General features: G+C 67.4%; 114 protein-coding genes and 2 pseudogenes (1 of these 116 running past the window's edge). 66 read left to right on the forward strand and 50 right to left on the reverse strand.

Annotated elements, in window-relative coordinates; all coding sequences use genetic code 11:
* Positions 1-31: 31 nt before the first annotated feature.
* Positions 32-451: an Rv3143 family two-component system response regulator gene (locus ACL03I_RS07820; protein WP_355073991.1), complete on the reverse strand. Its 420-nt coding sequence runs from the start codon at positions 449-451 to the stop codon at positions 32-34.
* Positions 452-592: 141 nt separating this feature from the next.
* On the opposite strand from ACL03I_RS07820, the gene ACL03I_RS07825 reads away from it, so the two are divergent.
* Genes ACL03I_RS07825 through ACL03I_RS07835 form a run of 3 tightly spaced genes read left to right on the forward strand, consistent with a single transcriptional unit; the run spans position 593 to position 4,122 of the window.
* The gene (locus ACL03I_RS07825; protein WP_364426404.1) at positions 593-2,134 is read left to right on the forward strand and encodes a hypothetical protein; all 1,542 of its coding nucleotides are present in this window, start codon (positions 593-595) and stop codon (positions 2,132-2,134) included.
* Between the two features lie 3 nt (positions 2,135-2,137).
* Positions 2,138-2,581: a hypothetical protein gene (locus tag ACL03I_RS07830; RefSeq protein WP_355073988.1), complete on the forward strand. Its 444-nt coding sequence runs from the start codon at positions 2,138-2,140 to the stop codon at positions 2,579-2,581.
* Entirely contained in the window at positions 2,578-4,122 is a 1,545-nt protein-coding gene (locus ACL03I_RS07835; protein WP_355073986.1) for an FHA domain-containing protein, read from the forward strand. The genes ACL03I_RS07830 and ACL03I_RS07835 overlap by 4 nt, the downstream gene beginning before the upstream one ends.
* 16 nt (positions 4,123-4,138) lie before the next feature.
* Here ACL03I_RS07835 and ACL03I_RS07840 read toward each other — a convergent pair whose 3' ends face one another.
* Positions 4,139-4,993, reverse strand: coding sequence for a class I SAM-dependent methyltransferase (locus ACL03I_RS07840; protein WP_355073984.1), 855 nt, complete (start codon positions 4,991-4,993; stop codon positions 4,139-4,141).
* A gap of 74 nt (positions 4,994-5,067) precedes the next feature.
* Positions 5,068-5,931, reverse strand: a complete 864-nt coding sequence (locus tag ACL03I_RS07845; protein WP_355074429.1) for a LysR family transcriptional regulator — start codon at positions 5,929-5,931, stop codon at positions 5,068-5,070.
* A 156-nt stretch (positions 5,932-6,087) separates the two neighbouring features.
* On the opposite strand from ACL03I_RS07845, the gene ACL03I_RS07850 reads away from it, so the two are divergent.
* From ACL03I_RS07850 to ACL03I_RS07870, 5 genes are read left to right on the forward strand one after another with little or no spacing between them, the layout of a single operon-like run.
* On the forward strand, positions 6,088-7,530 hold the full coding sequence (locus ACL03I_RS07850) for a form I ribulose bisphosphate carboxylase large subunit (protein WP_355073982.1): 1,443 nt from the start codon (positions 6,088-6,090) through the stop codon (positions 7,528-7,530).
* Positions 7,531-7,551: 21 nt separating this feature from the next.
* On the forward strand, positions 7,552-7,974 hold the full coding sequence (locus ACL03I_RS07855; RefSeq protein ID WP_355073980.1) for a ribulose bisphosphate carboxylase small subunit: 423 nt from the start codon (positions 7,552-7,554) through the stop codon (positions 7,972-7,974).
* On the forward strand, positions 7,964-8,968 hold the full coding sequence (locus ACL03I_RS07860) for an AAA family ATPase (protein ID WP_412805519.1): 1,005 nt from the start codon (positions 7,964-7,966) through the stop codon (positions 8,966-8,968). The genes ACL03I_RS07855 and ACL03I_RS07860 overlap by 11 nt, the downstream gene beginning before the upstream one ends.
* A gap of 24 nt (positions 8,969-8,992) precedes the next feature.
* A complete protein-coding gene (locus ACL03I_RS07865) occupies positions 8,993-10,069 on the forward strand; it encodes a class 1 fructose-bisphosphatase (RefSeq protein WP_355073977.1) in 1,077 nt (358 codons plus the stop codon).
* A gap of 11 nt (positions 10,070-10,080) precedes the next feature.
* On the forward strand, positions 10,081-10,959 hold the full coding sequence (locus tag ACL03I_RS07870; protein WP_355073975.1) for a phosphoribulokinase: 879 nt from the start codon (positions 10,081-10,083) through the stop codon (positions 10,957-10,959).
* Positions 10,960-10,966: 7 nt separating this feature from the next.
* Here the strand turns inward: ACL03I_RS07870 and dinB are convergent, their stop codons facing one another.
* Entirely contained in the window at positions 10,967-12,208 is a 1,242-nt protein-coding gene (gene dinB, locus ACL03I_RS07875; protein WP_412805520.1) for a DNA polymerase IV, read from the reverse strand.
* Between the two features lie 129 nt (positions 12,209-12,337).
* Between dinB and ACL03I_RS07880 the strand changes: the two genes are divergently transcribed.
* Genes ACL03I_RS07880 through ACL03I_RS07890 form a run of 3 tightly spaced genes read left to right on the forward strand, consistent with a single transcriptional unit; the run spans position 12,338 to position 14,793 of the window.
* Positions 12,338-12,718 (forward strand): BlaI/MecI/CopY family transcriptional regulator, encoded by a 381-nt coding sequence (locus tag ACL03I_RS07880; protein WP_043691105.1) that lies wholly within the window; start codon positions 12,338-12,340, stop codon positions 12,716-12,718.
* A complete protein-coding gene (locus tag ACL03I_RS07885) occupies positions 12,715-13,665 on the forward strand; it encodes a M56 family metallopeptidase (protein WP_412805521.1) in 951 nt (316 codons plus the stop codon). The genes ACL03I_RS07880 and ACL03I_RS07885 overlap by 4 nt, the downstream gene beginning before the upstream one ends.
* Positions 13,666-13,683: 18 nt before the next feature.
* Positions 13,684-14,793: a DNA glycosylase AlkZ-like family protein gene (locus ACL03I_RS07890; RefSeq protein ID WP_412805522.1), complete on the forward strand. Its 1,110-nt coding sequence runs from the start codon at positions 13,684-13,686 to the stop codon at positions 14,791-14,793.
* A 315-nt stretch (positions 14,794-15,108) separates the two neighbouring features.
* Here the strand turns inward: ACL03I_RS07890 and ACL03I_RS07895 are convergent, their stop codons facing one another.
* Together ACL03I_RS07895 and ACL03I_RS07900 are read right to left on the reverse strand one after the other, a co-directional pair.
* Complete coding sequence (locus ACL03I_RS07895; protein ID WP_412805523.1) at positions 15,109-16,536, reverse strand: DHA2 family efflux MFS transporter permease subunit; 1,428 nt, start codon at positions 16,534-16,536, stop codon at positions 15,109-15,111.
* A 12-nt stretch (positions 16,537-16,548) separates the two neighbouring features.
* A complete protein-coding gene (locus ACL03I_RS07900; RefSeq protein ID WP_412805524.1) occupies positions 16,549-17,349 on the reverse strand; it encodes an acyl-CoA thioesterase in 801 nt (266 codons plus the stop codon).
* 54 nt (positions 17,350-17,403) lie between these two features.
* Here ACL03I_RS07900 and ACL03I_RS07905 point away from each other — a divergent pair, with 54 nt between their 5' ends.
* From ACL03I_RS07905 to ACL03I_RS07915, 3 genes are read left to right on the forward strand one after another with little or no spacing between them, the layout of a single operon-like run.
* On the forward strand, positions 17,404-17,877 hold the full coding sequence (locus ACL03I_RS07905; RefSeq protein ID WP_355073965.1) for a winged helix-turn-helix transcriptional regulator: 474 nt from the start codon (positions 17,404-17,406) through the stop codon (positions 17,875-17,877).
* 52 nt (positions 17,878-17,929) lie between these two features.
* A complete protein-coding gene (locus ACL03I_RS07910; RefSeq protein ID WP_412805525.1) occupies positions 17,930-18,343 on the forward strand; it encodes an NUDIX hydrolase in 414 nt (137 codons plus the stop codon).
* A gap of 32 nt (positions 18,344-18,375) precedes the next feature.
* A complete protein-coding gene (locus ACL03I_RS07915; RefSeq protein WP_356964327.1) occupies positions 18,376-18,873 on the forward strand; it encodes a hypothetical protein in 498 nt (165 codons plus the stop codon).
* Between the two features lie 63 nt (positions 18,874-18,936).
* On the opposite strand, the gene ACL03I_RS07920 is transcribed toward ACL03I_RS07915, so the two are convergent.
* Genes ACL03I_RS07920 through ACL03I_RS07935 form a run of 4 tightly spaced genes read right to left on the reverse strand, consistent with a single transcriptional unit; the run spans position 18,937 to position 22,658 of the window.
* Positions 18,937-19,536 carry a GTP-binding protein gene (locus tag ACL03I_RS07920; RefSeq protein ID WP_355074427.1) on the reverse strand — a complete coding sequence of 200 codons (600 nt, stop codon included), beginning with the start codon at positions 19,534-19,536 and terminating at the stop codon, positions 18,937-18,939.
* Complete coding sequence (locus ACL03I_RS07925) at positions 19,517-19,891, reverse strand: DUF742 domain-containing protein (RefSeq protein ID WP_356964326.1); 375 nt, start codon at positions 19,889-19,891, stop codon at positions 19,517-19,519. The genes ACL03I_RS07920 and ACL03I_RS07925 overlap by 20 nt, the downstream gene beginning before the upstream one ends.
* An 8-nt stretch (positions 19,892-19,899) precedes the next feature.
* Positions 19,900-20,313: a roadblock/LC7 domain-containing protein gene (locus tag ACL03I_RS07930; protein WP_355073958.1), complete on the reverse strand. Its 414-nt coding sequence runs from the start codon at positions 20,311-20,313 to the stop codon at positions 19,900-19,902.
* Between the two features lie 2 nt (positions 20,314-20,315).
* Positions 20,316-22,658 (reverse strand): sensor histidine kinase, encoded by a 2,343-nt coding sequence (locus tag ACL03I_RS07935; RefSeq protein ID WP_412805526.1) that lies wholly within the window; start codon positions 22,656-22,658, stop codon positions 20,316-20,318.
* Positions 22,659-22,934: 276 nt separating this feature from the next.
* Between ACL03I_RS07935 and ACL03I_RS07940 the strand changes: the two genes are divergently transcribed.
* Positions 22,935-24,488: a succinic semialdehyde dehydrogenase gene (locus ACL03I_RS07940; protein ID WP_364426356.1), complete on the forward strand. Its 1,554-nt coding sequence runs from the start codon at positions 22,935-22,937 to the stop codon at positions 24,486-24,488.
* A gap of 68 nt (positions 24,489-24,556) precedes the next feature.
* On the opposite strand, the gene ACL03I_RS07945 is transcribed toward ACL03I_RS07940, so the two are convergent.
* A complete protein-coding gene (locus ACL03I_RS07945; protein WP_412805527.1) occupies positions 24,557-25,036 on the reverse strand; it encodes a DUF779 domain-containing protein in 480 nt (159 codons plus the stop codon).
* 71 nt (positions 25,037-25,107) lie between these two features.
* Complete coding sequence (locus ACL03I_RS07950) at positions 25,108-26,322, reverse strand: transcriptional regulator (RefSeq protein ID WP_355073954.1); 1,215 nt, start codon at positions 26,320-26,322, stop codon at positions 25,108-25,110.
* A gap of 113 nt (positions 26,323-26,435) precedes the next feature.
* On the opposite strand from ACL03I_RS07950, the gene ACL03I_RS07955 reads away from it, so the two are divergent.
* Positions 26,436-26,858, forward strand: coding sequence for an MmcQ/YjbR family DNA-binding protein (locus ACL03I_RS07955; protein ID WP_412805528.1), 423 nt, complete (start codon positions 26,436-26,438; stop codon positions 26,856-26,858).
* 4 nt (positions 26,859-26,862) lie between these two features.
* Here ACL03I_RS07955 and ACL03I_RS07960 read toward each other — a convergent pair whose 3' ends face one another.
* The 4 genes from ACL03I_RS07960 to ACL03I_RS07975 form a co-directional block, all read right to left on the reverse strand.
* Entirely contained in the window at positions 26,863-27,186 is a 324-nt protein-coding gene (locus tag ACL03I_RS07960) for a hypothetical protein (protein ID WP_355073951.1), read from the reverse strand.
* An 89-nt stretch (positions 27,187-27,275) separates the two neighbouring features.
* Positions 27,276-28,415: an alkaline phosphatase family protein gene (locus tag ACL03I_RS07965; protein ID WP_412805529.1), complete on the reverse strand. Its 1,140-nt coding sequence runs from the start codon at positions 28,413-28,415 to the stop codon at positions 27,276-27,278.
* Positions 28,416-28,458: 43 nt separating this feature from the next.
* A complete protein-coding gene (locus ACL03I_RS07970; protein WP_412805530.1) occupies positions 28,459-28,770 on the reverse strand; it encodes a nuclear transport factor 2 family protein in 312 nt (103 codons plus the stop codon).
* Positions 28,771-28,831: 61 nt separating this feature from the next.
* Complete coding sequence (locus ACL03I_RS07975) at positions 28,832-29,458, reverse strand: TetR/AcrR family transcriptional regulator (protein ID WP_355073945.1); 627 nt, start codon at positions 29,456-29,458, stop codon at positions 28,832-28,834.
* Between the two features lie 110 nt (positions 29,459-29,568).
* Between ACL03I_RS07975 and ACL03I_RS07980 the strand changes: the two genes are divergently transcribed.
* The 3 genes from ACL03I_RS07980 to ACL03I_RS07990 are packed head-to-tail and all read left to right on the forward strand — an operon-like array spanning position 29,569 to position 31,789.
* Entirely contained in the window at positions 29,569-30,645 is a 1,077-nt protein-coding gene (locus tag ACL03I_RS07980; protein WP_412805531.1) for an SDR family oxidoreductase, read from the forward strand.
* A gap of 10 nt (positions 30,646-30,655) precedes the next feature.
* Positions 30,656-30,856, forward strand: coding sequence for a hypothetical protein (locus ACL03I_RS07985; RefSeq protein WP_355073941.1), 201 nt, complete (start codon positions 30,656-30,658; stop codon positions 30,854-30,856).
* 48 nt (positions 30,857-30,904) lie between these two features.
* A complete protein-coding gene (locus ACL03I_RS07990; RefSeq protein WP_364426315.1) occupies positions 30,905-31,789 on the forward strand; it encodes an LLM class F420-dependent oxidoreductase in 885 nt (294 codons plus the stop codon).
* A gap of 15 nt (positions 31,790-31,804) precedes the next feature.
* Here the strand turns inward: ACL03I_RS07990 and ACL03I_RS07995 are convergent, their stop codons facing one another.
* From ACL03I_RS07995 to ACL03I_RS08010, 4 genes are all read right to left on the reverse strand, one after another.
* Positions 31,805-32,209: a hypothetical protein gene (locus ACL03I_RS07995; RefSeq protein ID WP_356964318.1), complete on the reverse strand. Its 405-nt coding sequence runs from the start codon at positions 32,207-32,209 to the stop codon at positions 31,805-31,807.
* On the reverse strand, positions 32,206-32,328 hold the full coding sequence (locus tag ACL03I_RS08000) for a hypothetical protein (RefSeq protein WP_355073936.1): 123 nt from the start codon (positions 32,326-32,328) through the stop codon (positions 32,206-32,208). The genes ACL03I_RS07995 and ACL03I_RS08000 overlap by 4 nt, the downstream gene beginning before the upstream one ends.
* A gap of 39 nt (positions 32,329-32,367) precedes the next feature.
* On the reverse strand, positions 32,368-32,943 hold the full coding sequence (locus ACL03I_RS08005; RefSeq protein WP_412805532.1) for a class I SAM-dependent methyltransferase: 576 nt from the start codon (positions 32,941-32,943) through the stop codon (positions 32,368-32,370).
* Positions 32,944-33,196: 253 nt separating this feature from the next.
* On the reverse strand, positions 33,197-33,394 hold the full coding sequence (locus ACL03I_RS08010) for an MmyB family transcriptional regulator (RefSeq protein ID WP_412805533.1): 198 nt from the start codon (positions 33,392-33,394) through the stop codon (positions 33,197-33,199).
* A 313-nt stretch (positions 33,395-33,707) separates the two neighbouring features.
* On the opposite strand from ACL03I_RS08010, the gene ACL03I_RS08015 reads away from it, so the two are divergent.
* The gene (locus tag ACL03I_RS08015; RefSeq protein WP_355073932.1) at positions 33,708-34,118 is read left to right on the forward strand and encodes an ester cyclase; all 411 of its coding nucleotides are present in this window, start codon (positions 33,708-33,710) and stop codon (positions 34,116-34,118) included.
* A 283-nt stretch (positions 34,119-34,401) separates the two neighbouring features.
* Here the strand turns inward: ACL03I_RS08015 and fabG are convergent, their stop codons facing one another.
* The 5 genes from fabG to ACL03I_RS08040 all read right to left on the reverse strand — a co-directional run bounded on the left by fabG (position 34,402) and on the right by ACL03I_RS08040 (position 40,000).
* The gene (gene fabG / locus ACL03I_RS08020; RefSeq protein ID WP_355073931.1) at positions 34,402-35,154 is read right to left on the reverse strand and encodes a 3-oxoacyl-ACP reductase FabG; all 753 of its coding nucleotides are present in this window, start codon (positions 35,152-35,154) and stop codon (positions 34,402-34,404) included.
* Positions 35,155-35,168: 14 nt separating this feature from the next.
* Entirely contained in the window at positions 35,169-36,317 is a 1,149-nt protein-coding gene (locus ACL03I_RS08025) for an acyl-CoA dehydrogenase family protein (RefSeq protein WP_356964311.1), read from the reverse strand.
* Between the two features lie 180 nt (positions 36,318-36,497).
* The gene (locus tag ACL03I_RS08030; protein ID WP_355073927.1) at positions 36,498-37,115 is read right to left on the reverse strand and encodes an HAD family hydrolase; all 618 of its coding nucleotides are present in this window, start codon (positions 37,113-37,115) and stop codon (positions 36,498-36,500) included.
* A 218-nt stretch (positions 37,116-37,333) separates the two neighbouring features.
* Positions 37,334-38,755, reverse strand: a complete 1,422-nt coding sequence (locus ACL03I_RS08035; protein ID WP_355073926.1) for an amino acid permease — start codon at positions 38,753-38,755, stop codon at positions 37,334-37,336.
* Positions 38,756-38,854: 99 nt separating this feature from the next.
* Positions 38,855-40,000, reverse strand: a complete 1,146-nt coding sequence (locus ACL03I_RS08040; protein ID WP_412805534.1) for an LLM class flavin-dependent oxidoreductase — start codon at positions 39,998-40,000, stop codon at positions 38,855-38,857.
* 327 nt (positions 40,001-40,327) lie between these two features.
* On the opposite strand from ACL03I_RS08040, the gene ACL03I_RS08045 reads away from it, so the two are divergent.
* Complete coding sequence (locus ACL03I_RS08045) at positions 40,328-41,833, forward strand: flavin-containing monooxygenase (protein WP_412805535.1); 1,506 nt, start codon at positions 40,328-40,330, stop codon at positions 41,831-41,833.
* A 161-nt stretch (positions 41,834-41,994) separates the two neighbouring features.
* Entirely contained in the window at positions 41,995-43,017 is a 1,023-nt protein-coding gene (locus ACL03I_RS08050; RefSeq protein WP_412805599.1) for an ABC transporter substrate-binding protein, read from the forward strand.
* Positions 43,018-43,091: 74 nt separating this feature from the next.
* On the opposite strand, the gene ACL03I_RS08055 is transcribed toward ACL03I_RS08050, so the two are convergent.
* On the reverse strand, positions 43,092-44,324 hold the full coding sequence (locus tag ACL03I_RS08055) for an MFS transporter (protein WP_412805536.1): 1,233 nt from the start codon (positions 44,322-44,324) through the stop codon (positions 43,092-43,094).
* Positions 44,325-44,482: 158 nt separating this feature from the next.
* Positions 44,483-45,139, reverse strand: a complete 657-nt coding sequence (locus tag ACL03I_RS08060; RefSeq protein ID WP_355073917.1) for a hypothetical protein — start codon at positions 45,137-45,139, stop codon at positions 44,483-44,485.
* Between the two features lie 18 nt (positions 45,140-45,157).
* Between ACL03I_RS08060 and ACL03I_RS08065 the strand changes: the two genes are divergently transcribed.
* Complete coding sequence (locus tag ACL03I_RS08065) at positions 45,158-45,412, forward strand: hypothetical protein (RefSeq protein ID WP_412805537.1); 255 nt, start codon at positions 45,158-45,160, stop codon at positions 45,410-45,412.
* Positions 45,413-45,437: 25 nt separating this feature from the next.
* Here ACL03I_RS08065 and ACL03I_RS08070 read toward each other — a convergent pair whose 3' ends face one another.
* Entirely contained in the window at positions 45,438-48,233 is a 2,796-nt protein-coding gene (locus tag ACL03I_RS08070; protein WP_412805538.1) for an ATP-binding protein, read from the reverse strand.
* Positions 48,234-48,449: 216 nt separating this feature from the next.
* Here ACL03I_RS08070 and ACL03I_RS08075 point away from each other — a divergent pair, with 216 nt between their 5' ends.
* Positions 48,450-48,806, forward strand: a complete 357-nt coding sequence (locus ACL03I_RS08075; protein ID WP_355073912.1) for a VOC family protein — start codon at positions 48,450-48,452, stop codon at positions 48,804-48,806.
* 53 nt (positions 48,807-48,859) lie between these two features.
* Positions 48,860-49,333, forward strand: coding sequence for an iron chaperone (locus tag ACL03I_RS08080; protein WP_364426274.1), 474 nt, complete (start codon positions 48,860-48,862; stop codon positions 49,331-49,333).
* A gap of 11 nt (positions 49,334-49,344) precedes the next feature.
* On the opposite strand, the gene ACL03I_RS08085 is transcribed toward ACL03I_RS08080, so the two are convergent.
* From ACL03I_RS08085 to ACL03I_RS08105, 5 genes are all read right to left on the reverse strand, one after another.
* On the reverse strand, positions 49,345-50,610 hold the full coding sequence (locus ACL03I_RS08085) for a dihydrolipoamide acetyltransferase family protein (protein ID WP_412805539.1): 1,266 nt from the start codon (positions 50,608-50,610) through the stop codon (positions 49,345-49,347).
* A 17-nt stretch (positions 50,611-50,627) separates the two neighbouring features.
* Entirely contained in the window at positions 50,628-51,611 is a 984-nt protein-coding gene (locus ACL03I_RS08090; RefSeq protein WP_412805540.1) for an alpha-ketoacid dehydrogenase subunit beta, read from the reverse strand.
* A 19-nt stretch (positions 51,612-51,630) separates the two neighbouring features.
* A complete protein-coding gene (gene pdhA / locus ACL03I_RS08095; protein ID WP_412805541.1) occupies positions 51,631-52,797 on the reverse strand; it encodes a pyruvate dehydrogenase (acetyl-transferring) E1 component subunit alpha in 1,167 nt (388 codons plus the stop codon).
* 10 nt (positions 52,798-52,807) lie between these two features.
* Positions 52,808-54,259, reverse strand: coding sequence for a dihydrolipoyl dehydrogenase (lpdA, locus tag ACL03I_RS08100; protein WP_412805542.1), 1,452 nt, complete (start codon positions 54,257-54,259; stop codon positions 52,808-52,810).
* Positions 54,260-54,417: 158 nt separating this feature from the next.
* Positions 54,418-55,614 carry a PucR family transcriptional regulator gene (locus tag ACL03I_RS08105; RefSeq protein WP_355073901.1) on the reverse strand — a complete coding sequence of 399 codons (1,197 nt, stop codon included), beginning with the start codon at positions 55,612-55,614 and terminating at the stop codon, positions 54,418-54,420.
* Between the two features lie 271 nt (positions 55,615-55,885).
* Between ACL03I_RS08105 and ACL03I_RS08110 the strand changes: the two genes are divergently transcribed.
* The 6 genes from ACL03I_RS08110 to ACL03I_RS08135 all read left to right on the forward strand — a co-directional run bounded on the left by ACL03I_RS08110 (position 55,886) and on the right by ACL03I_RS08135 (position 62,476).
* The gene (locus ACL03I_RS08110) at positions 55,886-56,284 is read left to right on the forward strand and encodes a TOBE domain-containing protein (protein WP_355073899.1); all 399 of its coding nucleotides are present in this window, start codon (positions 55,886-55,888) and stop codon (positions 56,282-56,284) included.
* An 11-nt stretch (positions 56,285-56,295) separates the two neighbouring features.
* A complete protein-coding gene (modA, locus tag ACL03I_RS08115) occupies positions 56,296-57,075 on the forward strand; it encodes a molybdate ABC transporter substrate-binding protein (protein ID WP_412805543.1) in 780 nt (259 codons plus the stop codon).
* 50 nt (positions 57,076-57,125) lie between these two features.
* On the forward strand, positions 57,126-57,884 hold the full coding sequence (gene modB / locus ACL03I_RS08120) for a molybdate ABC transporter permease subunit (protein ID WP_355074425.1): 759 nt from the start codon (positions 57,126-57,128) through the stop codon (positions 57,882-57,884).
* Positions 57,881-58,930, forward strand: coding sequence for an ABC transporter ATP-binding protein (locus ACL03I_RS08125; protein WP_355073895.1), 1,050 nt, complete (start codon positions 57,881-57,883; stop codon positions 58,928-58,930). Before modB ends, ACL03I_RS08125 begins: the two co-directional genes overlap by 4 nt.
* A 229-nt stretch (positions 58,931-59,159) precedes the next feature.
* Complete coding sequence (locus tag ACL03I_RS08130; protein WP_355073894.1) at positions 59,160-61,067, forward strand: glycoside hydrolase family 15 protein; 1,908 nt, start codon at positions 59,160-59,162, stop codon at positions 61,065-61,067.
* 14 nt (positions 61,068-61,081) lie between these two features.
* Positions 61,082-62,476, forward strand: a complete 1,395-nt coding sequence (locus ACL03I_RS08135) for an MFS transporter (protein ID WP_412805544.1) — start codon at positions 61,082-61,084, stop codon at positions 62,474-62,476.
* Positions 62,477-62,504: 28 nt separating this feature from the next.
* On the opposite strand, the gene ACL03I_RS08140 is transcribed toward ACL03I_RS08135, so the two are convergent.
* A complete protein-coding gene (locus ACL03I_RS08140; protein WP_412805545.1) occupies positions 62,505-62,909 on the reverse strand; it encodes a DUF7144 family membrane protein in 405 nt (134 codons plus the stop codon).
* A 240-nt stretch (positions 62,910-63,149) separates the two neighbouring features.
* Between ACL03I_RS08140 and ACL03I_RS08145 the strand changes: the two genes are divergently transcribed.
* From ACL03I_RS08145 to rox, 7 genes are all read left to right on the forward strand, one after another.
* A complete protein-coding gene (locus ACL03I_RS08145; RefSeq protein WP_412805546.1) occupies positions 63,150-63,686 on the forward strand; it encodes a hypothetical protein in 537 nt (178 codons plus the stop codon).
* 61 nt (positions 63,687-63,747) lie between these two features.
* Positions 63,748-64,566: a class II glutamine amidotransferase gene (locus ACL03I_RS08150; RefSeq protein WP_355073888.1), complete on the forward strand. Its 819-nt coding sequence runs from the start codon at positions 63,748-63,750 to the stop codon at positions 64,564-64,566.
* Complete coding sequence (locus ACL03I_RS08155) at positions 64,563-65,972, forward strand: DUF2252 domain-containing protein (protein WP_412805547.1); 1,410 nt, start codon at positions 64,563-64,565, stop codon at positions 65,970-65,972. Before ACL03I_RS08150 ends, ACL03I_RS08155 begins: the two co-directional genes overlap by 4 nt.
* A gap of 128 nt (positions 65,973-66,100) precedes the next feature.
* Positions 66,101-67,273, forward strand: a complete 1,173-nt coding sequence (locus tag ACL03I_RS08160) for a glycosyltransferase 87 family protein (RefSeq protein ID WP_412805548.1) — start codon at positions 66,101-66,103, stop codon at positions 67,271-67,273.
* Positions 67,274-67,424: 151 nt separating this feature from the next.
* On the forward strand, positions 67,425-68,261 hold the full coding sequence (locus tag ACL03I_RS08165) for a glutamate ABC transporter substrate-binding protein (protein ID WP_355073883.1): 837 nt from the start codon (positions 67,425-67,427) through the stop codon (positions 68,259-68,261).
* 201 nt (positions 68,262-68,462) lie between these two features.
* Positions 68,463-68,672 (forward strand): TOBE domain-containing protein, encoded by a 210-nt coding sequence (locus ACL03I_RS08170; RefSeq protein WP_355073881.1) that lies wholly within the window; start codon positions 68,463-68,465, stop codon positions 68,670-68,672.
* A 447-nt stretch (positions 68,673-69,119) separates the two neighbouring features.
* Positions 69,120-70,550 carry a rifampin monooxygenase gene (gene rox / locus ACL03I_RS08175; protein ID WP_412805549.1) on the forward strand — a complete coding sequence of 477 codons (1,431 nt, stop codon included), beginning with the start codon at positions 69,120-69,122 and terminating at the stop codon, positions 70,548-70,550.
* 56 nt (positions 70,551-70,606) lie between these two features.
* Here the strand turns inward: rox and ACL03I_RS08180 are convergent, their stop codons facing one another.
* On the reverse strand, positions 70,607-71,584 hold the full coding sequence (locus ACL03I_RS08180) for an AraC family transcriptional regulator (RefSeq protein ID WP_412805550.1): 978 nt from the start codon (positions 71,582-71,584) through the stop codon (positions 70,607-70,609).
* 83 nt (positions 71,585-71,667) lie between these two features.
* Between ACL03I_RS08180 and ACL03I_RS08185 the strand changes: the two genes are divergently transcribed.
* The 3 genes from ACL03I_RS08185 (at position 71,668) to ACL03I_RS08195 (ending at position 73,273) form a co-directional block, all read left to right on the forward strand.
* Positions 71,668-72,516 (forward strand): NmrA family NAD(P)-binding protein, encoded by an 849-nt coding sequence (locus ACL03I_RS08185; protein WP_412805551.1) that lies wholly within the window; start codon positions 71,668-71,670, stop codon positions 72,514-72,516.
* A 186-nt stretch (positions 72,517-72,702) separates the two neighbouring features.
* Entirely contained in the window at positions 72,703-72,921 is a 219-nt protein-coding gene (locus tag ACL03I_RS08190) for a hypervirulence associated TUDOR domain-containing protein (RefSeq protein ID WP_355073875.1), read from the forward strand.
* 22 nt (positions 72,922-72,943) lie between these two features.
* Positions 72,944-73,273, forward strand: coding sequence for a DUF3140 domain-containing protein (locus ACL03I_RS08195; protein ID WP_355073873.1), 330 nt, complete (start codon positions 72,944-72,946; stop codon positions 73,271-73,273).
* An 80-nt stretch (positions 73,274-73,353) separates the two neighbouring features.
* On the opposite strand, the gene ACL03I_RS08200 is transcribed toward ACL03I_RS08195, so the two are convergent.
* Positions 73,354-74,133: an enoyl-CoA hydratase-related protein gene (locus ACL03I_RS08200; protein WP_412805552.1), complete on the reverse strand. Its 780-nt coding sequence runs from the start codon at positions 74,131-74,133 to the stop codon at positions 73,354-73,356.
* Between the two features lie 381 nt (positions 74,134-74,514).
* Here ACL03I_RS08200 and ACL03I_RS08205 point away from each other — a divergent pair, with 381 nt between their 5' ends.
* Positions 74,515-76,077 (forward strand): esterase-like activity of phytase family protein, encoded by a 1,563-nt coding sequence (locus tag ACL03I_RS08205; protein ID WP_412805600.1) that lies wholly within the window; start codon positions 74,515-74,517, stop codon positions 76,075-76,077.
* A 111-nt stretch (positions 76,078-76,188) separates the two neighbouring features.
* On the opposite strand, the gene ACL03I_RS08210 is transcribed toward ACL03I_RS08205, so the two are convergent.
* A complete protein-coding gene (locus ACL03I_RS08210; protein WP_412805553.1) occupies positions 76,189-77,142 on the reverse strand; it encodes a GlxA family transcriptional regulator in 954 nt (317 codons plus the stop codon).
* A gap of 274 nt (positions 77,143-77,416) precedes the next feature.
* Here ACL03I_RS08210 and ACL03I_RS08215 point away from each other — a divergent pair, with 274 nt between their 5' ends.
* The 3 genes from ACL03I_RS08215 to ACL03I_RS08225 all read left to right on the forward strand — a co-directional run bounded on the left by ACL03I_RS08215 (position 77,417) and on the right by ACL03I_RS08225 (position 80,720).
* Entirely contained in the window at positions 77,417-79,024 is a 1,608-nt protein-coding gene (locus ACL03I_RS08215) for an amidohydrolase family protein (RefSeq protein ID WP_412805554.1), read from the forward strand.
* An 83-nt stretch (positions 79,025-79,107) separates the two neighbouring features.
* The gene (locus tag ACL03I_RS08220; protein WP_397075930.1) at positions 79,108-79,764 is read left to right on the forward strand and encodes a TetR/AcrR family transcriptional regulator; all 657 of its coding nucleotides are present in this window, start codon (positions 79,108-79,110) and stop codon (positions 79,762-79,764) included.
* A 68-nt stretch (positions 79,765-79,832) separates the two neighbouring features.
* Entirely contained in the window at positions 79,833-80,720 is an 888-nt protein-coding gene (locus ACL03I_RS08225) for a haloalkane dehalogenase (protein ID WP_412805555.1), read from the forward strand.
* 170 nt (positions 80,721-80,890) lie between these two features.
* Here ACL03I_RS08225 and ACL03I_RS08230 read toward each other — a convergent pair whose 3' ends face one another.
* Complete coding sequence (locus ACL03I_RS08230) at positions 80,891-81,259, reverse strand: VOC family protein (RefSeq protein WP_355073863.1); 369 nt, start codon at positions 81,257-81,259, stop codon at positions 80,891-80,893.
* Positions 81,260-81,321: 62 nt separating this feature from the next.
* On the opposite strand from ACL03I_RS08230, the gene ACL03I_RS08235 reads away from it, so the two are divergent.
* Positions 81,322-81,780, forward strand: coding sequence for a MarR family winged helix-turn-helix transcriptional regulator (locus ACL03I_RS08235; RefSeq protein ID WP_355073861.1), 459 nt, complete (start codon positions 81,322-81,324; stop codon positions 81,778-81,780).
* Between the two features lie 28 nt (positions 81,781-81,808).
* On the opposite strand, the gene ACL03I_RS08240 is transcribed toward ACL03I_RS08235, so the two are convergent.
* Entirely contained in the window at positions 81,809-82,765 is a 957-nt protein-coding gene (locus ACL03I_RS08240; protein ID WP_356964269.1) for a GlxA family transcriptional regulator, read from the reverse strand.
* A 60-nt stretch (positions 82,766-82,825) separates the two neighbouring features.
* Here ACL03I_RS08240 and ACL03I_RS08245 point away from each other — a divergent pair, with 60 nt between their 5' ends.
* Both ACL03I_RS08245 and ACL03I_RS08250 read left to right on the forward strand, forming a co-directional pair.
* Positions 82,826-83,113, forward strand: a complete 288-nt coding sequence (locus ACL03I_RS08245) for a hypothetical protein (protein WP_412805556.1) — start codon at positions 82,826-82,828, stop codon at positions 83,111-83,113.
* Positions 83,110-83,907 (forward strand): crotonase/enoyl-CoA hydratase family protein, encoded by a 798-nt coding sequence (locus ACL03I_RS08250; RefSeq protein WP_412805557.1) that lies wholly within the window; start codon positions 83,110-83,112, stop codon positions 83,905-83,907. Before ACL03I_RS08245 ends, ACL03I_RS08250 begins: the two co-directional genes overlap by 4 nt.
* Before the next feature lie 196 nt (positions 83,908-84,103).
* Here the strand turns inward: ACL03I_RS08250 and ACL03I_RS08255 are convergent, their stop codons facing one another.
* Genes ACL03I_RS08255 through ACL03I_RS08265 form a run of 3 tightly spaced genes read right to left on the reverse strand, consistent with a single transcriptional unit; the run spans position 84,104 to position 86,325 of the window.
* Positions 84,104-84,559 carry a PaaI family thioesterase gene (locus ACL03I_RS08255; RefSeq protein ID WP_412805558.1) on the reverse strand — a complete coding sequence of 152 codons (456 nt, stop codon included), beginning with the start codon at positions 84,557-84,559 and terminating at the stop codon, positions 84,104-84,106.
* Between the two features lie 34 nt (positions 84,560-84,593).
* On the reverse strand, positions 84,594-85,229 hold the full coding sequence (locus tag ACL03I_RS08260; RefSeq protein WP_412805559.1) for an alcohol dehydrogenase catalytic domain-containing protein: 636 nt from the start codon (positions 85,227-85,229) through the stop codon (positions 84,594-84,596).
* Between the two features lie 4 nt (positions 85,230-85,233).
* Positions 85,234-86,325 (reverse strand): hydroxyneurosporene dehydrogenase, encoded by a 1,092-nt coding sequence (locus ACL03I_RS08265; protein WP_412805560.1) that lies wholly within the window; start codon positions 86,323-86,325, stop codon positions 85,234-85,236.
* 473 nt (positions 86,326-86,798) lie between these two features.
* On the opposite strand from ACL03I_RS08265, the gene ACL03I_RS08270 reads away from it, so the two are divergent.
* Positions 86,799-87,104, forward strand: a complete 306-nt coding sequence (locus ACL03I_RS08270; protein ID WP_355073852.1) for a putative quinol monooxygenase — start codon at positions 86,799-86,801, stop codon at positions 87,102-87,104.
* A 152-nt stretch (positions 87,105-87,256) separates the two neighbouring features.
* Here the strand turns inward: ACL03I_RS08270 and ACL03I_RS08275 are convergent, their stop codons facing one another.
* A complete protein-coding gene (locus tag ACL03I_RS08275) occupies positions 87,257-88,255 on the reverse strand; it encodes an NAD(P)H-dependent flavin oxidoreductase (protein WP_397075938.1) in 999 nt (332 codons plus the stop codon).
* 262 nt (positions 88,256-88,517) lie between these two features.
* Between ACL03I_RS08275 and ACL03I_RS08280 the strand changes: the two genes are divergently transcribed.
* From ACL03I_RS08280 to ACL03I_RS08315, 8 genes and pseudogenes are all read left to right on the forward strand, one after another.
* Entirely contained in the window at positions 88,518-89,081 is a 564-nt protein-coding gene (locus ACL03I_RS08280) for a PadR family transcriptional regulator (RefSeq protein WP_355073850.1), read from the forward strand.
* Positions 89,082-89,221: 140 nt separating this feature from the next.
* Positions 89,222-89,731 (forward strand): winged helix-turn-helix transcriptional regulator, encoded by a 510-nt coding sequence (locus ACL03I_RS08285; protein ID WP_355073848.1) that lies wholly within the window; start codon positions 89,222-89,224, stop codon positions 89,729-89,731.
* A gap of 301 nt (positions 89,732-90,032) precedes the next feature.
* Positions 90,033-91,250, forward strand: coding sequence for an acetyl-CoA C-acetyltransferase (locus ACL03I_RS08290; RefSeq protein WP_412805561.1), 1,218 nt, complete (start codon positions 90,033-90,035; stop codon positions 91,248-91,250).
* A gap of 75 nt (positions 91,251-91,325) precedes the next feature.
* Positions 91,326-91,460: pseudogene (locus tag ACL03I_RS08295) on the forward strand (SDR family oxidoreductase); the annotation flags it as partial.
* Positions 91,461-91,587: 127 nt separating this feature from the next.
* Entirely contained in the window at positions 91,588-92,589 is a 1,002-nt protein-coding gene (locus ACL03I_RS08300; RefSeq protein ID WP_412805562.1) for an NADP-dependent oxidoreductase, read from the forward strand.
* 136 nt (positions 92,590-92,725) lie between these two features.
* The gene (locus ACL03I_RS08305; protein ID WP_364426186.1) at positions 92,726-93,313 is read left to right on the forward strand and encodes a TetR/AcrR family transcriptional regulator; all 588 of its coding nucleotides are present in this window, start codon (positions 92,726-92,728) and stop codon (positions 93,311-93,313) included.
* A 316-nt stretch (positions 93,314-93,629) separates the two neighbouring features.
* On the forward strand, positions 93,630-94,142 hold the full coding sequence (locus tag ACL03I_RS08310) for an SRPBCC family protein (RefSeq protein ID WP_364426183.1): 513 nt from the start codon (positions 93,630-93,632) through the stop codon (positions 94,140-94,142).
* Positions 94,142-95,215, forward strand: coding sequence for an LLM class flavin-dependent oxidoreductase (locus tag ACL03I_RS08315; RefSeq protein ID WP_412805563.1), 1,074 nt, complete (start codon positions 94,142-94,144; stop codon positions 95,213-95,215). The genes ACL03I_RS08310 and ACL03I_RS08315 overlap by 1 nt, the downstream gene beginning before the upstream one ends.
* 56 nt (positions 95,216-95,271) lie before the next feature.
* On the opposite strand, the gene ACL03I_RS08320 is transcribed toward ACL03I_RS08315, so the two are convergent.
* Positions 95,272-96,516, reverse strand: a complete 1,245-nt coding sequence (locus ACL03I_RS08320) for a PucR family transcriptional regulator (protein ID WP_412805564.1) — start codon at positions 96,514-96,516, stop codon at positions 95,272-95,274.
* A gap of 177 nt (positions 96,517-96,693) precedes the next feature.
* Between ACL03I_RS08320 and ACL03I_RS08325 the strand changes: the two genes are divergently transcribed.
* The 3 genes and pseudogenes from ACL03I_RS08325 to ACL03I_RS08335 all read left to right on the forward strand — a co-directional run bounded on the left by ACL03I_RS08325 (position 96,694) and on the right by ACL03I_RS08335 (position 101,755).
* Positions 96,694-98,262, forward strand: a complete 1,569-nt coding sequence (locus ACL03I_RS08325) for a GMC family oxidoreductase (protein ID WP_412805565.1) — start codon at positions 96,694-96,696, stop codon at positions 98,260-98,262.
* Complete coding sequence (locus tag ACL03I_RS08330; protein WP_412805566.1) at positions 98,259-99,959, forward strand: aldehyde dehydrogenase family protein; 1,701 nt, start codon at positions 98,259-98,261, stop codon at positions 99,957-99,959. The genes ACL03I_RS08325 and ACL03I_RS08330 overlap by 4 nt, the downstream gene beginning before the upstream one ends.
* A 120-nt stretch (positions 99,960-100,079) precedes the next feature.
* Positions 100,080-101,755, forward strand: a pseudogene (locus ACL03I_RS08335) (long-chain fatty acid--CoA ligase).
* 72 nt (positions 101,756-101,827) lie between these two features.
* Here the strand turns inward: ACL03I_RS08335 and ACL03I_RS08340 are convergent.
* The 3 genes from ACL03I_RS08340 to ACL03I_RS08350 form a co-directional block, all read right to left on the reverse strand.
* Complete coding sequence (locus ACL03I_RS08340) at positions 101,828-102,331, reverse strand: hypothetical protein (protein ID WP_412805567.1); 504 nt, start codon at positions 102,329-102,331, stop codon at positions 101,828-101,830.
* A gap of 11 nt (positions 102,332-102,342) precedes the next feature.
* The gene (locus ACL03I_RS08345; protein ID WP_412805568.1) at positions 102,343-103,551 is read right to left on the reverse strand and encodes an alcohol dehydrogenase catalytic domain-containing protein; all 1,209 of its coding nucleotides are present in this window, start codon (positions 103,549-103,551) and stop codon (positions 102,343-102,345) included.
* A 66-nt stretch (positions 103,552-103,617) separates the two neighbouring features.
* Positions 103,618-103,959 (reverse strand): DUF3140 domain-containing protein, encoded by a 342-nt coding sequence (locus ACL03I_RS08350; protein WP_412805569.1) that lies wholly within the window; start codon positions 103,957-103,959, stop codon positions 103,618-103,620.
* Positions 103,960-104,107: 148 nt separating this feature from the next.
* Between ACL03I_RS08350 and ACL03I_RS08355 the strand changes: the two genes are divergently transcribed.
* From ACL03I_RS08355 to ACL03I_RS08370, 4 genes are all read left to right on the forward strand, one after another.
* Positions 104,108-105,193: an Rv2629 family ribosome hibernation factor gene (locus ACL03I_RS08355; protein ID WP_412805570.1), complete on the forward strand. Its 1,086-nt coding sequence runs from the start codon at positions 104,108-104,110 to the stop codon at positions 105,191-105,193.
* Positions 105,194-105,231: 38 nt separating this feature from the next.
* On the forward strand, positions 105,232-105,408 hold the full coding sequence (locus ACL03I_RS08360; protein ID WP_355073830.1) for a hypothetical protein: 177 nt from the start codon (positions 105,232-105,234) through the stop codon (positions 105,406-105,408).
* Positions 105,409-105,533: 125 nt separating this feature from the next.
* A complete protein-coding gene (locus ACL03I_RS08365) occupies positions 105,534-105,881 on the forward strand; it encodes a hypothetical protein (protein ID WP_412805571.1) in 348 nt (115 codons plus the stop codon).
* Entirely contained in the window at positions 105,878-106,315 is a 438-nt protein-coding gene (locus ACL03I_RS08370) for a MerR family transcriptional regulator (protein WP_412805572.1), read from the forward strand. The genes ACL03I_RS08365 and ACL03I_RS08370 overlap by 4 nt, the downstream gene beginning before the upstream one ends.
* Positions 106,316-106,580: 265 nt before the next feature.
* Here the strand turns inward: ACL03I_RS08370 and ACL03I_RS08375 are convergent, their stop codons facing one another.
* Positions 106,581-107,603 (reverse strand): Lrp/AsnC family transcriptional regulator, encoded by a 1,023-nt coding sequence (locus tag ACL03I_RS08375; RefSeq protein ID WP_412805573.1) that lies wholly within the window; start codon positions 107,601-107,603, stop codon positions 106,581-106,583.
* Between the two features lie 136 nt (positions 107,604-107,739).
* On the opposite strand from ACL03I_RS08375, the gene ACL03I_RS08380 reads away from it, so the two are divergent.
* Together ACL03I_RS08380 and ACL03I_RS08385 are read left to right on the forward strand one after the other, a co-directional pair.
* Complete coding sequence (locus ACL03I_RS08380) at positions 107,740-108,594, forward strand: NAD(P)H-binding protein (RefSeq protein WP_412805574.1); 855 nt, start codon at positions 107,740-107,742, stop codon at positions 108,592-108,594.
* A gap of 133 nt (positions 108,595-108,727) precedes the next feature.
* Entirely contained in the window at positions 108,728-109,960 is a 1,233-nt protein-coding gene (locus ACL03I_RS08385) for a lipase family protein (RefSeq protein ID WP_355073821.1), read from the forward strand.
* 107 nt (positions 109,961-110,067) lie between these two features.
* On the opposite strand, the gene ACL03I_RS08390 is transcribed toward ACL03I_RS08385, so the two are convergent.
* Together ACL03I_RS08390 and ACL03I_RS08395 are read right to left on the reverse strand one after the other, a co-directional pair.
* Entirely contained in the window at positions 110,068-111,084 is a 1,017-nt protein-coding gene (locus ACL03I_RS08390) for a hypothetical protein (protein ID WP_412805575.1), read from the reverse strand.
* Positions 111,081-111,657, reverse strand: the 3' portion of a protein-coding gene (locus tag ACL03I_RS08395) for a Dyp-type peroxidase (protein ID WP_412805576.1). The gene runs 758 nt beyond the window's last position; 577 of the gene's 1,335 nt are visible here — the last part of the coding sequence; the start codon falls outside the window, past its right edge; its stop codon occupies positions 111,081-111,083. The genes ACL03I_RS08390 and ACL03I_RS08395 overlap by 4 nt, the downstream gene beginning before the upstream one ends.

The following is a 111,657-nucleotide window of genomic DNA, read 5'->3' on the forward strand; positions in this document are numbered from 1 at the left end:
AATTCATGATCGCTATGAATCGCTGGCGGGTTCAGGCCGCGGAGCGGCTGCGCAGCAGAGCCACGACGGCCTCGGTGAGCCGGAGCGGATCGATGGGATGCGCCACCGCTGCCTCCGCGCGCGACCAGCTGGCAAGCCATGCGTCGTCGGCCCTGCCGGTGAGCACCAGCAGCGGCGGGCACGGATCGACTTCGTCCTTCAACTGCTTCGCGATGCCGAGCCCGCCGACGGGGGCGGCCTCGCCGTCGAGCACGGCCAAGTCGATGCCACCGGCGTCCAGCTGCGCGATCACCACGGGAGCGGTGGCGACCTCCAGGTACTCGAACTCCGGTAGCTCTGCGCTCGGACGCTTGCCCAAGGCCTGGATCACCTGGCGCCTGGTGTCGGCGTCGTTGCTGTACACGAGGACCCGCAGTGGGGTGGAACGAGTGGAATCGGCCACGAACGGCATGGTACGTCCGCGAGGGCATACCGCGTGGCAGGTTCGGCGCAGATGGTTCACACGCGTCGTGCGCGGCGCGTCACCAGTGCGGTCGTCCGGCGAAAGCCGATGGCAAGCAGTTGATAAGGATCTGCCGGTAAAGTCCGGCCAATGCGGGGAGATATCACGCAGGCCCTCGTCGACACCGACGTATGGACCGATGAAATGCTCGGCAGCGCCGGGATTCCGGTGTTCGACGTACCGTTCGTGACCATCGGCAGCGGGATCGGATCGTTCGTCACCTACGACACGCTCCGGATCTTCGGCGTGCCCGCCGAAGCGATGGCGGTGCTCGGTCCGCAGGAGCACCCGTGGACCTCCTACGAGTACCTCACCAGGGTGTCGCAGATCCCCCGTGGCGAACGCCTGCGCAGCGACTCGGCCTCCACGCCGGACAACATCTGGGGCTTTCCGTCCTACGCGGTGCGGGAGGCGATCGCGGACAAGTCGATCAAGCCGCTGTGGAACGTCTTCGTCGAGCCGATCTTCGCCAACTACTACACCCCGCGTGCGGGCCAGGCGTTCGCCTCCATGGAGCGGGAATTCCACCGCATCGGCTATGCCCGCTCGCTGCACCGCGGGCACGTGCGCATGGTCCGCAAGCGCAACGGCGGCGGATACTTCACCATCCTCACCCCGCCCGCGGGTTCGGCACCGACCAAGCGGGTCGCTTTCCGCAGCACGTATGTCCATGTCGCCGTCGGCTATCCGGGGCTGAAGCTGCTGCCGGATCTGCAGGAGTATCGCGAGACCCATCGTGATCCGACCCGTGTGGTCAATGCCTACGAGCCGCACGAGCACGTCTACCAGGCGCTCCAGCGGCGGCCCGGCACGGTGCTGATCCGTGGCAGCGGGATCGTGGCCAGCCGCGTCCTGCAACGGCTCATCGACGATCGGGACAAGTACCGGCTCGACACCCGGATCCTGCACCTGTTCCGCACGTATATCGCAGGCTCGCACGGCAAGAACATCTTCAGCAGGCGCAAGGGCGGCGACGGATGGGCCTACCAGGGTTTCAACTATCCGAAGTCGGTGTGGGGCGGTCAGCTCAAGCAGAAGGTGCGACGACTGCAAGGCGAGGAACGGGCGCGCGCGTACAAGGAGATCTCCGGCACCAACACCCCCATCCGCGACAACTGGCAGGAACAGTTGCGCCGTGGCCGCCGGGAGGGGTGGTACCAGGTGATGGCCGGCACGATGCGCGCTCCGCGTCCTGCCGCTGGACGGCAAGGCGTGGTCGCCACGATTCTTCCGGATTCCAGCGCGCCCTTGCCTTTTCCGCCGCCGACGCAACCGTTCGACACGACCGTCGACTACATCATCGACTGCACGGGGTTGGAAGCCGACGTCCGGGAGCACCGGCTGTTGGCAGACCTGCTCGACCACACCGGCGCGGGCCGTAATCCGCTCGGTCGGCTGGACGTGGACACGACTTTCGAGCTGATCGGCACCCGCAGCGGCACAGGACGGATATACGCCTCCGGCAGCGCGACGCTCGGCGGGCCGTTCGCCGGGGTGGACACCTTCCTCGGCTTGCAGATCGCCGCGCAGGAGATCGCCGACGACCTGGCCGCGGTCGGGTTCTGCCGCAGGATGGGGCCGCTGCGCTCGACGCGGCAATGGTGGCTGTGGGTTACGAACGAGAAGATCTGAGCGATGCTTCCTACCTTGAACGGGCGAATCCAGACCCGTCTGCTCGCGCTGAGCGTGATCGGCTTCGTCGTCGCGCTGCTCATCACCCCGTTCCTGCCGACCGGGTCCTCGAGCATCGGTCAGGCGTACCGGGTGACGTTGTCGGTGCTGCTGGCGACCGTTCTGGTCGGTGTGCTCTGGGAACTGCTCTACCACCTGCTCCAACAGTTCCGCTGGGAGAAGGACTGGCCGACCTTGTTCGGTCTGATCACCATCCTCAACGAGGGAGCGCTGATCTGGGTGCTCGTGCGCTACACCACGGTGGTGCTGCCCGAGCATCTGCGTCCGCCGCTCGCTGCCTTCCTCATCCAGTTCGTCGTCACATGGATCGCCTTCTGGCTCATCGTGAACGGGCCGATGCGGGTGGTCTTCCATCGGTGGCGCTTCCAAGGCGGCCGGTTCCTGTGAGCGCGCAGATCGAGGTGTTGCCCGGCGCCCACCTGGTGGCGAGCGCGAATGGCGCAGTCGTGGTCGTCGCGCACCGGGGCGACGGGCTCCTCACGGCGGACACGGTCGCTGCCCGCACGATGACGGCGCTGCTGGACATCGTGCGCGAAGCCGTCGCGCGCGACCGGCGCCGCAGCGGGCGCGCGGTGGCGCGACTGGCCACGACCTGGCTGATGGGCCTGTCCAACGGCGAGGAGGACGAAGTCGAATTCGGGGTGATCACGCCGGTGGACCAAGGTCTCGCGGTGTTCCTGCACGGTGGGGTCACCGCGGTGCTCGCCGGTCCGGGCCACACGGAGGTGCTGCGCGGCCGGGACGCCGGATTCACCGTCGACCGCATGGTGACGCCCGCACCCGGCAGCGGCGCCGGGTTGTTCGTGGACGAGGCGGGCTGGACCGCGGAATCGCTACCGGGGCGGGGGATTCTGTCGCTGGATGCGGGCGCCGCGCCAGGGTCCGGCGCGGTGCTGTGGTCGGGCGCGATCGGTGATGTGCCGGACGGCCACGGTGACGCCGAGTCCGCGCGGCGACCGCACGCCGGATCCGCGCCGCCATCTCCCGTCGAGCCCCGGCCGGAGCCGCCGCACGTCGCGCCACGACCGGCGGCCGAACCGCATCGCGTCGAGGATCGGCCGCCGATGCCGGATCAGATGCCGCAGCCGATTCGCACCGCCGGACCGCAAGCGATGCCGCAACCACACCGGCCGGGCGGGCAGGCTGGTTCCGAGGCGTCCGAAGCGCAACCACGGCGGGCGCCGAGCCTGCGGAAGGGCGAGGAGTCCGGCGATGCCGCGACGGAAGTCGATCTCCAAGCGCCGGCGCGGCGGGCCACGCCACCCGACGGCGTGACGCCTTCGGCGGCGCAGCCCGTACCACCGGCGCCGGACCAGAGCCCGGCGCGGCCCGCGCACCGCACCGATCGGGATCACGCGATCGCCAACGACGCGAATCTCGCCGAGACGATGGTTCCCTCGACCGGCGTCGTCGCCGACGCGCTCGGGTCGACCGGCTCGAACGCACTGGGACATCGCGTGATCGTGCCGGGTTTCCAATGCGCCCGGCATCATCACAACGATCCTCGGGTGTCGTTCTGCGCGGTCTGCGGGATCCGGATGGATCAGCTCACCTGCGTGCTCAGCGAAGGGGTGCGCCCACCGCTCGGTGTGTTGCTACTGGACGACGGCACGTCGTTCGTCCTGGACAGCGACTGCGTTCTCGGCCGCGAACCGGAGCATTCGGACGCGGTCGCGCGTGGTGCGCGCCCGGTGCGGCTGGAGGACAGCTCGGGCGGAATGTCGCGGGCGCATGCGGAGATCCGCCTCGTCGACTGGGATGTCACGGTCGTGGACGGCGGTTCCACCAACGGCACCCACATTCGTCATCCCGGACGCCAGGACTGGGTCCGAGCGGTCCCCGGCCAGCCGATCGCCCTCGCACCCGGAGCCCAGATCCAACTGGGCGGCCGCGTGCTCACCTTCGACTCCCAGCACGGCCAGCTGTAGCCGCGGGTGGCGTCGCTCAGGTGTGGCGGAAACGGATGATGCCCGACCAGGGGGTGCGCATGGGTTTGCGGGGGTCGGGCTGGGGGAGATAGGTGAAGGGACGTAGGTACCAAGGTGCGCGGTGGAACTTGCGGGCGTGCAGCAGCAGGCTTTCCAGTTCGATCGGCTGCCAGCCGAGGTCTTCGAAGAAGCGGACGCCGTTGGCGGGTTCGAACTGCATCGGCGCGTTGGCGAAGGTGTCGCCGGAGCGCATCTTGCGCATGCCCAGACTCAGGTCAAGCAGCCACCAGGCGATCTCGGGGCGGGCCAGTGCGGTCGCGAGATCGGTGACCGTCGGCGGGTCGAGGTACATCAGCAGCCCCTCGGTGAGCACCAGGGCCTTGGACGCGCCGGTGGCGCTCGGGCCGATCGCGCCGAGCGCCTCGTCGAGGAACTTCATCCGCGCGTCCGGGTCGGCGAGATCGACCGCGCGGCGGATGAGCACGCAGTGCGGCGTCTCGCCGGCGAGGGCGCTGTCCTTCTCGGCGACGATCTCGGGGAGGTCCGCCTCGATCCAGAGCAACTCGTCGGGCAGATCGAGCCGGTAGGGGCGAGCGTCCAGACCGGCGGCGAGGTTGAGGACGCGGTCGCAGCCCTCGCCGATCGCGGTGGCTATGAGGTCATCGATCAGTTTGGTCCGCGTGACGATCGGCCACCCGTCGCGCATCACCGTAGGCGCGTTGTCGGCGATGGCGTGGCCGCGTTCGCCGGCCAGCCGGTCGGCGAGCGGATCGCGGAACAGCGCGTCCGGGCGGATCGTCTCGCGTGCCCGGTAGGCCGCGACCCAGCGCGCGGTGTCCGAGACGTTGGACGGAACATCCCCTCGGGTCATGCGAGTCAGTCTGTCATATTCGTCCAGTCGGTTTCCGTGGCGGCTGTGGTGCCGGTTCGCGCAGGTCGCGGGCCTCAATGCGGGTGGAAGGCGTCGGAACCGACCTCCGCGGGGTCGAGCAGATGGGCGAGGAACAGGCGGGTGGTCGGCGTCGGTGTGCGGGTGGTGATGGCATGCCAGGGACGATCCAGCGGGGTGCCCTCGACCGGGAGCACGCGCAGCGCGCCGTTCTCCAGGTCCTGGGAGATGGCGTCGCTGTGGATCAACGTCACGCCGAGTCCTTCTCGCGCGGCGGCGAGGACGGCGCCGTGGGAGCCGAGAGTGAGCACGGGCGGTTCGATCCGGAGTTGGTCGAGTAAGGCGAGGGTGGCCTCGCGGGTGCCGGAGCCGCGCCCGCGCAGCAGCCAGGTGGTGTGCAGCGGGTCGAGTTCCGGTAGGCCGACCACGACCAGACGGCTGGGCCGCCGGGCGCGCACCACCAGCCCGGTGTCGCGTGGTGGGCGGCCTGCGATGACGAGATCCGTTTCATGGTGCTGCAATTCGAGGAACAGCGCGTCGCGCGGATGCACCGACAGGCTCAGTTCGATGTCGGGGAACCGGCGGCGGAACGAGGCGAGCGGCCGCAGCAGGACGTACTCGCCCGCGGTGGCGACCACGCCGATCCGCAGCCGCCCGGTCTCGGCGCGGCGCACGGCCGCCTGCGCCTCCTTCATCAACCCGAGGATGCCGCGGCAGTACTCGGCGTAGACGCGCCCGGCCTCCGTGAGCGCGATGCCGCGCCCGGACTTCGCGATGAGCTTTGCCCCCAGCAGTTTCTCGATGTGCGCGACGGCCGCGGAGACGGCGGCCTCGGTGATGTGCAACTGCGCCGCGGCGCGGCGGATGCTGCCGTGGCGGGCGACGGCCAGGAAGGTTTCCATCCGAGCCGCGCTCACCATACCCACCCGAGAACGGTAACAAACTCAACGAATATGTTGAGTGTCGCGAGAAACAATCAAATTGTTTGTCGGTATCCGGCCCGTCATCCTGGAAATCCCAAGGCACGCCCGTTCGCCCGGGTGCGGGTGTCCCGCAGTGGCACAGCAGGAGGAACGATGGCCGAAGAAACCGAACGCGACCGCTGGGATCCGGGTGTCCAATCCTATGCGTCGATGGGGTATTACGCGCCCGACTACCAGCCGTCGGATACCGACGTGCTCGCCGTGTTCCGGGTGACTCCGCAGCGCGGTGTCGATCCGATCGAGGCGGCGGCCGCGGTGGCGGGTGAATCCTCCACGGCGACCTGGACGGTGGTGTGGACCGACCGGCTCACCGCCCACTCGCGCTACCAGGCGAAGTGTTACCGCATCGACGAGGTCCCGGGGCGGCCGGGGGAGTACTTCGCCTATATCGCTTACGATCTCGACTTGTTCGAGGAGGGATCGATCACCAACCTGACCTCCTCGATCATCGGCAACGTGTTCGGGTTCAAGCCGCTGCTGGCGCTGCGGCTGGAGGACATGCGCATTCCGGTGGCGTACGTCAAGACGTTCCAAGGGCCGCCGCACGGCACGGTGATGGAACGCGAATATCTCAACAAATACGGCAGGCCTCTGCTCGGCGCGACGGTGAAACCGAAACTCGGGCTATCCGCCCGCAATTATGGACGCGTCATCTACGAGGCATGCAAAGGCGGCCTGGATTTCACCAAGGACGACGAGAACATCAACTCGCAGCCGTTCATGCGCTGGCGCGACCGGTACCTGTTCGCGATGGAGGGCGTCAACCGTGCGATGGCGGAGACCGGCGAAATCAAAGGCCATTACCTGAATGTGACCGCGGCGTCGATGGAGCAGATGTACGAGCGCGCGGAGTTCGCCAAGGAACTCGGCAGCGTCGTCATCATGATGGACCTCACCGTCGGCTTCACCGCGATGCAGTCGATGTCGCATTGGGCGCGCCGCAACGGGGTGCTGCTGCATCTGCATCGCGCGGGGCATTCCACCTACACCCGGCAGAAGACGCACGGCGTCAGCTTCCGGGTGCTGGCCAAGTGGTGCAGGCTGATCGGCGTCGACCATCTGCACGCGGGCACCGTGGTCGGGAAACTGGAGGGCGACCCGGCGACGACCAAGGGGTTCTACGACACGCTGCGGGAGAACCACATCCGGACCGAGCCGGCCAACGGGATCTTCTTCGACCAGTACTGGGCGAGCCTGCCCGGTGTGATGCCGGTGGCTTCCGGCGGCATCCATGCCGGGCAGATGCATCAGTTGCTCGACCTGTTCGGTGACGACGTGGTGCTGCAGTTCGGCGGCGGCACGATCGGGCATCCGCTCGGCATCGCCGCGGGCGCGGAGGCGAACCGGGTCGCGCTGGAGGCGGTCGTGCAGGCCCGCAACGAAGGCCGCGACCTGTTGAAGGAAGGCCCCGATGTGCTCAGGAAGGCGGCCGAGATCTGCCGTCCGCTCGATGTCGCGCTTGCCACCTGGGGCGATGTCACCTTCGACTACACCTCCACCGACGCGCCGGACGCCGTGCCGACGGCCAGCCGCTGACCATCCAGGAAGGACGAGCCGATGTATCTGAGGCACGGAACATTCTGCTACCTGCCGCCGCTGACCGACGAGCAGATCGCCGCCCAAGTGCGCTACGCATTGCTCAACAGCTGGCCGGTGTCCATCGAGTACACCGACGATCCGCACCCGCGTAATGCCTATTGGGAGATGTGGGGGCTGCCGCTGTTCGACTTGGACGAGCCCGACGGTGTGCTGGCCGAGATCAACGCGTGCCGGGCGACTTTCCCCCGGCACTACGTGCGGGTGCTCGCCTACGACGCCCGCTACACCAGGCAGACGACGGCGCTGAGTTTCCTGGTGCAACGACCGCCCGACGAGCCGGGTTTCGTGCTCACCCGCACCGAGGGTCCCGACCGGATGCAGACATACGGCCTGCATTCGTATGCCACGACCGTCCGGCCGGGAGAGCGGTATGGCGGCTGAGCGCAACGGCTCCGGATTCCGTCTGCACCGGCCGGGGGCTGATGTCCCCGGCGCGGTGCGGACGGCGTCGCCCGATCCGGAAGAGCCGGAAATCCTGGCCGAGGACGCGGTGCTGGACTTGTCGAGCGACATCGCGGGTCACGACGTCGAGGAAACGTTGCGCAGGCTGGACGCGGAGTTGATCGGGCTGGCTCCGGTGAAGCGGCGGGTCCGCGAGATCGCGGCGCTGCTGTTGATCGACCGTGCCCGGCAACGTTTCGGACTGACCTCCTCGCGGCCGACCATGCACATGAGCTTCACCGGCGGTCCCGGCACGGGCAAGACCACGGTGGCATTGCGGATGGCGCAGATGCTGCACGCCCTGGGCTACATCCGCAAACCGAAAGTGCACACGGTCACCCGCGACGATCTCGTGGGTCAGTTCATCGGGCACACCGCACCGAAAACCAAAGAGGCGCTGGCCAAGGCGGCGGGCGGGGTGCTGTTCATCGACGAGGCCTACTACCTGTTCCGGCCGGAGAACGAACGCGACTACGGGCAGGAGGTGATCGAGATCCTGTTGCAGGAGATGGAGAACGAACGCGCCAGCCTGGTGGTGATCTTCGCGGGCTACCCCGACCGGATGGACCGCTTCTTCTCCGCCAATCCGGGCCTGTCCTCGCGGGTGGCCCACCACCTGGAGTTCGCCGACTACACGCACGCGGAGCTGCTGGGAATCGCCGAGCTCATGGTGGCGGCGGAGAACTTCCACTTCGACGACGCGGCGTGGACCGCTTTCGGGGAGTACCTGGAACACCGGATGGCCCGCCCGCGCTTCTCCAACGCGCGCAGCGTCCGCAACGCGCTCGACCGTTGCCGGTTGCGGCAGGCCAAGCGTCTCGTGGAACTGCGCAGACCGCTGACCAAGACCGATTTGATCACGCTGACCGACCGGGATGTCTACGGCAGCAGCGTGTTCACCGACCCCGAGCCCGCCGGCGAGCCGACCGTGTGACCCCGGTGACGAGATCGAGGCGTTATGCCAGAAGGACTGAAGACCCTCACCCGCTTCACCATCGAACAGGAGCATCGGCATCCCGGATCGTCCGGTGAGTTCTCCGCCCTGGTGAACGTGATCGCGACCGCGACGAAGATCGTCGCCAATCAGGTCACCAGGGGCGCGATCGTCGGCTCGATCGGTGCGTCCGAGCCGGACAATCTGCCGCCGACGGTGCATCGCAAGCTGGACGCGATCACCAACGACATCATCGTCGCCGAAACTCAATGGACCGGGCACCTTTCGGCGTTGCTGTCCGAACAGATCAGCGAGATCCATCCGGTGCCCGCCACCCATCGGCGCGGGAAGTACCTGCTGGCCTTCGATCCGCTGGACGGTTCGTCGAACATCGACGTAAATCTGCCGGTGGGCACCATCTTCAGCGTGCTGCGCGCGCCCGCGCAGGGCCCGGGCCCCGCGGCGGCCGACTTCCTGCAGCCCGGCGTCGAGCAGGTGTGCGCGGGGTTCACCCTGTACGGGCCCGCGACCATGCTGGTGCTGACGACCGGCAGCGGGGTCGACGGGTTCACCCTGGACCGGGAGATCGGCGCGTTCGTGCTGACCCACCCGCGGATGCGCATCCCCGAGGACACCTCTGGATTCGCGATCAACGCGGCGAATGAGCGGTTCTGGGAACGACCGGTGCGCCGTTACGTGCACGAGTGCCTCGACGGCGTCGACGGCCCCCGCGAGCGGGATTTCAATATGCGCTGGGTGGCCTCGCTGGTCGCCGACACCTTTCACATCCTGACCCGAGGCGGGGTGTACCTGTACCCCCGCGACACCCGCCCGCCCACGCGTCCGGGAAGGGTGGCATTGCTCTACGGCGCCAATCCGATCGCGTTCATCGTCGAACAGGCCGGGGGCTCCGCGACCACCGGCAGCGAGCGAGTGCTGGAAGTGACGCCCGGCGACGTCCATCAGCGGGTGCCGCTGATCTTCGGCTCCCGCAACGAAGTCGAGCGCATCGAGCGGTATCACCGCGAACCGGACGAGGGCCCCAGCTTCGACAGCTCGCTGTTCGGCAGGCGGTCGCTGTTTCGTCCGGCCCAGCGCTGAAGAGGAGAACCATGTCGGTCAAGCACCCGGTCGTCGCCATCACCGGGTCCTCCGGGGCGGGGACCTCCAGCGTGACGCGGACCTTCCAGGAGATCTTCCGCCGCGAAGAGATCAACGCGGCCATCGTCGAGGGCGACGCGTTCCACCGTTACGACCGCAACGAGATGAAACTGGCCATGGCCGAGGCGGAGCAGAGCCGCAATCTGCGGTTCTCGCATTTCGGGGAGGAGGCCAACCTGCTGAAGGAACTGGAGACGCTGTTTCGCGACTACGGCGAGACCGGGGTCGGAACGGTGCGCCGGTACCTGCACGACGAGGCCGAGGCGAAGCCCTACGGCCAGCCGCCGGGCACCTTCACGCCGTGGGAGGAGCTGACGCCGGGCAGCGACCTGCTGTTCTACGAGGGCCTGCACGGCGCGGCGGTCACCTCCACCGTGGATGTGGCGCGATACACCGATCTGCTGGTCGGCGTCGTGCCGATCATCAATCTGGAGTGGATTCAGAAGGTGATCCGGGACAAGACCGAGCGCGGGTACTCCAGCGAGGCCGTGATCGATACGATCCTGCGGCGGATGCCGGACTACGTCACCTACATCTGCCCGCAGTTCTCCCGCACCTACGTCAACTTCCAGCGGGTGCCGACCGTGGACACGTCCAATCCGTTCATCGCGCGCACCATTCCGACGGCGGACGAGAGTTTCGTGGTGATCCGGTTCGCGGACCCGAAGGTGATCGACTTCCCCTATCTGCTGTCGATGCTGCACGACTCGTTCATGTCGCGGACGAATTGCATCGTGGTGCCCGGCGGGAAGATGGAGCTGGCCATGCAGCTGATCTTCACGCCGCTGATCCTGCGGTTGATGGACAAGCGGCCGAAACGCTCGTACTGAGGCGCGGCTAGTCGGGGAGAAGAGGAACCGAGAGGCCCTCGCCGCGGTTGAGGAGGGCGGCGCGGGTGACGGCGGCGGAGCCGAAGCGCTTGCGCAAGTCGTCGAGGGTGGCGTCGAGGCTGTTGGTGGCACGGGCTTCGAAGGGCAGGGCGAGCTGGACGGAGTCGGCGTCGTCGAGGTTGGTCAGCGCGAGACCGATCAGGGTGAGGCCGCGTTCCTGGATGAGCGGCATCGCCCCGGCGAGCAGCGTGCGGGCCGCGCTCAGGATCGTCTCGGTGTGGTCGGTGGCCCCGGCGAGAGTATGCGAGCGGGTGGCCCGGGTGAAATCGTCGAAACGCAGGCGTAGCACCACGGTTCGGCATACCCGGTCGGCGGTGCGTAGGCGACGGCCGAGCCGATCGGTGAGCCCGTGCAGATAGGCCTCGATCTCGTCCGGCGGCCGGTGCTTGCGGCCGAGGGCACGCTGGGCGCCGATCGAGCGCCGCCGCCGGCCGGTCTCGACCCGGCGCGGGTCACGCGCCCAGGACAAGGCGTAGAGGTGGCGTGCCGCGGCGGGACCGAGGATCGCCCGCAGCGGGCGCTCGCCGAGTTCGGCCAGTTGGCCCACCCGCGTGATGCCGTGCTCGTGCAACGTGCGCGCGGTGACATCGCCTACACCCCAGAGCCTTTCGACCGGCAGCGGATGCAGGAAGTCCAGTTCGCCGTCCGGCGGCACCAGCCGTAATCCGTCGGGTTTGGCGACGGCGCTGGCCACCTTGGCGAGGAACTTGGTGCGAGCGATGCCCACCGAGATGGGCAGGCCGACCCGGTCGCGGACTTCCGCACGCAGCCGCGTCGCGATGGCGACGGGCTCGCCCGCGATCCGGCGCAGTCCGCCGACGTCGAGAAAGGCCTCGTCGATCGAGACGCCCTCGACCACGGGTGTGGTGTCGCGGAAGATCTCGAAGACGGCTCTGCTCGCCTCGGCGTAGGCGGACATGCGCGGCGGCACCACGATCGCGTGCGGGCACAACCGGCGCGCCTGTCCGCCGTTCATCGGGGTGCGCACTCCGAACGCCTTCGCTTCGTAGCTGGCAGCCAGGACGACGCCGCCGCCGACGATCACCGGTTTGCCGCGCAGCCACGGGTCGTCCCGCTGCTCGACCGAGGCATAGAAGGAGTCGAGGTCGGCATGCAGGATCGATGCCTCCGGCCGCGCGAGAATCCGGGGCCTGCCGGATCGGGAGACGGGCGCGTCGGACACGAACATATGTTCGCATATGGCCCCGACAGGGTGCGGTCGGAGCGGGCGGATCTACTGGTTGCCTCCGTAGTAACCCACCCAAACCGGTAACCTGTTCCCACGACGGGGCACAGCTCGGATGAGGGAGTCGGTACGGTGCGTGGATTCGGGGATCTGGAGGCGGTGATCATGGACCGCATCTGGGATCAGGACGCAGAGGACACAACGGTGCGTGAGATCTTCGACGAACTGTCGGCTCAGCGCGACATCGCGTATACGACGGTGATGTCGACCATGGACAACCTGCATCGCAAGGGGTGGCTGGCGCGCGAACGCGCGGGCAAGGCCTATCGATACTGGCCGACGCTCACCAGGGAAGAACACAGCGCCCGGCTCATGCTGGAGGCGCTGGGTTCCGGCGGACGCTCGGATCTGGTGCTCAGCCATTTCGTCGATCGGATCAGCGCCGAGGAGTCGGCTGGGCTGCGTGCCGCGCTACGCAGACTCGCGGCGCGTAAGTCACCAGAAGTGCCGTGAGCCTGGCCCTGGCTCTGACGTTGTACGGCGGCGTCGTGGCGGCCTTCGGTCCGCCCGTGCTGCGCAGACTGACCCATCGCGGGATCGCGCCGCGGCTGGGTGTGATCGCCTGGGTTGTCGCGATCATCGGTGCGCTGAGCGCATGGGGGGTCGCGGCGGCGGTGCTGACCGTCGAGTTCGCCACCTACTGGGGACATCCGAAGGACGCGTTGCACGCGTGCGCCTCGTTCCTGTGGGCTCCGGTGGATGCGCACGGCGCCGCGGCCGGCCGTGCGGCCACGTTCGCGGTGGCGGCACTGGTGTCCACCGGAACCGTCGCGCTGGTGGCGCGCGCCGTGGGAGTCGTGCTGGACATGCGCAGGCGCACCAGCGTCCACGCGCGGGCGGTCCGTCTGGTCGGCAGGCCGGTGCCGGGAATCGGGGCGGTCGTGCTCGACTCACCGGAGCGGCAGGTGTATTGCGTGCCGGGACGACCCGACACCATCGTGGTCACCACCGCCGCGCTGGCGGCGCTGGACGAGGATCAACTCGCCGCGGTACTCGCGCACGAACGCGCGCACCTGTCCGGCAGGCACGCGGCGTTGACCGCGGTGCTGCGCGCGGTGGCCACCACACTGCCCGGCCTGCGGTTGTTCACCGGTGGCGCGGCCGAGATCGCCCGCCTGCTGGAGATGTGCGCCGACGACAAGGCCGCCGACGAGCACGGTTCGCTGCCGCTGCTCGGCGGGCTGCTGGCGATCGTCGGCATCGTCGAGCCCGCGCCGCCGGGTGCGCTGGCCGCGGCGGGCACGGCGGTACTGGCCCGCGCCGAACGGCTGGCCGACCCGGTCGGCGCGATTCGGCGCGCCACCACCCGCACCGCGTTGCTCGGCGTGATCGCGATGACGGTCGCCGGGTCGGCGCTGGCCGCCGCGCTGGTTGCCTGCGCGGGCACGATGCTGAACTGAGCAGGAGAAGGAGCGCGAATGCGGGCCACCTGGGATCAGGTTTTCGCCTGGCGGCTGGACCGGCACTATGTCTTGTCCCGGACCGACGAAGGTGCGGTAGCGGTGGCCGGGCGTCTGTGTGGTGTCCAGGCTCAGGTCACCTCGGCGGCCGAACTGGCGGTCGCACTGCGCAGCACGAAGCCCGAATCCGGCGTGCTGGTGCGCGCGCTCGACGACGGCGCGCTGATGAAGACCTGGGCGATGCGCGGCACGCTGCACGCGCTGCCTTCGGAACAGGCCGCCGCCGTTCTCGCGCTCATCGGTTCCGCGCGCACCTGGGAGAAACCCTCCTGGCAGAAGAACTTCGGCGCTTCGCCCACGGAGGTGGCGGCACTGACCGAGGCGGTCGCGCAGGTACTCGACGCCGCGGTGCTCACCCGGGAGGAGTTGGTCGAAGCCCTGGTGTCCGCACCGGAATTCCATCGGCTGGGGGAGGAACTGCGATCCGGTTGGGGTGCGCTGCTCAAACCGCTGGCCTGGCAGGGCGTGCTGTGTCACGGCCCGGCACGAGGCACCAAAGTGACCTTCACCAGTCCCGCGCACCTGGTGCGCGACTGGCCCGGCCTGCCCGCTCTCGACGCCGCGGCGCGGGTGGCGATCCTCGGCTATCTCGGCGCCTACGGCCCGGCGACGCCGGAGACCTTCGACGCCTGGCTCAGCCGCAACAGCCTGCGCAAGACCACGGTGCGCCGCTGGTTCGCCGAGTTGGGCGACCTGATCACCGAAATCGACGTGGAGGGCCGCCGCGCCTTCCTGCCGACCGACCAGGTCGACGCACTGGCCGCCGCCGCGCCGAGTGCGACGGTGCACCTGCTCGGCGCCTTCGACCGATACGTGCTGGGACCGGGCACCGGTGACACCGTGCTGCTGCCTGCCGCCCACCGTGCGAAGGTGAGCCGCACCGCGGGCTGGATCTCACCGATCGTCGTGGTGGGTGGGCGCATCGCGGGTGTCTGGGAGCTCGCCGAGGACGCCGTCGAGATCACCATGTTCGACGGTGCGCCGCTGCCTGCGCGGGGCCTGGAAGCGGCCGTCGCCCACGTGGCGCTGGCGGCCGGGCGCGAGAGCCTCACGGTGCGAGTCGCGTAGCGTTGCCATGCTGTGCCGACCGAAATGGGCTACTGGTGCCGATCCCGCCGCTCGTGGTCCGGCGATTTCAGCGCCCAGCCGCTGAACCGCCCGTCGCGTGGGACCCTGGTCGGCGTCCGGTGCTGTTCGGACGTCGACCAGGGATCGACCAAGTGTGCGGTCACGAATCGGCCGATGACAGCCACTACGGACAGCGCCGCGATGGATCCGGAAAGCGCGGCCGCGGATCGCCGAGCCCTTGGCGGCGCGACGCGCGCTGTCGAATCGGCGCTGTCGAGCGGAGTGTCACGCACGGGCCATGGGCTTGGACCCGGATCAGGCGACGGCCGACTCGATAGCCGATTCTGGTTGTGCGACAGTGGGTTTCGTAATACGCGCGGTCGCGCCGACCAAGCCCGCGAGGACCGCGACCACGGCCGTCGCGTACCACCCGTGCCGGAACGCGTCGAGTGTCGCCTCCGGGCTTGTAGGTGAGCCGAGCACCGCGACCAGGCCCGCGACGCCGACGGCGAGACCGAGCTGGCGCGCCATGCTCAGCACGGCCGATCCGGTGGCGAACCGCTGCGGCGGCAGTCCGCCGGTGCCCGCGGCGAAGGCGGTCGGCAGGGTGAGGCCGACGCCGATGCCGCTGACCACCATGCCGCCGAGCAGGCCACCGACATAGTCGGGCGTCAGGGTGACCGCCCGCGCCCACCACAGCATGCCCGCGCCGAACACGATCCCGCCAGCGGCGATGACCGGCCCGGCCCCGATCCGGCCGATCAGCCGTCCCGCCAGGGCGGCGACCACCGGCACCATCAGCGGGCCCGGCGCGATGGCCAGTCCGGTGCGCAACGCCGACCAATCCCAGACGTTCTGCGCCCACAGCACCACCGACAGCAGCATCGCGCCGAAGGCCACGTTGAACAACACCGCGTTGCCGGTCATCCAGGCGAAGTTGGGCGCGCGCAGCAGCGCCGGATCCACCACCGGGCTGTGGTGCCGGGCCGAGGAGACGACGAACGCCACCGTCAGGATCGCCGCCAGCGCGAACGCGACCAGCACCCGCGCCGACGACCAGCCCCAGCCCTCGCCCTTGACGAGGCCGAGCACCAGGCTCGCGATGGCCCCGACCAGCAACGCCGCACCAAGCAGGTCGGGCAGCCGCCCGCCGTCGCCCTCGGGATCGGGCAGCGTCCGCAGTCCGACCACCACGGCGGCCAGACCGATCGGCACATTCACCAGAAATACCCAGCGCCAGCCGAATTCGACGAGAAGGCCGCCGAGGACCGGGCCGAGCGCCGCGCCGAGCCCGCCGAAGGCGACCCACAGCCGCACGGCGGCGGCGCGGCGCGATGGGGGGCTGGCCGCGAGCACCAAGCCGAGCGAGGCGGGCGTCAGCAGCGCGCCGCCGACGGCCTGGAGCACGCGGAACAGCACCAGCGACCCGACGTCCCAGGCGGTGGCGCACAGTGCTGATCCGACGACGAAGACCACCAGCCCGAGCAGGAACGTGGTCCGGATGCTGCGACGGTCGCCCAGTCGTCCCGCCGGGACCAGCAGCGCGGCGAACACGATCGCGTAGGCGTTGAGTACCCAGGACAGTCCCGAGATCTGCGCTCCGCCGAGGTCGGCGGCCATGTCCGGCAGGGCGACGTTGACGATGAACAGGTCCAGGCTCGACAGCAGGACGCCGAGGGAGACGACGGCGAGCACGACCCGGTAGTCGGTGGCCCGGTTGGGCGGCGTGGATGAAGAATGCACGATCGTCTCCGTTCAGCCGAGCACGCGGCGGGTCTGGCGGGCCGAGGCGAGCAGCAGGCCGCTTCGATCCCAGATCGAGGTGTCGTCCACCGACCAGCCGCCGCCGGTCGAGGCGTTCACCGTGCGCACCAGCACTGGCGAGCTCTCGGTCGGCGCGTCGTGCAGGTGCATCGACAACGCCACGGTGGGAATCGCGACGGGCGCGCGCAGTGTGGGAAAGACGGCGGGCGGCAGGGCATCGGCGAGGATCGCGAGGGCCGCGGCATCGGTGGGCAACTCGGGGACGAGTTCGATCCACGCGCACATCATCGGTTCGTCCGCACCGGTCAGCGGCCGCGGCCCGGCTGCCGGACGGATGTCGAAATGCACGCCCACCGGAACGATTTCGGGCGGGAGGGCGAAGTGCGCACAGGAATCGGGATCGGGCACTCGCGGCGCGGGCGCGCCTGCGTAATCCGCGACGCCCGACGCCATGGCGCGACCGAGCGTGACGGACGCCCCGGCGACCGGGCTGCCGTCCTGTTCGGCGCCCACCTCCACCACGACGGTGCTGCGGCCGACGGCGCGTGCGGTCGCGTGGAAGGTGAGCACTTCGTCTGTGGGGCGGCCCAGGAACCGGAGGTCCACGGCCCGCACCGGCAGCGGTTCCGCGGCGGCCGCGCGAGCCACCTCGATGAGCAGTGCCGCGATCACGCCGCCGTGCGGGCCGGTCCAGCCGCGCCAGGACCGGTCGACGCGCGCCTGCCACCCAGCGGTGCCGGTCTCGGTGAGCGCGAACTCCTCGGCGAGCGTCCGCTTAGTGAGTTGTTTCATGCAACGCACCATAAGCGAGTGAGTTCTATGAAGCAACCGACTATGCTGACGGATATGCGCAGGACGAGCTTCGAGGACATGAACTGCTCGCTGGCCCAGTGCCTCGAGGTGGTCGGAGAGTGGTGGACGCTGCTGATCGTGCGCGACGCTCTGTTCGGCGTGACGCGCTTCGACGACTTCCACACCCGTCTCGGCATCGCCCGCAACGTGCTCACCCAGCGTCTCGAGCATCTGATCGAGCATGGGGTACTGACCAGAGAGCCCTACCAGGACAATCCGGTTCGCTACGACTACCGGCTCACCCCGAAAGGCCGTTCGCTGTGGCTTGTCGTCACCGCGATGCGTCAGTGGGGCGACGAATGGGCCGCCCCGGACGGCCCGCCGGTGCAGACCGTACACACCACGTGCGGGAACCTCGCGACCGTCGAACCGGTGTGCTCCGAGTGTGGTGAGCACATCGCCCCACGCGACCTGCGCCCCGTTCTCGGCCCCGGCGCCAAGGATCCTTCCCTCCTGCCATCGCGCTGAGGCGGGTGCGGCCGGTTCCGCGTTCACCGCCGCGCGGCGATAGGCTGCGGCGGTGGCGGACGGGCGAGTGCGGCAACTGATCGACACGGTGGCGTGGGTGCGCATCGAGGAGGGACGCATTCTCTGCGCCAGACCGCGCGGCAAAGGCGTCTTCTACATCCCGGGCGGCAAGCGCGAGGGCGCCGATACCGACCTGCAGACACTGCTCCGCGAGATCGAGGAGGAACTCACCGTCGCCCTGCTGCCGGAGACCGCAGCGCATGTCGGCACCTACGAGGCGGTGCACGGCCCGACGGACGGCGCGCTGGTGCGGATGAGTTGCTACACCGCGGATTATCGTGGAACGCTGGCCGCCAGCAGTGAGATCGAAGAGGTCGCGTGGTTCTCCTATGCCGATCGCGCCCTCGTACCCCCCGTTGATCAGCTGCTGTTCGACGATCTGGTGCACGCGGGTCTGCTGCGGTGAATCGCGGGCCGAACAGCGCTACCGTCGGCGATATGTCCTGGTTTCGGCCGCTTCTGCGCTACGCAGCCTACGCACTCCGGGCGCTGCCCCTGGCGGCGCGGCGAATTCCCACCCGATTGCGCGTGCCGCGGCGAATGCTCGGCGAATCCGTTCTGCCGCACAAATTCTCGGCTCTTCGGTCGGTGTCGCACTCGGTGCTCAGTGGTGGGGTGGGCCTGGTGACGTGGTTCCTGGCGTTCCTCGCGGCCCTGGGCGCGTTCCGCGGAGTCTGCTATCCGCTCGTCGCGAGTGATGATCTCGAAGATTCTTGGGGTGGCCCGACATTGGCGGGGGCGTGGGCGGTGCACGCGGCGCTCGGTGTCGGGTTGCTGCCGGTGTGGTTGCTGGCCCTGGCCGGGCTCGGCGCGTTCCAATTGCGGCTGACCCGCGGTTTGCTCGGCCGAAACGGGCCGCGGTGGCCCGCTCCGGCGGCGGTCGTGCTCGTCGCCGGTGGCGCGCTGCTGTTCGTCGCCTGGCTGCGGCAGGTGTGAGCCCGGAACTCTCGGGGTTTTCAGTCGCCGAGGGAGTGCACCGCGTGTGAACACGCGGCGCGATCAGGTGGTGGCGTGTGCGCGCTGTGCCCGCTGGATCAGATGCTCGACGAGGGTGAGCAGGACGTCTTTGCAAGAGCTGCGGTCGCGGGCGTCGCAGAGCATGACGGGGGTCACCGTGTCGAGGTCGAGGGCGTCACGCACTTCGTCGATGGTGTATCGCGGTGCGCCGTCGAAGCAGTTGACGCCCACCATGAACGGCAGACCACGCCGCTCGAAGAAGTCCACGGCGGCGAAGGAGTTGCCCAGTCTGCGGGTGTCGGCCAGCACGACCGCGCCGAGCGCGCCGCGCGCGAGTTCGTCCCACAGGAACCAGAACCGATCCTGGCCGGGCGTGCCGAACAGGTAGAGCACCAGCTCACGGTCGATGGTGAGCCTGCCGAAGTCCAAGGCGACCGTGGTCGTGGACTTCTGCTCGACGCCCGACAGATCGTCGATGCCGGTGCTCACCTCGGTGATCAGTTCTTCGGTGCGCAGTGGCGCGACTTCGCTGATCGCGGAGACCATCGTGGTCTTGCCGACGCCGAACCCGCCGGCGACGAGGATCTTGACCGAGGCGGCCAGTTGCGGTGTGCCGCTCGGGTCAAAGTTTTCGGATTCCATCCAGTACCGCTCGCAATATGTTGAGGTCATCGGGTCCGGCCTCCGTCGGAACGGGAGCGCGGAAGATCAGTTGCCCGTCGCCGATCAGGTCACCGACGAGGATCTTCGTCACCGCCAGCGGCAAACGCAACTGTGCGGAGAGTTCGGCGACGGTCTGCGAGACCCGGGACAGGCGAAGGATTTCGGCGTACTCGGGTTCACTGCGTCGCAGTGCGGCCGCGGAGGTGTCCGCGACCACGGTGGTGAGCATATCCAGTTCGGGTCCGGCGCCGCTGGTGCGCCCGCGCGTGAGCGCGTAGGGACGCACCAGCGGACCGGCCGCCTCGTCGAACCAGGGCTCACGCGGATTGGTCATGGCGGTCGCTATTCGACATGTCCGACGAGGTCTTGGCGCGGAGTTGTGGACAGGTAGTTGCCTACGCGCTGGACGGTGAGGTTCATCTCGTAGGCCACCATGCCGAGATTGGCCGATTCGGCGGCCTGCAGTGCCAGGCAGGCGTTGTCGCCCGCGGAGGTCACGAACAGCACCGCGCGGTCCAGTTCGATGACCGCCTGGCGGACCCCGCCGCCGTCGAATCGGTTGCCCGCGCTGCGCGCCAGCCCGTAGAGCGCCGAGGACATCGCGCCGAAGTGTTCGGCGTCCTCGCGGTTCATTCCGCTGGAGCGGCCCAGCAGCAGCCCGTCGGTGGACAGCACCACCGCGTGGCGGACGCCGGCCAGCCGGTCGACGAGATCGTCGAGCAGCCAATTGAGATCACCTGCGGGAGAAGCGGACACACCTAGCCTTCCTGTTCGTCGGAAATGGCAGCGCGACGGCCCTGCCTGGTCCCGTTCTCGATGGCGGACATCAGATCGCGGGCTTGCTCGGCGGAGCGGGGCGGCTGTGCGGGTGCGGCCTGCTCCTGGACCGGCTGCGCCAATTGCGGTGCGAGGTTGGTCTGGCGGCTCCGGCGGGGCAACGCCGGACGGCCGTCCGGACCCGCTTGCGTCGGCGCCTCGGTATACGGGCGCGGTCCGTAGCGCGGGGGTGCGGCCGGTTCGGCGGAAAGGGTCGCCACCGGCGATGCCGACTGCGCGAACGTCCCGGTATCCGCCGCGACCGCGGCACCGGCGACGAGTTTGCGTCGGCTGCCGGGATCGGTGAGTTCCGCCGGTGTCTGCGGTGCGACGGAATCCGTCGCGATCAGCGCGGTCGGAATGAGCACGATGGCCTTGATACCGCCGTAGTCGGAGTCCGCCAGCCGCACCGCGATGCCGTGGCGCGTAGCCAGCTGCGCGACCACGAACAGCCCGAGCCGGGAGTCCGCCGACAGCGCCGCCACGCCGAAATCCGGCGGGTTGCGCAGCATCTCGTTCATCTTGGTCAGTTCGGCTTCGGACATGCCCATGCCCTGATCGCCGATCTCGACCACTACGCCCTTGCCGACCACGTTGCCGGTCACCTCGACCCGCGACTGCGGCGGGGAGAAGGAGGTCGCGTTGTCCACCAGCTCCGCGAGCAGGTGGATGAGGTCGGCGACCACCGTGCCGAGTACGCGGACCTCGGGCAGCCGCGCCACCCGGACCCGCGCGTAGTCAAGGGTTTCACCGACGGCGCTGCGCACCAAGTCGACCAGCGGCACGGGGTTGCGCCACTGCCTGCCCGGCTTGCCGCCGCCGAGGATGGTGAGGTTCTCGGCGTTGCGCCGCTCCCTGGTCGCGAGATGATCGAGGCGGAACAAGGTGTCGAGCAGGATCGGGTCCTCCTGCCGCTGCTCGGCTTCGTCGAGGATCTCCAGTTGCCGGTGCACGACGATCTGGCTGCGGTGCGCGATGTTCAGGAACACCGCTTTGACGCCCTCCCTGGTACGAGATTCGGCGACCGCCGCGGAGACGGCCGCGGAATGCGCGTGCTGGAAAGCCTTGGCCACCTGGCCGATCTCGTCGCTGCCGTAGTCCAGATTCGGGGATTCGACCGCGGGATCGACGGTCTCTCCGTCGCGCAGCCTGCGCATCATCTCCGGCAGCCGCTCATCGGCCAGGGCCAGCGTTTGACCGCGCAGCCGCTTCAACCGGCGAATGACCCGATTGGCGATCACCACGGCGATGAGAAACGCCAGCACGCTGACCACCAGCACGCCGCCGCCCGCGAACGCGGATCTGGTCGCCGCCGCGGCCGCCTTGTCCTCCGCGAGTTTCTGCGATGCCCGGTTGTGCCCGGTCCAGGCATCCATCAGGCCGCGGTTGACCTCGGCGGCGGCGCTGCGCCATTCCTGCGTGCTCAGTGGCAGCGGCGGCGGACTCGATGAACGTGTACCGCTGCCGGATGTGCTCGAGCCGGTCGGCGCGGCAGGAGTCACGGCGCGCTGGGCGATGGCGTTCTCCATCGCGGAGAGCTGCTGCCAGGCCGGGCTCGCGGTCAGCGTCTGCAGTTGGTGCTGTTCGGCGCCCTGCAGTTCGGCGCTGAGCGCGGCGATCTCGGTGTGGTAGAAGCCGATCTGACGGACGTACTCCTCGGCGGGAATGGCCGGTGGCGCGGTGGCGCCGTCGACGTACAGGCCGCCGAGCGCGTTGCTGCGCGCCATCGCCTCGGTAGCGTTGAACAGGCGCATGCCGGTGGCGATCCGCACGCCGATTTCGGTGTACGGGGCGGTCTGCTCGGCGACTTTGGTGCCGACGGAGATCACGTCGAGCAGGCGGTTGAAGAACATGTACGCGTCCGAGGGCGGCAGCGCTGCGGCGTCGACGCCGGAACGCACGGCGGTCATGTTCTGCGTGAGGGTGGTGAAGTTGGCGACGTTGTCGCCGAGCTTGGAGTCGTCGATGTCGCGGAGGCCCTCGGAGGCCTGGACCAAGCCGCGCAGCGCACCGTCCAGTCGCATCCGCGCGGCGCCGAGTGGTACCGCCGCCGTGGGGTCGCCGCTCAGCTGTGCGAGCGTCAAGTAGCGTTCCTGCTGGACCGCCTCCATCAATTCCCTGGTCGAGGGAATGGCTTTCTGATTCTCAGCGGCCCAGTCCTTGGCTTTGGTTCCTTCCGCGACCAGATAGCTCGCAGCGCCCACGCCGACGACAAGCAGAGTCAGGCTCGGAATGAGCGCGATCGCCAGAATCCGGGTGCGGACCCCGAGCCTCGCTCTGAACATCGGCACAACGTAATCCACGAACCCGGCGATCCGGGCGTCCTGTCCCGGTGAGCGGGACTGGAGTTGACGTGACACACGTCCTCATGATTCGGCGGCGCTCTACCGAAAATTATTGCCGGAGCACATAACTGGGAGGTGATGGCGTCCGGCGCGGCTCACCTGAGCGGTCGGCCGTGGCCCGATACGCCCCGAAAACCTCCCGTGGCCGGTTCAGGGCGCCTCGAACGCGGCGTAGATTGTCCGTATCCCTCGGTTACTTACAAGTAGGAGGCAACGATGCCCGCGCCGGAAGCCGATGTATTCGACCGCCTCAGCGCGCTGGCCGCGATCGAGGCGCCCGCAGATCGTCAGCGCAGGACGATCGCCGAGACCTTCACCGGAAAGCCGCTCGGCAGCGTGCCGGTCGGCACGGCAGCTGATGTCGCCGCCGCCTTCGAGAAGGCCAGGGCCGCGCAGCGGAGCTGGGCGGCCAAGCCGGTGGCCGAACGCGCCGCCGTGCTGGATCGTTACCGCGCGCTGGTGGTGGAGCACCGTGAATTCCTGATGGACGTCGTGCAGGCCGAGACCGGCAAAGCGCGCTGGGCGGCCCAGGAAGAGATCATGGGCCTGATGTTCGCGGCCCGCTATTTCGCCAGGATCGCACCGAGCCTGCTGGGCGGCCACCGAGTACCGGGCGCCTTTCCGGTGCTCAACCGCGCCTCCGTGCGGTACCAGCCCAAAGGCGTGGTCGGCGTCATCGCTCCGTGGAACTACCCGCTGCTGCTGTCGATCGGCGATTCCATACCGGCGCTCATCGCGGGTAACGCCGTGGTGGTCAAACCCGACAGCCAGACTCCGTTCTCCACGCTGGCCGGTGCGGAATTGCTCTACCGGGCCGGTCTGCCCCGGGAGCTGCTCGCGGTCGTCCCCGGGCCGGGCGGCGTTGTCGGCACCGCGATCGTCGAGGCCTGCGACTACCTGATGTTCACCGGGTCGTCGGCGACCGGCCGCACCCTGGCCGAACAGTGCGGCCGCAGGCTGATCGGCTTCTCCGCCGAACTCGGCGGGAAGAATCCGATGATCGTGGCCGCTGGCGCCGACCTGGACAAGGCCGCGCGGGCGGCCGTGCGCGCCTGCTTCTCCAACGCCGGGCAGTTGTGCATCTCGATCGAGCGGCTCTATGTCGAGCGGCAGGTCGCCGCGGCGTTCACCGAAAAATTCGTCGCCGCCACGAACGCCGCCAGACTCGGTGCCGCCTACGATTATTCGACCGACATCGGCAGCCTCATCTCCGAAGCGCAACTGGAGACGGTGTCCAAGCACGTCGCGGACGCCACCTCCAAGGGAGCGAAGGTCCTCACCGGCGGAAAGGCCCGCCCGGATCTGGGTCCGCTGTTCTTCGAGCCGACCGTCCTCGCCGAAGTGACCGACGAGATGGAATGCGGCCGCGACGAAACCTTCGGACCGCTGGTGTCGATCTATCCGGTCGACGATGTCGAGGAGGCCGTGCGCCTGGCCAATGACACCGCCTACGGTCTCAACGCCTCGGTGTGGGCGGGAAGCAAGTCCGAAGGCGAGCGGATCGCGGCGCGGCTGCACGCGGGCACGGTCTGTGTGGATGAGGGCTACGCGCCGGCATGGGGCACCACCGGGGCGCCGATGGGCGGTATGGGTATCTCCGGTGTGGGGCGCCGCCACGGGCCGGACGGCCTGCTCAAATTCACCGAGCCGCAGTCGATCGTGGTCACCCGTTTCATGAACCTCGACGCGCCGAAACTGTTCCCCAAGGGCAAGTGGCAGCCGTTCCTGATGACGGTGGCCCGGAGTCTGCGTTTCCTGCCCGGGCGCTGAGACACGACGTCCGTCCGGGTGGTCGTGCCCACCCGGACGGACGACCCGCCGGTTCGGTCGTGCAGGGGTCACGCCAACCGGTCGGCTCCGGTGCGCGGCGGCCCGCCCGCCGCCAGCGCCGCTGCTTCTTCGTCGGTGAGCAGCCGTGATCTGATGACGAAACGCATGTCCTCGAGTGCGTCCGAGGGGCCGCCGCCGGGCTCGTCGGCCACGTCCACGGTGAGGTGGGCGTGCTTCAAGTGCTCGTATTGCTCCCCGCTGATCCACAATTCGGTGTGCCAGGGAAGGCTGCCCAGCAGAACGTCCTCACCGCCGATCCGGGACTCCCGGATGGGCAGGCAGCGCGGCGAGCCGCTGTCGTGGTGTCGGTCGGATTGGTGCAGCAGCACGGCCCCGTGCTGGTCGATCACGTGGCGCAGCGCGGCCCTGGCGCGGTCGGTGATGTCCACCGGATGCGTTCGGTGCGCCGCCGTACCGCGTGGGCGACGGAGCCGGGCATCGGGTAGTCGGCGATGCCGGAGTCCGGCCCCCGGTCTGGTGTAGCTCATGATTCCTCGCAGATATCTCGGACCGACCCACTATGGTCCGCCGAGGTTGGTGCGAGGTTGGTGGGAAAATCTCAGTCGCGCAACGCGGTATGCAGCCGAGCCGCGACCAGGGCGCGGCGCACGTCGTCAGGCGGCAGCAACCGCAGCGCGTGCTCGTGCACCGCGATGTCACGGGGCACGCGTTCGCCGAACGCCACCGCGTGCTCGGCGCGGTCCCCGGCGAGCACGGCGGTGCGCACACCCACGTCGAGATGATCACGCCACTGCAGCACGGCGGGCGCTTCCGATCCGGGCAGCAGCGGCCCCCGGTACAGCCAGACCGCCGAGGTGGTGTCGCCCGCGGTGACGGCGGCGAGCAGGTCGACGGCGTCGCAGGACACCGGACCGGTGAGGGCATAACGGCGATTGCTGATCTCGCCGCCGATCGCGCGGCGCAGGTGCGAGACGTCGGCTTTCAGCGTGCTGATGGAAACCGCGCGGTCGCCGTAGAGGGCGGCGTGCAATTGCTCCGGGGAGAAGCCGTCCGGCTGGAGCGCCAGCAGCGCGAGGATCTCCAATTGCCGAGGCGGCAGGGGCAGCGGCACGCCGTCGCGCACCAGTCGCGCGGCGCCGAGGCATTCCAGCCGGATTCCCGGCTCGGGCACGGGCGCGGCCGTGCGCAACATCGTCTCCACCGCCGTCACCAGCGCGCGCACCGAGGTCCGCACCGCGGGATGGGAACGGTCCCAGGTACTGGACAGATCCAGTGCGCCGACCTGCCTGCCGTCGGGGCCGTGGATCGGTGCGGAATAGCAGACCCAGCCGTGCAGGGCGGCGACCAAGTGCTCGGCGGAGAACACGGAGGCAGGGCGATCGGTGTGCAGCGCGAGGGCGAGGCCGTTGGTACCCATATGGCTTTCGTCCCAGCAGCCGCCGGGTGCGAGATTGACCTGCTCGGCCTGCCTGCGCAGGGTGCGGTCACCGCAGGACCACAGGACGGTGCCCGCGCTGTCGGTGACCACGGCCAGATAACCGGAGTCCTCGGTGACGGCGCGCAGTTCACCCGCCAGCGCCGTCACCGGATCGCGCAACGGGGAAGCGGCCCAGCGGTCGCCGATGTCGTCCACTCCCGGCGCGCCGGTGGTGCCCGGATCGACGGTGTGCAACGACCGCCGCCAGGATTGCGCTACTTCGTTGCGCAGGACGGTGTTCCGTGGCTCCGGTGTCGCCCGCGGAGCCGTCGCCCAACGCTCCCATTCTCTTTCCAGTTCGACCCGCTGTTGCGTGAGGGTGCGGAACCGCGCCACGTGGAAGACCCATCGTCGTGTGAGCTCGTAATCGCACTCTCATTCTGGCGGACGCCGGTGACGGTGGCGAACTGTTCGAGCCCTACCGGCCGGTCACGCCATAAGCTGCTGGCATGGCGACCGGTACTCCACGTGCACGGCTCGCCGACGTGCACGCAGTGGCCTCGGGCATGCCCCACGTGACGCGCGTCGACGGACCACGCGGCAACCCGATCTACCAGGTCGGGGGCAAATCGTTCGTGTTCTTCCGCAACCCGCGTCCGGACGCGGTCGACCCGGCGACCGGCGAGCGCTATGCCGATGTGATCGTGATCTGGGTGCCGTCGGAGTCGGACAAACAGGCGCTGGTCCAGGACCCGGACTCGCCGTTCTTCACCACGCCGCATTTCGACGGACATCTGTCGGTCCTGGTGCGCGCGGCCGAACTCGGCGAACTGAGCCGTCGGGAGCTCACCGAGGTCATCCAGGACGCCTGGGTGGCCCGGGCCTCGCGTAAGCGCGCGGCGGACTGGCTTGCCGCCTATCCGCCGCGCTGAGCGGTCATTTCCGGATGAAAATGCCTGCGACGTCGGCGTTCTTGATCGGGGTGTCGGCATTGGCCTGTGCGCCGCACAGCAAGTCGACCGAGACCATCGTCGCGTCCACCACGGTCCCCGCCGGCTCGCGGTCGTCCTTGCTCTGTTGCTTGACGAACTTGGTGATCGTCGTGCGCTTGGTGTCCTGGTCCTGCTTGATGTACTCGCTGCACGGGGTGTCGCCGCCGCGGTTGAGCGCGCGTTCGATGTCGGTGCAGCCCGCGAGCGCCATGGCGACCATCGCGATCCCGAGGCCGGTTCGGCCGGTCCGTGACAGCGTGGCGTTCATGGGACTCCTCCTGAGGTTCGGCGGCGCTGCCCGCCGCGATCGGACTCCAGACTAGAGCGCTCCCGGGCGTATGTTCACCACGACAGGGGCTAGGCGCGAAAGACGCACAGCGGGATGTCGATCTCCGCGGGGGTGAGCGAACCGTGGTGACCGACCAGCCGGGACTGCAGCGGTTCCGCGCCGGTCCGGATGACGCCGCGCCGCCCGTGGGCGACCACGACCAGATCGCCGATGCGCTGGGCGATCGCGGGGTCCACGGTGGGCCCGAACCAGCCTCGGCTCACGGCTTCCGCTTTGCCGAGCACCTCGAAGTCCGCGCCGAGGGTGGCCTGCCAGGCTGCCGCGACATCGGGTTCGGCGCGCGGCTCGGTGTAGACGTGCCGGGCGCGGGCTTCACCGCCGAGTGCCCGGACACCCTCTTGCAACACGGGAGTGGTGTCGAAATCGATACGGTCGTCCAGTGGCACCATGCCGTGATCGGCGGTCACCAGCAGCGCCGCTCCGGCGGGCAACTCCTCGGCGAGCGCGGCGGCGAGCCGGTCGGCATGGGCGAGTTCCAACTCCCAGGATCGCGAGGCGGGTCCGCGCACGTGTCCGGTGAGGTCGAGATCGCCGTGGTAGGTGTAGACCAGGGAGCGTGGACCGGCGCGCAGCGCCTCGCTCACATTGGCGACGAGATCGCCGAACGACAGCTGGGGACGGAACTCGCAGCCGCGCAGAACCGCCTCGGTCAGTCCCGATCCCGCCTGATCGCGCGGCGACACCTGTGCGACGGCGATGCCGTCGGCGGCGGCGCGCTGGAAAACCGTTGTGCGCGGCTGGAACTCCGTCGGAGCGAGTTCCTTCCGCAGATCGGACTTCGGTACGCCGTGCAGCCGCCAGGACAGCGGAGTGAACAGCGAGTCGTAGCCGGGGACGTGGAACAGATAGCCGACGATGCCGTGCTCGCCGGGAGGAACACCCACCCCGAGCGAGGCCAGGCTGGTGGCCGTCGTGGTCGGGAAACCGGCCGTGAGCGAGGTCGGCGCGAGACCGGACAGGAAGGGCGCCGCAGCGGGATTCGCGACCAGATCGTGGTAGCCGAGCCCGTCCACCAGCAGGACGCAGACCTGGTCGGCGTCGAGCTCCAGCCCGAGGCGGTCTGCCTCGCCGGGCACGCCGAGACCGGCGAGGACGGAGGGGAACAGGTCGGCCAGGGAACCCGTACCGTAACGCGGCGCGACGAACACGAAGGTCAGGATGTCAACGCGGACGGCAGGCTGGCAAGGGCATTCACGCCTGCCCGGTCTCGAAACGGCTCACCTTGCCTTCGCGCAGGACGAATCGCCAGGTGGTTCGCATCGAGCCCCAGCGTGTATTGGTGTAGTCGGCGACCAGTTCGGTGCCGTCGTCGCCGACCGACTCGACTTGCATGCGGGCATTGCTGTCGAAGATCTCCGCTTCGGTCCACTGGGCGAGGTTGCGCTCCACACCGTCGTCGGACATGGTGGCGTCGTCGGTGAGCACCGCGTAGAACCGGTCTTGATCATTGGCGTTGAGCGCGTCGACGAACTCCTGCACCGTCGGATCCAGCTGCGTGGTCATCCGTGTCGTCCTCTCGGATCGGTGTGGGGAGCATCGGAGGAGCAAACGTCTGGCGTTCACTCTAGGGCAGCGGCGGCGCGCCGGGTTCGATCAATGTCGCGAAGGTCCGCATCACGTCGTCCACCAACGCCGAGCCGGTGGTGCCGAACTGTCCCGCGCGCTTCTCCAGCTGTCCGTCCAGCCACAGCGAGGCCAGGCCGTGGCCGAGTCCCCAGAACATGACGGCCAGTGTGTCGGCTTTGTCGGCGGGCAGCGCGCCCGCGCGAACGCACTCCGTGATCGCGTCGGCCAGCACTCCGAAAGCCGCGTCGCCGGCTGCCATGGTGTCGGGATGCTTGTCGGGCTGGGAGAGTTCGGGCCGGAACATCAGGCGGAAGTAGGCCGGTTGCTCGCGGGAGAACCGCACGTAGGTGTTCGCCAGCGCGGTCAGGGCGGCCATGGGCGTTTCCGCCTCGGCGCGGGCGGCCGCCAGTTGCGCTCCGAGCATCTGGAAACCCTGGGTGGACAGTGTTGCCAGCAGCGCGGCTCGGTCGGGGAAGTGGTGGTACGGCGCCGCGGTGCTCACGCCTGCCTCGCGAGCCACCCGGCGCAGGCTGACCGCGGCGAGCCCTTCGGTTTCGATCAACCGCAGGCAGGCGGCCAGCAGCGCGTCGCGCAGGGCGCCGTGGTGGTAACTGGTCCGCGTCACCGTCCGAGCGTATGCGACGTGTCCTGGACAACCTAACTATGCGGTGCTTAGATTATCTGAGCGGCGCTCAGATGAGTGCGGCGCAGCCACTTCACGAGACGGATGAAGAAATGAGCACACGGGTATCGGTCACCGGCGCAACGGGTTTCGTCGCCGGTCACGTCATCGCCGAATTGCTGGAGCATGGCTACGCCGTGCGCGCGACGGTTCGCGACCTCGCCGACACCGGCAAACGGGCACACCTGGTCGAGCTGGCCCGGCGAACCGGGGGCGAACTGGAGTTCGCGCAAGCCGACCTGAACGGCGACGACGGCTGGGCAGCCGCCGTCGCGGGTAGCGCCGCGGTGCTGCACGTCGCCTCGCCGTTCCCCACCACCCCGCCCGACGACGAGCGAGAACTCATCGACACGGCGGTCGAAGGAACGCTGCGCGTGCTGCGCGCCTGCGCCGCCGCGGGCACCGTCCGCCGGGTGGTGCTCACCTCCTCGATCGCGGCGATCGTCGCCGGGCACACCGAGGACGTTCTGCGCACCGAGGCCGACTGGACGGTGGTCGAGCGCAGCCCGGCCTATCAGAAGAGCAAGACGCTGGCCGAGCGGGCGGCCTGGGATTTCGTCGCACGGCTTCCGGCGGGCGAGCGATTCGAACTGGTCGTAGTCAACCCGGGAATGGTGCTGGGGCCGGTGCTGTCCACCACGACGAGCACCTCGCACGAGCCCATACGGAGACTGCTCGCCGGGGACGTGCCCGGCACGCCCCGCGTCGGCTGGGCGCCGGTCGACGTGCGCGATCTCGCCGTGGCGCATCGGCTCGCGCTGGAAACGCCGGAGGCCGCAGGCAACCGCTATATCTGCGCGAGCGAGCACCTGTGGATGGGGGAAATGGCGCGCATCCTCACCGAGGAATTCGGGCCGCGCGGATACCGGGTGCCGACCAGACAGTTGCCGAATTGGCTGGTGCGCGGCGTAGCGATCTTCGACAAGGGCGTCCGGCTGACCCTGCCGGCCCTGGGGCGCACCGAGTCGCTCAGCGCCGAGAAAGCCCGGCGCGAACTCGGCTGGACCATGCGCCCGGTCCGGGAAACCGTGCTGGACACCGCCGAAAGCTTGCTGCAGCACGGGATCGTCGAACCACCGCGAGGCAAGTCCACCTCCCGGGCGGTCGCGCCGCGCGCCGTACGCGTCTGAGGGGGCGGGCATGCTGATCGCGACGTTGATCATCACCACGGTCGCCATGACGCGGCGCTGGTTCGCCCGTCGATCCCCGCGCGCGAACACCGCGGCGCGCAGCGCTCCCGGCCCGGTCCGTCGGGCGCTGCGCAGGCCGGTGCCGGTGGTCGCCGCTGTCGTCGCGCTGCTCGGCATCGTGGTGGCCGCGGGTGCGCTCGCCCAGTGCTGAATCGGCCCCGAAGTACGGCGGTCCGGCCCGGTTCGCTAGACAGGACACGTGACTGCGCAGCGCCCCTTCCGGTTCGGTGTCAACATGGTGGTCCCCGAGTCCAGGTCGAATTGGATCGAAAAGTGCCGTCGAGCAGAGGAACTCGGCTTCGACGTGGTGGGTGTCGCCGACCATCTCGGCCTGCCCGCGCCGTTCCCCGCGATGATCCTGGCCGCCGAGGCGACCGAGCGGGTGCGGTTGAACACCTTCGTGCTCAACACCGCGTTCTACAACCCCGTCCTGCTGGCCCGCGACGTGGCCGGTGCCGACCAGTTCACCGACGGGCGGGTCGAACTCGGGCTCGGCGCTGGCTACGTGCAGGCGGAATTCGAGGCAGCGGGCATCCCCTTCGAAAGCGGGAGCAAGCGCGTCGAGCACCTGGAACAGACGGTGGTCACATTGCGCGGCCTGTTCGCCGATCCGGAGTATCAGCCGCAACCCGCACAGCCGTCGGGACCGCCCGTGCTCATCGGCGGATGGGGTGATCGCTTGCTCGCCGTCGCCGCGCGGCACGCCGACATCATCGCCTTCACGGGCGCGGCGGCCGCGCGCAATGGCGGGCCACTGCAGATGGCCGGGCTCGACGAGATCGAGGAGCGCGTCGTCTATGTGCGGGATCTGCTCGGTCCGCGGCTGGACAAGGTCGAGTTCAACATCCTCGTGCAGCGGGTGGTGCCGCCCGAGGAGCGCGCGAGCGTGCTGGAGGTCTTCGGTCCGGCGCTGCCGCCCGACGTCGCCGACTCCCCGGAGGAACATCCGATCCTGCTCATGGGCACTCCCGAGGAGATGGCCGACCGCCTGCGCGATCGGCGCGATCGCTACGGCATCACCTACATCACCGTCCTCGAGGACAGCATGGAGAAGTTCGCCCCGGTCATCGCGTTGCTGCGCTGATCCGCCGGACGCGAGTCACGGCAGCGGATCGATGATGACGCGCGGATCGATCTGCCTGAGCCGTCTCGGGCGGCTGGTCAGGCAGGGCCAAGTGCGGGCGACCGCCTCGCGGGTGACATGGCCCGCGGCGACGAGGGCGTCGGCGGGGGCCGCGCCGCCGAGTGGTGTGAGCGGTGGGCTCACGGTGCGGTCGAACGACGGGACGACGGTGTGCGGCAGGCCGACCAGCACGGCCAGGATGTCGAGCCGATCGGCCGGAATGTGCGTGCGCGCCGCCGCGAGAACGGTGCTCGGAACGACGATGGTGTTTCCCGCGTCGACCGTCGCCCAGACGACCGCTTGGGCGTAGCTGGCGCGGTTGGCGAACGCGACGACGGCGGCGGCGTCGAAGACGACTCCGCCGAGTGCGCGGGTGGTCACGCCGCGCCTGCGTGCCGTACGTCCACCTCCTCGCCGGGTAGTAGCGGCGGCGTCGGCACGGCGTGGTCGGGCAGCGTGCGGATGGCCTTTCGCGGTCTGTGCTCCCGAAGCGGCGGCATGCCCACGACTCTAGCCGGGTGCGTCCTCGCGATGGACGATCACGCGGGTTTGTGCCACAGCAGTGTGTAGCGCCACATGAGCCGCCGCCGCATGCGCGCTCCGGGCAGGAGTTCCGCTGCGGCGGAGCGGATCTCGGCGTATCCGTCCACGGGGTCGCGCGTTCGCGCACTCGGCCAGGAGACGCGGTGCGCGAGGTCCATCGCCCGGATGAGCGGCACCACTGGGAAGTAGTGGAAGTCCGTGCGCGGCGTCATCTTCCACAACCCGACCACGGCGAGCACGCCGCCGGGCGCGACCAGGTCGCGCAGTGCCGTGAGCCCCGCCCGCAGCGAAACATGATGCAGCGTGGCCACGGTGGTGACGACATCGAAAGAGCCCGCGTAGTCGAGGAAGTCGGCCTGTTCGAGCGACACGCCCGTCGTGGCGGGGGCTGCGGCGATGATGTCCGAGTCGACGTCGATCCCGGTGACCGCCAGCCCGCGTCCGGCCAGTTTGCCCGCCAGCAGCCCGTCCCCGCAGCCGATGTCGATGGCAGTGCGCGCGGAGAGTGGCACCTGCTTCAACAGCCAGGGGTGGTAGCGGGTGTTGTGATTCCAGTAGGGATCGTCGCGCACGCTGTCATCGTAAGGCGGTGGCTAGCCGTTGGTCTCCGTCACTGTGAACCGCTGGGCACCGGTCACCCGGAGCAACTCCAGGGCCGACGCTTCCCGGCTGCCGGGCGCGCCGAATAGACGACGACGGCTTGGTCGGTGTCCGGGAGGAGCAGGTGTCGCAGTCCAGCCGCAACGAGCGCAGGTCCGGGTGATCGATCGTCTTGGTCGCGCTGCGCCACTGCCCCGACCGCCGTGCGTTCCACAGTTGCTCGAATCATGGACTGCGGGAGCGTAGTTCGGAGACCAGGCGTAGGAGGCCGGGATCGTCGGGGTAGCGCACGCGGGCGCTGCGCGGGTTGGCGACCGAGAACGCCGCGGCATTGTCGGTCTCGGCGGGTGTCATCATCACCCGTCCGGATTCGGTGCCGAGGAAACGCTGCCAGATGATGTTGCGCTGGGTGGGCGGCCACACGGAGAATCGCCGAGCAGCGCGGTCACCATCGGATTCCGTTGAAGGTCATGCGTTTCGCAATCCGCACATCAGTCTCTCATCTCATGGTCCAAGGTAGAGACGTTCACACGGCAGGCGCGCGCAGCCGCTGGTGTCGCCGAGGTCAACGGTAGTGGCGTCGGCATAATGCCGCGCCTGGTGCTCGTGCACGAAGATCAACGCGGCGGTCAGGCACGCGGCAAAGTCGCATCGGGCACCGTCCAGGAACTAGCTGCTGAAGTACTAATATGTTTGCGAAGGTACGTGAGTCGACCACATGAGGCGGTGAGAATGCATGCTTACAAAGCGCGACGAACACCGATCCCGGTACCTGTCTTATCTCGAGCGCTGTAATGAGCACGATTTTGACGGAATGGCGACATTTTATACACCAACCATCAAGGTCAATGACGTCCCTATGGATCCAGTCGCCGTTACGACGCAATTCTCACATCTCTTCGCCGCATTTCCCGACTGGCATTGGGATATGCGGAACCTCCTTGTAGACGGCGACTATATAGCGTTGCACTTCACTGTAACCGGCACCCACAGGGGGGCTTTCCGTGGAATTGAGGCAACCGGTCGTCGGGTGACTATTTCCGAGCTCACTCTTTATCGCCTCGAAGACGGCAAGTTCGCCGAAGTCTGGGACCAGGCCGATATGGACGCGTTGATGAAGCAAATCGGGCAGGGCGAACACCGTTGACGACCTCCGTTGACGAAGCTGGATAGCTGACATCGCCGAGCGCGTCTGGTTCCGCACACGATGCGGCACGATGGATGGCCTCGGCGGAGAAAACAATTCAGCCCCGTTGCACAGGGCGTCCCGGTAATTCGTGCGGCTGGCGCCGCTCCCGCCGGACGGACCCACCGGCGGTTTCTTCGACCGCACCGGGCCGGTCCGTTGGTGAGCCGACGATGGGACGGGCTATCGACGCGAAGTCCAGAAGGTGCGGGCCGAAGGGTGCCTCGGTCAGGGCTCGAGCAGGTCAGCGGGCGCCTCCGTTGACATACAGCGTCTGGCCGCTGACGTAGCTCGCCTCGTCGCTGGCGAGGAACGCGATGACCGCGGCGACTTCGTCGGGCTGTCCCACCCTGCCCAGCGGCGTACGGTCCGCGGCGGCTTTCTGATGGTCTTCGGCCGTCACACCGACCCGGTTCGCGGTGGCGGCGGTCATGGCGGTGGCGATATAGCCGGGCGCCACCGCGTTCACCGTGATGTTGTAGGGCCCGAGTTCGAGAGCGAGCGTCGCGGTCAGTCCCTGGATGCCTGCCTTGGCGGCTGCGTAGTTGGCCTGGCCGCGATTGCCGAGCGCCGACCGGCTCGACAGCGACACGATCCGGCCGTATCGCTGGGCCACCATGAACGTCTGCGCTATCTGCGCACAGTGGTAGGCGCCGGTCAGATTGACCGCGAGCACCGCGTTCCAGTCTTCCTCGGTCAGGCGGAAGAACAGGTCGTCGCGCGTGATCCCCGCGTTGTTCACCAAGATCTGCGGACTGCCCAGATCGGTTGCGACACGGTCGAATACGTTCTGCACCGACGCGCGGTCGGTGACGTCGCAGACGTAACCGCGCGCCACGCCGCCCGCCGCGGTGATCCGCGCGGCGGTCTCGCCGGGCTCCTCGCGGTCGAGTACGGCCACGGCGGCGCCCTCGGCGGCGAGGCGCAGCGCGGTGGCCGCGCCGATGCCCTGAGCCGCGCCGGTGACAACGGCGACCCGGTCGGTGAAGCGGTGCATCGGAGGTACTCCTGTCAGAACGCGGCGACGCCGGTCAGTGCGCGGCCGATGAGCAGTTTCTGGATCTGGCTCGTGCCCTCGTAGAGGGTCATCACCTTGGCGTCGCGCAGATACTTGCCGACGGGGAATTCGTCGATGTACCCGTAGCCGCCGAACACCTGCACCGCGCGATCGGCCGCACGGACCGCGGCCTCGGAAGCGAACAGCTTCGCCTTGGAGGACGCCAGGGCGAATTCCTCGCCGCGGTCGACGAGATCGGCGACCCGCCACACCAGCAGCCGCGCCGCGTCGACGTCCAGCGCGATGTCGGCGAGCAGTTCCTGCACCAGCTGGTGGGCTGCGATCGGCTTGCCGAACTGTTCCCGCTGGGTGGCGTAGCCGACGGCGGCGTCCAAGCACGCCTGCGCCAGCCCGACGCAACCGGCCGCGACCGACATGCGGCCCTTGGCCAGCGCCGCCATCGCCACGGTGAACCCTTTGCCCTCGGCGTGCAGGCGGGCGCTGTCGGGGACGCGCACCCCGTCGAGCACGAGTTCGGCGGTGGCCTGTCCGCGCAGCCCGAGCTTGCCGTGGATCTCCCGCGCGGTGAAGCCGGGAGAGTCGGTCGGGACCAGGAACGCGCTGATGCCCCGATGCCCTTCGCCGCCGGTACGCGCGAACACCAGCGCCACATCGGCCCACGTGCCGTTGGTGATGAACATCTTCGTGCCCGACAGCACCCAGTCCGAGCCGTCGCGCACCGCGCGGGTGCGCAACTGGGCGGCGTCGGATCCGGTACCTGGCTCGGTGAGCGCGAAACAGCCGAGCGCCTCGCCTGCGACCAGCCGCGTGAGCCAGGCCTGCTTCTGTTCCTCGGTGCCGAAGTGGTGAATCGACTTGGCGACCAAGCCGAGCGACACCGAGACGATGCCGCGCACGGAGGAGTCGCCGCGCCCTAATTCCTCCAGGACCAGGCAGTACGTGAGGTGGTCGCCCGCGCTGCCGCCGTACTGCTCGGGGATGGTGAGCCCGAGGAAGCCCAGTTCGCCGAGCCGGGCGACGATCGACCGGTCCACCTGTTCGTCGCGATCCCACCGGGTGGCGTGCGGCGCGATCTCCCGGTCGACGAAATCGGCCGCCAGCTGTCGCGCCGCCGTCTGCTCGCCGGACAGTTCGAGGTTCATGCGCGGTAGGCTAGCGAAGAAAAAACTTGCACCGCAAGTTTTCGGCGTGGAGCGTTCGCGGAAGACTGGGTCGGCCGTCGTTTGACCCGCGAATGCGTCGTGCCGCTATCGGCCCGTCGCACATGGCCGTGGTGACCGGGCGAGCGGCCCCGAAGGGGAGGAGCCGTGATCGGAGGTGGGTTAAGCGGTGACCGCTCCGAATTCCGTCGCGAGCCAGGCGGGGAACTCGGTGAGGTCGGCAAGCACCACGTCCGCGCCCGCCGCGCGCAGTTCGTCGGCCGAGCACGGCCCGGTGCTGACGCCGACCGCGAAGACGTCCGCGGCGCGCGCGCCGTTCATGTCGCCGACGTGGTCGCCGACGAACAGATTCGCACCCTGTTCGCGCAGCGTCGCCGCCTTGCCTGCCGACCAGAGGTCGCCCGCGAGATGATCGACGCGCCAACCGAGTTCGGCGAGGTGCAGCTGCGCGAGCGGGGCGTGCTTGCCGGTGACGACGACCACTCGTCCGTCACGTGCCTCGACGGCCGCCAGCGCGGCTTGCGCGCCGGGCATGGGGGGAATGCTCGACACGATCGTCGGATAGAGCGCGCGGTAGCGGGTCACCAGGGCCGGAACGAGATCCTCGGGTGCGCCCGCTTCGACGAGCAAGGTGGCCAGCGGCGGGCCGAGCCGATCGGCGAAGGTCGTCCCGTTCAGCGGCAGATCGAATTCGATGCCGAGCAGGTCGATGGCCCGCGCGACGCCCGGCCGCGAGTCGATCAGCGTCATGTCGAGGTCGAAGCCCACGGTCCAGGTCATCTGACCGACCCTAATCGCCCATGCCGCGGCGTGCCGGTCCGGATGTTGTGATTCACAACTCGGCCGCGCGAGTGGTGGGATCGTCCGGAGCGTGTCGCCTGGTGGCGGTGCCCGTCGTGATCCACGTGGAACCGCCGATGCACTCGATGCCGGATAAAAGATTGTGCCGCAGAATGTTTCGGCAGCGAGTGCAAATCGGCGTCAGGTGTATCGCCGAGTCAGGATCCCGTCGGCGGGGCGGCGTCCAGCCGCGGTTCGGCGAGGGTGGAGCGCTTGCGTCCGTATCCGAGGTAGACCGCGATGCCGACCAGCACCCACACGCCGAACCGCACCCAGGTCAGCGCATCCAGCGTGGTCGCAAGCAGCAGGCACCCGATCAGCGCGAGCACCGGAACCACGGGCACCAGAGGGGTGCGGAACGGGCGTTCGCGCTCGGGCTCCACCCGGCGCAGCACCAGCACGCCCACGCACACCACCGCGAACGCCGACAGCGCGCCGATGTTCACCAGTTCCACCACGATGTCGATCGGCAGCAGTCCCGCGATGACCGCGCCGAGCGCTCCCAGCAGCAACGTCAGCCGCACCGGAGTGGCACGTTTGCCGGTGGCCGCGAGGGAGTAGGGCAGCAGCCGGTCGCGGCACATCGCGAACATCAACCGCACCTGCGCGTACACGATCAGCAGCAAACCCTTGGTGAGCGCGATGATCGAGGCGATCACGATGACGTCGCCGATCCAGCCGATGCGCACCGCGCCGAACGCGGCGGCGATCGGTGCGCTGTTGTTCAGCGTCACGAACGGCACCATGCCGGTGAGCACCGCGCTGACCAGCGCGTAGAGCACGGTGGCGATGAGCACCGTGCCGATGATGGCGAAGGGTACGTCGCGCCGAGGGTTGCGCGCCTCCTCCGCCGACGCGGCGACCACGTCGAAACCGAGGAAGGCGAAGAACGCGATCGCGGCGCCGCCGATGATCCCACCGAGCCCGAACGGCGCGAACGGGGTCCAGTTGTCCACGCTCACGTGCGGGGTGCCGACGGCGATCACCAGCACCAGCACGCCGATGGTCACCAGAACCAGCGCCTTGGTGATGCGGGCGGTGAACGTCACCTCACCCACCAGCACCGCGACGACGGCGGCGACGATCAGTACGGCGGGCAGGTTCACCACGCCGCCTTCTCCTGGCCCCGCGACGAGTGCGTGCGGGACGGTGATGCCGAACAGTGAATCGAGCGCGGACACCGTGGTCGCGGACCAGCCGATCGCCACCGCGGCGCCCGCGATGACGAACTCCAGCAGCAGGTTCCAGCCGACCAGGAACGCCGGTGCTTCGCCGAGGGTCGCGTAGGTATAGGTGTAGGCGCTGCCGGAGACCGGCACCATCGCCGCGAGTTCGCTGTAGCACAGCGCCACCAGCACGCACACCGTTCCGGCCAAGGCGAACGACAGCATGATGGCGGGCCCGGCCTTCTCCGCTGCCGCCACGCCGGTGATGACGAAGATCCCCGCGCCGACGATGGTGCCGACGCCCATGGCGGTGAGATCGAGCCGACCGAGCCTGCGCGCCAGCGTGGGCGCGCCCGCTTCGGTCGCGGTGTCGGGCAGGCGGCGGCGCCATCGCCGGGCTGATGCGGTGGTCATGACTCCCTCAGGAACGGTCCGTCGGTCGCGGCCGGTGTGCCGGACAGATAGACCATTCTCGCCGCGTAGCAGCGCGTGGGAATAACTGGGGTGTTGCGCTCAGCTGCCGGATGACGTCGCGAAGGGCGTGGCGGCGGCGATGTGCTCGGTGCGGTTGGGATGCCGCCAGAGGCCTTTGCGCTCCAGGATCGGCAGCACGCCTTCGCCGAACCAGTACGCCTCTTCCAAGTGCGGATAGCCGGAGAGGATGAAGTGGGTGATGCCCAGGCGCGCGTATTCGGCCAGCCGTTCGGCGACTTCGGCATGCGAGCCGACCAGTGCGGTGCCCGCGCCGCCGCGGACCAGGCCGACGCCCGCCCAGAGATTGGGCGCGATCTCCAGCCGTTCGGTGCTGCCGCCGTGCAGGTCCAGCATGCGCCGCTGGCCTTCGGATTCACTTCGCGCCAGGTTCGCCTGCACCCGCTCGATGTCGGCGGGGTCGATGTCGGCCAGCAGCCGGTCGGCCTCGGCCCAGGCCTGCTCGGAGGTGTCACGGCTGATCACGTGGATGCGCAGGCCGTAGTCGAGGACGCGTCCGTGGTCCACCGCCAGACGGCGGATCCATTCCAGCTTCCTGCTCACCGCGAGCAGCGGCTCGCCCCAGGTCAGGTAGGTGTCGCTATAGCGGGCCGCGATCGGGCCCGCGGGTTCGGAGGAACCGCCGAAGAACACCGGCGGCACCGGGTCCGGTCGATTGCTCAGCAGTGCCTGATCGACTCGGATGTGTTCGCCTTCGAACGTCACCGGCTCGGTGGAGGTCCACAGTTCCCGCACCACATGCAGGAATTCGCCGGTGCGTGCGTAGCGCTGGGACTTGTCCAGGAAGTCGCCGTAGGCCTGCTGCTCGTGCGGCTCGCCACCGGTCACCACGTTGAGCAGCAGCCTGCCCCTGGAATGCCGCTGGAAGGTGGCCGCCATCTGTGCCGCGAGCGTCGGGCTGACCAGGCCGGGGCGGAATGCCACCAGGAACTTCAGCGTCTCGGTGGTCTCCACCATCATCGCGGTGGTCAGCCAGGCGTCCTCGCACCACGCGCCGGTGGGGGTGAGCACGGCCTCGAACCCGTTGTCCTCGGCGGCGGCGCCGATCTGGTTCAGATACCGCAGGCTGGCCGGGCGGTCACCGGACATGAAGGTGCCGTGCCCGCCCGCGACCAGTCCGCGGGAATCGCCGTAAGTGGGGAGGAACCAGTGGAACGACAGACTCATGCTGAGCCAACTCCCTTCCGGAGACCGCGGCCGAGCCACCGCGGTGACCAGCGCGCACGCGAAGCGACCCGAACCGGTGTCGCGGTCACAACGACCCCGCGGCACGTCGGGTGGGACAGATCGGGCGGTGCGCCTTGTGGGCGCGCCGCAGTGATCCATGCTGGGCGCTCCGCCGGCTCAGGTCACGATTTGAAACCAGGCCGGTTTTTATTCCGGTCTCGGTACGTGTCACTATTCGTGACTAGACGTAACCACGAATAACACGTAATCTGGCCTCAGCACGCACCCTCAGGTGTGCGAGGCGGACCGGACGAAACGAGTACCTCAATGACGCGGCATGTCGACGTATTGATCATCGGCGCTGGGCTGTCCGGAATCGGCATGGCCTGCCATCTCACCAAAGAGCAGACGGGACGCAGTTACGCGATCCTGGAACGCAGGACCGCCATCGGCGGCACCTGGGATCTGTTCCGTTACCCCGGCATCCGCTCCGATTCCGACATGTACACCTTCGGCTACGGCTTCCGCCCGTGGAACGGCACCAAGGTCCTCGCAGACGGCCCGCACATCCGCCACTACATCGAGGAGACGGCGGCCGAGTACGGCGTCACCGAGCACATCCGGTTCGGCCGCAAGGTCACCACGGCCCGCTGGTCGAGCGAGACGGCCACCTGGACGGTCGAGGCGCTCGACGAGCAGACCGGCGAGACCGAGATCCACACCAGCGACTTCCTGGTCGGCTGCACCGGCTACTACGACTACGACAACGGCTACCGTCCGCAGTTCCCCGGTGAGGAGAACTTCGGTGGGCGCATCGTGCATCCCCAGCACTGGCCGGAAGACCTCGACTACGCAGGCAAGAGGGTGGTGGTGATCGGCTCCGGCGCCACCGCGATCACTCTGATCCCGGCCATGAGCGACGCGGCGGCGCACGTCACCATGCTGCAGCGCTCGCCGACGTACATCACCGCGCTGCCCGCCGACGACCCGGTCGCGGTGGGGATGAAAGCCGCCAAGGTGCCGGAGAAGCTGGCCTACCGGATCGGCCGGGCCCGCAATATCGCCTTGCAGCGCGCGAGCTTCCAACTCTCCCGCACCAACCCGGAGGCGGCGAAGAAGCTCCTGCTGGCCGCCGTGCGCATGCAGGTCGGCCCCGGCATCGACATGCGCCATTTCACGCCGAACTACAACCCGTGGGACCAGCGGCTGTGCGTGGTTCCCAACGGCGACCTGTTCAAGGTGTTGCGCAGCGGCAAGGCCTCCATCGTCACCGACCGCATCGAGACCTTCACCGAGACCGGCATCCGCTTGGCCTCCGGCGAGGAACTGCCCGCCGATCTGGTCATCAGCGCCACCGGCCTGAGCGTGCAGATGCTCGGCGGCATGACCCTGGAGATCGACGGCGAGCCGGTGGTGACCCGGGACCGGGTGGTCTACAAGGGGGCCATGCTCGACAGCGTGCCGAACGCGATGATGGTGCTCGGCTACACCAACGCGTCCTGGACGTTGAAAGCGGACTTGGCGGCCGAGTACTTCTGCCGGGTGCTCAACCACATGAGGAAGAACGGTTTCACCCGGGTCGAGGCCGTCGCCACCGAGCGCGACCGAGGCGCCGACTCGGTGATGGGCGGGGCACTGACCTCCGGCTACATCCGGCGCGGCGACGCGGTGATGCCGCGGCAGGGCACCAATGGCCCGTGGCAGGTGATCAACAACTACTTCCGCGATCGCAAGCTGCTGCGCAAGGGCGCGCTCGAAGACGGGGTGCTGACCTTCAGGCGGACCGAGAAGTCGACCGCCACACGGCCGCTGGAAGGTACGCGCAGCGCCTGATCGCGGGGCGTCGCACCGCGGCGGGCACGACGATGTGCCTGCCGCGAGCGCGTGTCGTTTTCGAATCGCGCCGAAGACAACCCTGGACACGAAATAGCGCATGCTCAACGATCGCTGCACTGCGACGCGATGGCGCGTCGGCGGATGTATCGAGGGAGAGTATGAGCGTGATAACGCGCAGCAAGTTTCTGATAGGCGCGGTAGTCGCCACAACTCTGGCACTGCTTTCGACCGCATGCGGTGGCGGGGAGGTCCGCACCTCCGGCGGTGTGCCGGTCCTGCGGTATCAAGGCTGGGCCTCGCAAGTTGTCATTCCCGAACTCGCGGAGGATCTGGGCTTCTTCGACGGCAAAGTGAAGCTCGAATGGCAGGGCAATACCATCAGCGGTCCGCAGGACATCCAATCGGCGGCGACCGGTCAGGTCGATTTCGGCGGCGCGTTCGGCGGCGCGGTCGCGAAACTGGCGCAGGGTGGTGCGCCGATCACGGCGGTGGTGAACTACTACGGATCCGATGAGAAGACGTTCACCGGATTCTATGTTCCCGAGAACAGTCCGATCAGAACTCCGAAAGATTTGCTGGACAAGAAGATCGGGGTGAACACCCTGGGTGGTCAGTCCGAGGCGGACATCCACACGGCGCTGAAGAAGGCCGGTTTCAACGAGCAGCAGATCAAATCGGTTCAGCTGGTAGTGCTGCCCCCGCCGAATACCGAGGACGCCGTGCGGCGCGGCCAGGTCGACGTGGCCGCGCTGAGCGGACAATTCCAGCAGCGCGCGATCGCCAATGGCGGCCTTCGTCCGGTCTTCACCGACTACGAGGAGTTCGGTCCCTTCAACGGCGGCCAGTACGTGTTCCGCAACGACTTCATCGCCAAGAACCCCGACAGTGTCCGGGCATTCGTCGACGGGGTCGCCAAGGCGATCGAATGGCTGAAGACGACTCCTCGTGACCAGGTGGTCGCGAAGTTCACCGAAATCATCGAGAAGCGAAAGCGTTCGGGGGAGGACGCCTCGTCGGTGAAGTACTGGCTTTCGGTCGGAGTGCCTGCCGTCAACGGCGTGATCGTCGATGCCGACTTCGTGCGCTGGGAGGATTGGTTGCGGGATACCGGCGCCATCACCGGTTCGTTCGAGCCGTCGAAGTTCTACACCAACAAGTACAACTCGCAGGCTCCGAAGTAATGCATGCGACGGATCGGGTGTCGTTGCGCGCGAGCCCGATCCGTCTTCCTCATTCGGTCGGCCGAGAACGGTAACTATGGCTGAACTGCGCGATAGCTCGGTTTGGGCCAAGGGATGTACACCGGAATGTATCGCGCCATCACCCCGGCGCCGAGGGCCGACACGCCTCCGATGGCGAGGACCGCCACGGCCAGCGGACCGATCGCCGCCAATCCGCTGATCACCAACGGGCCCACGAAGAAACCGCCGTCGTGGGTGAGCCGCCACGCGGCGAGGAACTCGGCACGGGTTGCGGCGGGCGCGATATCGGCGCCGATGGTCATGATGACACCGTTGCCGATGCCGTTGCCGATTCCCATGACGATCGCAGCGATGCCGAGTGTGAGCGCCGAATCGGTCAGCGGCACCGACAAATACGCGACGGCCAGGATAACCAACGACGGCACGGCGATGAATCTTCTGCCGTACCGGTCCATCAAATGGCCTGCGGGATAGGCGCACAGTACATCGAGGCCCGCCCCGATGCCGAAGATCAGGCTCGCGGTAGCAGCGTCGACGCCGAGATGATCGGCCCAGAGCGGCAGTACGGCTTCCCGTGACGAACGCGCCGCACCCATCAACAACGACCCGGCGCCCAGCGTCAGCAACAGCGCGCGATGTGCTCGCGTGATCTCGACCAGGGACAGCGGCGGTTTCGGTATCGCTCCGGCGGCCGAGGTCTGCGGGTCCGGCAGCCGGGCCATCAGCCATCCGGCGATCGCGATGGCGATCAACTGGACGACGAATCCGCCGCGCGTGCCGAGGCCGGTGATAGCGGCCGCGCCGAGAAACGGTCCGGCGAAGAATCCCAGTCGCATGGCTCCGCCGAATAACGACATCGCCCGCGCTCGGCGTTCGAACGGCACCACTTCCGACAGATAGCTCATTCGAGCCAATCCCCAGACCGCATTGGACAGTCCGACGATTATCAGCCCTGCACCCAGAATCGGCACCGCCGGTGCGAACAAGCACAACAGCACGCCGATCGAACCCGCCGTACTCGCGGCGATGATGGAGATCCGCTCACCGAGCCGGGCGACGACCTGGCCGGCGGGAATGTCGCCGAGTATCTGCCCGAGGCCGACCAGGGCGACGGTCAGACCAGCGACGGCGGCCGACGCGCCCAGGTCGAGCGCCGTGAGTGCCATGACGGGCGCCGCGGCTCCCATGCCGATCCCGTACGCCGCCGCGGGTACGTAAACGGTGAACAACAATGGCCGAAGTGAGGGAAGTTCGACCGACGATCCGTCCTGCCGGTAGGTGGTCATGCGACAACTCGAATTTGCGCCGGTAAGTAATGCGCCCTGCACAGATAGGATGATGGGACCATATGGCCCCACGGTACGGATGTTCTTATCCGCTCCATATTGTGAAAATCGAGGTGATTTTTACTTCGGGACCGCCGGGTCCCGCTCTCGTGTTCGCGTCAGGAATCCGTGCGAGCCGGTGTCCGTACGGCTATTTCGCCGCTCAATGCGTAGTCGCCGGACAGTTGCAGTCGGTCTCCGCTCCAGAATCGGCCCGGGTCGTACCAGTCGGGGCTGCGGCGCTCGGGCAGCAGCCCCATCGCTTGGTATGTGGCGGCGACGATTTCGGCACAGTACGCGTTCTCCAGCTCGCGGGCGGTCGATCCACTCGTCTTCCTGCGGGGCAGACGCGCACGACCACGGAGCCAGCGCCCCGCCAAGCCCGCGGTGGAGGGGAACGGAGTGCCGTCGAGCCGGGCGATGGCGCGCAGCGCGCCGTCCTCCATGGCGCGGGTGGCGGGAGGGTTCAACTGGCGCAACCATGCCTGCTGACCGTAGCGGTGTGCCCAGACCAGCACGGCATCGCGCAGATTGTGCAACTGGGCGCCACGGTGCGCGGTCCCCGACCACATGTCGGTCAGTGATCGTCCGAGCTCCGCGTGCCAGATCAGCGCGGGCAGGTCGTCGATCACGACGGACATCCCGACATGGTTCACCGGACTGTTCGTCGTCATGCGAATCACCCGGTCGGCTGTGGAATGGCCACGGAAAAGCCAGATGTCACCCGTCCTGGTGACCTCGACCGCTCGGTCGAGATCGATGCCCGTCCCCGTCATGGTCGTAGCCTATGCGGTATGAGGTGGTGGAAGGCAGTGGGATTGGCGGGTGTGGCCGGTGTGGTTGCCACCGGTGTCGTGGTGGTGCGCGCCGAGCGCCGCCGCCGTGCCTACACCCCGGACCAAGTGCGCGAACAACTGCACGCGCGATTGGCCCAGGCGGCGTCGGCCGCGGCGGACGTCGAAACCGCTCGTGCGCGGCCGCAACCCGCGCCGGGTCTCAGCGAGCGCGTCCGGCGATTGTTCCGTCGTTGGTCGGGACGCGGGAAGTAAGCGCGAGCCGAGCGCAGACGGCGGTTCACAAAGTGATAGGCGCCATCGGGGCGAGGCCGAGTTCGGCGAGCGTGGCCGCGCCGCGTGCGCCGTGCTCGCCACCGGCGAGCACCACGGTGCGCGCCGACTGGTAACGGCAACCGGCGGCGTCGAACGCGGCCGCCGTGGCGAGCAGCCGCTGCCGGTCACCGGCGTGCAATGCCGCGGCGCGCTCGACGATGGCACCGGCGATGGGGTTTCCGGCGACGATGGTCCTGGCCTCGGCGAGGCGATCGGCGGCATCGGGGGCCTTGGCGAGCACGGCGGCTTCAGCCCGCAGCGCCACATACCAGTGCAGCCAGATCCAGGTGACCCATCTCCATACCTCGCCGGGATCGGCTGCCATCCGTTCCAACGCCGCGCTCACCTGCCCGCGGTGAAGCATGGCGAGTGCGTCGAAGACCGCGCCATAGCCGTGGATATGCGCTGGTGGCGTGCCGAGTCGGGCTACGACGGCGTCCCATTCGGCCCGAGCGTCATGGTCGCCGCGTAGGTCGTGGATCATCGCCACGCCGGCTACCGCCGGACCGAGGACCGACTTGACGGGGTTGCCGACCCGATGCCACGACTCGAGGAATCGGACGCTGTTGGTGCGTACCTCCTCGACATTGCCCGCCAACGCGTCGGTCACCAGCAGCCAGCTCGTCGCGCGATGTCCGACCTCGGCGAGCAGCGGATGATCCGCGAGCTGCTGGGCCCACCGGCGGGCGCCCAGCAGATCACCCGCGCCGAGTTCGGCCTCGGCGGCCTCGCCGAGCGCGTCGATCAGCTCATGGGTACCGGCTGGGGTATGCGGAGCGGAGTTCAACAACACCATTCGGCTACGCGCGACGGCCGCTGCGGCGAAGGTGTCACCGGCCATGCTGTGCGCCCCGGCGAGTGTGTCGAGCGCAGCGGACTCCGCGAGCGGATCAGCCGTGTGCCTGGCGAGTTCGACGGCACGTTCGGCGCGCGCGACGGTCTCGGACACAAGGTCGGATGAGTGCAGGCCGGTGAGGGCATCGGTGAGCGCTCGTCCGGCTTCGGCCAGCGCCACGGCGGCCTGGGCGGCCGGGTCGACACCGGCGAGCTGCCGCGCCTCGGTGATGAGCGCGATGGCTTCCTCCGGTGCCAGGGGCCGGACGAACTTACTCGCGAACCGGTAGCCGTTGGCAGCGGCGGTCGCCAGGTCGCGGGCGGCGCCGGCGGAGTCGCCGGACCTGAGGGCCGCCTCCGCGGCCGCGCGGTGCAGGCGGTGCATATCGTCGCCCCGCATCTGACATCCGGCCGCGGCAGCGGCATGGCGCAGCATCGAGGCGGCGGCGGACGGGTCGTCGGCGAGCGCGGCCGCCTGCTCGTAGCGCATCTGGGACTCGCCGATCAGATTGCGGGTGAAGCACAGTCGCGCCAGATGCTGGGCGAAGCGGAAGGTATCCGCGCGGTGCTCCGGCCGATCGTTCGCCCACGTCATCGCGGCGCGGAAGTCGTCGGCCACCGCGTCGAATCGTGCCCGCCAGTCCGCTTTCACCACGGTCAGCTCGGCGGCCTCGGCCAGGCACCAGCGGAGGTGCCCCGCACGGGTGCCTGCCAGTTCACCGGCCTGCGTGAGCTGCTCCGTCCCGTACTGGCGGATGGTTTCCAGCGCCCGGTATCCGGTCCCACTCGGGTATGCCGTCACCGCGAGCAGGCTCTGCTCGGCGAGTCGGGCCAATCCGTCTGCGACAACGGCTTTCTCGGACGCCGCTACCTGCGCCGCCGCCTCGACGGTGAACGCACCCATGAAGACCGACACCCGGCGCAGGAGCACTCGATCGTCCGGCTCCAGCAAGGCGTGGCTCCAGTCCAGCGCTGCCCGCACCGACCGGTGCCGGTCCTCGGCGCGCGGTCCCCCGGCGAGCATCCTGAGCTGGTCCGACAGTCCGGCTTCGAGACCATCCAGCCCGAGCGTCGTCCAGCGTGCGGCAGCCAACTCGATCGCCAGCGCCACACCATCGAGTCGCTCGCAGAAGGCGGCGACCTGGTCGCGAAGGGCGTGATTCGGCGGCCAGCCGCCGGCCGCCGCGCGGTCCATGAACAGCCGGACCGCATCCGAGTCGCCATCGCCGGCCAAGGACATCGGCGCGACCGTGTACACCCGCTCGAACGGCACCATCAGCCGGGCCCGGCTGGTCGCCAGCACCGTCAATCGCGGACATGTCGCGAGCAGTCGTTCGATGAACGGCGCCACCCCGTCGCGCACATGCTCGCAGTTGTCCAGCACCAGTAAGGCGTGCCGGTCGGCCAGCGCGGTGAGCACAGACTCGTCCATGCCACGGCCGGGCTGCTCGCCGAGGCCGAGCGCGAGGGCGACCGTACCGGCGATCACGCCGGTGTCCGCGCTGGTGACCGGCACCAGGTCGACGAACCACACCCCGTCGGTGTACGCAGCGGCCATCTCCGCCGCGACGGCCAGCGCAAGCCGGGTCTTGCCCACTCCGCCGGGACCGACCGCGGTCACCTGCCGGTATTCGCCGATCATCGCGGTCAGTTCCGCGCGCTCCCGGCCGCGGCCGATGAAGGAAGTCAGCGGCCTCGGGAGGACCGGCGCCGGGTGCGGCCGGTCGTCGCGTACCGAAGCGGACGCGCGCTGGGCCAGTGCCCGCCGATCGGGCACCTCCAGTTTGCGCAGCAGTGAGGAGACGTGGCTTTCCACGGTGCGCACGGAGATGAACAGCTTCGCCCCGATCTCGGCGTTACTGAGATGTTCCCCCACCAGCGCCAGCACCTCGGCTTCCCGAGCCGAGATCTCCACCGTCGCCACCATGGCACCGATTCTGCCGTATCCCTTCGCCCTCATACTTCTCGGTCTGTTCCCGGTTGCGGGTTGCTGCCGTAGTCGATCGGTGGCCCGATCAGTGGACGGTTCCGTGGTCGCCACGGATGTGGGTCGGAGTCGCCGGGAGAGATGCTGTGAGCACGCCCGGTTCGCCCGACAGAACGGCACACCGGGACAAAGTGACCGACGAGTTCAGGAGTGATCATGACCAGCTCTCCCACCCAGGGAATCAAGACCGTGCTGCATCCCGTGTCCGACCTGGCGGCAGCCAAGGCGCTGTTCACCGCTTTGCTCGGCACGCCGCCGCAGACCGACTCGCCTTACTACGTCGGCTTCGAGGCCGAGGGCCAGCACATCGGGCTGGTGCCGAATGGCGGTCCGCAGGGAATGACCGCACCGGTGGCCTACTGGCACGTGCCGGACATCGAGGCGAAGCTGGCGGAAGTGACCGCCGCGGGCGCCACTGTGGCGGAGTCCGCCCACGATGTCGGCGGCGGCCGCCTGGTGGCCACCGTCACCGACGTCGACGGCCACGTCCTCGGGCTGATCCAAGACCGATGAGCGCCCGAACCACCATCGAAATCACCCCTGTCCGAGACGAAGGAGACACACTCATGACCGCGCAGAAGTCCGCCACCCGCACCAACGCCAAGACCAAGACCGCGGTGGGATTCACCGACGAGGAACGCGCCGCGATGAAGGAGCACGCCCAAGAGTTGAAGACGGCCGCGCGCCGCGGCTCGCGCGCGACGAAGGCGGACGGAGAGAAGGACGTGCTCGAGAAGATCGCCGGAATGGCCGAATCCGATCGCGTCATGGCCGAGCGGGTGCACGCCGTCGTCCGAGCCAGCGCTCCGGATCTGTCGCCGAAGCTGTGGTACGGCATGCCCGCCTACGCCAAGGACGGCAAGGTCGTGTGCTTCTTCCAGAGCGCGGAAAAATTCAAATCGCGCTACGCGACTCTCGGTTTCAGCGATATCGCCACCCTCGACGACGGCGCTATGTGGCCGACGTACTTCGCGCTGACGAAGGTGTCCGCCGCCGAGGAGGCGAGGATCGGGGAACTGGTGCGCAAGGCGGTGGGCTGAGCGCCGAAGCGTCAGGTCACGATGCGGAGTGGATGTTCCAGCAGGTCCTTCAGTTGTTGCAGGAACTGTGCGGCCACGGCTCCGTCGATGGCGCGGTGGTCGGCGGACATGGTGACCCGCAGAATCTTGCGGGTCACCACTTCACCGTCGTCCAGACGCAGTTCGTCCGTGGCCGCGCCGACGGCCAGGATGGCGGCCTCCGGTGGGTTGATGACGGCGGTGAAGTGCTCGATGCCGAACATACCGAGGTTGGAGATGGTGAAAGTGCCGCCGCTCATCTCGTCGGTGCGCAGCTTGCGTTCGCGGGCGCGTTCGGCTTTGTCCCTACTCTCGGCGGCTATCTCGGACACGCTCTTGCGATCGGCGTCGCGCAGCACAGGAACGAGAAGGCCCGCGGGCGTCGCTACCGCCATACCGAGGTTGATGCCACGGTGCCGCAACAATTTGTCGCCCGCGAGGGAGACATTGACCGAGGGGTTTTTCCGCAGCGTCACGGCGACGGCCTTGAGCAGCAGATCGTTGACGCTGACCTTCACACCTGTCTGCGCCAGCGTGGCGTTGACCTGTGCGCGGAAGTCGAAGAGGTCGGTCACATCGACCGCGTTGGTCAGATAGATGTGCGGAGCTTGTTGTTTGCTCTCGGTGAGCCGCGTGGCCGAGACACGCTGGATGGTGGTCAGCGGAATTTCCTCGTAGTCGCCTGCGGCCGGAGCGGGAAGCTCGCTCAGGGGAGCGGGGACGACCTTCCGCGGCGGATCGAGTTCGGCTGCACGATGGGCGGATTCGACATCCTGCCGGATGATGCGCCCACCGGGACCGGTGCCGACGACGGTGGTGATGTCGACGCCGAGTTCGTCGGCGATCTTGCGCGCCAGCGGCGACGTCTTCTTTCGCTGCACCGTTGCGCGGGAGTCGACGGTGGGTTCGGTCACTGTGACAGCCGGAACCGGGCGAGTGTCCGGCTCCGCACCGTGTCCGGCGGCAGCTTGCTCCTCGGCGGGGGCGGGCGTACCCCCGTTCGGGCCGCTCGCGGTAGTTCCGCTGCCGTCGCCGATGACGCCGATGGGTGTTCCGATCGGCACCCGCGCGCCCTCACCGGCGAGGATCTGCTCGAGCACGCCGCTGTCGTACGCCTCGAGCTCCATGAGAGCTTTGTCGGTTTCGATCTCGGCGAGGATTTCGCCTTGTTCGACCGGATCGCCCACCTGCTTGAGCCAGGAGACGACGACGCCTTCCTCCATGGTGTCGGAGAGGCGGGGCATGGTGATTTCGGGCATGAATGTCCTCTGGTCTTTCAGCGTCGCTTGCCCACTGCCGCAAGGGTTTCCACTGCGGCGGTGTACAGCGAATCGGCCGACGGCAGGGCGAGTCGTTCGAGCGGCTTGGCATAGGGCAGCGGCACCTCGGCCATGGCCACCCGGCGGACCGGGGCGTCGAGGTAGTCGAAAGCGCCGTCGGAGATGGAGGCCGCGACCTCTGCGCCGATGCCGTAGGTGAGCCAGTCGTCTTCGCCGATGACGGCGCAGCCGGTCTTACGGACGGACTCGATCAGGGTGGCGCGGTCCAGCGGACGAAGGCTGCGCAGGTCGATGACCTCTGCCGAGAAACCGTCGGCGGCGAGTCGTTCGGCGACCTCGGAGCAGATCGTCGCCATTCGCGAGTACCCGATCAGCGTGATGTCGGAGCCGGTTCTCGTGACCGCGGCCTTGCCGATCTGGGCGCTCGGAAGATCTTCCGGCACTTCGCCTTTGGTGTTGTACAGCGACAGGTTCTCCAGGAACAACACTGGATCGTCGTCTTCGATGGCGGCTTTCAGCAGCGCACGCGCGTCGGCCGGAGTGCTCGGCGCGACCACCTTCAAGCCCGGCACGAAGGCGTAGTACAACTCCACGTTCTGCGAATGCGTCGCGCCCAGTTGCTGCCCGCCGCCGCCCGGGGTGCGGATGACCATGGGCACGCTGGTCTGGCCGCCGAACATGCCGTAGATCTTCGCGGCGTGGTTGACGATCTGATCCAGCGCCAGCAGTGAGAAATTGATCGTCATGATCTCGACGACCGGGCGCAGTCCGAGCATGGCGGCGCCGATGGCGGCGCCGACGAAACCCTCCTCGGCGATGGGAGTGTCGCGCACCCGCCTCTCACCGAATTCGGCCAGCAGTCCCGCGGTGATCTTGTAGGAGCCTTCGAAGATGCCGATCTCCTCCCCGATGAGGAAGACATCGTCGTCGCGCCGCATCTCCTCGCGGAGGGTCTCGCGCAGCGCTTCACGATAGGTCATGACAGCCACGGTGATGTCCTTAATGGGTGAAGAGCGGATCGGCGGGCAGGCGACGCGAATCGCCCGCCACGGGCGTCGCGTAGTTGTAGTCGAACAGGCTCGACGGCTCCGGATGGGGGCTTGTGTCGGCGAATTCGACCGCCGCGGCGACCGCGGCCGTCACCTCCGCTTCGAGCGCGGCCACGGACCGATCGTCCAGCACACCGGCGGCGAGCAGCGCGTCGCGCCAGCGCACGATGGGATCGTTGCCGCGGGCGATCGAGACCGCCTCTTCGGTACGGTATTTCGCCGGGTCGACCACGGAGTGGCCTTTGAGGCGGTGACTGACCGCCTCGAGCAGCGCGGGTTTCTTCTCGCGCCGAGCGGTTTCGATCAACTCACCGGCCACATCGCGGACGGCGAGCACATCGGTGCCGTCGACACGCTCCCCGCGCATGCGGTAGGCGGCGGCGCGCTTCCACAGATCCGGCTCGGCGGAGGAGCGCTCGACCGTGGTGCCCATGCCGGTCTGGTTGTTGATCACCAGGAACACCACCGGCAGGTTCCACAGGGCCGCGATGTTGAGCGACTCGTGGAACGCACCGATGTTCGTCGTGCCCTCACCCATCTGGCACACCACCACGTCGTCCTCGCCGCGGTAGTCGATGGCCAGCGCCGCGCCGACGGCCAGCGGAACCTGGCCGCCGACGATGGCGTAACCGCCCAGCATGCGAGTCGCGGTGTCGTACATGTGCATGGAACCGCCCCAGCCCTTGGAGGTGCCGGTGGAGCGGCCGTACAGTTCCGCCATGACGCGGCCGGGCTCGATGCCTTTGGCCAGCGCGTATCCGTGCTCGCGGTAGTTGGTGAACAGATAGTCGGTCGGGCGCATGGCCGCGCCGAGACCGATCACGGTGGCTTCCTCGCCCAGGTTGAGATGGCAGTAGCCGCCGATCTTCGCCTGCTGATAGCTTTGGGCGGTGCGCTCCTCGAACCGGCGCACGAACAGCATGTCGCGGTACAGGCCGCGCAGGCTGTCGGGATCCTCCGCGGCGATGCGCGCGTCGGCCGGAACGGAGTCGTCCTGCGTCCGTGCGGGTTCGGCAGCGTCGCTCTTGCGCTCCTCGGCGACCGGCGCGGAGGTGTGTGCGGCCGTCGACCGAGCCGTCTTGCGACTCGGTTTGCGGGATGCGGTGCTGGTGGTCACGGCAGGCTCCTCAACGCTTCCGGGGCGGGATGTGCACGGGCAGTCCGAGTCCGGCCATGGCCGCCTCCATGCCGATCTCGCCGAGAGTGGGGTGGGCGTGGATGGTGTCGGCGAGTTCGTCGAGGGTCGCCTCCAGCGCAATGGCCAAGGCGCCCTCGGCGATCAGGTCGCTGGCCGACGGGCCGATGATGTGCACCCCGAGCACTTCTCGATGACGCTGTCCGGCAACGATTTTGACGAAGCCCTCGGTTTCGCCGAAGGTCTTCGCCCGGCCGAGTGCCGCGAAGGGGAATCGGGCGGTGACGACCTCGTGCCCGGCGGCGCGGGCCTTCGCCTCGGTGAGCCCGACGCTCGCGATCTCCGGGTGGGTGAAGGTGGCGGCCGGGATCGCGGTGTAGTCGATGTGCGCCGGATGGCCGGCGATCACGTCCGCGGCGGTGATGCCCTGATGCGAGGCGACGTGTGCGAGCAGGGCACGCCCGGTGACGTCACCGATGGCGTAGACGTGTTCGACGCCGGTGCTCAGCCGTTCGTCGACGGGGATGAATCCCCGCGGGTCGGTGTCGATTCCCGCGCGGTCCAGGCCGAGGTCGGCGGTGTTGGGACGGCGTCCGACGCCGACAAGTACCACGTCCGCGTCGAGTTCACCGGCGTGCTCGCCCGCGACGGTGACGCGCAGGGCATCGGTTCGCGCGATGGCTTCGACGGTCGAGCCGGTGAGCACGGTGATGCCGCGCTTGGTGAACGACCGTCCCAGGGCGGCGCCGACGTCGGCGTCCTCCAGCGGCACCAGGGTGTCCTGTAGCTCGACGACGGTGACCCGGCTGCCGAAACTCGCGAACAGGCTGGCCCATTCCGCGCCGACCGCGCTGCCGCCGATGACGACGAGGCGTTCGGGCACCTCGGTCAGCCCGAACGCGCCGTCGGAGGTGATGACGCCCGGCAGATCCGCGCCCGGAATCGGCAGCCGAGCGGGCACCGATCCGGTCGCGATGATCACGTCGCTCGCGCTGATCGTCCGGGTGGCGGTGGCTGTCGGAGCGGCGGCGTAGCGGGGGCCGCCGGGGAAGATCGGCGATTGTCCCGCCTCGAATACCTCGACGCTGGTCGGACCGGTGAAGCGGGCGTGTCCCTCGATCACCGTCACGCCGTTCGCGGCGAGCAGGCTCGCCACACCGTCGGTGAGTTGCTTGACGATGCCGTCCTTGCGCTGCCGCACCGCGGCGAAGTCATAGCGCACGTTGTCGGCGTATACGCCGAAATCAGCTGCGGCGGTGACGGTTTGGAAGATCTCGGCGGACCGCAGCATCGCCTTGGTCGGAATGCAGCCCCAATTGAGGCAGACGCCGCCCGGGCGCTCCTTCTCCACCAAGCCGACCCGCAGGCCGCGCTGGGCCGCGCGGATGGCGGCGACGTACCCGCCCGGGCCGCCGCCGACCACCAGTAGATCGAAATCCGGCACTCGTGGTGCTCCTCGTCCTCGATGATCCGATCCGCCTCCGGTTGTGGGGCGAATCATCGCTATCGAGTGTTGCCGTAGCGAACTGCACAGACAATTGCCACGAAGCCCAGTAGTGCAATCGTCGGATTGGGCGCAGCGCCCAATCCGATGAGGTCGGATCAGGCTCTCTCCGCCGTCCGGTCGAGGTCGAGGGCGGCCAGGGCCAGCGACAGTTCCACATAGCTGCGCTGGCCTTCGAGCGGGCGGCCGAGCAAGGTCGAGACGCGATGGAGGCGGTTGATCACGGTATTGCGGTGGCAGTGCAGCCGTATCGCCGCATGGGCCGCCGAGCAGTCGTGCGCCAACCATGCCGCGAGCGTGTCGAGCAAGGTCGTGCGCTCGGCGGCGGGCAGCGCGAGTACCGGACCGAGGGTGTGGGCGACCAGCATGTCGGTCACGTCGGTCGAGCGCAGCAACAGCGCATGTTGGAAGCGTTGGTGCAGCGGCACGAGTCCCGTCGCGTCCTCGGGCAAGGTTTGCAGGGTGAGCAGTGCCCAGCCGTGTGCGGTGCCGACCTGCGCCAGGCCGCCGACGGTCGGCGAGGCGCCTGCTCGTCCGCGAACGTGCGGTTCGATCCGTCGCAACACCGAGGCGACGTCGTGGCGCTCGACCGCTATCAGCCCGACCGTCGAGTCGACGCGATCGTGCCACACCGAACGAATGCCGACCGCGGCCAAGGCCGCCTCGGTGCCGGTGTGCATCGCCTCGCCCGCATCGCAGGCGACGACGACGAGATAGTCGCTACCGGCCGGAAGGTTCAACTCACGCGCGGCGCGCGCGGCGAAGGTGGTGTCGTTGCCCCGGCCGGCGAGCAGGTCCTCGATCAGGGCGTGCCGACGGCGTTCGTCGCTGCGCAACTGCTCCAATTCGGTATTCCGGTAGGACGTGACCAGCGACGTGGACAGCCCGTCGATCACGGCCCACAACGCGGTGCCCGCCGCGCGGATCTCGCCGGGAGCGAGATCGTCCGCTCGGTCGAGCAGGACCTCCCAGACGATCCGGCCGCCGAGCCGGAACGTGCGCAACATGGCTTCCAGCGGCACGCCCTGCTCGGCACGGCGGCGGCCGATGGACGCGGCGACATCGTCGTCGAACGCGGTCGTCGGAGCGCCCAACCGGTCGAGGATGCGGGTTACGTACCGGCGGCAGCCGTCGACCAGATCCGCGCGGGGTACCCGCGAATAATCGGTCCATTCGGGGTTTTCGGTGAAGATCTCCGAGATCAGCCGATCGGTCAGCGCGGGGATCTCCGCACGGCAGGCGGCCACCAATTCCTGCGTGCACGCGTCCGGATGCGCCTTCTTCGATATCGACATGTCGCTCGGGTTCCTTGTCGTCTGCCATGCGCCACGACTGCGCGAGCGGTGGCCTACCACGACCGTATAGCCGTCGGATTGCCGCATCGACAGGGACGCTCCACTCCGACGGGCAGGTGACATCGCCGCACCGCGGCGCAGTCCGGCTTGTGAAGACATCGACAACGCCCTGCCGTCACGAGAAGCCGCCGGGCGCGGGCGAACGAGAGTACTCGAAGTAGCGGATCTGACCGACTATCTTTACCGTGAATGCGGCAATAAACTGTCGCTTGTGTCGAATCTACGGATCAGTGAGGCCGCCGCGTTGCTGGGTGTCAGCGACGACACGGTGCGTCGATGGATCGATCAGGGCCGTCTGACCGCGATTCAGCTGGACAACGGCCGCAAGGGTGTCAGCGGCCGCGAGCTCGCCGAGTTCCTGCGCGCCACTGCCGAGGCGCCCGCACCCGGTGCGACGGTCGCGGCGTCGGCCCGCAACCGGATGCGCGGGATCGTGACCCGGGTGGTCAAGGACACGGTGATGGCGCAGGTGGAGATGCAGGCCGGACCGTTCCGGCTGGTGTCGTTGCTGAGCCGGGAATCGGTGGACGAGCTCGGTCTGGAAGTCGGCAGCGTCGCTGTCGCATCGGTGAAGTCCACGCACGTCGTCGTGGAGATACCGGAGAGTTGACGAGGATGAGGATGATTCGCAAGTGGGGTGTCGCCACCGCGACGGTGGTGGCTGTGGTGACCGCGGCCGGCTGTGGTTCGGACGATATGACCGAACACACCGGCGCCGAGCATGTCTCGGGCACGGTGACCGTGTTCGCCGCCGCCTCGCTGATCGAGACGTTCACCGAACTCGGCAAACAGTTCGAGGCCGCGCACCCGGGCGTGAAGGTGATCTACAGCTTCGGCGCGAGTTCGGCGCTCGCCGAACAGATCGATCAAGGCGCACCGGCCGACGTGTTCGCCTCGGCGGCGCCGAAGAACATGCAGCAGCTCCGCGACAAGGGCGAAGTCACCGCCGCGCCGGTCACCTTCGTGCGCAACAGGCTCGAGATCGCGGTGCCCAAGGGCAATCCGGGACACGTCACCGGGTTGGCCGATTTCGGCAGGACCGCGCCCAAGCTCGCGCTGTGCGCGGAGCAGGTGCCTTGCGGCGCGGCGGCCAAGACGGTGTTCGAGACGGCGAACATCATCCCGCAACCCGATACCCGCGAGCAGGACGTGAAGGCGGTGCTGACCAAGGTGACGCTCGGCGAGGTCGACGCGGCGCTGGTATACCGCACCGACGTGAAGGCGGCGGGCGACAAGGTCGAGGGCATCGATTTCCCGGAGTCCGGCAAGGCGATCAACGACTACCCGGTAGCGCCGCTGGCGCACGCGCCGAACGCGGCCGCCGCGGCGGCGTTCGTCGACTTCGTGACCTCGGACAAGGCCGAGACGGTCTTCGCCGCGGCGGGATTCGACACGCCGTGATCGCGCCCTCGCGGCGGCGGGCGGTGCTCGGGCGGCGACCGGTCGCGCTGATGCTGCCCGCAGGCTGCGGGCTGGCGTTCCTCGTCCTACCGCTCATCGGGTTGCTGGCGCGAGCGCCGTGGGCGACCATGCCGGATCGGCTGTTCAGCGTCGAAGTCGGCCAGGCACTGCGGCTTTCGCTGGTGTGCGCGACCGCGGCCACGGCGATCTGCTTGGTCCTCGGCATCCCGCTGGCCTGGGTGCTGGCGCGCGCCGAACTGCCGGGGCGCGGGCTGATCCGGGCCTTGGTCACCGTGCCGCTCGTGCTGCCGCCGGTGGTCGGCGGTGTCGCACTGCTGCTGGTGCTGGGACGGCGCGGGCTGATCGGGCGGTATCTCTACGAATGGTTCGGTGTCGCACTGCCGTTCACCACCGCCGGGGTGATCGTGGCCGAGGCATTCGTGGCCATGCCTTTCCTGGTGATCTCCGTCGAAGGAGCGCTGCGGGCGGCCGATCCTCGCTTCGAGGAGGCGGCCGCCACGCTCGGCGCCACCCGCTGGTACACCTTCCGCCGGGTGACCCTGCCGTCGGTGTTGCCCGGAGTGGTCGCGGGCGCGGTGCTGTGCTGGGCCCGTGCGCTCGGTGAGTTCGGCGCCACCATCACCTTCGCCGGTAACTTCCCTGGCCGCACCACCACTATGCCGCTGGCGGTCTATCTCGCGCTGGAGACCGATCCGGACGCCGCGATCGTGCTCAGCCTTGTTCTGCTGGCCGTCTCGGTCACCGTGTTGGTCGCGTTGCGCGAACGGTGGATCCGGGGAGCGATATGAGCTTGGAGGCCGACCTGCGGATCGACCGAGGGCATTTCGCGCTCGAACTGCCTCTCGCCGCCGCACCGGGCGAGGTGACCGCTCTGCTGGGACCGAACGGGGCGGGCAAGACCACTGCCCTGCGAGCCCTGTCGGGGCTGATCGCGCTGACCGGCGGGCACATCCGGCTGGACGGAACCACCTGGGACGCGCCACCGTCGGCGTTCGTGCCCGCCGAACGCCGACAGGTAGGCGTCGTGTTCCAGGACTACCTGTTGTTCGGGCATTTGTCGGCACTGGAGAACGTCGCATTCGGGCTGCGCGCCCGCGGATGTCGGCGTGCCGTCGCGCGGGAGCGGGCCACCGAATGGCTCGCGCGGGTCGGACTGGCCGATTACGCACTTCGCAAACCCCGGGCACTGTCCGGAGGACAGGCGCAACGGGTCGCCTTGGCCCGCGCGCTGGCCACCGAGCCGCAGCTGTTGCTGCTCGACGAGCCACTCGCGGCACTCGACGCCGGCACCAGGGTCCAAGTGCGCTCGGACCTCGCCCACCATCTGCGCGACTACCCCGGCCACACCGTTCTGGTGACCCACGACCCCCTCGACGCCATGGTCCTCGCCGACCGGCTGATCATCCTCGAAGACGGCAAGATCGTCCAGCAAGGACCGCCCGCGCAGGTCGCGGCGAGACCACGCTCGGACTACGTGGCGACTTTGATGGGCCTCAACCTCTACCGCGGCACGGCTCGCGGCACGACTGTCGACCTGGACGGTGGCGGCAGCCTCACCATCGCCGAACCCGCGGAGGGGCGGGTCCATGTGGCCTTCGGCCCGAACGCGGTGGGCCTGCATCCGGAACAACCCGTCGGCAGCCCCCGCAACAGCTGGCCGGTCACGATCACCGGCATCGAGCAACACGCGCACATCACCCGGATTCGTCTCGACGGCGCGCCGCCCGTGCTCGCCGACATCACACCGGCCACCGTCGCCGAGCTGCGACTGCGTCCGGGCCAGCGGCTGTGGGCTGCGGTGAAGGCCACCGAAACTCGTTCCTACCCGGCATGATCCAGTGGCCGCGTCCAGCCGCCGTGTCGTCGGTCGAGCCGCCGAGATGCGCTGCGGCCAATTGCAAGCCGATGGTCTCCGCTGCGGCTGTCCAGTCGGAAGCGAGCTGAGCGACAGGCGCGGGTAGGTCGGGGCGATACGTCGTAGTCGCCTGTTTCAGATTTGCTATGTATAAGCTGTTCACTTTTTCGGTCGGCATGGAGCACACTGTGAGGGTCGCATCTCTCGAATGAGGGATGCGGCGATCGGTTGCGCTGGGCTGAGTTGTCCGTTCGGTCGATGCCACTGGAGGATTGCCATGAACGCGTATCCACCGATCGCGGAGCACGGCATTGTCGGTGATCTACAGACCGTGGCGTTGGTGTCCTCGGTGGGCACCATCAACTGGTGGTGTACTCCGCGATTCGACTCGCCGAGCGTCTTCGCCGCACTGCTCGACAGCGAGCGTGGTGGTAGCTGTCAGTTGTCCGCCGATCTGGCCGAGGCGGAGGTGACGATTCGTCAGCTGTACCTGTCGGACACGGCCGTGCTGGTCACCCGGTTCATGGCCGAGAGCGGGGTCGGCGAAGTCATCGATTTCATGGAGCCGATCCGCGATCGCGCCCCGATCGACCGGCATCGGCTGGTGCGGATTGCGCGGGTGGTGCGGGGCACTCTGCCGTTCGCGCTCAGCTGCCGACCACGGTTCGACTATGCGCGCGCCGCCCACACCCTCACAGTGCACGATCACCGGTCGGTGACCTTTCGCGGGCCGGGCACCGATCTGCGCCTGCAGGCAACCGACCCGGTGGCGTTGCGCGCCGAAGGGGATGATGTGTCCGCGCGCTTCACCCTTTCGGCAGGGGAGACGGCGGTGCTCGTGTTGACGAGCACGGACAGCGGGGGCGCCGCACCGGCGCCCCCGGAGCGGCAGGCTGTGCTCGCGGAGTTGGACGCGTGCCGCGCGTTCTGGCAGACGTGGTTACGATCGTCCACGTATCGGGGTCGCTGGCGGGACATGGTCAATCGTTCGGCGATCACGCTGAAACTGCTGACGTATGCGCCCACCGGGGCGCCGATCGCCGCGGCAACCATGGGGCTGCCCGAGCAGGTGGGCGGCGAACGCAACTGGGATTACCGCTATACCTGGATCCGGGATGCGTCCCTGTCGGTGCGGGCGCTGAACGATTTGGGTTTCGCCGAAGAGGCGTATGCCTTCCGGCGCTGGTTGCGCGAGCGGCTGGAAGCCGGTGACACCACTTCTGGTGAGCCGTTGCAGATCATGTATCGCATCGATGGCGATCCTCGACTGGAAGAGGAGATTCTCTCTCATCTGGAGGGTTACCGCGGATCGGCGCCGGTGCGAGTCGGTAACGCGGCGGCCGATCAGATCCAGCTCGACATCTACGGTGAGGCGGCCGACGCGCTGGCGCAGATGTCCGATATCGGCGGAATCTCGGGCTGGCGGGCGATCGCGAACCTGATCGACTGGCTCACCGAGAACTGGGACCGGCGCGACGAGGGGATTTGGGAAACTCGTGGTGGTCAACAGGAATTCACCTACAGCCGTCTCATGACCTGGGTCGCGTTCGATCGCGGTGTACGGCTGGCGATCGAACACTCTCGGCCCGCGGACGTCGCGCGCTGGACACGGGAACGGGACGCCGTGTTCAACCAGATCATCGAGCGCGGCTGGAGCTCGAAGCGGCAGGCGTTCGTGCAGCACTACGCCACCGAGGTGCTGGATGCGTCGCTGCTGCTCATGCCGCGGATGGGCTTCCTGTCCTCGCAGGATCCGGCGTGGCTGAGCACGCTCGACGCGATGGACGAGGAATTGGTCAGCGACAGCCTGGTCTACCGTTACGACCCCGAAGCCTCCCCGGACGGCTTACGCGGCGTCGAGGGCACGTTCAATCTGTGCAGTTTCCTATATGTGGAGGCGCTGGCCCGTGCTGGGCGATTGACCCAAGCCCGCTACGCGTTCGACAAGATGCTCACCTACGCCAATCACGTCGGTCTCTTCGCCGAGGAGATCGGCCCGTCCGGCGAGCAATTGGGCAACTTCCCACAGGCGTTCACGCACCTGGCCTTGGTCGCCGCGGCGATGGCGCTGGATGAACAGCTCGACCGAGCCGAAGCTCGGCCGGACGGTTCCTGACCCGGGGCGCGCGGATGGCGGAGACGACCGGGTCCAGACCGCGTGGGGTGCTGCTTCCCCTCGCGCTGGCGCAGTTCATCTGTAGCTTCGCCGGTTCGAACATGAACGTGATGATCACCGACATCAGCGCCGACCTGAACACCACCGTGCACGGGGTGCAGGTGACGATCACGATCTTCCTGCTGGTGATGGCCGCGCTGATGATCCCCGGCGGAAAGCTCACCGACCGATACGGTCGCAAGCGATGTTTCGTCGTCGGCTTGGCCGTCTACGGCGTCGGTGCCGTGCTCAGCGCTCTCGCACCGGCGCTCGGTGTGCTGATCCTGGGCAATTCGATCCTCGAAGGTGTCGGCACCGCGCTGCTGATCCCACCGGTCTATATCCTCAGCACCCTGCTGTTCACCGAGACGTCGTCTCGCGCACGGGCCTTCGGCGCCATCATGGCCATGGGCGGCATCGGCGCCGCGGCCGGACCGTTGATCGGCGGACTCATCACCTCCGGGCTGAGCTGGCGCGCCGCCTTCGGCTTCCAGGCTCTCGTCATCGTGGCGATCATCCTGCTCAGCCGCCGCATTACCGACCCGCTGCCCGCGGACCCCACGCGGCCTTTCGATCTCGGGGGCGCGATTCTGTCGGCGGTCGGCCTGATCCTGTTCGTCATGGGCATTCTGGCCGCCGACGACAATTTCTGGTTGATGCTGGCGCTGCTGGCACTCGGTGCGATGTTCCTCGCCTGGTTCTTCGTCTCTTGCCGCAACAAGGAGCGCGCCGGGCATGAGCCGCTGCTGTCGACCGGCTTGTTCCGCAACCGCACGTCCAACCTCGGCCTGGTCACCCAGAACATCCAGTGGTTGCTGTTGATGGGCACCTCGTTCGTCGTCTCGGCGTATCTGCAGGTTGTGCGCGGATACAACGCCATTGAGACCGGCGTCATCTTCACCGCCGCCACCATCGGCCTGCTGGTCTCGTCACTGTCGGCCGGACGACTGGCGCGGCGCCGCGCCGCGCGCACCCTCATCATGGGTGGTTTCCTGGTGACCATCATCGGCGTGGTGGTGCTGCTGGCATTGGCGGGCAGCGCGCTGAACCCGTGGGCGTTCGCCCCCGGACTGTTGTTGATCGGGCTCGGCCTCGGCGTGATGCTCACCCCGTCGGTCAACGTGGTGCAATCCAGCTTCGGTGAGGAACTGCAGGGCGAGATCTCGGGGTTGTCGCGCAGCGTGTCCAACCTCGGTTCCTCGCTCGGTACCGCGGTGGCCGGGACGATCCTGGTCGCCGATCCCGGCGGTCACGCCTACGCCGCCGCGATGAGCGTTCTCGCCGCGATCGGCCTCGGCGGACTGCTCGCCGCGGCGCTGCTGCCCCGCCGCACGGTGTCGGCGCCGCCCGTGGCGTCGCGCGACACCTGACCCGCACCGGCACCGCGGCCGCTGCCGGTCACATGCGGCTCGGCTCCCAGGTCGTGACCGCCCAGATCACGACGACGTCCAAGGCGATGACGATGGTCGACCACCACGGGTAGTACGGCAGCCACAGGAAGTTCGCCAGGATCGACAGCGCGGCGAGGAACACCGCTGTGACCCTCGCCCACATAGCGCCGGCGATCAGCCCGACCGCCGCGATCACCACCAAGATGCCGAGAACGAGATGGATCCAGCCCCAGGTGGTGGCACTGAACTGATAGGTGTAATTCGTTCCGGAGACCAGAAGATCATCCTTGGCGATCGCGGAGATCCCCTGGAAGATCGACAGGAGCCCGGCGGCCAACAGCAGGACCGCGGCGCCGATCGAAGTAGTGGCCGCGACCGCCTGCTTGACGGAATGGTCATTAGTTGCTGACATTTGCCGGTCACCTCTCTCATCGGCGATGCACGGAGCGATGCATCGGTCTGACGGGGCGTCTTGCCTGATCCGCATGGGACGTACCGAAAACCTGGAACAACAGAGCCCGCATACGTCGCCGCGCGCCGGTGTTCAGCATAATCTCCAGCGATCTTCTGGCTACTATTTAGTAGGCCTTGCCGCGGGCTCGGCACGACTCGGAAAGACGGATGGCCCGGCGACGAACTCGGTGAGAGGTCGATGGAAGCCAGCAGACATGCACTCCTACACGGACCGCTGTTCTCCCGGAGCGCTCCACTGGACCGCCGCAATGCGGCCAGCCGGATCAGCGCCTACGTCTACGGGAACGTGCTGATACTCGCGGCGCTGATACCGGTGACGACCTCCGCCGAACACGTCGGCATCTTGATCGTCCTCGGAACGGCTTTCTCGACGTTCATCGCACACTCTTTCGCCGAAGGGGTCGGCCAGAGCGTCCAGCAGAACCGTCCGATCTCCGCTCGGGAGCGCTGGATGGACATGCGGGACTCCGTGCCGATCCTCAGCTCGGCGGTGCTACCTTGCGTGATCCTCGGCATCGCCGGTCTCGGATGGCTCGCACCGCGCACTGCGCAGCTGCTCGCGGAGGTGGTCATGCTGATCCGGATCGGCGGAATCGTGTTCGTCATCGAGCGGCTCAACGGTGCGCGTCCCCGACGTTCGACCTTGCTCGAGGCCCTGCTGCTGGCGGTTGCGGCCACCACCGTCGTGGTGGTCAAGGTGATCATGACCCACTGATCGCGCGGATGCTGTGGCCGAACCACGCCTGCTCTGCTTCAATCGATATATGTGCAGGTGGATGGCTTATTCAGGGGAGCCGATCCGGGCCGAGGACCTTTTGTTCCGGCCGACGCATTCGTTGATCGACCAGAGCTTGCACTCCCAACTGGGTGCGACGACCACGAACGGTGACGGCTTCGGGATCGGCTGGTACGGCGATGGCCCGCGACCTTCGGTGTTCAAGAACACCGAACCGGCATGGAACGACCGCAACTTGCGGGAGATCGCGGGCGCGGTGCGCACGTCGCTGTTCTTCGCGCACGTGCGCGCGTCGACCGGGACCTCGGTGCAGCGCAGCAACTGTCACCCGTTCCGGCACGGGCACTGGTTGTGGATGCACAACGGAGCGCTGCGCGGGTTCCGCCAGTGCAAGCGTGATCTGATGACGGCGGTCGATCCGCTCCTGTTCGCCGACATCGAGGGATCTACCGATTCCGAGTTGCTCTTCTTCCTTGCCCTGACCTTCGGGCTCGTCCACGACCCGTTCGAGGCGGTCGCCCGCGCGGTCGGCCTCGTAGAAGACGTCGGCCGGGCGCACGAGGTCGAGGCTCCGGTACAGATGACCGTCGCGACCACCGACGGCGAATCCATGTGGTTCTTCCGGTATTCCACCGAGCGGCAGACGCGATCGCTGTTCTATTCCAACGATGTCGCGAAAGTGCGCGCCCTGCATCCGGAGGTGAAAGCTCTCCGCGCGCTGGGGGAGGAGGCCCGGTTCGTGGTCTCCGAGCCGCTGCGTGACCTGCCGGGAGCGTGGAACGAAGTCCAGGAATCGTCGGCAGGCGTCGTCCGCCTCGGTCACGATGAAACGCGCCCGTTCGAGCCGGTCGCACCGTGACCCACCGGACGGCCGCGGTGAACGATCGGATCGCCACCCGCGCCGAACGTGCCGAGCAGGGTGAATCCGCTCGGCGGACTACCCCTTTCGCCGCTCTCGCCGAACACGACGCCACCGGCAGGGACCCGGTCGACCTGCTCGATCGGCAGGCTCGATCCAGGATTCCGGAACTGGTTCCAGTGCGGTACGGCCGCATGGCGAACTCACCGTTCGCCTTTTATCGCGGCGCGGCCCTGGTCATGGCGGACGATCTGTCCCGAGCGCCCACGACGGGGCTGCACACTCAACTGTGCGGTGATGCCCACCTGAGCAATTTCGGAATCTTCGCGACACCCGAACGCCGCCTGGCCTTCGACATCAACGATTTCGACGAGACATACCCCGGTCCGTTCGAATGGGATGTCAAACGGCTCGTCACCAGCCTGGCGGTCGCCGCCGGAGAGAACGGCTTCTCCGCCAGACAGCGGCTGAAAGTCACGCTAGCGTGTGCGGCGGAATACCGGACCACGATGCGGGACCAAGCCGAGCGGAGCACCACAGCCGTGTGGTACTCGCGCATCGATCCCACGGCCGAATTGCCCGAATTGCGCGACGAGCTGGACACCTCGACCCAGGAGCGGGTGCGCAAGGCGCTCGCGAAGTCGCGGACGCACGACAGCCACCACGCCCTGGCGAAGCTGACCACCCGTGTCGACGGCAGGCCGCGGATCATCAGCGATCCGCCCCTACTCGTCCCGCTCGAGGAACTCTTCGCCGATGTCGACGCCGAGCAGCTGTATCGCGAACTACGCCAACGTCTCAGCGATTACCGTGCGACTCTGCAGGACAATCGCCGCGCGCTGCTGGACCAATTCGAGTTCACGCAAGCCGCGCGCAAGGTGGTCGGCGTGGGGAGCGTGGGCACCCGCGCTTGGATCGTCCTGATGCTGGGAGTCGACGGAGATCCGTTGTTTCTGCAGGCGAAAGAGGCCCAACCGTCGGTATTGGCACGGTATCTGGCGGGCCCGTCGTATCCGAACCAAGGGGAGCGGGTAGTGCGTGGGCAGCGGCTGATGCAGGCGGCGAGCGACATCCTGCTGGGCTGGCAACACGGTCCCGACATCGACGGCGAGCAGCGGGACTTCTACTTCCGGCAGCTACGCGACGGCAAGGGCTCGGCGGTGATCGAGACCATGGGTCCCAAGGGACTGCGACTCTACGGCCGACTGTGCGGGCGGGTGCTGGCTTACGCACACGCCCGCGCGGGCGACCGGATAGCGATCGCTTCGTACCTCGGCACGACAGACGAGTTCGACCATGCCATGGCGGAATACGCCGAAACCTACGCCGACCAGAACGCGCGCGACCATGCCGAACTCGAGCGCGCGATCCAGGAAGGCCGCATCACCGCACGAACCGGAATGTAAGACCATCGTCGTCTCCGAATACCCGTGGGCGCCTTGCTCATTGCGCAGGACGGTTAGGCTGCGACCTTGTGCGCGAGCTGTCGTCGGTGTCGAGGTTGTGGGTCGTTTGGGTGGTTACTCGATTACTGATGGTGGTGTTCACCGGTGTGACGGCGTTGCCGCACAGCGTCTGGGATGCCTCGGCGGCGGACTTGACCCTGTACGGCGCGTGGGCCGAACATATCGTGCACCAGAACGCTTTCCCGTTGGACGACGAACGCTGGCAGTACCCGCCCGGGGCGGGTGCGTTGCTGGTGGTGCCCTGGCTGATCGGCGGTGGGTTGGGCTACAACTGGTTGTTCTTCGCGCTGGTCGCGGCAGCGGACGCCGGTGTGCTCAGCTTGTTGATCAGGGCGGCGCGGGCTGACGGGCTGCGGACAGCGCAGGCCGGGCCGTGGATTTGGACGCTCGGAGTGGCCTTGCTTGGCCGGGTCTGTTACGGCCGATTCGATTTGATCGTAGCCGCGACCGCGATCGCGGCACTGTTGTGGTCAGCGCGCCGACCGGCGGCGGCAGGCGTGGCCGCCGCCGCGGGTGTGTTGCTGAAACTGTGGCCGGTGGTGGTCGTGCTCGGGCTGCGCCGACGGACGCTGTGGCGCATGAGCGCGGCGGCGGCCTGCGCCGGCCTGGTTGCAATGGCGGGATTGACCGCGTTGGGTCCGGGCGCGTGGTCGTTTCTGGAGTTTCAGTCGAAGCGGGGATTGCAGATCGAATCCGTCGCTGCCACACCGTTGTTGGTTGCTCGGCTGATGAACGGCGGCTGGACCATCGTGCATCGTTATGGGGCGGAGGAGCTGTCCGGCCCTGCGGTGTCCACCGTGGCCAGGGGATGCGTGGCCGTCATGATCATCGGCGGCGCGGTGTTGCTGATCACCTGGTGGCGCGTGCGTCCTCCGGCGACGGATCTGGCATTGGCGGCGGTGCTGCTCGCCTTGGCGGCCAGTCGGGTGCTCAGCCCGCAGTACTTGGTGTGGGCGGTCGGGGTCGCCGCGGTCTGCGCGCTCGACCCGCGCACCACGCAGCGGCCTGTGCTGGTGCTGGTACTCGCGACGGCACTGGCGAGTCAGGTGGAGTTCCCGTTCCTCTACGACCGGGTCGCCACCGGAAGCGGACCGGGAGTAGTGGTCCTGGCAGTGCGCAACGGCCTGCTGCTCTGGGCAACCGCGTGGTCGCTTGTACGTCTGTGGCGCGACAACTTCCAACCGTCTCGTGAAAGCCCGGAAGTGCCGATAACGGTCGTCGGGGCCGCGTCGTCGGCCTGAACGACGCCGTGCACTTCCGGCGCGTGCGGCCACATCCCCGAACTTTCCACTGGCGGGAGGGACAGTCGAGCCGGGCGATCGATGTTCCGGGAAAGATGACGTGTCGTCGGCCCCCGGACCGGCAGCTCACCGTGAGAAGGAGCCGAATTCGATGAGGATCACCCGAACACTTCGCCTCGGTATCGGGGCGATCGCCGTCGCCCTCGTCGCCGCCGCCTGCGGTGGCGGCAGCGACCCCGCGACCACCGCCGATCACGTGCGGGACGGCAAGCTGACCATCGGCATCAAGTTCGACCAGCCAGGACTCGGATTCCGTGAAGCGGACGGCTCCTACCAAGGGTATGACGTCGAGATCGCCAAGTACGTAGCGAGCAAGCTCGGCGTGCGGCCCGACGGCATCACCTTCAAAGAGACGCCGTCGGCCCGGCGGGAGACGATGATCATGAACGGCGAGGTGGACTTCATCGTCGCCACTTATTCGATAACCGACGCGCGCAAGGAGAAAGTCGACTTCGCCGGACCGTATTTCGTGGCCGGGCAGGCGCTGCTGGTGAAGAAGGAGACCACCGATATCACCGGTGTCGAGTCGCTGAACGGCAACAAGAAACTTTGCTCGGTCAAAGGCTCCACCCCGGCGCAATACGTCAAGGATCACTACGCCAAAGATGTTCAGCTGGTGGAGCTCGACACCTACTCGCAGTGCATCGAAGCTCTGCGCCGCGGTTCGGTCGATGTGGTGACCACCGACGACATCATCCTCGCCGGTTTCGCGGGGCAGGCGTCAGGGGAACTGAAGCTGGTCGGCAACACGTTCACCACCGAGAAGTACGGTATCGGCCTGAAGAAGGGCGACCAGGAAACCCGGAACAAGATCAACGACGCGCTCGAGCAAATGGTGGCCGACGGTTCGTGGCAGAAGGCGTTCGAGGAAACGATCGGGCCGCTGCGTGATTCGACGTTGACGCCGCCCGCCGTCGACCGATACTGATCGGAACTCACCGCTTCCGGCAGCCGCACGGACAGCAGCCCGCTGCACATTTCGAGCACGCGGACGGCATATCCACCGTCGTGTCGAGCAAGCCCGGTTTCGGGCGGAGGTGAGGTAGCCGGTTGTCACGTCCGCGACGCCTACTGACACCCCCGTCGGCAATCCCCGCCACCCGGGCCGGGCGTGCGTACCATCACCGGCATGCAGCTATCTACCCGCAATCAACTTGACGGCGCCGTCGTCTCGATCACCCGCGGCGAAGCCATGGCCGTGGTCCGGGTCCGGCTCACCGGGGGTGACGAGATCACCTCCTCGATCACCCGCGACGCAGTCGAAGACCTGCGACTCACCGAAGGCACACGCGTCAAAGTCCTCATCAAGTCGACCGAGGTGGCGCTCGGCGTCGAATAGCCGGGCGCCACCGTCGCCAATTCCGCTGGGACGACCCTGTATTCGTGGGTCACATCAGCTGCGGACCGAATATTGTCGGCAGATTCCGCTTCGGCTCATCTACACGGCGGACGCGCCGACCCTGCGAGGCATGCTGAGGTCGAGAAGCGTGGACCGGCCACCCGACGCGTGGGTTGATGCTTCCTGCCACACCGAAGCGAACGCACTGGCCGAATGGGGGATGGGTGCTGCCACGATGTCCATACCGGGCGCGGACGGGGAAGAACCAATTGCTCTTCCCTTTTAACATATATCGCACTGGGGGACTTGCGGCAAGGGCCGGGTCGTGCTGCAAAATCTTCGGCCGAAGCCAGAACCTGCGGAAATCGGCGATTCGCGAGGCACGTGCGCTCGCGGATTTCCGCCGGACCAGCTGGCCGAGATGCGACACCAACGGATGGGCGGTTCATGTTTGACGTGATCATTGTCGGCGGCGGACCGACCGGCTTGATGCTGGTCAGCGAGTTGCGGCTGCACGGCGTGCACACGCTGGTACTGGAGAAGGAGATGGAACCGTCCACGCTGTCCCGGGGGCAGGGCCTACACGCGCGCAGTGTCGAGATGATGGACCAGCGCGGCCTGCTGGACCGGTTCCTCGCGGTCAGTAAAAAGTTCCAAGTCGGCGGTCTTTTCGGCGGCATCGTCAAGCCGTGGCCGGAACGGTTGGACACGGCGCACCCGTACGGCCTCGCCACTCCACAGCCCGTCACCGAACGGCTGCTCAACGCGCACGCCCTCGAGGTCGGCGCCGAGATCCGGCGCGGCTGCGAAGTGGTGGGGCTGAGTCAGGACGAGCACGGGGTGACCGTCGCGTTGGCCGACGGCACGCAACTACGCTCGCGCTACCTCGTCGGCTGCGACGGCGGCCGCAGCACGGTGCGCAAACTGCTCGGCGTCGGCTTCCCCGGCGAACCCACCAAAGTCGAGACGTTGCTCGGTGAAATGGAGGTGACCGAGGACCCGGCGAAGGTGGCCGCGATCGTCGAGGAAGTCCACAAAACGCAGAAGCGGTTCGGCGCCGCCCGCTCCGGTGACGACGGAAGGCTGTTCCGTATCGTCGTGCCTGCCGAGGGCGTGTCGGACGATCGTGCGGCCCCGACCCTGGAGGAGTTCAAGCGGCAACTGCAGGCGTTCTCGGGCACCGACTTCGGGGTGCACTCCCCGCGCTCGCTGTCCCGCTTCGGCGACGCTACGCGGCAGGCCGAGCGTTACCGGGTCGACCGGGTGCTGCTGGCCGGCGACGCTGCGCACATCCATCCGCCGACCGGCGGGCAAGGGATGAACCTCGGCATCCAGGACGCGTTCAACCTCGGCTGGAAACTGGCCGCCGAGGTGAACGGCTGGGCGCCGGAGGGACTGCTCGACACCTATCACGCCGAACGACACCCGGTGGGCGCGCGTGTGCTGGAGAACACCCGCGCGCAGATCACGCTGATGGGAACCGATCCGGGCGCGACCGCGCTGCGCGAGCTGTTCTCGAAGTTGATGGACTTCGAGGAGGTCAACCGGTATATCACCGAGATCATCACCGCGGTCGGGGTCCGCTACGACTTCGGCGAGGGGCACGACCTGCTCGGCCGGCGGATGCGGGACGTCGGGCTGAAGCGGGGTCGTCTCTACGAACTGATGCACGGCGGGCGTGGGTTGCTGCTCGACCAGACCGGCCGGCTTTCGGTAACGGGGTGGGCGGATCGGGTGGACCACGTCGTCGATGTCAGCGAGGAACTGGAGGTGCCCGCCGTGCTGCTGCGGCCGGACGGCCACGTGGCCTGGGTCGGTGCAGACCAGCAGGATCTGCTCGAGCACCTGCCCCGGTGGTTCGGCGCCGCAGCGGGCTGATTCGCCGACTGGCCGCCGGACCCCGCGAGTGCACCGGGGACAGCGGGGTAAGGCGGTCAATGGTTGTCTCGGTCTGGCGGTGGACGCATGGTCTGCCGGCGCCGCCAGGCCGAGGGCCCGGCCCCGCGGGCGCGTTTGAACGCGACGCTGAAAGCGAAGGCGTCGTGGTATCCGACATGATGAGCGATGGTCGCGATGGTGGCGTCGGTATCGCGCAGGGCGTCCGCGGCCAGAGTCATTCGCCAATCGGTGAGATAGGTCAGCGGCGGGCGTCCGAGCAGGGCGGTGAAGCGCGCGGCGAAGGAGGCTCTGGACATGTTGGCCTCCTCGGCCAACGCGGCAACGGTCCAGCGGTGGGCCGGATCGTTGTGGAGCGCGTGGAGAGCACGGCCGATCCGCGGGTCGATCATCGCGTGATACCAGCCGGGTGGCGTCGCGCCGGGCGCGGCCCACCAGGCGCGCAGCGCCAGCACGAGCACCAGATCGAGCAACCGATGCAGGACGGCGTCTTGTCCCGGCTCGTCCCGGGCGGCTTCGGTGGTGAGCAGATGCAACGCGGCGCTGGTCCGTGATCCGGCAGGTACGACCGCCACGGGTGGCAGCAGATCGAGTACTCGCTCGCCCACGTCGCCATGAAGTACGAAGGAGCCACGCAGCACTGTCGTGGCTCCTGGCAGACCGTCACCGTAGGTGCGTGGGCCCATATTCCGGAGCGCGCCCGGTTCCCGGCTGTGGTCGAGGACGACTTTGCACCCCTCCTCGATCAAAATCTGAGGCGGGGTGGTCGGACTATCGGCAACCGTATATCCGCCGGTCGTTTTCACCACGGCGATACCACCCTCGGGCACCGGCACCTTTGTCGTGTGGGCATCGTCGAGCCGCAAGTGCGCCGGACCGCCCAGCACCGCGACGACAGCGAGCGCTGGATGTCCGGATGCGGCGAAGGTCAGCGACCACGGCGGCCGCTGGATGAGCTGGCGTACCTCGGTATTGCCCACTCGCGCTCGATGCAACAGATCACTCAGCACGTCCACAGCGACCAACGTTAGACGATCACAAAGAAATCCCGGATCTTCTCCCATGGATCGTCTGGCTGCTGCTCGATTGGATGATTGCCATGACCAACATCCTGATTCTCGGCGGCACCGGTAAGACCGGCCGACGGATCGCACGCCACCTCCGAGCCGCGGGCCATCCGGTACGGGCGGTCGCCCGCACCGGGGGCGATATGTCGTTCGACCTGGGCGACCCGACGACTTGGTCGGCCGTGCTCGACGGCGCCACCTCCGCCTATCTCGTGGAACCGGCCCTGCAATTCACCGATGAGGGCCGAGCGCGTATCCCGAAATTCATCGAGGCGGCGGTCGGGGCCGGTGTCCGGCGGCTCGTACTACTGTCCGCACCGGCCGCCGACCAGGCCGATCATCCCCTGCACGCCGCCGAGCGCGCGACCCGGGACAGCGGGCTGGAATGGACCATTCTGCGACCCAACTGGTTCGCGCAGAATTTCAGTGAAAGTTTCTGGCTGTCCGGCATTCTCAATGGCGCGCTCCATATCCCCACCGGCGACGGTCGTACCCCGTTCGTCGACGCCGACGACATCGCCGAAGTAGCGGCGCAAGCACTGATCGATGACCGGCACAGCGGTAACACCTACGAGCTGACCGGCCCGAGGGCGATCAGCTTCGGCGAAGCCGTGGACATGATCGGAGCGACCATCGGCCGCACGATCCGCCACGTCGACATCGACCCCGTGACTTTCGTCGAACAGCAAATCGGCTTCGGTGTCTCGCCCGAGGCTGCGCGGCTACTCACCGACATTCTCACCCGGCTTCCCCACGGCGGCCCGGGCACGACCCCCACCGATGACGTGCACCGAGCTCTTCACCGTCCGGCCCGGACATTCGAGAACTATGTCGCGGAATCCGCCGCCTCAGGCTGTTGGCGCCGGACCACTACCTCCTAGCGCAACCGCGCGGCCGATGCTGACAACGGGATCGTCGGGTCGAAACCGGCACCATCGCCCTGCACGAGGTTCTGGCCGCAGAAAGAGTGGGTGGCGATCAGGAGGACAGGTTCAGCTATCAGTTTTCGAGAGCGGACTGCGGGTAACACGACCTCGTTGGATGCGGGAATGGGGAAGGAATCGACTATGGGAAAGCAATCGTTCAGCAAAGGCGACGAAGTCGAATGGAACAGCCACGGCAGTACCGCCGAGGGCGAGGTGGAAGACGTGATCACGTCCGACACCGAAGCGGCGGGCCGAACGGTACGGGCCTCCGAACAAGATCCGCAGTATCGGGTGCGCAGTGCGAAGAGCGGCCGTGACGCGGTGCACAAGCCCGGCGCGCTACGTCCGCACGACGATTGACATCGAAAATCGGAGCCGCGCCATGACGACGGAAGACAAAGACACGCGTACGGAATTCGACAACATCGTCAACATGACGGCGAAAGAACTGCGCCGGTGGCTCGACACCGACGAGTCGAAGTCGGTGGGGCAGAAACCGAAAGACGGCGGCGAGTCGACCGGGCACGCGAGCGGGCGGCGCATCGCGGACATCCTCGAGAAGAAGAAACCGACCGACGATGATTACGCGCACATGCGCAAAGTCATCGGCTATGCGCACCGCCATCTCGAGCAGCGACCCTCCGGCGAAATCGAGAACACCAAATGGCGATACTCGCTGATGAACTGGGGCCACGATCCGATGAAAAGCTGACGGCAGCAGCGAATACGCGTCACATCCAGCTCTTGCCGATTCGAGCCGTCTCCGGCGGGCAGGGGCAGACGCCGGCGCCGCTAATCGCGCCAGACAGGTGGGCGCTTCGCCAGGAAGGCCGCCATTCCTTCGCGGGCGCCGGGAAGTTGGGCGGCTGCGGCCATGACTTCCAGGGCGAGGGCGTAGGCGTCTGCCTCGGGGCGGTCGAGCTGGCGGTAGAGGGTGCGTTTGCCCAGTGCTTTGCTGCCGCGGCTGCCGCGGGTAGCTCGGGCGAGCAACTCGTCGACGGCGGTGTCGAGCTCGGCGTCCGGCACCGCTCGGTTGATCAGGCCCCACTGTTCGGCGGTGCGGGCATCGATCGGGTCGCCGGTGAGGGCGAGTTCCATCAGTCGTTTGCGGCCGACGGCGCGGGCTACCGGCACCGCGGGGGTGTGGCAGAACCAGCCGCCCTTGCCACCGGGGAGCGCGAAACCGGCCGATTCGGCGGCGATGGCCAGATCGCACGAGGCCACCAGTTGGCAGCCGGCAGCCGTGGCCAGACCTTGCACGCGGGCGATCACCACCTGCGGTACCGACTCGATGGTCGACATGAGCTCGGTGCACAGTGTGAGCAGTTCCCGCACGCCGAGCAGGTCGCGTGCGGCGACATCGGCGAAATCATGTCCCGCGGAGAACACCGGACCGGCTGCCCCGAGCACTATCCCGGTGGCGTCCGTCTCGCCCGCAGCGCGGAAGGAGGCGAGCAACTCGGCCAGATGTTCGCCGGACAGGGTATTGCGTCGCTCCGGCCGGTTCATCGTGATGCGCACTGTGTCGCCGTCCCGCGCGACCAGCACATGCTGATACTCCAAGGCGGTCATATCTCCACCGTAGAGCTATACGGGGAACGACACGACACTTCCGGGATGATCTCCGAACAGCTCGCACGGCTGGGTGCCCCGCTGGGCGGTGGTGGTGGCGGGGCCGCGTCCCGGCTGTGGCGACCTCGATGCGGATGGCCTGCTCGGCATCTTCCTCGCCGCAGGCGCCCGATCGGACGCAGTTGACCCTTCACCGAGCGCTAAGGCTTGTTCGGCATCGAAGTCGGTAGCGACGCGGCCGACGCTCGGATACCGCAGTGCTCATGTTCGTCAGGATTGGCAACACTGCAAACTGATCGGATGATTGTGGGGATCGACGGCTCATGTTCAGCTCGATGCCAACTGGCGGTCGGGCTCGGACGGTACGCATCGCTGGTGAGAATGCACCGCAGTACCCGAAGCGCGCTCGTCATGGTCGCCGTGTGCGCGACCGCCGTTCTGTCCGCTTGCTCGTCGTCGAACTCGGAGGCGGGCTTCACCGCCGCCAAGGACCAGCCCTTGGTGATCTCGCTGGATGATCTGCTGGCGGCGACCGGCGGCAGCGCCGCGGTCGGGATCACCGATCCGCAGCACGGCACGATCACCCGTCGCACCGACGGTGCGGTGGTGTACACGCCTGCGGCTGGATACACCGGTTCCGACAGCATCACCGTGACCACCACCGACGCCGTGAAGCTGTTCACCACCGATATCCCGCCGCTCGGTGACTTCGGTGGCGTGAGTCTGCAGGGCAGCGGATACGGGTCGGCGTTCACGCCGGTGCCCGGATCGACCGACGAGTTCTACGGTCTCACCGACCGCGGTCCGAACGTGGACGGCAAGGGCAAGAATGAGAAGCTCACGCCGATACCGACTTTCACGCCCACCATCGCGAAATTCAAGTTGGTCGGCACCAAGGCGGTGCTGGAAAGCGCCATTCCCCTGAAGAATTCAGCGGGCCAGCCGTTCAACGGCCTGGTCGACGCCTCCGCAAGCACCGGCGAGACCATCCGCGACCTCAACGGCACCGTCCTGCCGCCGACCGATCACGGCATCGACAGCGAAGGCCTGGTCGCGATGCCCGACGGCAGCTTCTGGGTGTCCGACGAGTACGGGCCGTTCGTCGTGCACTTCGACGCCAACGGCACCGAGCTGGAGCGGCTCGCACCGGGACGCGGTCTGCCCAAAGAGCTTTCGCTGCGCACCCCGAACCAGGGTATGGAGGGGCTCACCATCACGCCGGACGGCAGCACATTGGTCGGCATCGTGCAGAGTGCACTGAACGAGCCAGGTGTCGCGTCGGCGCGTGAGGTGCCCATGACCCGGATCGTCACCGTGGATCTGAAGACCCGGGACGTCAAGGAATTCGTATATCCGCTGGAGAATCCGAAGCAGAAGCTCGCGGTCTCCGAGATCACGGCGCTGAGCGAGACCACCTTCCTGGTCGACGAACGCGACGGCGGCAAATCGCCCAAGGCCGACAAGAAGCTGTGGACCATCGACATCACCGGCGCCACCGACGTCGGCCCGCAGGCGAAAATCCAGAACGCGCACTATGATCCACAACTCGGCCTGCTGGTCGACGGCAAGCCGCTGGAACTCCTCGTCGGTGCCGTGCCCGCTGCCGAAGGCGTCGCCACGCTGCGGAAGGCGAGTGTCACCCCCGTCGCCAAGAAGTCTGCCCTGGACCTCGGCGGTCTGCTGGACGGCCTGAACGCCGACGGCAAGTTCTTCGGCCACGACAAGATCGAGGGCGTCGCCACCCGCGACGGCGGCAAGACCCTCTACATCGCCGACGACAGCGACTTCGGCATCGAGGCCGCCACCGGCGACCAGCCGCCGTTCGGACTGAAAGCCAAGCTCCTCGCCAACGGCGCCCAGGACACGGGTGAGGTGCTGATGGTCGACACCACCAAGCTGCCCGCCAAGACGCAGACGCGGACGCTCACGATCACCGTGAAGTAGCGGACGTATGGCGCCGGGCACCGTCGCGAACCCTCCCCGAAGTGGCAACAGCCGTGACCGGGAGGGCGCCATTGGTCAGTGCGAAAACACGTGTTCGGTCCTCTGGAGCCGCTATTCCCGGGGTGACACCGTGCCCTGCCCGCTGTCCGGCCTGTGCCCGGCAGTCGACCAGCTGGTGCGACCGGTTTCTCGGCGGCGAATGGCTCGGCGCAGGGAAGAGGCATCGGCGTAGCCGACTCGATGGGCGGCAGCCTCCGCAGTGGTTCCCGATCGGATCAGCGTCAACGCGGTGTCCGTGCGGATGTACTGGACGAAGGCTTGCGGGCTGAGGCCGGTAGCGCGCTGCAGGCGTCGTGCGAGTGTGCGGGTATGAAGTCCCACCGCGTCGGCGAGATCGGCGGTCGTGAAGGATCGGCGGAGATTGCTGACGATCCAGTCGTGGGCGTGCACCAGATCGGGGTCGTCGGCGATCAGCACGGTGAGCATCATGTAGGGACGCTGCGAGGTCCGGCGGTCGATGAGCTGATAGCGGGCGCACAGATCGGCCACGTCCGAGCCGGTGAGCATCTCGATCGCCGCGAGCATGACGTCGACATGGGCGAGTGATGCTCCGCCGGTGACCGTGCGGCCGTGCCGGACCAAGATCTTGTCGGGTTCGACGGTGATCGCGGGGTGCCGTGCCTGGAGTTCGGCTGCGAGGAACCAGGATGTCGTCGCGCGGCCACCGTCGAGCGCTCCGGTTCGCGCGAGCAGGAACACGCTCGAACAAGAGGCGGCCACCCGAGCCTGCGAGTTCACGGCCTCGGACAGAATTCGCATCGACCACGGATCGCTCGCTCGCGCCAGAACGGCGTCCAGTTCGCTCACCGATACGCACCCCATTCCCGGAGTAGCGAGCAGATCGAGCGCGCCGGGCAATTGATCGCCAGGGCGCAATGCGGTGATCTCGAAAGGGCGGGACCGGCCGAGAGCTTCCGCGGCGCGGTTGGCCGACTCGAGCATGTCGTGACTGATCGCGATTCCGGTGGCTCGCATATCCGGCAGTTCGAGCACTGCGGCTTTCACGTCTCGATCATATCCGGTTCGTGTCCGCGCAGAATTCGTGGACGATCGTGGCAGGTGATTGTCGCCTCGGTCAATTCTCGTTCACCGAGTCCCAATTATTCCCGCAGGCCGATAGTACTCATGACCCCGGACGGTAACAGTGCCCGCCGATTGCCACACGGGCTCGACCGATCATCTGTCACGAGTGGTCTCTATTTTGTCCAACTCGGCCCTGGTCCTCGATATTCGAATACTCATAGGGTCGAGTTCGTCGATTCCCGAAGGAGGACAGACTGTGACTTCCGCCCTGTCGCTCGCCACGACGTCGAACATCGCATTCGACCAGTTCTGCCGCGCCGTCATGGGCCTGGTACACGAGAGCTGTTGCGCGGCACCGAGTCTATCCGTGGTGCGATCGCGTCCGGCACAGCCGATGCGGCAGAACAGCCTGTTCAAGCGGCTCGGCCGAGACGCCTGGACCGAGACGGTGTCCACACGGGACTCGATCCTGCCCACGATCCGTGGCGCCTTCGTCCTGCCGGATGTGACCATCGCCCACATGGACAGGCCGGATGCGGTGCATGTCGACGTCTATGTGGTCGACGGCCGGATCGACAGCATCACCCCGGCCGGTGCGATGCAACCTCCGCCACAGGCGACGGTGTTCGAGGAAGCTCGCGGCGGCTTCGTCGCGAGCGCGCTGATCGACATGCATGTGCACATGCCCCCTGACAGCGTGCTTCGGCTGACCGATCTGTTCCTACTGCAAACCCTGCGGCACGGGATCACGGTTCTTCGCGACGCGGGCGACACCGACGGGACGGCGACACCGGCGGCGCTGGCATCGGTGGTCGCCGGCGCCCTGCCCGGACCGGAGATCCACTACGCCTACGGGTTCGTGAACTCCCCACCGGCACGGTGGTCCAACTCGTTCGGCTACGCCGATCCGGAGCAGGCGCCGGGCATCATCGATCGGCTGCGGCACCTGGGGGCCACGTGGGTCAAATCCTATGAGAATCTCGATGTGCCGCGCATCGTCGCGCTCAAAGCAGCGGCACGTGCGGCCGGCATGGGAGTTCTCGGACACGTCCCGTACGGGCTCGGGCACGAGGATGCGCAACTGCCGGATGGGCAGCACCTGTTCGGCATGGCGCCGCCGGCCAGTATTCGGCGGGACCACGTCTTCAATCGCATGATCGACTGGGACGCGGTCGACGACCGCCGCATCGATCTCGTCCGGCAGGTGAGCGCCGACCGCGGGCTCGCGGTCACGCCGACGCTGAACACCTCCACCGGCGTCCTCGATCTCGAGCGGCATCACCAAGCGCGCGACGAGCCCACAGCGCGAGCGCTGCCGTCGTTCTACTCGGCCATCGTGTGGCACCCTCGACACGGCATCCCCGCCTATCGCGACATCCGACGCGAGGACTTCGATCGGTGCAGGCGCGCCGTGGAGCGCAAACACCTGCTCGTCAACCGTCTCTTCGGTGACGGTGTGCCGCTGCGGTTGGGTACCGACACCCAGCAACCGTTCGTCGCGCCGGGGATCGCCCTGCATCGCGAACTCGAGGCCTTCGAGCAAGCCGGTATCCCACGCCGGGACTCGTGGCGGCTGGCCACCGCCACCGCGGCGAGCGCGCTCGGACTCACCGATATCGGCACCGTGGATCGTGGTGCGCGCGCCGAACTCGTCGTCACTCGATCGGATCCACGCCATTCGAGCTGGTCGGTGAGCCGGGACCTGACGGCGACGGTGGCCAAGGGAACGTTGATCACCGCAGCGGATCTCGACGTGGCCATCGGCAAAGAGCTCGCCCGCTTCGAGGGTGCCTTCGGCGAGTTCACCACGCGATTGCTCGCGCGCCTGACCATGCGGCGGCTCGCCAGGAACTTCGTCAGTTGACCCTGCGATATCCCGTGCGCGCCCGACCGCTCGGCCGGTTGGGCGCATTGACATGACGGACATCATGCGAGAGCGTAGTTCACATGATGGTCGACATGCGAAATTCTCCCTCCGGGGAGGGGCAGCGGGCGCGACAGAAACGAGAGTCGTTGACGCGCATCCTCGACGCGAGCGCCGCTCGGCTGCGGGCGGATGGTCCCGATGGCGGCGCTATCGGGAAGGTCATGCGGGACGCGGGCCTGACGCACGGAGCCTTCTACTCACACTTCGCGAGTAAGGACGATCTGGCCATCGCGGCCTTCCGGCACGGGCTTGCCGAAAGCCGGCCGCGTTGGATCGGCAAGACGCGCGACGCGTCCTGGGGCGCCCGCGCGGCCCGACTCGCGCGCGGCTATCTCAACCGGACCCACCGCGACGAGCGGGCGGATTCGTGCGCGTTCTCGGCGATCGGATCCGACGCCGCGCGCATGCCCGCCGAGTTCCGGTCAGCCTACGAGGAGGAACTGCGCAAGACTCTCAACGCGATGGGTGGCCGTCCGGTGGACGATCCGCAGGAGCACGAACTCTATGACGAAGCCATCGCGACCCTGGCCTTGTGTATCGGCGGACTCGTGCTGTCACGGGCTGTGGAATCCGAGTCCTTCTCGTCGCGGATTCTTCGCGTGTGCCGGAACGCGGCGGCGCGGATGGGCGCCGCGGTCGACGAGCGCGCCGAGCGCGGGCCTGGGGCAGAGGTGTGAGTGATCGGACTGCCGCAGCGGGATAGACCTGCCTTCAACGGGACACCTACACATAAGGAGACTCTGTAATGCCATACAGTACAGCGCCTTTCGCGGCGAAGAAATTCTCGGATGTTCGCGGACAGCGCATGGCCTACATCGACGAGGGGCAGGGCGACGCCATTGTCTTTCAACACGGCAACCCCACATCGTCGTATCTGTGGCGCAACGTCATGCCGCACTGTGCGGGGCTGGGACGGTTGATCGCCTGCGACCTCATCGGCATGGGTGATTCCAGCAAGCTCCCCGATTCCGGTCCCGACCGATACACCTATGCCGAGCACCGCTCGTATCTCTTCGATCTGTGGGATGCGCTCGATCTCGGCGACAATATCGTGCTGGTCCTCCACGACTGGGGTTCGGCTTCGGGATTCGATTGGGCCAACCAGCACCGCGACCGCGTCCGGGCAATCGTCTACATGGAAAGCATTGTCATGCCGGTGACGTGGGAACAGTGGCCCGAAGGCGCACGGGGCGTGTTCCAGGGTTTCCGGTCGCCTGCCGGTGAGGGAATGGTGCTCGAGAAGAACATCTTCGTCGAGCGGGTTCTCCCCGGTTCGGTACTCCGGGCGCTGAGCGACGCGGAGATGGCGGAATATCGGCGGCCGTTCGCGTCGCCGGGCGAGGATCGCCGGCCCACTCTGAGCTGGCCTCGCCAGATCCCGATCGAAGGGGAGCCGAAGGATGTCGTCGAGGTGGTCGAGGACTACGGACGATGGTTGAGCACCAGCGATGTCCCGAAGTTGTTCGTCAACGCGGAACCGGGCTCCATTCTCACCGGACCGCAACGCGAATTCTGCCGCACCTGGCCCAATCAGCGCGAAACGACCGTCGCGGGATCACATTTCATTCAGGAAGACAGCCCTGATGAAATCGGCACCGCCATAGCGGAATTCGTCAAGGAAGTACGCTACTGAAGGTGCGTAAGACGCCGAGGCGACAGCGACTGGGCCGGTCGGCGAGCATATGTCCAGCAGCCGCGCTGGTCCGGTGGAGTCACGGATCCCGGTGAGGTCGATGATCACGGCGACGTACTTGTCGCCGCGCGGTCTTCGGGGGCGGTGATCGTCCGGTGGCGCTGGTCCTGTCAGACGCGGTCGTGGAGAGTGACCTGGTAGCCGTCGGGGTCGGCGAAGGTGAATGTCCGACCGAAGGGGCCGTCGATCGGTGCGGAGACGATGGTGTGACCGTCGGCGACGAGAGCATCGTGAATGGCCTGGACGTCGGTGGCGTGGAGCCAGATCGCGGCGCCGATGCCGGGCTGAGCGACGGATGCGAGATCGGTGCCGGGAACGACGTCGCGGAGTGCGAACGCGATCGGCTTCGTCTCGAAGACGACGGCGTGTGGAGGTCCGGCCTGCGAGCGGACGAGGCCGAGGTACTGCTCGTAGAACGCCTGCGAAGCAACCAGGTCGCGCGCTTGCAGCGAGATGAAGTCGGGGCCGGTAACGGGCATGATGATCTCCTCATTATGTGTCAGTTTTCTGACATGGGGCCAAACTATGTCAGAATACTGACATGAGTCAAGACCGTGCGGGCGTCGACTTGGAAACGTCACTGGGCTACCTGCTGAAAGAGGCGTCGAGCGTCCTGCGCGTAGCCATGGAGGAGGTGCTGCGGCCACTCGGGATGAGCGTGACGCACTACTCTTGCCTCGAGCTGCTGGCGCAACGACCGGGCCTGTCGAACTCCGAGCTCGCGCGGGGCGCGTTCGTGACACGGCAGACGATGAACGTGCTACTCCAGGCTCTGGAACGAGACGGCTACGTGACCAGGCCCGCGGAGGCGCCCGTCGGGAAGGTTCTTCCCACACGGCTCACGCCCCGCGGACGACGGAGCCTCGAGAAGGCGACCGTGGCGGTCCGGTCCGTCGAGGTCAGAATGCTCGCCGGCCTGACCGAGACCGAGCGGTCCAGCGCGTTGCGGATCCTGCGGAGCATGATCCATTCCCTGCGCGATGGCAACGACGGTGCATAGCTCGTTCCCCGGCGCACGTCTCGTCGCGCTAATTGTGCTCGCGGCATTCGCTGGCGGTCAGTGCGTTGCGTAGTGCGGCGCTGCTTTGGTAGCCGACCATCGGCGCGATCTTGGTGAGGGGAAGGTCGGTGGTGCGCTGGAGGTGGCGGGCGCGTTCGGCGCGAATGTGTTGCACGAGGGTATTGGGGCTGGTGCCCAGTTGTTGCCGGACGTGACGCTCCAGAGTGCGACGGGTGGTCCCGATCGCGGTGGCGGCGTCGGCAATCGAGATGGGTTCGGTGAGATGTGCGCGGATCCAGTTTTCGAAGTCGGTGATGAGCCGGTCGGTGCTGGAGAGATAGCCGAGGGCGGATTCGATACTGCGGGAGGGACGTTCATCGATGAGCAGAGTCGCAGCCGTGAAGTCGGCGAGTTGTGAACTCGCCCGAGCCACGAGGTTGATCGCGAGATCGATGTGGGCGAACGCGGCGCCCGCTGTGGTGATGTGCCCGTCTTGGACGACCATGCGGGTCATGTCGAGATCGACGCGCGGGTAGCGGCGCTGGAATTCGGTGGTGAGCCACCAGCTGGTGGTGGCGCGGCGTCCGTTGAGGATGCCCGCCTCCGCCAGCAGCAGTGTGCCGGTGCAGGCGGCGGCTAGTTGACGGCCTTCGTCTGCCCAGTCGCGTAGCTGCGTGCGCAGCCGATGTATGTCGGGGCGCAGGAGGGCGTCGATCACGCCGGGTGGGCTGTTGGCGCCGATGGCGGGAATGACGAGGATGTCGAGATCGCCCATGCGGGCATCATCGAAGGTGAAGTCGATCGGGACCAGCAGGCCGCCCTGCGTCGGGATCGGTGCCGGGGTCGCCGCGATTGTGCGGACGGAAATCGCCGGAATGTTCCGGTCGACTCGTTCTCGTGCGGCTTCGGCGGTACGTAGGACGTCCAAGACGGTGGTCAGGCCGGAGTCCCAGCCGCCGGCGATCGCGGCTACCCCGATCTTCATGTCGCAAAGTGTAGCCGTTTTGTCGCAATCATTAGTTTTGTCGTCAATAGTGTCGCGGCCATGACAACGAATACCGCATTGATGGTCACCTTCACCACCGCCGAGGGCAAAGCGGACGCCTTCGCCGAACTCCTCGAACGCGCCCGTCCCTTGATCGAAGCCGAAGCCGGGACGACGGTGTGGTTGCTGAAGGCACAGGTCGATTCTCGGCCATATTGTTTCCGGCGGCTCGGAACTTTCCGCGTCGCCGGACAGTCCGCGAAGGACGGCTCGCGCACGGACTGCTCGCATTTCCGAACACACGAGTCGATGGTGAAACAGGCCGTGTCGAGGGTGGTCTCGGCATGACCGAGAATCTGCGGCCAAGTGCGGTCCTCACCGTCGAGCGGCGCGGGCATGTCTTGTTGATGGGCCTGAATCGCCCTGCCAAACGCAATGCGTTCGACATGGAGTTGCTGCGTGCGCTCGGAAATGCCTACTACGTCCTGGAAACGGACGACGACCTGCGGTGCGGTGTCCTGTACGGCCACGGCGCGAATTTCACCGGCGGGCTCGATCTGGCCGATGTGCTGCCGCAGATCACCGACAGCAGCGTCGATTGGGCCGAGGACGAGTTGAATCCGGTGTCCACCACCGGACCGGCGCGCACGACTCCGGTCGTGGCGGCCGTGCACGGATGGTCCATGACCATCGGTATCGAACTGCTGCTCGCCGCGGACGTGCGCATCGCCGCCGCCGACGCTCAGTTCGCGCAGATGGAAGTGCAGCGCGGTATCTTTCCCCTCGGTGGCGCGACCTACCGGCTTCCGCGCGAGGCGGGATGGGGCAACGCGATGCGCTGGCTGCTCACCGGAGATCCGTTCGACGCGAACGAAGCACTGCGCCTCGGGCTCGTCCAAGAGGTGGTCGAGCCCGGCCGTCAACTCGAGCGTGCGCTCGAGCTGGCGGAACGGATCAGCGAGCAAGCGCCGCTCGGTATCGAGGCGACCATGGCTTCGGCCCGGCGCGCGTTAAACGACGGCGAGGTCGTCGCGGGCGAAGCCATCCGTGCGGACTTGCGGCGTCTGGTCACCAGTGAGGATGCCAGGGAAGGCATGCTGTCGTTCCTGGAGCGGCGACCGGCACGATTCACCGGGCGATAACAAGCGGATGCCGGGGCCGAGTTCGCAGTCAGGAAACGCAACGTTATGCCATCTGACAGTTGATTTCGGCCTCGGCTCACCACTGCACTTCATCCCTTCCCTGGAAGCGGCGGTGATATTCGCACGTGAGTCGACTGCGAAGGGATGGGCCCGGACCGTGACACTCGATGATCGAGCCGCACGCCCGGGCTGCTGCCTACCTGGGGAGGAAGATCATGCAGGTGGTGGTGGCGTGCGCGACGAGCTTGCCGCTTTCGTCGAAGGCCTTGCCTTCGTCTGCGGTGGCCACCGTTCGCCCGACATGGATCACTCTGCCCTCAGTGGTGATTCGCCCGGCATCGAGCGCGACGGAGCGGATGTAGTTCACCTTCAGCTCCAGAGTGGTGTAGCGAGCTCCGGCCGGAAGGGTGGTGTGCACCGCACACGCCATGACCGAGTCGAGCAACGTGGCCGCGATGCCGCCGTGGACCTGGCCGAGCGGGTTCGAGAAGTCCGGCTGCGTACGTATCGACATCGCCGCATACCCCTTCTCGACCTCATCCATGGTGATACCGATCAAGCGGCCGATGGACGATGTGTCGGCAGGCCGATCCCGTTGGGCCCAGCGCATCAGTTCGAGTCCACTCATGCTGGTGAAGTCGACTGCGGTCATGGTTGTCTTCCTGTCGGTCTCGTCGGGGCGTTCGTCAACCGCGCTCACCGATCGTGCCCCCGCTCATCACCAGGACATCGGCGCCGGGATCGCGGCGCAGATGCGGAACCACCGAGCGCCAGGCGTCCGCGAGGTTGTCGCCGACCGAAACAGCTTGGATGGCAGTGACATTTGGTGGCAGCGGGAGCAGTGCACAGCTCGCGAACGGGGCCCGCACGAGGTCGGAGAACAGTCCGCCGTATCCGCCGCCGAACGGGATTCCGTATGCCGCCACACCGTGGGCGGCGGTGGCTCGGCAGTAGAGCGGCAGGTCCGCGCGGCACCGGTCGCAGTTCCCGCAGGACACGTGGTAGGGGATCGCGACCAGGTCACCGGGGGCGATACCGGTCACCGCGTCCCCGACCTCGACGACCTCGCCGACGCCTTCATGGCCGATGGCGAACGGGGCGTCGACACCCGGGAGGGGCACCGCGCCGCGGATCACTCGCTGATCCAGATCGCAGGTCGAGACCGCGATGGGCCGGACCAGCGCGTCGGTCCGGCTTCGGATCACCGGCTCGGGTTCGTCGCGCCATTCCAAGCCCCCGGCTCCGTTGTAGTAGAGCACTCGCATGCGTCGCAGCTTTCGTCTCGGTCCGGCGACGGCGCCGGACTGGTTGGGGTGTGTCATTCGGTCATGCTTGATGGGTGATGATCGGCGGATGCTCGGCGTCGACGGGTACCGTCGCCGTGGCGTCGTGTGTGCGCTCGCCGAAATACAGCAGTTCCCAGACGGTTCGCCCGTCGAGACTGTCGGTGTGACCGTCGCTGGTGTGCGTCAACGTCACGTCGCCGAGGAAGCGGTGGTAGGCGCCGTACTCGCCGAAGTCCAGCCGGAAGATGTCGTCGAGGTAGGTGAAGGTGACGGTGTAGGTCGTGCCCGCTTCCTCGATCGTGTACCGCAGCCGCTTGTCGAACGGCACGCCGCTGTCGGGATGTACGGCGGTGTCGTCCGCGGCGACCTCGATGCCTTCCGCGCCCACTCTGGCGGCCACGATCTTGCCCGCCTCGACGATCAGCAGTACGGGGACCGTCACGCCGCCGTACTGATCATCAGCGACGAACGTCAGTGTCACGATCGTGTAGTCGCCGAGCAATGCTCGACCCCAATACCAGTGGTCGAGGATCTTTCGTGGTGCGATGTTGCCCCAGTTGTGGTCGTGGTAGCCCAGTCCCATCGATCGCACGACCTCGCCGTCCACGGTCAGAACGGCGTCGACGGCACCCCTCGCCACCACCGGCAACCAGGCGATGTAGTGCTCTTCGTTCTCGCCGAAGAAGAGCAGCCCCGATTCAGGCCGCCATGGTGGCACCTGCGGGGTCAGCGTGAGGTCGACGATCACTTCATCGATCTCGACATGGATGGTGTAGCCCTCGGGGCCACCGCGGAAGACGTTGGCGCCGATCCACACGTCGCAGCCGTCGGTGGCGGCTCGGAAGGCGTCCGGTGACTCGATGCAGGTCTTCTGAATTCGTGTTCCGTCCGGGCGCGTCAACGTCAGCAACACGAACGGAGTCAGCGGCGCCTTGGGGGAGGCATACGGCGGCTTGGTGTGGAACTCGACCGTGAGTGTCGAACCATCCTCCAAATGTGCGTCGCAGTACCACCATTCGAAGGTCCCGTCGGCAGCGCCGGTGCGGAGGCCGTCCTCCCAGGGCTCGATCACGCCGGGCGTGAGACCCAACCGCTGGTAGTGGCTGGGGCTGTTGCCAATGACAGCTTTCATCGGTGTTCCTCACCTTTGATGACTCGAACGACTCGGTTTGGCGTGGCGGTGACACTGCTGTCCGGAGTTCTCGCTTCGGACTCGACCAGCGGCAGGGACCGTGCGAGCCCTTGAGCGCACACCACGACCGATGGTTAAGGAGTTGAGTATTTGTGTTCCCGTTGCCACGTTCGCGACGCTAGCCCTCGACCTGGTCAAGATTGCGACAATAGAACTAACCTTTGCGACATCATGCGCCTTTGCGCTATGGAATCAGTGCCGCTGCACGACTGCTGAGCCTGCCTTGGCCCGATTTGCGCCAGCGCGCGAAACGTTGGCCTCGACGCCATGGCCAGGGAAGCATGTAGTAAGAATGTTGACTATGGCGCGCGTCGCGTAGACGCCTGGAACAGGCCGCCATGGCAGTGCGGCACGCTACGCCGCTGAATTCGCCGCGCCCGAGAGCATCGGCCGCGATATGGAGAAGCAACCAGATGAGTCAGACTTACTTTCAGGTGATCGCCCACTACCACGTGCAGCCGGAGCAGCTGACGGCCGTCCTCGAACTGCTCGCCCGGTTGCGCGCCGCCAGCCGTGAAGAACCGGCCAACCTGTCTTACGACTATTTCCAAAATACCGACGACCCAACGCACCTGGTGATCCTCGAGCGTTACACCGATGCCGAGGGCTTCGCCGCCCACCGCGAATACGAGCACTTCCGGACTTTGGGAATCGACGGAATCATTCCGCGACTGGATCGCAGGCAGGTCGACACCTACCCGGTCGTCGCGGCCGGCTGAGACTGCTGCCGCGGGCCGGTCATCGGCGCGCCGAAACGCGAAATACCCGCCTACCTGGCAATGATCGCGTTACCGGGTAGGCGGGTATTCCGCGTCAGCGGCCGATGAACTCCTCGTCTTTGGCGAGGAAGGCCTCGACGGCCATGTGTGGGTCAGGCCGGCTGCTCGACGGTGTCGGGCCTCGGTGTCTTGCGGGCGAGAGCCTGGAGCGCCTCGTCGTACTGGGCCTTGAAGCGAGCCACCAAGTCCGCGACAGTGAGGTTTTCCTTGATCGCGCCGATGCCTTGCCCGGCGCCCCAGATGTCCCGCCATACCTTGGCGCTCGCATTGCCGCCGGAGCCGAAATTCATGATGGAAGGGTCGGAATGGGGGAGGTTGTCCGGGTCCAGGCCTGCGGCGACGATGCTGCCGCGCAGATAGTTGCCATGGACACCGGTGAACAAGTTGCTGTACACGATGTCCTTGGCTCGGGAGTCGACGATCATCTGCTTGTATTCCGCAGCCGCTATCGCCTCGACGGTCGAAAGGAATGCCGAACCGATATAGGCGAGATCAGCGCCCGCGGCCTGCGCGGCGAGGATGGAACGGCCGTGGGCGATCGCGCCGGACAACAGCACCGGCCCGTCGAACCACTCCCGGATCTCCTGGACAAGCGCGAACGGCGACTGCGTTCCGGCGTGGCCGCCTGCACCTGCAGCGACGGCGATGATGCCGTCCGCGCCCTTTTCGATTGCCTTCCGAGCGAACTCGTCGCTGATCACGTCGTGCAGGACGATTCCGCCGTAGGAGTGCACGGCGTCGTTGATCTCCGGGCGTGCGCCCAGAGAGGTGATCACGATAGGCACGCGGTGCCGCACGATCACGTCCATGTCGTGTTCGAGGCGGTCGTTGGTCCGGTGGACGATCTGATTGACGGCGAACGGCGCGACGGTGGCGTCCGGGTTCGCCGCCGCGAACGACGCGTTTTCCTCGGTGATGCGGTCCAGCCAGTCCGCCAGCAGTGACGCCGGACGTGCGTTCAGCGCGGGAAAGGATCCGATCACCCCGGCCTGGCACTGCGCGATCACGAGTTCGGGTCCGGAGGAGATGAACATCGGCGAGCCCACGATGGGCAGGGTGAGGCGACCGGACAGAGCGGCGGGTAAGGCCATGATGACGTCCTTCGAGGAGTTCTGAAGCGTTGACTCGCGGCGATTCCGGCCGCACAGCGCTGCGTTACGACGAAGTTATCTACGACCCCGCATTCATGCAATAAGTTGCAAAAACATGTGTGGCCGATCACACGCCCGGTGGTCACGGCTTCATAAGTTGCCGGATCCCGGGCCGCGCAAGGTCCCGCGCACAGCCTTCGCCGCGGATACTCCGGATTCAGGTCGCGGGACCAACGCGCTCGACGCTCTCTAACATGGGGCCGTGGCACTGCAGTTCGCGATCCTCACCGCGTTGACCGAACGGGCCTCGACCGGCATCGAACTCGCTCGGCGCTTCGACCGCGCGTTCGGATACTTCTGGTCGGCCACCCATCAGCAGATCTATCGCGAATTGGATCGGCTCAGCGGTGGCGGTTTGGTCGCCGAGGTTTCGCAGCCACAGGCCCCGGGGCGTGGTCAGCCGAAGCGTTTCTCCATCACACCGGCGGGCACGGCTGCGCTTCGCCGTTGGGTGTGCGAGGTCGACGAGCCGCCGCAGCAGCGAGAAACGCTGCTGATCAGGTTGCGGGCAGCGGCCGCCACCGGGGACTTCGAAGGTGTCCGCGAGGTCGTCGCACACCATCTCGCGGTGCACGAGAAGACGTTCGCGACCTATCGGGAGATCGAGGCACGTGATTTTCCGGCTGTCGGCGACGATGCGGGCGCGATGAGGCATCTGATCCTGAAGGCCGGTCTCGGGACCGAACGTGCCTGGATCGACTGGTGTCGGGAAGTCATCGAAGCCCTCGATGCCATGCAGACGCCGAGCGAATCGCGCTCGACCTGAGCCTAGGCTCGTCGCGGCCGCAGCCTGTCGGCGAAGTTCGGGGTCGAGGCGGGGTCCGATGGATGGCCTGCACAGAGCGCGGGCGGCCGCGTGGCGTCATCAAGTGCATGGTCTATCTATGAAACCGATATCCTCGCTGAATGAGGCGTACATCCTTCGCACGGTGGCCATGCTCCGTCGCGCGCACGATGGATCTGCTCGGTGATTGGTGGACCCCGCTGGTGATGCGTGAGGCCTTCTATGGAGTACGCCGTTTCGAGGACTTCCAGCAGCAGTTGGGCATCGCGCGCAATACCCTCAGCAACCGATTGCGTCGTCTGGTGGACGAAGGCTTGCTCGAGAAACGGCCGTATCAGGTCGAGCCGACCTGGTACGAGTATGTGCTGACCGAGAAGGGCGCCGACTTCTGGAGCGTGTTGCTGGCGATTTCGAGCTGGGGTGATCGCTGGCTCGCCGACGAATCGGGTCCGCCGGTGCTCGTGCGGCACACCGCGTGCGGTCATGACACGCAGGTCAAGGTGGTCTGCGAGCACTGTGAACAGCCTGTCCCGATCGAGGAATCCCGCCTGCGCATGGGTCCGGGCTACCCCGAACATCTGCGCGAACGTCCCGACGTCGTGGAGCGCTTCGCGCGGCAAGAGTCGAAGTAACTGACGAAAGTTCACCGGGGCCGGTTTCAGGTCCCGAGGTGTAGCGGCACACCGAGTTGCTAGTCCACCGCCATCGTCGCTTCGGTGCTCTGCTCTGCCGAAGGACACTCCGAACGATGCGGTACGCGCACAGTGGCCGCGTTCTTCGCGAGCCGAATTCACCTGCCTCACCTGCACTTATGTACATGTTGTGTGGTAGATCACATCGATAAATGCGGGCCGTCGGTATTGACCGCGGCCTGTCCGATCCAGCATCGTATGCGCTGAATAAGCGCTTAGTAAGTAGCTGGGAGGTGGGCACATGCCCGAAGCCGTCATCGTCTCCGTCGCCCGGTCGCCGATCGGACGCGCCGTCAAGGGCTCGCTGAAGGACATGCGCCCCGACGACTTGGCGGCGCAGATCGTCAAGGCCGCGCTGCAAAGGGTGCCCTCGCTCGATCCGGCCACGATCGACGACCTGATGCTCGGCTGCGGCCAGCCCGCGGGCGAATCGGGTTTCAACCTCGGACGGGTGGTGGCGGTACTGGCCGGGCTCGATCGGGTGCCCGGCGTCACGGTCAATCGCTATTGTTCGTCGAGCCTGCAGACGACCCGGATGGCGCTGCACGCGATTCGAGCCGGTGAAGGTGATGTGTTCGTCTCGGCGGGCGTCGAGACCGTCAGCCGCTACAACAGCGGCAATGCCGATGGCCTGCCGGGCACCCAGAACCCCCTGTTCGAGGACGCGGTCGCGCGGACGTCGAAATTCGCTGCGGGAGGGCAGGTTTGGTCGGACCCCCGTGAAGACGGAGCACTGCCCGACATCTATATCGCGATGGGGCAGACCGCCGAAAACGTCGCGCAGTTCGCGGGTGTCAGCCGCGCGGAGCAGGACGCCTTCGGCGTGCGTAGCCAGAACCTCGCCGAAATCGCACTGTCGAATGGATTCTGGCAACGCGACATCACCCCGGTGACTCTGCCCGACGGCACGGTGGTGTCGGGCGATGACGGTCCGCGCGCGGGTGTGACGCTGGACGCGGTCGCGGCGTTGAAGCCGGTGTTCCGGCCGGACGGCACGGTCACCGCGGGCAATTGCTGCCCGCTCAACGACGGTGCCGCCGCGGTGGTCGTCATGTCGGATACCAAGGCGGCGGAACTCGGATTGACGCCACTCGCGCGCATCGTCTCCACCGGGGTCAGCGGCCTGTCGCCGGAGATCATGGGCTTGGGCCCGGTCGAGGCGTCGCGGCGGGCGCTGGCCAACGCGGGCATGACGATCGGCGACATCGACCTGGTCGAGATCAACGAAGCCTTCGCGGCGCAGGTCATCGCGTCCATGCGCGAACTGGACATCGACCTCGACAAGCTCAACGTCAACGGCGGCGCGATCGCCGTCGGCCATCCCTTCGGGATGACCGGTGCGCGGATCACCAGCACCCTCGTCAATTCGCTGCAGTTCCATGACAAACAGTTCGGCCTGGAGACCATGTGCGTCGGCGGGGGCCAGGGCATGGCCATGGTGCTCGAGCGGCTGTCCTGAGCGCGCAGCGCTGTTCGTCCACCGGTTGCGCGTGGACCGTCGAGCATCTGTCCATCCCGAAGGAGAGCACCATGAGCGATCGCGCAGATTCCCGTCGCGCGAGCGGGGTCGCCCGAGGATGTCGCACACACCGTCTCATTCCTGGCGAGCGAGGGTGCGGGATTTGTGTCGGGGCAGGTCGTGCACGTCGCCGGAGGACCGAAGAACTGACCGACACGGTTCGCGACCGTCTGCGAGCGGGACCTGCAGCTGACCAGATTCGCTGTGGGGCAGAGTTTCCCGACGGCAACGGACGCCATCCCGGACATATGGCCGAATCGATGAGAAGAGAAATGTCATGACGAAGACTCAGCAGATCCGTCTCGCGCGGCGTCCGTCGGGGCTGCCCGGCGACGACACCTGGAGCCTGACGACCGAGGAACTGCCCGGACCCGCCGAAGGCCAGCTGCTGGTGAAGATCGACTTCATCTCCATCGATCCCGCCATGCGTGGATGGCTGAGAGATCAGCGTTCCTATGTGCCACCGGTCGGGATCGGCGAGGTGATGCGGTCGTTGGATATCGGCACGGTCGTGGAATCGGCGCACCCCGACTTCGCCGTCGGTGACACGGTCAGCGGCACTTTCGGGGTGACCGAATACACGATCAGTGACGGCAGTGACGTCTCGAAGGTCGATCTGACCATCGCCCCCGGCCCCACCTGGCTCGGCACCCTCGGAATGCCCGGCATGACAGCGTATTTCGGCCTGCTCGAGGTCGGGAAGCTGCAGGCAGGCGACACCGTGGTGGTCTCGGCGGCGGCAGGCGCCGTCGGAAGCGTGGTCGGTCAGATCGCCAAAGCCAAGGGCGCGGAGGTCATCGGGATCGCGGGTGGCCCGGAGAAGACCCGGTTGCTCACCGAGGAACTCGGCTTCGACGCGGCTGTCGACTACCGCAACGACAACGTTGCGAAGCGGTTGCGCGAGCTCGCCCCGCAGGGCATCGACGTCTTCTTCGACAACGTGGGCGGTGACATCCTCGATGCCGCGCTGATGAACTTGCGCCGTGGGGCCCGCGTGGTGCTGTGCGGCGCGATCTCGGCCTACAACGCCGAGCAGCTGCCTCCCGGTCCGTCGCGCTACATGTCACTGCTGGTCTTCCGCGCCTCGATGACGGGATTCGTAGTCTTCGACTACGCCGATCGCTACGGCGAAGCCGTCGCGCAGATCGCGCAATGGCTGGCCGAGGGCAAGCTCGAGAGCCGCGAGCACGTCGTCGAGGGAGGCGTCGCGCGTTTCGGCGAGACGCTGAACATGCTGTTCAGCGGTGCCAACAACGGAAAACTCGTGCTCGCGCTCTGAGCGGCGGCCACCGCAGCGTATCCGGGATCACAGCCGTGCGACGCGCCGAAGGTCACGACAGCATCGACGCCGGTCGCGCGAGGGCCGGACCGATACCGTCCGGAAGTGTTCGATGGCAGGATGCGAGACTGTTCAAGTGACCGAATCACGTGCGGACGACACACGAGCTCGGCTGCTGGATGCCGCGGTCGTCGCCTTCGCCGAGCGGGGCTTCCACGGCTCGACCACTCGCGACATCACCTCGATCGCGGGGCTGAGCACGGCAGCCATCTATGTGCATCACCGCTCGAAAGAGGAACTTCTCTACGAGGTCTCCCGGACCGGTCACCACAACACCCTGGAGCGCTTAAAGAGCGCTGTCGCTTCCGCTGACGATCCGGTCGATCAGTTGATCGCGGCGGTCAGGGCCTTCACTGTTTTCCATGCTCGGGCGCACACCGTGGCCCGGGTCATCAACTACGAACTCGCCGCACTCAGTCCGGAGCATCAAGGCGAGATCAAGGCGATCCGTCACCTCATCGACGCGGAGATACGGCAGCTGATCGAGCGAGGTGTGGCGGCGGGTGTGTTCGACAACCCGAATCCGCATATGGCGGCGGTCGCTCTGCTGTCGCTCGGCATCGACCTCGCTCGCTGGTACCGGGAGGACGGCTCACTCTCGCCGGAGGAGATCGGCGACTATTACGTGGACCTCGCGCTGCGCATCGTGGGTGCGTCCAAGTAGACCGGTCTCCCGGTGAATGACCGGCTACGGATCGCCGGATTTTGCCGATTCCCTCGTCGGAGAGCCATCGATTACTCCAGCCCGTCATGTCGGCGATTGATGAAGCGACGCCCCATCTAGGGGCGTCCGAGAGTCGTCCCCAGTGGATCAATCGTGCGGGGTGCCGGGACGATCACAGTTCGCCGACGATGTGCGCGGCATAGCCCATCCCCGTGAGTCCAAATGTGAAACTCAGCTGTTGAGTGGTCTGAAGAGACCGTTGTAGTGCTTAGTCTATCTATGCAACTATGGGCGAAACAGCCGGAAGGAGCTGATCGTGGAGTGGACCGGGCAGGTGTATGCCGACACCCCGACCGTGGCAGTTCAGACCTTCATCGACGCGCCACCGCGACGGGTGTGGGCATTCGTCAGCGATATCCACCTCATGCCGCGGTTGAGTGAAGAACTACAGAGCGTGGAATGGCTCGACGGCGCCACCGGACCCGCGGTCGGCGCGCGGTTCATCGGCCGCAACGCCCACGAGGCCATGGGGAACTGGGAAACGACCAGCACGGTCGTGGAATTCGAGCCGGAGCGGCGCTTCGCCTGGGCTGTCGGCGATCCCGGATACCCATCCAGCATATGGCGTTTCACCCTCCAACCCGAGGGCGCGGGCACCGTCCTGGAGCAGTGGACCCAGATGGGTCCCGCGCGTTCGGGACTCAACTTCGCGATCGATGCCATGCCCGAGAAGGAGCAGAAAATCGTTTTCGTGCGCCTGCGCGAGTTCGAGTTCGGCATGGCCGCCAATCTGTCCGCCATCAAGGACCTAGTGGAGAAGGACGCGTGATGCGCACGGCCACCACCATCGAGGCCTCGGGGGCGAACTGGCCCGACCTCGTCGAATTCGTAGTCGAAGCCGAGAAACTCGGCCTGGACATCTGCTGGATGGCCGAGGCGTGGGGGAGCGATGCGGTGACACCTTTGGGTTTCCTCGCCGCGCGCACCGAGCGAATGCGGTTGGGTACCGGCATCATTCAACTCGGCACCCGGTCGCCGGTCCTGATCGCCCAGACTGCCATGACCCTGGCACGACTGTCCGAAGGCCGATTTCTGCTCGGTCTCGGCGCTTCCGGCCCGCAGGTCATCGAGGGTCTGCACGGCGTGCCGTTCGCCCGTCCACTGGCCCGCATGCGCGAGACCGTGCAGATAATCCGGGCGGCCTGCACCGGTGAGAAGGTCGTCTTCGAGGGCCGGCACTTCACAATCCCGCTGCCCGGTGGCGAGGGCAAACCGATGCGGCTGAGCGTGCCCGCGGTCACGGTTCCCATATACCTGGCCACCCTGTCACCGAAGATGCTGGAGTTGACCGGCGAGATCGCCGACGGCTGGCTGGGCACCAGCTTCGTCCCCGAGGGAGCGGACGCCTATTTCGAGCATCTCGACGCCGGGCTGGCCCGTTCCGGCCGGGACCGCGCGGATCTGGACATCTGCCAGGGCGCGGAGATCAATATCGTCGCCGACGAGGCCCAACTCGACGAGGTCCTCGGCAGCCGCAAGAAGGAACTCGCCTTCTCGCTGGGCGGAATGGGATCGGGCTCGACCAACTTCTACAACAACGCCTACAGCCGCCAAGGCTGGGCCGATGTCGCCGCTCGAGTGCGTGAACGGTGGCAGAGCGGTGATCGCGATGGCGCCGCCGCGCTGGTCACCGACGAAATGGTGCTGGCCACCACGCTGATCGGCACCGAGGACATGGTCCGCGAGCGGTTGCGAACCTGGCGCGACACCGGCGTGGACACCATACGTCTCTATCCCGCGGGCGACACCCTGCACGCGCGACTGGACAATCTCGGCCGCGGCATCGATCTTGTGCACGGGCTGGATGGTCGTTCGACGATCTGTCACTCCCAGGGTGGTTAGACGCATGCTCCGGCGCGAGTGGCGTGCTCTGACCAGCCGGTGAAAGACTGTTGTGATCAGAAGCCGAGGCGTTGTGCCTGGCCACGCGACGGGGGATCGGCGGGAATCCCGGACCGGTCCAGTCCGATGAGCCGCACGGCGGTCAGGGCGACGTAGAGTTCGGCGGCCGCTTTGGGATCGGAGCAGCGGCGGTCGGTCAGGGTTTCGATGCGGCGCAGCCGGTAGTGGATGGTGTTGCGGTGGTAGTGCAGACGTTGCGCGACTTCGGTATTGGAGCCTCCGCATTCGAACCACATGGCGAGCGTGTCGAGAAGGGGATCGCACTCCTCTGGTGGCAGGTCGAGTACGGGTCCGAGGATTTCGTGCGCCATTTCGTGCGCAGCGGACGGAGCATGCGCGAGGACGAGCGGGATGGGTGTGTCGCCGTAGACGGTGACCGTGGCGGTGCCTGCCGGTGCGCAACGCCCGGCCAGTTCGGCCTCCCGCAGTGCGGCGCCTGCGTCCCCCGCGGTCGAGAACGGGCGGCTCACGCCGACCCGGCCTGTGGCGTGTTGCCGCAGTTGAGCGAGTACCTGCTGGTGCGCGCGCTCGGTGGCCGGACTGAGCAGCCCGATGCGTGCGCCGGCTTCGGTGATCCAGATCGATTCGACGTATTCGGCGCGGAGCCGGGACTCGATGCTCATCAGTGGCGCCAGTGCTTCGGGATCGGCTTCGGCATGCACGACGACGAAGCTGCCCAGCGGGGGCAGGTGGAGGGCGCGGGCGATGTCGCGTTGTGTCGGATCGTGGGAATCGCCGTTCAGTAGACGGCGCAACAGAGCGCGGCGTTCGGAATCGTCGTGGCGGACTCGCTCGGTCAGATAGTCGCCGTACGCCTCGGCCGCCGCTCCCGAATAGTCGTCGATGATCCGCCACATCTCCGACCCGAGCTGGGGTAACACGTCGAGTCTCGTGCCGGTGGCCACTCCGAGCGCGCGTTCCCACAGCAGTCGTCCGGCCAGCCGGTACGCGTGCAGCACCGCGGGGAGGGGCACGCCGAGCTCGGCTTTGACCCGGCCCACCACGGTAGCGGGCTGCAGCCGACGCCCGACACCGCCGGAGAGCTGGCCCAGCAGCGAGACGAGGTTGTCGCGGACGACGAAGCCCAGCTCGGCGTCGGTGAGCGCGGTCGATTCCGCGTAGGCGTGGTCCCCGGTCCGGATCCGGCCGACGAGTTCGGCGGTGAGGTCGTCGACCTCCGCGAGCAGCGTGCGCGCCACCGAGGCGGAATCATTCACGGGCGGCTCCGTCAGCGTGGTCATGGATAGATGGTAGGCATTCGCCGGGAATGCGATTGTGCTCTGGCACACATATCCGCCGTCGATCGGTAGGCCCGTGCACATGGTGGCTCGAGGCATCCCACCAGCAGTATCGACTGCGACAGTGACCGGGGTCATAGCGCCCCGATTCGAGAATTGATTTCGAGAGAGGTGCCGACCGTGTACGACTATGTCGTCGTAGGCGCCGGATCCGCTGGATCCGTGCTGGCGAGTCGATTGTCCGAGGACCGGCGGGTCCAGGTGGCCGTGATCGAGGCGGGGCCGCAGGACACGGCGGACGAAATCCATCTGCCGGTCGCATTTCCCTCTCTGTTCAAAAGTCCGCTCGATTGGGATTACGACACCGAGCCCGAAGCCGGGCTGCAATTCCGCCGCGCCTATCTGCCGCGTGGGCGTGTGGTCGGCGGAAGCAGCTCCATGAACGCGATGATCTACATTCGCGGAGCACGTGCCGACTACGACGGATGGGCCGCGGGCGGCGCCGACGGATGGAGCTACGACGAAGTCCTTCCCTATTTCATCAAGGCCGAGGACAACGAACGCGGAAAGGACGCCTACCACGGCGTCGGCGGGCCGCTGGCGGTGAGCGAAAGCCGATCGCGGCATCCGCTGGGCGACGCGTTCCTGCGCGCCGCCGAGCAAGCGGGCCACCTCCGCAACGAGGACTTCAACGGGTCCACGCAGCTGGGCGTCGGTCGCTATCAGGTGACACAGCGCAATGGCATGCGGTGCAGCGCCGCCGTCGGTTATCTGCACCCGGCCGCGTCGCGCCCGAATCTGACGGTGATCACCGGCGCGCTCGCCCATCGAGTCGTCATCGAGAACGGCCGCGCGACCGGTGTGGTCATCGGCCGGGACGGGAGCACGGAAGTGATCCAGGCCCGGCGCGAGGTTGTGCTCGCCGCGGGCGCATACGGATCGGCGCATCTGCTGCTGTTGTCGGGTGTCGGCCCGGCCGAACAGCTGTCGGCGTTCGGGATCGAGGTGGTCCGTGACCTGCCGGTCGGGCGGAATCTGCAAGACCATCTGTCGGTGTTCCTCAACTACCGCACCGATCGCGAGTCGCTGATGACCGCACTCACCCCGGAAAACCTCGCTCTGCTGCAGGAACAAGGGCGCGGCCCGCTGACCTCCAATATCGGCGAGGCAGGGGGCTTCATCGAGACCCGCGGCGGTCTCGCCGGGCCCGACATCCAGTTCCACATGGCGCCGGTGCTCTTCCACGGTGAAGGCATGGGGGCCGCGACGGAGCACGGATACGCCTTCGGCCCGTGCCTGATCAACCCGACGAGCCGCGGCGAAGTCACCTTGCGTTCCGCGTCCCCCGGCACGGCGCCACGTATCCACCACAACTATCTCCAGACCGAAGAGGACCGCCAGAGCGTGATCGCCGGGCTGCGCAGCGCCCTCGGGATCGCCGATCAACCCGCGCTGCGGGAGCTCACCACCGGTGAATTCTCGACCCCCACTGGCGATTCCGATGCCGAGCTGCTCGATTTCGCGGCTCGGACGGCACAGACCCTGTACCACCCGACGTCGACCTGCGCGATCGGCGCCGTCGTGGACCCGCGATTGCGCGTGCTGGGATTGCGCGGTCTGCGCGTGGCCGACGCGTCGGTCATGCCGTCGGTAGTGCGCGGAAACACCAACGCTCCCACGATCATGATCGGCGAGAAGGCTTCCGACATGGTCCTCGAGGACGCCGAATCGGAAGGAACCGAAGCATGACCTCGACCGTGACGGCAACCGTCGGCGCCGCGGTCTCCGCACTAAGGCGTGGTGAAGTCGAATGGGCGCGCACCGCGCTGCCCGCACGGCGCCGACTGCTGGATCAGATTCATGTCAACACGGCGCGGCATGCGCAGGAGTGGGTCGAGACCGCGGCCCGGATCAAGAAACTGACCTCGGATTCGCCCTTGCTCGGTGAGGAGTGGGTGAGCGGACCGTATTCCCTGCTGACCGGGGCTGCCGCGCTCGCGGAATCCCTGCTGGCATTGGAGGAGGGGCGCAGCCCGGTCGACGGATACCCGATGCGTCCGGCCCCCGGTGGCCGGACGGCCGTCGAAGTGTTTCCGCACGGAGTGTTCGACGCCCTGCTGCTCAACGGATTCCGCGCCGAAGTCTGGTCGCGGCCCGGCGTCGACGCCGAAACCGTTCGCGCCCGTGCGGGCCTGGGGCAGCGCACGCCGACCAGCACCGGCGGCATCGGCGTCGTCCTGGGGGCTGGCAACATCTTCTCGATCGCCCCTCTGGACGTCTTGTACCAGCTCTACGCGGACAACAGGGTGGTGGCGCTGAAGCTCAACCCGATCACCGATCCGCTGCTGCCGGTGCTGGAGAAGATCTTCGCTCCGGCGATAGAGCGCGGATTCGTGCGCCTGATCACCGGCGGCCCTGAAGTCGGCGCGGCCTTGGTGCACCACCCGGATGTGGACGCCGTCCACATGACCGGCAGCGCGGCGACCCACGACGCCATCGTGTTCGGCACCGGAGCGGAGGCCGAACGGAACAAGGCGGCAGGCACGCCCAGACTCACGAAGCCGATCACCAGCGAACTCGGCGGCGTTTCGCCCACCATCGTGGTGCCGGGCCGATGGTCCAACGCGGACCTGCGCTTCCAAGCCGAGCACCTGGCGACGCAGCGCCTGCACAACAACGGGTACAACTGCATCGCCGCACAGGTGGCGGTGATCTCCGCGGATTGGCCGCAGAAGGAGCGGTTCCTCGCCGAACTCCGTGCGGCTATCGGCCGCGCGCCGCAGCGGCCGGACTACTATCCCGGATCCTCGGACCGTGTCGAGGCCGCCCGACAGAGCTACCCGCAGGCGCAAGTGATCGGCGCACGCACCCTCATCGAGGGCCTGACACCGAATCGGCGCGAACCCGCTCTGCACACCGAATACTTCGCCCCGGTGCTCGGCGTGATCGAATTGCCCGGCATTGACCCGGCCGAGTTCCTGGCGCGGGCGGTACAGGTATGCAACGACGAGTTCGAGGGCACGCTCGGCGTCAACATCATCGCCCACCCGGCCACCATCAAACAGTTGGGCGACCGATTCGACACGGCCGTCACCGAACTGCGCTACGGCACGATCGCTGTCAACGCCTGGACCGGCTTGGGCTACCTCACCGCCCGCGCGTCGTGGGGCGCCTTCCCTGGGCACTCTCTGACCGATATCCAGAGCGGCATCGGTGTGGTGCACAACGCCTTGCTGATCGCCGAACCGGAACGAACCGTCCTGCGCGGGCCGTTCCGCCCCTCGCCTCGGTCGCTGCTGCACGGCGAATTCAGCCTGTCGCCGAAGCCGCCGTGGTTCGTCACCAACCGGACGGGCGCCACGACCTTGCGGCGTTTGACCAACTTCGCGAAGAAGCCCGGCGTCGCCCCGCTCGCGCCGATTTTCGCCTCCGCGCTGCGCGGCTGAAACCCACGAGACCAGCCCGGGCCGGCGGCAACGTCGGCCCGGGCTCACCACGTTCCCGTCGGCCGGGCATTCTTCGAGAAAGACGAGCACGAAATGACTTACCCCGAGCACGACCTGCCGATGCCGAGCACCATGCAGGATGAACCCCTTTCCTTGGCGACGCTGCTGCGCTACGCCACCACCGTGCACGCCGATGCCACGGTCGGTACCTGGACGGGCAGTGGGTCGCGGGTACTGACCTACCGCGAACTCGGTGATCGGGCCGCCCAACTCGCGCACGCCCTCACCGCGCTGGGAATCGGCCGCGGCGACCGAGTGGGCACTTTCATGTGGAACAACAACGAACACCTCCTCGCCTACTGTGCCGTACCCGCCATGGGCGCGGTGCTGCACACTCTGAATATCCGTCTCTTCCCGGAACAGATCGCCTTCGTCGCGAATCACGCGGGGGACAAGGCGGTGATCGTCGACGGTTCGCTGGTGCCCGCCTTCGCGCAGGTGCTGCCGCAGTTGCGTACGGTCCGCCACGTCATCGTCGCCAACGGTGACGCGGCGGCGTTGCGCGCACCCGAGGGGGTGGCGGTACACGAACTCGATACGCTGCTGGCCGGACATTCGTCCACGTTCGACTTCCCCCTGCTCGACGAACGATCCGCCGCCGCGGTGTGCTACACCTCCGGCACCACCGGTGACCCGAAAGGCGTTGTCTATTCGCACCGTTCGAACTGGCTGCACTCCATGCACGCCTGCACCACCGACGGCATGGGCATCAGGACGGGGGATCGGGTGCTGGCCATCGTCCCCCTGTTCCACGCCAACGCGTGGGGCCTGCCCTACGCCGCGCTCATGGTGGGCGCCTCGTTGGTGATGCCCGACCGATTCCTGCAGCCGTCGCCGCTGCTGGAACTCATGGCAGCCGAACGCCCGAGTTTCGCCGCCGCCGTACCGACGGTGTGGAACGGTGTGCTCGCCGCGGTCGGCGCCGCCCGCAGGACCTCGGCCATCTGCGAGCGGTCGTGGTCGGAGGCTCGGCCGTGCCGCCGCAACTGATGCGCGCCTTCGAGGACCGCCACGGAGTGCGCATCATCCAGGCATGGGGGATGACCGAGACCTCGCCGCTGGGCTGCGTCGCGTGGCCGCCACCCGGAACCGAGGGCGAAGACGCCTACGCCTACCGGGTCACCCAGGGACGTTTCCCCGCTCCGGTGCAGGCGCGCCTCGTCGGCGATGACGGCACGGAGCTGCCCCACGACGGAAAAGCCGTCGGGGAGCTGGAGGTTCGGGGTCCCTGGATCACCGCGTCCTATTACTCGCCGGATGCGGGCACGGTCGGCTCCGACGCGTTCCGTGACGGCTGGCTGCGCACCGGCGACGTCGGGACCATCACTGCCGACGGCTACCTCACCCTGGTCGATCGAGCCAAGGACATCATCAAGTCCGGCGGCGAATGGATCTCGTCGGTCGCGCTCGAGAACGCGATCATGGCGCACCCGGACGTCGTCGAGGCCGCCGTGTTCGGCGTACCCGACGAGAGATGGGACGAGCGACCGGTCGTCGCCGCCGCGTTGCGGGCCGGAGCGGAGGCGGACGCGGGCGTGCTGCGTGCGTTCTTGGCCGGTAAGACAGCGAAATGGCAATTGCCCGAGCGCTGGACCTTCATGCCCGAAGTGCCCAAGACCAGTGTCGGCAAATTCGACAAGAAAGCCTTGCGCGCACGGTACTCGTCAGGCGAACTGGATATCGTCGTCATCGATTCGACCAGCGCGCAGACGAACTCGGACAGCAGGGCACGTTGATTCGGCACAGGCTCGCCGACCCGGCTCCGCGCAGTCGCGAACCCATCACCGAGATGGCCGGTACCGCTGGGCTCATGCCCACGGCCACTGCCGACGCCGCCGCGGGGTCGAACGACCGTCGGCCATGGCGGCGTAGGTGAGGGAAGTGACCAGCCCGTACGCAAGATGTGGCACGAGATCACCGAGCCAGTCGGAACGTGTCCATCGGCGCGGATCGGAAACCCCCAAGTTGAGAAGCGACAGCGCCGTGACGGACATGGCCGTGGCGGTATTGACCGCGCTCGCGGCGAGAATCGACGGCTGCCATCTCATAGAACGGGCGAAACCGTAGGCACAGCCGACCGAAACGCCGGTCCCCGTGCCCAGTAACGCACCCGCGCCGGAGATCCGGCTGCGCCGTTGTTCCTCGTCACCGGGCACCTGCACGCCCAACCGGTCGGCCATGCGCTCGACGCTCTGTTCGGGCGTGCGACTCGGTGGGCGGCCGCGCGCGATCATGTCGAGGAAGGTGACGGCGTTCAACGCGGTCGTGCCCGCGGCTCCCGCCGCGGCGCCGCGGAGGATCGGCTTCAGCATCGCCACACACCTCACATCGGCACGATCGTCTTCAGCCAGCCGTCTTCGCGCCGGTCGAACGTCTCGTAGGCCTCGATGATCGAGACCGGGTCGGCGCGCTGGGTGATGAAGGCGGTCGGGTCGATGTCGCCCCGGGCCACCCTGCCCAGCAGGCCGGGGACGTAGCGGCGGTGGTTGCAGTTGCCGCCCTGAACGGTGAGATTGCGGTTGACCACGGCGCCGATCGGGAAAGCGTCGAAATTCGGCGGATAGACTCCGATGACGCCGACGCTACCGGCTTTGGCGACTGCCTCGAGTGCCCACCGCGCCGCCAAGCTGGGCGCGTCGCCGGCCAACCACTGCGCGCCCTCGGTCCTGCCCTGCGGGGCCGCCTTCTCGCGCTCGGCTTCCAGCGTCGAATCCGAAATCGGAAGATTCTGTGCGGCCGGTCCGGACTTCGGGCGTTGGGCATCCACACCGACCGCGTCGATCACCCTGTCCACTCCGATACCGCCGGTCAGCTCGCGCACCGTTGCCACCGGATCCTCGGCATTGAAATCGATCGGCTCGGCGTTCTGCGCGCGAGCGGTCGCCAGACGATCGGCGATACCGTCGACGACCAGCACCCGTGCCGCGCCTCGACGCTTCGCTGCGGCGATCGCGCATTGCCCGACCACGCCCGCACCGAGCACCAGTACCGTGTCGCCCTGCCCGACTTGCGCCAATCGGGCGCCGAACCAGCCGGTCGGAAGCACATCGGAGACCATGATCGCCTGTTCGTCGGACACCGAATCCGGGACTTTCACCAGCGTCGTGGCGGCGAAGGGGATGCGCGCGTAAGCGGCCTGTAGCCCCGCGACGGGGCCTGTGCTCTCCGGTCCGCCGAAGAAACTGGTTCCCGCCTGCGGTCCGTTCGGGTTCGCGGTATCGCACTGGGCGAAGTAGCCCGCACGACAGTAGGAGCAGGTCCCGCATGCGATGGTCGAGCACACTACGACCCGATCGCCCTGGCTGAAACCGCGCACCGCTGCCCCGGTCTCCTCCACCACTCCGACAGCCTCGTGCCCGAGCACTGTTCCCGGCTGCATGCCCGGCATCGTGCCGCGCACGAGATGGAGATCGGTACCGCAGATAGCCGAGGTCGTGATCCGCACAAGCGCATCGGTCGGTTCCACTATTTTGGGATCATCGACTTCGTCGAGCCGGATATCTCCCACGTCGTGCCACACCACTGCCTTCATCGAAGCACCCTCCTCGCCGTCAACTTGCAGAGCGCACACCCATCCGCTCGACTCGCGATGCGGAGATCACGACGGCTGGAGTGGATCGTGTCCGAGTGACATCAGATGCCTGCGCCAGTCGTCTCTGCCCGCGCGCGGCTCGCGCTCTGCTTCCGCACCGCGCGCCGCGGTGATCTCGTCTACGGCCCGGCGCATCACCGCGATGTCGTCGGCATCGAGGTCGGTACGACGTTTGCCGAGAACCGCAAGGATGCGCCGGCCGATCTCCGGCCCCACGCGATCGGGTTCCGTTTCGGTGCCGGTATCGGCGCCTTCGGTGCGCAGCCAGTCGCGCAACTGCCGGGACGACATATTGACCAGGCGGTGGAATTCCTCCCACAGCTCGTCGTCGATGACGGTTTCGGCCATGGCTTCACCTCCAGTCGGTTGTCCCGGCGGACGCGTGGCGACTACCCGGGCCTGGGTCGGCCAAACCACCGTTCGGAGCGTATTCCGAACGCACTCGCGGATTCGGATTCGTGCACGCCGAACCGGGTACGCGCCGGATGTGTATGGCATGAATCTCAGAGAAATAGCGCAACGGCGGGGCCCGTTCGTCTCGCTCTGCGTCGACGCCTCGCACAACACCGAAGACGCCGAGCAGCAAAAAGCGTTACGGTGGCGCTCGATCCGCGAGCGATTGGCCGCCCAGCACGTTCCCGAGAAGACGCTGACGCTACTCGACGACGCGATCAGCAAAGTCAAGGCGGAGAAAGGGCGTGCAGGCCGCCTGCTGATCGCCGATTCGGACAGCGTCCTCGTCGATCACATGCTCGCCGAGCCGCCCGCCCGCGAGACAGTGCGGGTGTCGGCGCTTCCGTATCTGTTGCCTCTCATCGAGCAGCAGTCCCGTGAGGTGCCGCATGTGATCGCGGTCGTCGATCGTGTCGGCTGCGATCTGTACGGCGTCGACGAGGACGAGAACCTGATCGAGATGACCGCCGAAGGCACCGCGCATCCGGTGCACAAGATCCATCACGGCGGAGGGTGGGCACACCTTTCGATGCAGCGCCGGGTAGAGGAAGTGGTCCGCCGGAACGTCGGGGAGGCCGCCACGGCGGTCCGCGATCTCGCGGATCGCGTCGGAGCGCAGGTCATCGTGCTGGTCGGTGAGGTCGGCGCCCGCGCAGCGCTGGCAAAGGCGCTCGATTCGCCTACCGCTCGGATCGTCGAGGTCGAGGCCGGTGCCCGGGCCGCGGGTGCGGACTCCGCCGCGCTGGAAGCGCAGGTGCAGCAAGCGGTGCGGACGCAGGCACGGCAGCACCAGGGACAGGTTGTCGAGCAACTGAACACCGCGCGGGGCAGGGCCGACGGCTTGGCCGTGGAGGGGCTGCCCGAGACGGTCTCGGCGCTGCTGGCGGCGAACGCCGATACTCTGCTGATCGATCCGGACACCGTGGGGGACCGATCCGTCGAACTCGATCCGGAATTGCTTCGCGGCATCACCGCGGCGCAGTGGATCGATGATGCGACATCGTCTCGCGCCTACCGCGCGGACGAAGCGTTGCCGGTGGTCACATTGCTGCAGGGTGGCTCGATCGTGCCCGTCGAAGGTGCTGTCGTACCCCGGGAAGGGGTCGCCACACTTTTGCGCCACCGCTAGCGCGCCGGTGTCCAGCAACCGCAACAGGAGAAGATCCCATGGAACGAGGAAATACCAAGCACGGTCCCGTACACGACGACGAGTTGGCCCACGAGTTGGAAGGCACGATACGAGGCAATCGTTCCAGCCGAGCAGAAGAGTGGCATGACCCCGAGCCGCCGGCTGACGACGACACCCTCATCAACGAACAGGTGCAACGGACCGAACATCCGTAGCACTTTGAACTGAATCATCGAATTTGCCGGACGCTGTAATACAGCAGTGCGGAATGGTGGACGTACGCACGTTGCTGCGGTTCGAGGTTGCATCTTGTACCTGGGTACGGGCTTACCGTGAGGGCATGTTGATCACGCCTCCCGCCGGGGATTGGGTACCGGACTCGTGCACGCTGCCCACCGTTGAACAGTCGGTACGAGTCGCTGAGTTCGACCGTTTCTTCACCGGATCGGTGCGGCGCACGGATCGGCCCGCGCGCACGCGACTGGATCTCTTACTGGCCGCCGGCGCGGAGGAGCAGGGCCGTGACCTCGCCGCGCGCGAGTCCGGTTGCTGCTCGTTCTTCACCTTCGGCTTCGACGCCACCGAGGACGGTCCGGTGATGCGTATCGCCGTTCCCGACAATCAGGCCGCGGTCCTCGACGCGCTGGCCGCGCGGGCGGACGCCTGGATCGGCGGCGATCGGCGTTGACCGGGTTGCGCACCGGCGAGCTGGCCGCGGCCGCCGGGGTGAACACGCAGACGTTGCGGTACTACGAGCGGCGCGGTCTGCTCGCCGAACCGCAGCGGTCTCTCGGCGGGCATCGACTGTATCCGGAGCGGTCCGTCACGGTGTTGCGTGTGATCAAGGCGGCCCAGCGGCTGGGGTTCACCCTCGACGAGGTGGCCGAGCTTTTGGCCGCCGCCCGATCGGGTCGCCGTACTGCTGTCGGGCTACAAGCGCGCGCGGCGGCCAAATTGGCCGAGATCGATGCGAAACTCACCGAGCTGACCGCGGTGCGCGACACCTTGCATGCCGCATTGGAGGCAGGTTGTGACGACTTGCTTGCCTGCAGCGAAAGCCCTTGTTGCCCAGTACCGTTCACCTCCGACTCCGCCAGTGAAGGAGGCGAGTGTGGGTGCTGAGCGCACGCGGACGCGACGCTGGTGGGTACCGATCGGGCTGGGCGCGCTTCTGTGTGTCGGATGCTGCGCGCTTCCAGTCCTGGTCGCCGCCGGAATCTTCGGCGGCGGGGTGGCGTTGGTGAGCCTTTCGTGGCTGGAGTCGCTGGGCATCGCCCTTATTGTCGCCGGTGCGATCGGTCTGTTGTGGACCCGCGCCCGGCGCGCCGGATGCACGACCACCTCGGGGCATTGCGCGGATGCGGGATGCGGCTGCGGCACGGGCGCCTCACTTCGAATTCGCCGCGCTTTTCGAACGACGGCTGGCTGTGCCGTGCCTGGTGCCTTCAGTGATGACGTGACCCGCGGCTTTGACCGTGGCGAGTACGGGTGTCACTTCCAGTGTTCGAATGGCGTCGTCGCTGCCGAGGCGGCGGGTCAGGTAATGGTGCAAGGCGCTGGGATTCGGGCACATCGCTTGGGCCACAAGGTTACTCGGACCGGTGGTGGCGAGCACGAAGGCGAGTTCGGGCTGCCGCGCCAACTCGAGGCCGACCTGGTCGAGCCGCGCGGGAGCGACCGACATCCACAGCAGTGCCTGGGTGGTGGCGCCGAACCGGGTGTCGTCGGCCTGGACATCGAAGAAGATCTCGCCCTGCGCCCGTAGATCGGCCAGGCGGCGCGCGACCGTCGCCGGGGACCATCCGGTGGCTGCCGCCAGCTCGGCCAGCCCGGCCCGTCCATCGGCTTGCAGCGCGGACAACAGGGCATCGTCGGCGCTGGAGAGCCGGCGTGCGGACAGCGCGTCGTGATGGGGTGGTGTGAGTTGTCGCTGCTGGTGCTCGGTGAGCGTTGCGACTTGTCCGTGCCACGGCGTCGGACCGCCCAAATAGGTGTGGAGCACATAGTGAGCCGACACGGTCGTGATACCGGCGGTGCGGGGGATCTCCTGCAGCAGCAGCGGATGTGCCGCGTCCGCCTGGTGCGGCATGCGAAGGATGAGAAGGATTTCCGTGCCACCCGACAGGAGTTTGATCCATGAGGTGTCGGGTCGTCGGGCGAGGGAATGAGCGAGTGTCCGGGCTGCCGTCGTGGTGGCGCCGAGGCGGACCAGCCAGCGGGTGTGGTCGTCGCGGTCGAGACGGCTCAGCCCGACCACCCGCAACCCGGCCTCGGCGCGCAGTCGCCGGTAGCGCCGGGCCACCGTCTGCGTCGACACACCGAGCACCGTGCCGATACGGCTGAACGGTGCGCGGCCATCGATGTGCAGCGCATGGACGATGCCCCGGTCCAGCTCGTCTATCACGGTCATTTCTTTCAGCATTCCGTCTTCAATGGAAAATTTCCACCGATATCTCCCTGTGGATGGAGCTGGCGGGGCTCCGGGCCGATGCTGGGTCCCGTCGTCGGACAGGACGCGACGACAACGATCCACGGAAGGGACTCTCATGATTCTGGTTACCGGCGCCACCGGCACTGTCGGCCGCTCGCTCGTCGACCGACTCGTCGCCGCGAAGGTGCCCGTGCGCGCGATGACCCGTCGGCCCGCCGCCGCCGGTCTTCCCGCTGCCGTCGACGTCGTCGCGGGCGACTTGGGTGATCGCGGCAGCATCGCCGCGGCGCTGCGCGGGGTGGACCGCGTGTTCCTGCTTTCCACCGGCCCCGACATCCCAACCCACGACGCGAACCTGATTCGCGAAGCCACACGCGCCGATGTCGCGCACGTCGTCAAGCTGTCCTCCGGGCGTACCGGCGACGACACCGCGACCGACCCCATCCCGAGCTGGCATCGCCGCGGTGAACAGGCACTGCGCGACAGCGGCATTCCGGGGACGATCCTCGGCCCGCTCGGGTTCATGGCCAACGCATTGCACTGGGCCGACTCGATCCGGAACCGCGACAGCGTGTTCGCCGCCTATGGTCACGGCCGCATCGCGGTCGTCGACGAACACGACATCGCCTCCGTCGCCGCCACCGTGCTCACCACCGACGGTCATGACGGGCGAACCTACCGGCTCAGCGGACCGGAGGCTTTGACCCCCGCCGAGATGACCGCCGTACTCGCCGACGTGCTGGGCAGGCCGCTACGGTTCTTGGAAGTCGAGCCCGCCGCCGCCCGTCAGGCGATCTTGGACCACGGACTTTCCGAGATCATGGCCGACGCCATCATGGCACTGCGCGCCACCGCACTGGAGTCGTTCACCTCCGTCGTGCATCCGACGGTGCAGGAAGTCACCGGCGTGCGGTCGACCTCGTTCCGCGAGTGGGCCACCCGACACCTTGCCGACTTCGCGCGTGTGTGACAGCGCGCGCACATCTCGATTCCTACCGTTTCAGATTTTCGTGCGGCGTGTCGCGGAAGGTCAGTCCGCAGCGTCGGATTTGAATGCAGGCTGGCCGGTCGACAAATGCGCGAACTACTGGAGGTAGAAGATCGTGATCCGGCGGTTTCTTTTGCCCGGCAGCAGGCGCAGCGGTGCGATCGGCGGTGTGGCACTCGGGCTGCTCTTGGCGACGACGGCAACCGCGCAACCGCTGTATCCACTGCCCGATCCGGACCCGTTCTATGCCGCCCCGGCGGATCTGGCGGCACACGAAGCAGGGGATGTGCTGGGTGTGCGAGCGCTGCCCGCGCTGGCGATCTTCCCCGCAGCCACTGTCACGCTGGTCAAGTTCCGGTCCACCGACTCGCATGGAGCGCCGATCGCGGCGACTACGACGGTTCTGACTCCCTTCGCCCGACAGCCCGGCGGGCCGCTGTTGTCGTATCAGCACTTCATCAACGCGCTCGGCACCGGCTGCGCGATATCGCACAAGCTGTACAGCGACGATCTGAACCTGGTGGCGACCACGCCGATCTTGAACGTGGCGCTGGCCCAGGGCTGGACTGTGGCGCTGCCGGATCACCTCGGACCGCAGTTCGCTCTCGGGGCAGCGCGTTTGGGTGGCCATGTCGTATTGGACGGCATCCGTGCGGTGAAGCGGCTACCCGCACTCGCCGTGGAGCACAGCCCCGCGGTCATGGCCGGTTATTCCGGCGGTGGCCTGGCCACCGCATGGGCGGCCGCGTTGCAGCCGGCATACGCACCGGAGCTGAAACTCGCGGGTGCGGCCATCGGTGGTGCCCCGATGAATCTGATGACGATGGCCGAGACACTGGGCCTGGACCGGCACCCCTCGTTCGGGTTGGCCATGGCGGCGGCGATCGGTCTGGAGCGGGAGTACCCGGACCGACTGCCGACCAGCTCGTATCTCAACCCGCGCGGCCTCGCGGTCGCTCAGGACATGGCCAACAGTTGCAGCAACGACATCCTCACCGCGGGCGTCGACGGCAGCGCTCGGGAGTACCTCGACAACACCTCGATCGTCGACAGCCGCGAAGCCCGCTCGGTGGTGGAGGAGAACAGCCTGGAACTCTATCCCGGTATGCCGGAAAACCCGATCCTCGAATGGCATTCGCCGAAGGACCAGCAGATTCCGCTCGGTGCGATCGAGAATACCGTCCGCCGCTGGTGCGCGGCCGGGGTGCGAGTGCAGACGGTGCTGGTGCCGTCGGTTGAACTGCCTTCCGCGCTGGAACATTTGGCCCCTGCGGTATTGGGTGCGCCTGCGGTGCTGCTGTGGCTCGAAGGCCGGGCCCGCGGAGAGCTCGCCCCTACCAATTGCTGACATCGACGCCCACGTAGCGAAGCGGAACTGCGGCAGATGGCCGCCGAACGCCGTGGGCGGATGGCCCCTGGCCGGCAGGAGGTAGACCGCGTCGGTGTGGTGCGCGGTCACTTCATGAGGGCGAAATTGCGCCAGAGGTTGATGAGGCTTTCGGTTCCTCCGAACAAGGTGGTGAAGTTGGTGGAGTCGATCATGACGATGTCGCCCGCGCGTCGGTCGGTGGGCGGCAGCCAGATCAGGGTGTTGAATTCGGTGTTGCCTTCGGCGGTGAAGGGGTGGGGTCGGTCGAGGTCGATGGGTTGCCGGGCGAGCAGGCGCACGGATGCGCTTGCGGGTGCGGTGAGGTGATAGTGCGGGAGGTGGGGGTGGAAGTTGAATGTGGTGACGTTGTCGAGCAGGTGCAAGTCGTCGAGGTCAGGAAATGTGGACAGGGGCGCAATGGATTTCGTGCCTTCGGCGACGGCGGGTCGGAGTCCGTACATGTTGTGCACCGGAACGTCGAGGGCTGTCATCAGTGAGCGGGTGTAGGCGCTGAAGCGTTGTTGGCGCGGCACCAGCGGGTCGCCGTGGTGCTGAAATTCGACTTGGCGTTGCTGGAGGTCATCGGTGCAACCCACGTCGTGATGAGGCGCCAAAAGCAGACAGGTGCCTTCGCGTCGCAGCCATTCGTCGAGGGCCGCGATCTCGTCGGGCGCGGCTTCTGCCTGACCGAGAACGTGGTCGAGGCCGAAGATCATGAGAGTATCGGTGTCGGCCAGAATGCGTTCGTCGAGGGGCAGTTCGAACCCGGCTTGATCGATGCGCTGGAAGACCGCGACGGGGTGACCGGTGGCCTCTCCGGCGATCTGCTGGAAGGTAAGGGTGGAGCGGTGGAACAATTCCAGCGTTCCGGCGATCCCTTGCAGAAAGTGCGCGGCGTCGTACTCGGGCGTCTCGTAGGCAGGCCAAGCCGCTTGGCGCACCTCGGTCATGGTGGAGAAGCGGTTGTCGAGCGCGGCGGGATCGCGCTGTGCCTCCCAGGGATAACTCCAAGTCCAGTAGATGCTCAACCGGCGTCTGCCGGGAGTGTAGGTGCGTGGCAGCTGAGATTGGTTGTAGGTGCGTGCCTGGGTGACGGTGCTCATGGTGCCACCTCGTTGTCGGTAGGGGTGCAGAGGTAGCGCAGTGCGCGAACACCGGGCATGAAGAAGTACGCGCCACCCCTGAGAGTTGTGAACGCCGGTAATCCTCTGATGGTCTTGCGGATCGGACGTTTGGGGATCTTGTATTCCAGGGTGCCGTCTTGGTTGCCGATGATCGGATCCCGCTCGTTGCCGAGGTCGTGGAACGTCTTGTCGTTGATCCACACGTTCTGGGCGAATTCGAATTGGCGCACCAGGCTGGCACACAGCACGAAGGCCGCGATTCCGCGCTCGGCGCCGTCCTCGGAAACGCCTTCGGGGAGGTGCGGTCCGTAGGTGGCGCCGCGGCGGATCATGCGCCGCCGCTGCATGTTCACCGCGGTGTCGCGGGGATTCAGCCTGCGGATGTGCGAGCCCAAAGGCACGGCGTACCCGTAGGGGTCCATCTGTTTGTAGTTGAAATCGTTGTTTCGCCGCATATCTGCGCCGAGTTCGGGATCGTCCCGCTCGGGGGCGAGCACCAGAGGAGCGCCGCTGCGCCAGCGGCCCATGAGTTTCGCGGCCAGCAACTCCTGT

The organism is Nocardia sichangensis (assembly GCF_047200615.1).
Lineage (GTDB): Bacteria > Actinomycetota > Actinomycetes > Mycobacteriales > Mycobacteriaceae > Nocardia > Nocardia sichangensis.

Excerpts from the sequence above, each read along its gene's own strand:
- ACL03I_RS07820 (WP_355073991.1), bottom strand. The coding sequence starts at position 451 with ATGCCGTTCGTGGCCGATTCCACTCGTTCCACCCCACTGCGGGTCCTC.
- ACL03I_RS07825 (WP_364426404.1), top strand. The coding sequence starts at position 593 with ATGCGGGGAGATATCACGCAGGCCCTCGTCGACACCGACGTATGGACC.
- ACL03I_RS07830 (WP_355073988.1), top strand. The coding sequence starts at position 2,138 with ATGCTTCCTACCTTGAACGGGCGAATCCAGACCCGTCTGCTCGCGCTG.
- ACL03I_RS07840 (WP_355073984.1), bottom strand. The coding sequence starts at position 4,993 with ATGACCCGAGGGGATGTTCCGTCCAACGTCTCGGACACCGCGCGCTGG.
- ACL03I_RS07845 (WP_355074429.1), bottom strand. The coding sequence starts at position 5,931 with ATGGTGAGCGCGGCTCGGATGGAAACCTTCCTGGCCGTCGCCCGCCAC.
- ACL03I_RS07850 (WP_355073982.1), top strand. The coding sequence starts at position 6,088 with ATGGCCGAAGAAACCGAACGCGACCGCTGGGATCCGGGTGTCCAATCC.
- ACL03I_RS07855 (WP_355073980.1), top strand. The coding sequence starts at position 7,552 with ATGTATCTGAGGCACGGAACATTCTGCTACCTGCCGCCGCTGACCGAC.
- ACL03I_RS07860 (WP_412805519.1), top strand. The coding sequence starts at position 7,964 with ATGGCGGCTGAGCGCAACGGCTCCGGATTCCGTCTGCACCGGCCGGGG.
- ACL03I_RS07865 (WP_355073977.1), top strand. The coding sequence starts at position 8,993 with ATGCCAGAAGGACTGAAGACCCTCACCCGCTTCACCATCGAACAGGAG.
- ACL03I_RS07870 (WP_355073975.1), top strand. The coding sequence starts at position 10,081 with ATGTCGGTCAAGCACCCGGTCGTCGCCATCACCGGGTCCTCCGGGGCG.
- dinB (WP_412805520.1), bottom strand. The coding sequence starts at position 12,208 with ATGTTCGTGTCCGACGCGCCCGTCTCCCGATCCGGCAGGCCCCGGATT.
- ACL03I_RS07890 (WP_412805522.1), top strand. The coding sequence starts at position 13,684 with ATGCGGGCCACCTGGGATCAGGTTTTCGCCTGGCGGCTGGACCGGCAC.
- ACL03I_RS07900 (WP_412805524.1), bottom strand. The coding sequence starts at position 17,349 with ATGAAACAACTCACTAAGCGGACGCTCGCCGAGGAGTTCGCGCTCACC.
- ACL03I_RS07905 (WP_355073965.1), top strand. The coding sequence starts at position 17,404 with ATGCGCAGGACGAGCTTCGAGGACATGAACTGCTCGCTGGCCCAGTGC.
- ACL03I_RS07915 (WP_356964327.1), top strand. The coding sequence starts at position 18,376 with ATGTCCTGGTTTCGGCCGCTTCTGCGCTACGCAGCCTACGCACTCCGG.
- ACL03I_RS07920 (WP_355074427.1), bottom strand. The coding sequence starts at position 19,536 with ATGGAATCCGAAAACTTTGACCCGAGCGGCACACCGCAACTGGCCGCC.
- ACL03I_RS07925 (WP_356964326.1), bottom strand. The coding sequence starts at position 19,891 with ATGACCAATCCGCGTGAGCCCTGGTTCGACGAGGCGGCCGGTCCGCTG.
- ACL03I_RS07935 (WP_412805526.1), bottom strand. The coding sequence starts at position 22,658 with ATGTTCAGAGCGAGGCTCGGGGTCCGCACCCGGATTCTGGCGATCGCG.
- ACL03I_RS07940 (WP_364426356.1), top strand. The coding sequence starts at position 22,935 with ATGCCCGCGCCGGAAGCCGATGTATTCGACCGCCTCAGCGCGCTGGCC.
- ACL03I_RS07945 (WP_412805527.1), bottom strand. The coding sequence starts at position 25,036 with ATGAGCTACACCAGACCGGGGGCCGGACTCCGGCATCGCCGACTACCC.
- ACL03I_RS07955 (WP_412805528.1), top strand. The coding sequence starts at position 26,436 with ATGGCGACCGGTACTCCACGTGCACGGCTCGCCGACGTGCACGCAGTG.
- ACL03I_RS07960 (WP_355073951.1), bottom strand. The coding sequence starts at position 27,186 with ATGAACGCCACGCTGTCACGGACCGGCCGAACCGGCCTCGGGATCGCG.
- ACL03I_RS07970 (WP_412805530.1), bottom strand. The coding sequence starts at position 28,770 with ATGACCACGCAGCTGGATCCGACGGTGCAGGAGTTCGTCGACGCGCTC.
- ACL03I_RS07980 (WP_412805531.1), top strand. The coding sequence starts at position 29,569 with ATGAGCACACGGGTATCGGTCACCGGCGCAACGGGTTTCGTCGCCGGT.
- ACL03I_RS07985 (WP_355073941.1), top strand. The coding sequence starts at position 30,656 with ATGCTGATCGCGACGTTGATCATCACCACGGTCGCCATGACGCGGCGC.
- ACL03I_RS08000 (WP_355073936.1), bottom strand. The coding sequence starts at position 32,328 with ATGCCGCCGCTTCGGGAGCACAGACCGCGAAAGGCCATCCGCACGCTG.
- ACL03I_RS08015 (WP_355073932.1), top strand. The coding sequence starts at position 33,708 with ATGCTTACAAAGCGCGACGAACACCGATCCCGGTACCTGTCTTATCTC.
- fabG (WP_355073931.1), bottom strand. The coding sequence starts at position 35,154 with ATGCACCGCTTCACCGACCGGGTCGCCGTTGTCACCGGCGCGGCTCAG.
- ACL03I_RS08025 (WP_356964311.1), bottom strand. The coding sequence starts at position 36,317 with ATGAACCTCGAACTGTCCGGCGAGCAGACGGCGGCGCGACAGCTGGCG.
- ACL03I_RS08030 (WP_355073927.1), bottom strand. The coding sequence starts at position 37,115 with ATGACCTGGACCGTGGGCTTCGACCTCGACATGACGCTGATCGACTCG.
- ACL03I_RS08035 (WP_355073926.1), bottom strand. The coding sequence starts at position 38,755 with ATGACCACCGCATCAGCCCGGCGATGGCGCCGCCGCCTGCCCGACACC.
- ACL03I_RS08040 (WP_412805534.1), bottom strand. The coding sequence starts at position 40,000 with ATGAGTCTGTCGTTCCACTGGTTCCTCCCCACTTACGGCGATTCCCGC.
- ACL03I_RS08045 (WP_412805535.1), top strand. The coding sequence starts at position 40,328 with ATGACGCGGCATGTCGACGTATTGATCATCGGCGCTGGGCTGTCCGGA.
- ACL03I_RS08050 (WP_412805599.1), top strand. The coding sequence starts at position 41,995 with ATGAGCGTGATAACGCGCAGCAAGTTTCTGATAGGCGCGGTAGTCGCC.
- ACL03I_RS08055 (WP_412805536.1), bottom strand. The coding sequence starts at position 44,324 with ATGACCACCTACCGGCAGGACGGATCGTCGGTCGAACTTCCCTCACTT.
- ACL03I_RS08060 (WP_355073917.1), bottom strand. The coding sequence starts at position 45,139 with ATGACGGGGACGGGCATCGATCTCGACCGAGCGGTCGAGGTCACCAGG.
- ACL03I_RS08065 (WP_412805537.1), top strand. The coding sequence starts at position 45,158 with ATGAGGTGGTGGAAGGCAGTGGGATTGGCGGGTGTGGCCGGTGTGGTT.
- ACL03I_RS08070 (WP_412805538.1), bottom strand. The coding sequence starts at position 48,233 with ATGGTGGCGACGGTGGAGATCTCGGCTCGGGAAGCCGAGGTGCTGGCG.
- ACL03I_RS08075 (WP_355073912.1), top strand. The coding sequence starts at position 48,450 with ATGACCAGCTCTCCCACCCAGGGAATCAAGACCGTGCTGCATCCCGTG.
- ACL03I_RS08080 (WP_364426274.1), top strand. The coding sequence starts at position 48,860 with ATGACCGCGCAGAAGTCCGCCACCCGCACCAACGCCAAGACCAAGACC.
- ACL03I_RS08085 (WP_412805539.1), bottom strand. The coding sequence starts at position 50,610 with ATGCCCGAAATCACCATGCCCCGCCTCTCCGACACCATGGAGGAAGGC.
- ACL03I_RS08090 (WP_412805540.1), bottom strand. The coding sequence starts at position 51,611 with ATGACCTATCGTGAAGCGCTGCGCGAGACCCTCCGCGAGGAGATGCGG.
- ACL03I_RS08105 (WP_355073901.1), bottom strand. The coding sequence starts at position 55,614 with ATGTCGATATCGAAGAAGGCGCATCCGGACGCGTGCACGCAGGAATTG.
- modA (WP_412805543.1), top strand. The coding sequence starts at position 56,296 with ATGATTCGCAAGTGGGGTGTCGCCACCGCGACGGTGGTGGCTGTGGTG.
- modB (WP_355074425.1), top strand. The coding sequence starts at position 57,126 with ATGCTGCCCGCAGGCTGCGGGCTGGCGTTCCTCGTCCTACCGCTCATC.
- ACL03I_RS08125 (WP_355073895.1), top strand. The coding sequence starts at position 57,881 with ATGAGCTTGGAGGCCGACCTGCGGATCGACCGAGGGCATTTCGCGCTC.
- ACL03I_RS08130 (WP_355073894.1), top strand. The coding sequence starts at position 59,160 with ATGAGGGATGCGGCGATCGGTTGCGCTGGGCTGAGTTGTCCGTTCGGT.
- ACL03I_RS08135 (WP_412805544.1), top strand. The coding sequence starts at position 61,082 with ATGGCGGAGACGACCGGGTCCAGACCGCGTGGGGTGCTGCTTCCCCTC.
- ACL03I_RS08140 (WP_412805545.1), bottom strand. The coding sequence starts at position 62,909 with ATGTCAGCAACTAATGACCATTCCGTCAAGCAGGCGGTCGCGGCCACT.
- ACL03I_RS08145 (WP_412805546.1), top strand. The coding sequence starts at position 63,150 with ATGGAAGCCAGCAGACATGCACTCCTACACGGACCGCTGTTCTCCCGG.
- ACL03I_RS08150 (WP_355073888.1), top strand. The coding sequence starts at position 63,748 with ATGGCTTATTCAGGGGAGCCGATCCGGGCCGAGGACCTTTTGTTCCGG.
- ACL03I_RS08160 (WP_412805548.1), top strand. The coding sequence starts at position 66,101 with ATGGTGGTGTTCACCGGTGTGACGGCGTTGCCGCACAGCGTCTGGGAT.
- ACL03I_RS08165 (WP_355073883.1), top strand. The coding sequence starts at position 67,425 with ATGAGGATCACCCGAACACTTCGCCTCGGTATCGGGGCGATCGCCGTC.
- ACL03I_RS08170 (WP_355073881.1), top strand. The coding sequence starts at position 68,463 with ATGCAGCTATCTACCCGCAATCAACTTGACGGCGCCGTCGTCTCGATC.
- rox (WP_412805549.1), top strand. The coding sequence starts at position 69,120 with ATGTTTGACGTGATCATTGTCGGCGGCGGACCGACCGGCTTGATGCTG.
- ACL03I_RS08185 (WP_412805551.1), top strand. The coding sequence starts at position 71,668 with ATGACCAACATCCTGATTCTCGGCGGCACCGGTAAGACCGGCCGACGG.
- ACL03I_RS08190 (WP_355073875.1), top strand. The coding sequence starts at position 72,703 with ATGGGAAAGCAATCGTTCAGCAAAGGCGACGAAGTCGAATGGAACAGC.
- ACL03I_RS08195 (WP_355073873.1), top strand. The coding sequence starts at position 72,944 with ATGACGACGGAAGACAAAGACACGCGTACGGAATTCGACAACATCGTC.
- ACL03I_RS08200 (WP_412805552.1), bottom strand. The coding sequence starts at position 74,133 with ATGACCGCCTTGGAGTATCAGCATGTGCTGGTCGCGCGGGACGGCGAC.
- ACL03I_RS08205 (WP_412805600.1), top strand. The coding sequence starts at position 74,515 with ATGCACCGCAGTACCCGAAGCGCGCTCGTCATGGTCGCCGTGTGCGCG.
- ACL03I_RS08220 (WP_397075930.1), top strand. The coding sequence starts at position 79,108 with ATGATGGTCGACATGCGAAATTCTCCCTCCGGGGAGGGGCAGCGGGCG.
- ACL03I_RS08225 (WP_412805555.1), top strand. The coding sequence starts at position 79,833 with ATGCCATACAGTACAGCGCCTTTCGCGGCGAAGAAATTCTCGGATGTT.
- ACL03I_RS08230 (WP_355073863.1), bottom strand. The coding sequence starts at position 81,259 with ATGCCCGTTACCGGCCCCGACTTCATCTCGCTGCAAGCGCGCGACCTG.
- ACL03I_RS08235 (WP_355073861.1), top strand. The coding sequence starts at position 81,322 with ATGAGTCAAGACCGTGCGGGCGTCGACTTGGAAACGTCACTGGGCTAC.
- ACL03I_RS08240 (WP_356964269.1), bottom strand. The coding sequence starts at position 82,765 with ATGAAGATCGGGGTAGCCGCGATCGCCGGCGGCTGGGACTCCGGCCTG.
- ACL03I_RS08245 (WP_412805556.1), top strand. The coding sequence starts at position 82,826 with ATGACAACGAATACCGCATTGATGGTCACCTTCACCACCGCCGAGGGC.
- ACL03I_RS08250 (WP_412805557.1), top strand. The coding sequence starts at position 83,110 with ATGACCGAGAATCTGCGGCCAAGTGCGGTCCTCACCGTCGAGCGGCGC.
- ACL03I_RS08255 (WP_412805558.1), bottom strand. The coding sequence starts at position 84,559 with ATGACCGCAGTCGACTTCACCAGCATGAGTGGACTCGAACTGATGCGC.
- ACL03I_RS08260 (WP_412805559.1), bottom strand. The coding sequence starts at position 85,229 with ATGACACACCCCAACCAGTCCGGCGCCGTCGCCGGACCGAGACGAAAG.
- ACL03I_RS08265 (WP_412805560.1), bottom strand. The coding sequence starts at position 86,325 with ATGAAAGCTGTCATTGGCAACAGCCCCAGCCACTACCAGCGGTTGGGT.
- ACL03I_RS08270 (WP_355073852.1), top strand. The coding sequence starts at position 86,799 with ATGAGTCAGACTTACTTTCAGGTGATCGCCCACTACCACGTGCAGCCG.
- ACL03I_RS08275 (WP_397075938.1), bottom strand. The coding sequence starts at position 88,255 with ATGGCCTTACCCGCCGCTCTGTCCGGTCGCCTCACCCTGCCCATCGTG.
- ACL03I_RS08285 (WP_355073848.1), top strand. The coding sequence starts at position 89,222 with ATGAGGCGTACATCCTTCGCACGGTGGCCATGCTCCGTCGCGCGCACG.
- ACL03I_RS08290 (WP_412805561.1), top strand. The coding sequence starts at position 90,033 with ATGCCCGAAGCCGTCATCGTCTCCGTCGCCCGGTCGCCGATCGGACGC.
- ACL03I_RS08300 (WP_412805562.1), top strand. The coding sequence starts at position 91,588 with ATGACGAAGACTCAGCAGATCCGTCTCGCGCGGCGTCCGTCGGGGCTG.
- ACL03I_RS08315 (WP_412805563.1), top strand. The coding sequence starts at position 94,142 with ATGCGCACGGCCACCACCATCGAGGCCTCGGGGGCGAACTGGCCCGAC.
- ACL03I_RS08320 (WP_412805564.1), bottom strand. The coding sequence starts at position 96,516 with ATGACCACGCTGACGGAGCCGCCCGTGAATGATTCCGCCTCGGTGGCG.
- ACL03I_RS08330 (WP_412805566.1), top strand. The coding sequence starts at position 98,259 with ATGACCTCGACCGTGACGGCAACCGTCGGCGCCGCGGTCTCCGCACTA.
- ACL03I_RS08340 (WP_412805567.1), bottom strand. The coding sequence starts at position 102,331 with ATGCTGAAGCCGATCCTCCGCGGCGCCGCGGCGGGAGCCGCGGGCACG.
- ACL03I_RS08345 (WP_412805568.1), bottom strand. The coding sequence starts at position 103,551 with ATGAAGGCAGTGGTGTGGCACGACGTGGGAGATATCCGGCTCGACGAA.
- ACL03I_RS08350 (WP_412805569.1), bottom strand. The coding sequence starts at position 103,959 with ATGGCCGAAACCGTCATCGACGACGAGCTGTGGGAGGAATTCCACCGC.
- ACL03I_RS08355 (WP_412805570.1), top strand. The coding sequence starts at position 104,108 with ATGAATCTCAGAGAAATAGCGCAACGGCGGGGCCCGTTCGTCTCGCTC.
- ACL03I_RS08360 (WP_355073830.1), top strand. The coding sequence starts at position 105,232 with ATGGAACGAGGAAATACCAAGCACGGTCCCGTACACGACGACGAGTTG.
- ACL03I_RS08365 (WP_412805571.1), top strand. The coding sequence starts at position 105,534 with ATGTTGATCACGCCTCCCGCCGGGGATTGGGTACCGGACTCGTGCACG.
- ACL03I_RS08375 (WP_412805573.1), bottom strand. The coding sequence starts at position 107,603 with ATGACCGTGATAGACGAGCTGGACCGGGGCATCGTCCATGCGCTGCAC.
- ACL03I_RS08380 (WP_412805574.1), top strand. The coding sequence starts at position 107,740 with ATGATTCTGGTTACCGGCGCCACCGGCACTGTCGGCCGCTCGCTCGTC.
- ACL03I_RS08390 (WP_412805575.1), bottom strand. The coding sequence starts at position 111,084 with ATGAGCACCGTCACCCAGGCACGCACCTACAACCAATCTCAGCTGCCA.